General features: G+C 60.8%; 110 protein-coding genes and 4 tRNA genes (2 of these 114 cut by a window edge). 22 read left to right on the top strand and 92 right to left on the bottom strand.

All coding sequences use genetic code 11. The features are described from left to right. Positions 1–120, top strand: the 3' portion of a protein-coding gene (locus tag B8784_RS03055) for a lysophospholipid acyltransferase family protein (RefSeq protein WP_084396149.1). Its footprint begins 678 nt before the window's first position; only the last 120 of its 798 coding nucleotides appear in the window; its start codon lies beyond the left edge, outside the window; it ends in the stop codon at positions 118–120. On the opposite strand, the gene B8784_RS03050 is transcribed toward B8784_RS03055, so the two are convergent. The 8 genes from B8784_RS03050 to B8784_RS03015 all read right to left on the bottom strand — a co-directional run bounded on the left by B8784_RS03050 (position 121) and on the right by B8784_RS03015 (position 7,448). Beyond that, entirely contained in the window at positions 121–483 is a 363-nt protein-coding gene (locus B8784_RS03050; RefSeq protein WP_084396148.1) for a HesB/IscA family protein, read from the bottom strand. Between the two features lie 35 nt (positions 484–518). Beyond that, a complete protein-coding gene (locus tag B8784_RS03045) occupies positions 519–914 on the bottom strand; it encodes an SUF system Fe-S cluster assembly protein (protein ID WP_084396147.1) in 396 nt (131 codons plus the stop codon). Between the two features lie 9 nt (positions 915–923). After that, a complete protein-coding gene (locus B8784_RS03040; RefSeq protein ID WP_084396146.1) occupies positions 924–2,141 on the bottom strand; it encodes an aminotransferase class V-fold PLP-dependent enzyme in 1,218 nt (405 codons plus the stop codon). Positions 2,142–2,153: 12 nt separating this feature from the next. After that, positions 2,154–3,392 (bottom strand): SufB/SufD family protein, encoded by a 1,239-nt coding sequence (locus tag B8784_RS03035; RefSeq protein WP_084396145.1) that lies wholly within the window; start codon positions 3,390–3,392, stop codon positions 2,154–2,156. Then, positions 3,389–4,150: a Fe-S cluster assembly ATPase SufC gene (gene sufC / locus B8784_RS03030; RefSeq protein ID WP_084396144.1), complete on the bottom strand. Its 762-nt coding sequence runs from the start codon at positions 4,148–4,150 to the stop codon at positions 3,389–3,391. The genes B8784_RS03035 and sufC overlap by 4 nt, the downstream gene beginning before the upstream one ends. Positions 4,151–4,345: 195 nt before the next feature. Beyond that, positions 4,346–4,750, bottom strand: a complete 405-nt coding sequence (locus B8784_RS03025; RefSeq protein ID WP_084396143.1) for a nuclear transport factor 2 family protein — start codon at positions 4,748–4,750, stop codon at positions 4,346–4,348. A gap of 18 nt (positions 4,751–4,768) precedes the next feature. After that, the gene (sufB, locus tag B8784_RS03020) at positions 4,769–6,304 is read right to left on the bottom strand and encodes a Fe-S cluster assembly protein SufB (RefSeq protein ID WP_084396142.1); all 1,536 of its coding nucleotides are present in this window, start codon (positions 6,302–6,304) and stop codon (positions 4,769–4,771) included. A gap of 1 nt (position 6,305) precedes the next feature. Beyond that, positions 6,306–7,448, bottom strand: coding sequence for a cysteine desulfurase family protein (locus B8784_RS03015; RefSeq protein WP_084396141.1), 1,143 nt, complete (start codon positions 7,446–7,448; stop codon positions 6,306–6,308). Between the two features lie 120 nt (positions 7,449–7,568). Here B8784_RS03015 and B8784_RS03010 point away from each other — a divergent pair, with 120 nt between their 5' ends. Beyond that, positions 7,569–8,327, top strand: coding sequence for an alpha/beta hydrolase (locus B8784_RS03010; protein ID WP_084396140.1), 759 nt, complete (start codon positions 7,569–7,571; stop codon positions 8,325–8,327). Here B8784_RS03010 and B8784_RS03005 read toward each other — a convergent pair. Then, positions 8,324–9,454, bottom strand: coding sequence for an anhydro-N-acetylmuramic acid kinase (locus B8784_RS03005; RefSeq protein ID WP_233355941.1), 1,131 nt, complete (start codon positions 9,452–9,454; stop codon positions 8,324–8,326). The two genes, B8784_RS03010 and B8784_RS03005, sit on opposite strands and share 4 nt — an antisense overlap. A gap of 50 nt (positions 9,455–9,504) precedes the next feature. Here B8784_RS03005 and tyrS point away from each other — a divergent pair, with 50 nt between their 5' ends. Continuing rightward, positions 9,505–10,758 (top strand): tyrosine--tRNA ligase, encoded by a 1,254-nt coding sequence (gene tyrS, locus B8784_RS03000; protein ID WP_084396190.1) that lies wholly within the window; start codon positions 9,505–9,507, stop codon positions 10,756–10,758. On the opposite strand, the gene hflX is transcribed toward tyrS, so the two are convergent. From hflX to B8784_RS02955, 9 genes are all read right to left on the bottom strand, one after another. Next, positions 10,755–12,068: a GTPase HflX gene (gene hflX, locus B8784_RS02995; RefSeq protein ID WP_407646462.1), complete on the bottom strand. Its 1,314-nt coding sequence runs from the start codon at positions 12,066–12,068 to the stop codon at positions 10,755–10,757. The two genes, tyrS and hflX, sit on opposite strands and share 4 nt — an antisense overlap. Positions 12,069–12,073: 5 nt before the next feature. Continuing rightward, positions 12,074–12,328 carry an RNA chaperone Hfq gene (hfq, locus tag B8784_RS02990; protein ID WP_084396137.1) on the bottom strand — a complete coding sequence of 85 codons (255 nt, stop codon included), beginning with the start codon at positions 12,326–12,328 and terminating at the stop codon, positions 12,074–12,076. 73 nt (positions 12,329–12,401) lie between these two features. Further along, positions 12,402–13,784: a TrkH family potassium uptake protein gene (locus B8784_RS02985; protein ID WP_158085552.1), complete on the bottom strand. Its 1,383-nt coding sequence runs from the start codon at positions 13,782–13,784 to the stop codon at positions 12,402–12,404. Positions 13,785–13,842: 58 nt separating this feature from the next. Then, positions 13,843–15,216, bottom strand: a complete 1,374-nt coding sequence (gene trkA, locus B8784_RS02980) for a Trk system potassium transporter TrkA (RefSeq protein ID WP_084396135.1) — start codon at positions 15,214–15,216, stop codon at positions 13,843–13,845. 4 nt (positions 15,217–15,220) lie between these two features. Next, positions 15,221–16,609: a nitrogen assimilation response regulator NtrX gene (gene ntrX, locus B8784_RS02975; protein WP_084396134.1), complete on the bottom strand. Its 1,389-nt coding sequence runs from the start codon at positions 16,607–16,609 to the stop codon at positions 15,221–15,223. After that, the gene (locus B8784_RS02970) at positions 16,606–18,801 is read right to left on the bottom strand and encodes a sensor histidine kinase NtrY-like (RefSeq protein ID WP_084396133.1); all 2,196 of its coding nucleotides are present in this window, start codon (positions 18,799–18,801) and stop codon (positions 16,606–16,608) included. The genes ntrX and B8784_RS02970 overlap by 4 nt, the downstream gene beginning before the upstream one ends. Before the next feature lie 77 nt (positions 18,802–18,878). Further along, a complete protein-coding gene (locus B8784_RS02965) occupies positions 18,879–20,243 on the bottom strand; it encodes a sigma 54-interacting transcriptional regulator (RefSeq protein ID WP_084396132.1) in 1,365 nt (454 codons plus the stop codon). Continuing rightward, complete coding sequence (locus B8784_RS02960; protein WP_084396131.1) at positions 20,240–21,292, bottom strand: two-component system sensor histidine kinase NtrB; 1,053 nt, start codon at positions 21,290–21,292, stop codon at positions 20,240–20,242. Before B8784_RS02960 ends, B8784_RS02965 begins: the two co-directional genes overlap by 4 nt. Beyond that, a complete protein-coding gene (locus B8784_RS02955) occupies positions 21,289–22,284 on the bottom strand; it encodes a tRNA dihydrouridine synthase (protein WP_084396130.1) in 996 nt (331 codons plus the stop codon). Before B8784_RS02955 ends, B8784_RS02960 begins: the two co-directional genes overlap by 4 nt. Positions 22,285–22,397: 113 nt before the next feature. On the opposite strand from B8784_RS02955, the gene B8784_RS02950 reads away from it, so the two are divergent. Next, positions 22,398–23,561, top strand: a complete 1,164-nt coding sequence (locus B8784_RS02950) for a bifunctional 2-C-methyl-D-erythritol 4-phosphate cytidylyltransferase/2-C-methyl-D-erythritol 2,4-cyclodiphosphate synthase (protein WP_084396129.1) — start codon at positions 22,398–22,400, stop codon at positions 23,559–23,561. A 1-nt stretch (position 23,562) separates the two neighbouring features. Further along, positions 23,563–24,054, top strand: a complete 492-nt coding sequence (locus B8784_RS02945; protein WP_084396128.1) for a CinA family protein — start codon at positions 23,563–23,565, stop codon at positions 24,052–24,054. Here B8784_RS02945 and B8784_RS02940 read toward each other — a convergent pair. Together B8784_RS02940 and lipA are read right to left on the bottom strand one after the other, a co-directional pair. After that, positions 24,051–24,509 carry a type II toxin-antitoxin system RatA family toxin gene (locus B8784_RS02940; RefSeq protein ID WP_158085551.1) on the bottom strand — a complete coding sequence of 153 codons (459 nt, stop codon included), beginning with the start codon at positions 24,507–24,509 and terminating at the stop codon, positions 24,051–24,053. The genes B8784_RS02945 and B8784_RS02940 overlap by 4 nt on opposite strands. A gap of 5 nt (positions 24,510–24,514) precedes the next feature. Further along, on the bottom strand, positions 24,515–25,462 hold the full coding sequence (gene lipA / locus B8784_RS02935; RefSeq protein ID WP_084396126.1) for a lipoyl synthase: 948 nt from the start codon (positions 25,460–25,462) through the stop codon (positions 24,515–24,517). Between the two features lie 149 nt (positions 25,463–25,611). Between lipA and B8784_RS02930 the strand changes: the two genes are divergently transcribed. The 4 genes from B8784_RS02930 (at position 25,612) to B8784_RS02915 (ending at position 30,398) form a co-directional block, all read left to right on the top strand. Next, positions 25,612–27,183: an AMP-binding protein gene (locus B8784_RS02930; protein WP_084396125.1), complete on the top strand. Its 1,572-nt coding sequence runs from the start codon at positions 25,612–25,614 to the stop codon at positions 27,181–27,183. Positions 27,184–27,270: 87 nt separating this feature from the next. Next, a complete protein-coding gene (locus B8784_RS02925) occupies positions 27,271–27,798 on the top strand; it encodes an ATP-dependent zinc protease family protein (protein WP_084396124.1) in 528 nt (175 codons plus the stop codon). A 41-nt stretch (positions 27,799–27,839) separates the two neighbouring features. Continuing rightward, positions 27,840–29,408, top strand: a complete 1,569-nt coding sequence (locus tag B8784_RS02920) for a UUP1 family membrane protein (protein ID WP_084396123.1) — start codon at positions 27,840–27,842, stop codon at positions 29,406–29,408. 6 nt (positions 29,409–29,414) lie between these two features. After that, on the top strand, positions 29,415–30,398 hold the full coding sequence (locus tag B8784_RS02915; protein WP_084396122.1) for an alpha-L-glutamate ligase-like protein: 984 nt from the start codon (positions 29,415–29,417) through the stop codon (positions 30,396–30,398). A 9-nt stretch (positions 30,399–30,407) separates the two neighbouring features. Here B8784_RS02915 and B8784_RS02910 read toward each other — a convergent pair whose 3' ends face one another. From B8784_RS02910 to tpiA, 15 genes are all read right to left on the bottom strand, one after another. Next, positions 30,408–31,310 (bottom strand): SDR family oxidoreductase, encoded by a 903-nt coding sequence (locus B8784_RS02910; RefSeq protein WP_084396121.1) that lies wholly within the window; start codon positions 31,308–31,310, stop codon positions 30,408–30,410. A 43-nt stretch (positions 31,311–31,353) separates the two neighbouring features. Further along, entirely contained in the window at positions 31,354–31,722 is a 369-nt protein-coding gene (locus B8784_RS02905; RefSeq protein ID WP_084396120.1) for a hypothetical protein, read from the bottom strand. Positions 31,723–31,760: 38 nt separating this feature from the next. Then, positions 31,761–32,597, bottom strand: a complete 837-nt coding sequence (locus B8784_RS02900; RefSeq protein ID WP_084396119.1) for a mechanosensitive ion channel family protein — start codon at positions 32,595–32,597, stop codon at positions 31,761–31,763. Between the two features lie 69 nt (positions 32,598–32,666). After that, complete coding sequence (gene pdeM / locus B8784_RS02895; RefSeq protein WP_084396118.1) at positions 32,667–33,380, bottom strand: ligase-associated DNA damage response endonuclease PdeM; 714 nt, start codon at positions 33,378–33,380, stop codon at positions 32,667–32,669. A 48-nt stretch (positions 33,381–33,428) separates the two neighbouring features. Then, on the bottom strand, positions 33,429–34,838 hold the full coding sequence (gene lpdA, locus B8784_RS02890) for a dihydrolipoyl dehydrogenase (protein WP_084396117.1): 1,410 nt from the start codon (positions 34,836–34,838) through the stop codon (positions 33,429–33,431). A 15-nt stretch (positions 34,839–34,853) separates the two neighbouring features. Beyond that, positions 34,854–36,251 carry a pyruvate dehydrogenase complex dihydrolipoamide acetyltransferase gene (locus B8784_RS02885; RefSeq protein ID WP_084396116.1) on the bottom strand — a complete coding sequence of 466 codons (1,398 nt, stop codon included), beginning with the start codon at positions 36,249–36,251 and terminating at the stop codon, positions 34,854–34,856. Further along, positions 36,251–36,574, bottom strand: coding sequence for a DUF5076 domain-containing protein (locus tag B8784_RS02880; protein WP_158085550.1), 324 nt, complete (start codon positions 36,572–36,574; stop codon positions 36,251–36,253). The genes B8784_RS02885 and B8784_RS02880 overlap by 1 nt, the downstream gene beginning before the upstream one ends. Next, positions 36,567–37,982, bottom strand: a complete 1,416-nt coding sequence (locus B8784_RS02875) for a pyruvate dehydrogenase complex E1 component subunit beta (protein WP_084396114.1) — start codon at positions 37,980–37,982, stop codon at positions 36,567–36,569. The genes B8784_RS02880 and B8784_RS02875 overlap by 8 nt, the downstream gene beginning before the upstream one ends. Further along, a complete protein-coding gene (gene pdhA / locus B8784_RS02870; RefSeq protein WP_084396113.1) occupies positions 37,982–39,001 on the bottom strand; it encodes a pyruvate dehydrogenase (acetyl-transferring) E1 component subunit alpha in 1,020 nt (339 codons plus the stop codon). The genes B8784_RS02875 and pdhA overlap by 1 nt, the downstream gene beginning before the upstream one ends. A 70-nt stretch (positions 39,002–39,071) precedes the next feature. Further along, positions 39,072–39,371, bottom strand: a complete 300-nt coding sequence (locus tag B8784_RS02865) for an FtsB family cell division protein (RefSeq protein ID WP_084396112.1) — start codon at positions 39,369–39,371, stop codon at positions 39,072–39,074. A 65-nt stretch (positions 39,372–39,436) separates the two neighbouring features. Further along, positions 39,437–40,711 (bottom strand): phosphopyruvate hydratase, encoded by a 1,275-nt coding sequence (eno, locus tag B8784_RS02860; protein WP_084396111.1) that lies wholly within the window; start codon positions 40,709–40,711, stop codon positions 39,437–39,439. Between the two features lie 109 nt (positions 40,712–40,820). Then, on the bottom strand, positions 40,821–41,006 hold the full coding sequence (gene rpmF, locus B8784_RS02855) for a 50S ribosomal protein L32 (RefSeq protein WP_084396110.1): 186 nt from the start codon (positions 41,004–41,006) through the stop codon (positions 40,821–40,823). A gap of 87 nt (positions 41,007–41,093) precedes the next feature. Further along, positions 41,094–42,728 carry a CTP synthase gene (locus B8784_RS02850; RefSeq protein ID WP_084396109.1) on the bottom strand — a complete coding sequence of 545 codons (1,635 nt, stop codon included), beginning with the start codon at positions 42,726–42,728 and terminating at the stop codon, positions 41,094–41,096. Between the two features lie 60 nt (positions 42,729–42,788). After that, the gene (gene secG / locus B8784_RS02845) at positions 42,789–43,292 is read right to left on the bottom strand and encodes a preprotein translocase subunit SecG (protein ID WP_084396108.1); all 504 of its coding nucleotides are present in this window, start codon (positions 43,290–43,292) and stop codon (positions 42,789–42,791) included. Between the two features lie 65 nt (positions 43,293–43,357). After that, positions 43,358–44,113 (bottom strand): triose-phosphate isomerase, encoded by a 756-nt coding sequence (gene tpiA / locus B8784_RS02840; RefSeq protein ID WP_084396107.1) that lies wholly within the window; start codon positions 44,111–44,113, stop codon positions 43,358–43,360. Between the two features lie 87 nt (positions 44,114–44,200). On the opposite strand from tpiA, the gene B8784_RS02835 reads away from it, so the two are divergent. From B8784_RS02835 to lexA, 6 genes are all read left to right on the top strand, one after another. Further along, the gene (locus tag B8784_RS02835; RefSeq protein WP_084396106.1) at positions 44,201–46,105 is read left to right on the top strand and encodes a SurA N-terminal domain-containing protein; all 1,905 of its coding nucleotides are present in this window, start codon (positions 44,201–44,203) and stop codon (positions 46,103–46,105) included. Next, positions 46,102–47,532, top strand: coding sequence for an anthranilate synthase component I (trpE, locus tag B8784_RS02830; RefSeq protein ID WP_084396105.1), 1,431 nt, complete (start codon positions 46,102–46,104; stop codon positions 47,530–47,532). Before B8784_RS02835 ends, trpE begins: the two co-directional genes overlap by 4 nt. Further along, positions 47,529–48,095: an anthranilate synthase component II gene (locus B8784_RS02825; RefSeq protein WP_084396104.1), complete on the top strand. Its 567-nt coding sequence runs from the start codon at positions 47,529–47,531 to the stop codon at positions 48,093–48,095. Before trpE ends, B8784_RS02825 begins: the two co-directional genes overlap by 4 nt. Next, positions 48,092–49,123, top strand: coding sequence for an anthranilate phosphoribosyltransferase (gene trpD, locus B8784_RS02820; RefSeq protein WP_084396103.1), 1,032 nt, complete (start codon positions 48,092–48,094; stop codon positions 49,121–49,123). The genes B8784_RS02825 and trpD overlap by 4 nt, the downstream gene beginning before the upstream one ends. Before the next feature lie 4 nt (positions 49,124–49,127). Further along, entirely contained in the window at positions 49,128–49,928 is an 801-nt protein-coding gene (gene trpC, locus B8784_RS02815; protein WP_084396102.1) for an indole-3-glycerol phosphate synthase TrpC, read from the top strand. 62 nt (positions 49,929–49,990) lie between these two features. Beyond that, positions 49,991–50,677, top strand: a complete 687-nt coding sequence (gene lexA / locus B8784_RS02810) for a transcriptional repressor LexA (RefSeq protein WP_084396101.1) — start codon at positions 49,991–49,993, stop codon at positions 50,675–50,677. On the opposite strand, the gene B8784_RS02805 is transcribed toward lexA, so the two are convergent. Next, positions 50,668–52,734, bottom strand: coding sequence for a ComEC/Rec2 family competence protein (locus tag B8784_RS02805; RefSeq protein ID WP_158085549.1), 2,067 nt, complete (start codon positions 52,732–52,734; stop codon positions 50,668–50,670). The genes lexA and B8784_RS02805 overlap by 10 nt on opposite strands. Positions 52,735–52,824: 90 nt before the next feature. Here B8784_RS02805 and gltX point away from each other — a divergent pair, with 90 nt between their 5' ends. Both gltX and gltA read left to right on the top strand, forming a co-directional pair. Continuing rightward, positions 52,825–54,333 carry a glutamate--tRNA ligase gene (gltX, locus tag B8784_RS02800; RefSeq protein ID WP_084396099.1) on the top strand — a complete coding sequence of 503 codons (1,509 nt, stop codon included), beginning with the start codon at positions 52,825–52,827 and terminating at the stop codon, positions 54,331–54,333. A 1-nt stretch (position 54,334) separates the two neighbouring features. Continuing rightward, positions 54,335–55,642 carry a citrate synthase gene (gltA, locus tag B8784_RS02795; RefSeq protein ID WP_084396098.1) on the top strand — a complete coding sequence of 436 codons (1,308 nt, stop codon included), beginning with the start codon at positions 54,335–54,337 and terminating at the stop codon, positions 55,640–55,642. Here gltA and lpxB read toward each other — a convergent pair. The 40 genes from lpxB to B8784_RS02595 form a co-directional block, all read right to left on the bottom strand. After that, positions 55,639–56,784 (bottom strand): lipid-A-disaccharide synthase, encoded by a 1,146-nt coding sequence (lpxB, locus tag B8784_RS02790; RefSeq protein ID WP_084396097.1) that lies wholly within the window; start codon positions 56,782–56,784, stop codon positions 55,639–55,641. The two genes, gltA and lpxB, sit on opposite strands and share 4 nt — an antisense overlap. A gap of 3 nt (positions 56,785–56,787) precedes the next feature. Further along, a complete protein-coding gene (locus tag B8784_RS02785) occupies positions 56,788–57,627 on the bottom strand; it encodes an LpxI family protein (RefSeq protein WP_084396096.1) in 840 nt (279 codons plus the stop codon). A gap of 8 nt (positions 57,628–57,635) precedes the next feature. Next, complete coding sequence (gene lpxA / locus B8784_RS02780; protein WP_233355939.1) at positions 57,636–58,427, bottom strand: acyl-ACP--UDP-N-acetylglucosamine O-acyltransferase; 792 nt, start codon at positions 58,425–58,427, stop codon at positions 57,636–57,638. After that, a complete protein-coding gene (gene lpxD, locus B8784_RS02775; protein WP_084396095.1) occupies positions 58,424–59,440 on the bottom strand; it encodes a UDP-3-O-(3-hydroxymyristoyl)glucosamine N-acyltransferase in 1,017 nt (338 codons plus the stop codon). Before lpxD ends, lpxA begins: the two co-directional genes overlap by 4 nt. Positions 59,441–59,442: 2 nt before the next feature. Next, entirely contained in the window at positions 59,443–60,036 is a 594-nt protein-coding gene (locus B8784_RS02770; protein ID WP_084396094.1) for an OmpH family outer membrane protein, read from the bottom strand. Between the two features lie 20 nt (positions 60,037–60,056). Continuing rightward, the gene (bamA, locus tag B8784_RS02765) at positions 60,057–62,624 is read right to left on the bottom strand and encodes an outer membrane protein assembly factor BamA (RefSeq protein ID WP_084396093.1); all 2,568 of its coding nucleotides are present in this window, start codon (positions 62,622–62,624) and stop codon (positions 60,057–60,059) included. Between the two features lie 34 nt (positions 62,625–62,658). Further along, positions 62,659–63,831 carry a M50 family metallopeptidase gene (locus tag B8784_RS02760; RefSeq protein ID WP_084396092.1) on the bottom strand — a complete coding sequence of 391 codons (1,173 nt, stop codon included), beginning with the start codon at positions 63,829–63,831 and terminating at the stop codon, positions 62,659–62,661. Further along, positions 63,828–65,036, bottom strand: coding sequence for a 1-deoxy-D-xylulose-5-phosphate reductoisomerase (dxr, locus tag B8784_RS02755; protein ID WP_084396091.1), 1,209 nt, complete (start codon positions 65,034–65,036; stop codon positions 63,828–63,830). The genes B8784_RS02760 and dxr overlap by 4 nt, the downstream gene beginning before the upstream one ends. A gap of 2 nt (positions 65,037–65,038) precedes the next feature. Next, on the bottom strand, positions 65,039–65,863 hold the full coding sequence (locus B8784_RS02750) for a phosphatidate cytidylyltransferase (RefSeq protein ID WP_084396090.1): 825 nt from the start codon (positions 65,861–65,863) through the stop codon (positions 65,039–65,041). A gap of 1 nt (position 65,864) precedes the next feature. Next, a complete protein-coding gene (locus B8784_RS02745) occupies positions 65,865–66,635 on the bottom strand; it encodes an isoprenyl transferase (RefSeq protein ID WP_084396089.1) in 771 nt (256 codons plus the stop codon). Then, complete coding sequence (frr, locus tag B8784_RS02740) at positions 66,632–67,186, bottom strand: ribosome recycling factor (protein WP_084396088.1); 555 nt, start codon at positions 67,184–67,186, stop codon at positions 66,632–66,634. Before frr ends, B8784_RS02745 begins: the two co-directional genes overlap by 4 nt. Positions 67,187–67,204: 18 nt before the next feature. After that, a complete protein-coding gene (gene pyrH / locus B8784_RS02735; protein WP_084396087.1) occupies positions 67,205–67,942 on the bottom strand; it encodes a UMP kinase in 738 nt (245 codons plus the stop codon). Positions 67,943–68,028: 86 nt separating this feature from the next. Beyond that, complete coding sequence (gene tsf / locus B8784_RS02730) at positions 68,029–68,943, bottom strand: translation elongation factor Ts (RefSeq protein ID WP_084396086.1); 915 nt, start codon at positions 68,941–68,943, stop codon at positions 68,029–68,031. A 31-nt stretch (positions 68,944–68,974) separates the two neighbouring features. Beyond that, positions 68,975–69,796, bottom strand: coding sequence for a 30S ribosomal protein S2 (gene rpsB / locus B8784_RS02725; protein ID WP_084396085.1), 822 nt, complete (start codon positions 69,794–69,796; stop codon positions 68,975–68,977). A 137-nt stretch (positions 69,797–69,933) separates the two neighbouring features. Beyond that, complete coding sequence (gene dnaE / locus B8784_RS02720) at positions 69,934–73,353, bottom strand: DNA polymerase III subunit alpha (RefSeq protein WP_084396084.1); 3,420 nt, start codon at positions 73,351–73,353, stop codon at positions 69,934–69,936. A gap of 59 nt (positions 73,354–73,412) precedes the next feature. After that, positions 73,413–74,099 (bottom strand): ABC transporter ATP-binding protein, encoded by a 687-nt coding sequence (locus B8784_RS02715; RefSeq protein WP_084396083.1) that lies wholly within the window; start codon positions 74,097–74,099, stop codon positions 73,413–73,415. Then, the gene (locus B8784_RS02710) at positions 74,099–75,370 is read right to left on the bottom strand and encodes a lipoprotein-releasing ABC transporter permease subunit (RefSeq protein ID WP_084396082.1); all 1,272 of its coding nucleotides are present in this window, start codon (positions 75,368–75,370) and stop codon (positions 74,099–74,101) included. The genes B8784_RS02715 and B8784_RS02710 overlap by 1 nt, the downstream gene beginning before the upstream one ends. After that, the gene (proS, locus tag B8784_RS02705; RefSeq protein WP_084396081.1) at positions 75,370–76,689 is read right to left on the bottom strand and encodes a proline--tRNA ligase; all 1,320 of its coding nucleotides are present in this window, start codon (positions 76,687–76,689) and stop codon (positions 75,370–75,372) included. The genes B8784_RS02710 and proS overlap by 1 nt, the downstream gene beginning before the upstream one ends. Before the next feature lie 113 nt (positions 76,690–76,802). After that, entirely contained in the window at positions 76,803–77,045 is a 243-nt protein-coding gene (locus B8784_RS02700) for a DUF1467 family protein (protein ID WP_084396080.1), read from the bottom strand. Further along, positions 77,045–77,476, bottom strand: coding sequence for a methylmalonyl-CoA epimerase (gene mce, locus B8784_RS02695; RefSeq protein WP_084396079.1), 432 nt, complete (start codon positions 77,474–77,476; stop codon positions 77,045–77,047). Before mce ends, B8784_RS02700 begins: the two co-directional genes overlap by 1 nt. A gap of 9 nt (positions 77,477–77,485) precedes the next feature. Next, positions 77,486–79,165 (bottom strand): ribonuclease J, encoded by a 1,680-nt coding sequence (locus B8784_RS02690; protein ID WP_084396078.1) that lies wholly within the window; start codon positions 79,163–79,165, stop codon positions 77,486–77,488. Position 79,166: 1 nt separating this feature from the next. Beyond that, positions 79,167–79,940, bottom strand: coding sequence for a type III pantothenate kinase (locus B8784_RS02685; protein WP_084396077.1), 774 nt, complete (start codon positions 79,938–79,940; stop codon positions 79,167–79,169). Then, on the bottom strand, positions 79,924–80,682 hold the full coding sequence (locus tag B8784_RS02680) for a biotin--[acetyl-CoA-carboxylase] ligase (RefSeq protein WP_158085548.1): 759 nt from the start codon (positions 80,680–80,682) through the stop codon (positions 79,924–79,926). Before B8784_RS02680 ends, B8784_RS02685 begins: the two co-directional genes overlap by 17 nt. Beyond that, the gene (locus B8784_RS02675; protein ID WP_084396075.1) at positions 80,679–82,103 is read right to left on the bottom strand and encodes an NADH-quinone oxidoreductase subunit N; all 1,425 of its coding nucleotides are present in this window, start codon (positions 82,101–82,103) and stop codon (positions 80,679–80,681) included. The genes B8784_RS02680 and B8784_RS02675 overlap by 4 nt, the downstream gene beginning before the upstream one ends. A gap of 6 nt (positions 82,104–82,109) precedes the next feature. Next, positions 82,110–83,600 (bottom strand): NADH-quinone oxidoreductase subunit M, encoded by a 1,491-nt coding sequence (locus B8784_RS02670; protein WP_084396074.1) that lies wholly within the window; start codon positions 83,598–83,600, stop codon positions 82,110–82,112. Continuing rightward, a complete protein-coding gene (gene nuoL / locus B8784_RS02665) occupies positions 83,600–85,741 on the bottom strand; it encodes an NADH-quinone oxidoreductase subunit L (protein WP_084396073.1) in 2,142 nt (713 codons plus the stop codon). Before nuoL ends, B8784_RS02670 begins: the two co-directional genes overlap by 1 nt. A gap of 5 nt (positions 85,742–85,746) precedes the next feature. Next, positions 85,747–86,055, bottom strand: a complete 309-nt coding sequence (gene nuoK, locus B8784_RS02660; RefSeq protein WP_084396072.1) for an NADH-quinone oxidoreductase subunit NuoK — start codon at positions 86,053–86,055, stop codon at positions 85,747–85,749. A 3-nt stretch (positions 86,056–86,058) separates the two neighbouring features. Then, positions 86,059–86,649, bottom strand: coding sequence for an NADH-quinone oxidoreductase subunit J (locus B8784_RS02655; protein WP_084396071.1), 591 nt, complete (start codon positions 86,647–86,649; stop codon positions 86,059–86,061). A gap of 60 nt (positions 86,650–86,709) precedes the next feature. Further along, positions 86,710–87,195, bottom strand: coding sequence for an NADH-quinone oxidoreductase subunit NuoI (nuoI, locus tag B8784_RS02650; protein WP_084396070.1), 486 nt, complete (start codon positions 87,193–87,195; stop codon positions 86,710–86,712). Further along, positions 87,192–88,268 carry an NADH-quinone oxidoreductase subunit NuoH gene (gene nuoH, locus B8784_RS02645; RefSeq protein WP_084396069.1) on the bottom strand — a complete coding sequence of 359 codons (1,077 nt, stop codon included), beginning with the start codon at positions 88,266–88,268 and terminating at the stop codon, positions 87,192–87,194. Before nuoH ends, nuoI begins: the two co-directional genes overlap by 4 nt. A gap of 9 nt (positions 88,269–88,277) precedes the next feature. After that, positions 88,278–90,377, bottom strand: coding sequence for an NADH-quinone oxidoreductase subunit NuoG (gene nuoG, locus B8784_RS02640; protein ID WP_084396068.1), 2,100 nt, complete (start codon positions 90,375–90,377; stop codon positions 88,278–88,280). 3 nt (positions 90,378–90,380) lie between these two features. Beyond that, positions 90,381–90,761 (bottom strand): hypothetical protein, encoded by a 381-nt coding sequence (locus B8784_RS02635; RefSeq protein WP_084396067.1) that lies wholly within the window; start codon positions 90,759–90,761, stop codon positions 90,381–90,383. 14 nt (positions 90,762–90,775) lie between these two features. Further along, positions 90,776–92,080, bottom strand: a complete 1,305-nt coding sequence (nuoF, locus tag B8784_RS02630) for an NADH-quinone oxidoreductase subunit NuoF (protein WP_084396066.1) — start codon at positions 92,078–92,080, stop codon at positions 90,776–90,778. Then, entirely contained in the window at positions 92,080–93,186 is a 1,107-nt protein-coding gene (gene nuoE, locus B8784_RS02625; protein WP_169712601.1) for an NADH-quinone oxidoreductase subunit NuoE, read from the bottom strand. The genes nuoF and nuoE overlap by 1 nt, the downstream gene beginning before the upstream one ends. A 40-nt stretch (positions 93,187–93,226) precedes the next feature. After that, positions 93,227–94,435 carry an NADH-quinone oxidoreductase subunit D gene (locus B8784_RS02620; RefSeq protein WP_084396064.1) on the bottom strand — a complete coding sequence of 403 codons (1,209 nt, stop codon included), beginning with the start codon at positions 94,433–94,435 and terminating at the stop codon, positions 93,227–93,229. Further along, positions 94,428–95,045 (bottom strand): NADH-quinone oxidoreductase subunit C, encoded by a 618-nt coding sequence (locus B8784_RS02615; protein ID WP_084396063.1) that lies wholly within the window; start codon positions 95,043–95,045, stop codon positions 94,428–94,430. Before B8784_RS02615 ends, B8784_RS02620 begins: the two co-directional genes overlap by 8 nt. Positions 95,046–95,063: 18 nt before the next feature. Further along, entirely contained in the window at positions 95,064–95,663 is a 600-nt protein-coding gene (locus B8784_RS02610) for a NuoB/complex I 20 kDa subunit family protein (protein WP_169712600.1), read from the bottom strand. Next, the gene (locus tag B8784_RS02605; protein WP_407646461.1) at positions 95,633–95,998 is read right to left on the bottom strand and encodes an NADH-quinone oxidoreductase subunit A; all 366 of its coding nucleotides are present in this window, start codon (positions 95,996–95,998) and stop codon (positions 95,633–95,635) included. The genes B8784_RS02610 and B8784_RS02605 overlap by 31 nt, the downstream gene beginning before the upstream one ends. Positions 95,999–96,196: 198 nt before the next feature. Then, positions 96,197–96,271, bottom strand: a tRNA-Phe gene (locus tag B8784_RS02600). A gap of 88 nt (positions 96,272–96,359) precedes the next feature. Further along, positions 96,360–97,607, bottom strand: a complete 1,248-nt coding sequence (locus tag B8784_RS02595; RefSeq protein WP_233355938.1) for a pyridoxal phosphate-dependent decarboxylase family protein — start codon at positions 97,605–97,607, stop codon at positions 96,360–96,362. A gap of 207 nt (positions 97,608–97,814) precedes the next feature. Between B8784_RS02595 and B8784_RS02590 the strand changes: the two genes are divergently transcribed. Both B8784_RS02590 and B8784_RS02585 read left to right on the top strand, forming a co-directional pair. Continuing rightward, the gene (locus B8784_RS02590; RefSeq protein WP_084396060.1) at positions 97,815–99,227 is read left to right on the top strand and encodes an amidase; all 1,413 of its coding nucleotides are present in this window, start codon (positions 97,815–97,817) and stop codon (positions 99,225–99,227) included. 17 nt (positions 99,228–99,244) lie between these two features. Then, positions 99,245–99,646, top strand: coding sequence for an ectoine synthase (locus tag B8784_RS02585; RefSeq protein WP_084396059.1), 402 nt, complete (start codon positions 99,245–99,247; stop codon positions 99,644–99,646). 29 nt (positions 99,647–99,675) lie between these two features. Here the strand turns inward: B8784_RS02585 and B8784_RS02580 are convergent. The 12 genes from B8784_RS02580 to B8784_RS02525 form a co-directional block, all read right to left on the bottom strand. Beyond that, positions 99,676–99,752: transfer RNA gene (locus B8784_RS02580), tRNA-Arg, on the bottom strand. A gap of 11 nt (positions 99,753–99,763) precedes the next feature. Further along, on the bottom strand, positions 99,764–100,069 hold the full coding sequence (locus tag B8784_RS02575; protein ID WP_084396058.1) for an ETC complex I subunit: 306 nt from the start codon (positions 100,067–100,069) through the stop codon (positions 99,764–99,766). A gap of 28 nt (positions 100,070–100,097) precedes the next feature. Beyond that, positions 100,098–100,174: transfer RNA gene (locus B8784_RS02570), tRNA-Pro, on the bottom strand. A gap of 44 nt (positions 100,175–100,218) precedes the next feature. After that, a complete protein-coding gene (locus tag B8784_RS02565; protein WP_084396057.1) occupies positions 100,219–100,650 on the bottom strand; it encodes a PaaI family thioesterase in 432 nt (143 codons plus the stop codon). Beyond that, a complete protein-coding gene (locus B8784_RS02560; protein WP_084396056.1) occupies positions 100,643–101,110 on the bottom strand; it encodes a DUF192 domain-containing protein in 468 nt (155 codons plus the stop codon). The genes B8784_RS02565 and B8784_RS02560 overlap by 8 nt, the downstream gene beginning before the upstream one ends. A 53-nt stretch (positions 101,111–101,163) precedes the next feature. After that, positions 101,164–101,682: a cold shock domain-containing protein gene (locus B8784_RS02555; RefSeq protein WP_233355937.1), complete on the bottom strand. Its 519-nt coding sequence runs from the start codon at positions 101,680–101,682 to the stop codon at positions 101,164–101,166. A 99-nt stretch (positions 101,683–101,781) separates the two neighbouring features. Then, a tRNA-Glu gene (locus tag B8784_RS02550) sits at positions 101,782–101,856 on the bottom strand. Positions 101,857–101,938: 82 nt separating this feature from the next. After that, positions 101,939–103,720, bottom strand: a complete 1,782-nt coding sequence (gene recJ, locus B8784_RS02545) for a single-stranded-DNA-specific exonuclease RecJ (RefSeq protein WP_084396055.1) — start codon at positions 103,718–103,720, stop codon at positions 101,939–101,941. A 5-nt stretch (positions 103,721–103,725) separates the two neighbouring features. Continuing rightward, the gene (glpX, locus tag B8784_RS02540; protein WP_084396054.1) at positions 103,726–104,679 is read right to left on the bottom strand and encodes a class II fructose-bisphosphatase; all 954 of its coding nucleotides are present in this window, start codon (positions 104,677–104,679) and stop codon (positions 103,726–103,728) included. 37 nt (positions 104,680–104,716) lie between these two features. Continuing rightward, complete coding sequence (locus tag B8784_RS02535; RefSeq protein WP_084396053.1) at positions 104,717–106,003, bottom strand: homoserine dehydrogenase; 1,287 nt, start codon at positions 106,001–106,003, stop codon at positions 104,717–104,719. After that, a complete protein-coding gene (locus B8784_RS02530) occupies positions 106,000–107,229 on the bottom strand; it encodes an LL-diaminopimelate aminotransferase (RefSeq protein ID WP_084396052.1) in 1,230 nt (409 codons plus the stop codon). Before B8784_RS02530 ends, B8784_RS02535 begins: the two co-directional genes overlap by 4 nt. A 46-nt stretch (positions 107,230–107,275) precedes the next feature. Beyond that, positions 107,276–107,680 carry a hypothetical protein gene (locus B8784_RS02525; RefSeq protein ID WP_143435259.1) on the bottom strand — a complete coding sequence of 135 codons (405 nt, stop codon included), beginning with the start codon at positions 107,678–107,680 and terminating at the stop codon, positions 107,276–107,278. 101 nt (positions 107,681–107,781) lie between these two features. On the opposite strand from B8784_RS02525, the gene phaC reads away from it, so the two are divergent. After that, positions 107,782–109,947 carry a class I poly(R)-hydroxyalkanoic acid synthase gene (phaC, locus tag B8784_RS02520; protein ID WP_233355936.1) on the top strand — a complete coding sequence of 722 codons (2,166 nt, stop codon included), beginning with the start codon at positions 107,782–107,784 and terminating at the stop codon, positions 109,945–109,947. Here the strand turns inward: phaC and argC are convergent. From argC to rplM, 3 genes are all read right to left on the bottom strand, one after another. After that, a complete protein-coding gene (gene argC, locus B8784_RS02515) occupies positions 109,905–110,948 on the bottom strand; it encodes an N-acetyl-gamma-glutamyl-phosphate reductase (protein WP_084396050.1) in 1,044 nt (347 codons plus the stop codon). The two genes, phaC and argC, sit on opposite strands and share 43 nt — an antisense overlap. A gap of 84 nt (positions 110,949–111,032) precedes the next feature. Further along, the gene (rpsI, locus tag B8784_RS02510; protein WP_084396049.1) at positions 111,033–111,518 is read right to left on the bottom strand and encodes a 30S ribosomal protein S9; all 486 of its coding nucleotides are present in this window, start codon (positions 111,516–111,518) and stop codon (positions 111,033–111,035) included. Positions 111,519–111,523: 5 nt separating this feature from the next. Further along, positions 111,524–111,988, bottom strand: a complete 465-nt coding sequence (gene rplM, locus B8784_RS02505; RefSeq protein ID WP_084396048.1) for a 50S ribosomal protein L13 — start codon at positions 111,986–111,988, stop codon at positions 111,524–111,526. Positions 111,989–112,218: 230 nt separating this feature from the next. Here rplM and B8784_RS02500 point away from each other — a divergent pair, with 230 nt between their 5' ends. Next, complete coding sequence (locus tag B8784_RS02500; protein ID WP_143435258.1) at positions 112,219–113,046, top strand: hypothetical protein; 828 nt, start codon at positions 112,219–112,221, stop codon at positions 113,044–113,046. Here the strand turns inward: B8784_RS02500 and B8784_RS02495 are convergent. After that, entirely contained in the window at positions 113,006–114,055 is a 1,050-nt protein-coding gene (locus B8784_RS02495; protein WP_233355935.1) for a COX15/CtaA family protein, read from the bottom strand. The genes B8784_RS02500 and B8784_RS02495 overlap by 41 nt on opposite strands. Positions 114,056–114,137: 82 nt before the next feature. Here B8784_RS02495 and B8784_RS02490 point away from each other — a divergent pair, with 82 nt between their 5' ends. Then, positions 114,138–114,170: the start of a DUF2842 domain-containing protein gene (locus tag B8784_RS02490; protein WP_233355934.1), read on the top strand. Its footprint extends 153 nt past the window's final position; 33 of the gene's 186 nt are visible here — the first part of the coding sequence; the start codon lies at positions 114,138–114,140; its stop codon lies off the right edge, out of view.

Genomic DNA, 114,170 nt, shown 5'->3' with positions numbered 1-114,170 from the left:
AAGCGATCAGCTGAATTGCTCGCGGAGGCGACAGGTGAAGCGGTCACGGAAACACGACTGCTGCCTGACCCGGACAAAGCGGACGACACAACTCATGAGCCGGCAATCGTGCGGGAGTAATCAACCTTCGGCCACAGCCGGGGCGATGGTCACGCTTTCGCCGCACCCGCAGGCATCAGTCTGGTTGGGGTTCCGGAAAACGAATTTTTCGTGGAGCGCTGTCGTCTCGAAATCCACGACGGATCCAAGAAGGAAAAGAATGGCTTTCGAGTCCACGACGATGCGCACGCCATTGTCCTCGACGATCTCGTCGAGCTCTTCAGGCTCGTCGACATAGTCCATGACGTACTCCATGCCGGCGCAACCGCCATTCTTGACGCCGACACGAAGATATCCGGCGCCCTGCTCGTCCATTATCTCCCGTACGCGCTCTGCCGCGGCGTCGGTAAGACTGACTAGTTTCGGTCTTGGTCGTCTGGCCATGATAGAGAGATGAGGTCGATCGGCTGGAGTTTCAACTAGAGCATATTGAGGGCGAGACGCGCCTCGTCCGACATCCGCGATGGATCCCATGGCGGATCGAAGGTCAGGCGGACCTCGACATCCTTTACGCCTTCAACGGTGCGCGCCGCATTCTCGACCCAGCCCGGCATATCTCCGGCCACAGGGCAACCCGGCGCCGTCAGGGTCATCTCGACGTCAACCTTGCGGTCATCGTCGATATCGACCTTGTAGATGAGGCCAAGCTCGTAAATATCGACCGGGATCTCGGGATCGAACACCGTCTTGAAAGCGGCAATGAGCTCATCCGTCAGCCGGTCCAGCTCTTCCTGCGGGATCGCGGATGCAGCTTCGCTGTCCTCGGCTTTCGCTGCCGGATCCATCGTTTCATTTACGCGCATGTCGTCAGCCATGTGCAATCCTTATAACAGCATGCCTCGGGCCTTGTGGAGGGCCTCGACAAATACATCAACATCTGAATGCGTGTTGTAGATGCCGAAACTGGCCCGCGCCGTGGCACTGACTCCTAGATGGGTCATAAGTGGCTGAGCGCAATGATGCCCTGCACGTACAGCCACACCATAACGGTCCAGAAGCTGCGCGATATCATGTGGATGCGCGCCCTCTATCGAGAAGGACAGGACGGGCCCCTTCCCCTCCTGCTTGCCGTGAATGACAAGGCCGTTGACGGCAGAAAGGCCCTCGCACGCACGATCATAAAGAGACTGTTCGTGGGACAGAACGGCCTGTTTGTCATACTGCTCAAGCCACGACATGGCCGCGCCAAGCCCGATGGCTTCAAGAATCGGCGGGGTGCCGGCTTCGAACTTGTGGGGGGGCTCGTTATAGGTGACGCGGTCCTGCTCGACGATTTCGATCATTTCGCCACCGCCCTGATAGGGCTGAAGCTCTCGCAGAGCCTCTGCGGTGCCATACAGGGCACCGATCCCCGTCGGGCCGTAAATCTTGTGACCGGTCAGAACGTAAAAGTCGCAGCCGATCTCGGACACGTCGACATCCAGGTGAACACCTGCCTGGCAGCCGTCAAAGAGGACCTTTGCGCCAGCCGCGTGGGCCAGCTCGGTAATCTCTTTCGCCTGGGTCACCGTGCCGAGGACATTCGACATGTGTGCCATAGCGACCATGCGTGTCCGAGGGCCGATGGCGTCGCGCAAGGCGTCCATGTCGAGCGAGCCATCCTCGAGCACCGGCACCCACTTCAGAACCGCACCCTTTCGTTCCCGCAGGAAGTGCCACGGGACGATGTTGGAGTGATGCTCCATGACGGACAGGACGATCTCGTCACCGGGCTCAATGTCTGGCGCGAGCCCGGCCGCAACGAGATTGATCGCTTCTGTGCCGCCTTTGGTGAAGACAATGTTTTCCGGCGTGGGGGCATTGATGAAACGCTGCACCGTCAGGCGTGCGCCCTCATAGGCCTCCGTCGTCTCATTGGCGAGCGTATGCAGCCCACGATGGACATTGGCATAAGCCGTGCGGGCCTGCCCTGACATCGCGTCGATGACGGCGTCAGGCTTCTGGGCGCTCGCGGCATTGTCGAGATAGACCAGCGGTTTGCCATTGACCTCACGCTGGAGGATCGGGAATTGCTGGCGAATATTTTCGACGTTTAGAGCCATGAATGGTCCTTATCAGGCTTCATTGCGCAGGAAAGCGCGAGAGGCCTCAAGCAAGGAGTCCCTGACGCTCGGATGCGCGGTTTCCAGCGCTTCGGCAATGAAGGCCTCAGTCAGCAGCGCGCGCGCTTCCATGTGAGGGATGCCGCGCTGGCGCATATAGAACAAGGCTGTCTCATCGAGCTGCCCGGACGTGTTGCCGTGCGCACACTCGACATCGTCGGCATAGATCTCGAGTTCGGGCTTCGCATAGACCTCAGCACCGTTCTCGAGCAGGATCGCCTGATGCTGCATGTCGGCATCGGTGTGCTGGCCCACCGAGCGCGGCACGTGGAACTTGCCCTGGAAAACGCCCCGGCCGCCATCATTGACAGCCCCCTTGGTCAGCTGCCGGGTCACGCAGCTCTGTGCGCCATGACGCACATGGCTCGTGAAATCGACATGATAGCCATCGGCAGGAAGATAGGCAGCGTTGATATGGGCTCGCCCCGCCTCCCCTTCATAGGCGAGCCGTGTCTCGATACGGGCGACCTTGGCGCCAAAGGCCAGCGCGGTCTGCTCATAGACCGCTTGGGCGCCGAGGGTTACGCCAGCGGTAATGGCCGTTGCCTCTTCGGCCCCGCCCGACTGGAGCAGGGAGCGCGTCACATGCCCGCCATCCTGTATGCCAAATTCGACCAGCACGGAACTGAACCCGGCGCCGCCGGCATGGCGCTCGATGACGTCGACCTTCGCCTCGGGCCTCACAACAAAGGCAATCCTGGCAAACGCTGTTTCGAGGCGCTCATAATCGAAATCCAGAAAGACCGGTTGCTTGATCGGCTTTGTAACCTCGACCTGCAGCAGATCAGCCCGGCCTGACTGGCCTGTCAACGCGCCCGCAAGCGCTGCGAGCGGCAGCTCTTCGGCATTGCCGACAGCCTGTGCCTCGCTCTTCTCGAAAACGGATAGCCCGTCAGGAAGATCTTGCGGCACATGCCAGCTCTTGCCGTCGAACCGGAAGACAAGAGCGTCATCCGACGGTTCAATCGTCTTCTCCCGCCGGGGCTGACCGGTTTCGATGGCATGGATGGCATGGCGAAAGTCCGTCCACTTCCACTGCTCCATGCGGCGATGAGGCAACCCGTTTTTGGCGAAAGCCTCAAAGGCACGCAGGCGGCGTGCATCCTCCGGTAGTTCGCCATATTTGGCGATCAGTTGAAGCTCAGCAGGGGTCGGATCACCGAACTGCTCTTTGAGATCGGCAAGGGTCAAGCCACTTCTCCCAGAATGCCGTCATACCCGTCCCTCTCAAGCTGTTCGGCCAGCTCCGGGCCGCCGGATTTAATGATGCGGCCCTTGGCCAGGACATGAACCTTGTCTGGCCGGATATGATCCAGCAGGCGCTGATAGTGCGTGATCACAAGCATGCTGCGCTCCGGGCTGCGCAGAGCATTGACCCCATTGGCCACCGTCTTGAGCGCGTCGATGTCGAGACCGGAATCAGTTTCGTCGAGGATGCTGAAACGCGGCTCCATCATCATCATCTGAAAGATCTCGAGGCGCTTCTTCTCACCGCCGGAGAAGCCGACATTGACCGGGCGCTTCAGCATTTCGGCGTCAATATTGAGAATACCGCCAATCTCACGGGCCTTCTTGATGAATTCCGGGGCGGACATTTCTTCCTCACCGCGGGCCTTGCGCTGGGCATTCATGGCGGTGCGCACAAAGGTCATGACCGGTACACCCGGAATCTCGACCGGGTACTGGAATGACAGGAAGACCCCATGGGCGGCCCGATCTTCCGGCTCCATGGCAAGAAGGTCCTTGCCATCGAGCGTCGCTGTGCCGCCAGTGACTTCATAGCCTTCACGGCCTGTCAGCAGATAGGCAAGGGTCGATTTGCCAGCGCCATTCGGCCCCATGATTGCGTGGACCTCGCCAGCCGGCACCTCAAGCGACAGGCCATTGAGAATGGTCTTTTCGCTCTCTTCTTCGCCGACGCGGGCGGACAGATTATCAAGCTTCAACATGCCGCGGATGTAGAGGCTTGCACGCTGATTTCAAAGCCCGTTCTTGCCGCAAAGGCAAAGGAAAGTCAGTCTGTCTTCATCTGGCCCCGGAAATCATGCCCGGACAGAGCGGTTTAGAGCTTTACCGCAAAGGTCAGACTTTTCTTTCACCTCACAAGCACACCTCTGCCTGCGGCGCTTAAGCGACATACCCTCTCAGGCGTCAAAATCCCGCATCAGGTCGCCCTGCCCCGGCTCGAGCGCATGCCACCATTCGCGGAAGACCCGGCATTTTCCAGCCTCGTCAAACTCAGCGCAGAGTACGCCATCGATGCGCACCGGCTCGTCTATGCTTTTGCGGGTAAAACTGCACGTCCAGTGCGCCCAGCCTGTCTTCCCATCGAAACTGATGATCTCGAACGAAAAGTCCGGATCTTTCTGGGTTTCCATCGCGCGGGACAGCGCCTCACGGATTTCGGCATGCCCTTTTCGCGGAGCCTCGAACGGTGTCCAGTGATAGGCAGCATCCTCACTGAAGAGCGGCATATAGGCCTCAGGATCACAGTCTTCCCATGCCGCGCCATAGGCAGTGAGCCAGGATTGGAACGCTTCAGTGTTCACGGGCTACCGCCTCATCCACTAGCCCACGCTGCCTTCAAGGCTGACCTCAAGGAGCTTCTGGGCCTCGACCGCAAATTCCATCGGCAGGTGCTGCATGACATCGCGAACGAAGCCATTGACCAGGAGTGCAACCGCTTCTTCCTCGCCCAGACCACGCTGGCGGACATAGAAAAGCTGGTCTTCCGACAGCTTCGTCGTGGTCGCCTCGTGCTCAAGCTGGGCATCCGCCCGTTTGGCCTCGACATAGGGCACGGTGTGCGCGCCGCAGTCGCCACCGATCAGAAGCGAATCGCACTGGGTGAAGTTGCGGGCCTTCTCGGACTTCTTGTGCACCGAGACGAGCCCGCGATACGTGTTGTCCGAGCGGCCTGCGGAAATCCCCTTCGATATGATGCGGGAGCGGGTGTTCTTGCCCAGATGGATCATCTTGGTGCCCGTATCGGCCATCTGCCGGCCATTGGTCACCGCAATCGAGTAGAACTCACCGGTGCTGTCGTCTCCACGCAGGATGCAGGAAGGATACTTCCAGGTCACAGCCGAACCGGTCTCGACCTGCGTCCAGCTGATCTTGGAACGGGCCCCGCGGCAGTCGCCGCGCTTGGTCACGAAGTTGTAGATACCGCCCTTGCCGTTTTCGTCGCCCGGCCACCAGTTCTGGACGGTCGAGTATTTGATTTCGGCATCTTCCAGCGCCACCAGTTCGACGACAGCGGCGTGGAGCTGGTTTTCATCACGCATGGGGGCTGTGCAGCCCTCCAGATAGGACACATACGCGCCCTTGTCCGCGATGATGAGGGTGCGTTCGAACTGGCCGGTATTCTCGGCATTCATCCGGAAATAGGTCGACAGCTCCATAGGGCAGCGCACGCCCTCAGGCACATAGACGAAGGTCCCGTCCGAGAAGACGGCGCTGTTGAGGGTCGCGAAGAAATTGTCGGACCGCGGCACGACCGAGCCCAGATATTTCTGCACGAGCTCCGGATGCTCCCGGATGGCCTCGGAGATCGACATGAAAATCACGCCGGCCTTTTCCAGTTCCTTCCGGAAGGTCGTTGCCACCGAGACGGAGTCAAAAACCGCGTCCACGGCCACCTTGGAGCCGCTTTCGCCGGTGCGCGCTTCGGCCGCCGTTTCATCGGCGCCTTCGACACCAAGCAGGACTTCCGCCTCGCGAAGCGGAATGCCGAGTTTTTCATATGTGTCGAGAATTTCCTGCGGAACATCGTCAATCGACTCATACTTCGCCCCGCGCTTCGGCGCGGCGTAATAGTAGATGTCCTGATAATCGATTTTCTCGTACTGGACCTTTGCCCAGCCCGGCTCTGTCATGTTCTGCCAGCGCTCGAACGCTTTCAGGCGCCAGTCCAGCATCCATTGCGGTTCCCCCTTTTTCTGGGAGATGAACGCAATGACCTCTTCATTGAGGCCCTTGGGCGCATATTCGGTCTCGATATCGGTCTTGAAGCCGGCGGAGTAATTCTCCGATTGCAGCGCTTTTGCGGCTGCAACGGTATCGGCATCAATGCCTTCTTTGACTTTCACATCATCAGCCATTTCAGGCCGTCTCCTTCAAATTCCGGCGTTGCAGAATATCGAGCCAGGCATCGGCTGTCTGCTCGAAGTCTTCTAGTCTGCTTCTCCATCCATAGCTGGTGCGTATAGCACATTCCGCAAGGGTATCCGGCGCGCCCATCGCAGACAGAACCACCGACCGACGGACCTTGCCACTGGAGCAGGCCGAGCCTGACGAAACCGCCACACCGGCCAGATCCATGGCCATGACCTGTGTTTCAGCGCGGAAACCATCATAAGCGAAATTAGACGTATTGGGCAGACGGGGGACATCTTTCCCGAAAACGGTGACACCAGCTTCGCGCTCAAGCCGGGTTTCCATGGCATCGCGATAGCTTGCAAGGCTTTCCATCTTCTCCAGGTCGCGGCTGGCGGCTTCGGCGGCCGCACCAAAACCGGCGATCCCCGACAGGTTTTCCGTGCCCGAGCGCAGGGAGCGTTCCTGACCGCCTCCGAAAACCGTTGGCAAGAGCGGCGCGCCGCTGCGCATCCAGAGGGCCCCTGCCCCTTGCGGCCCACCAGCCTTGTGAGCCGACAGCATGAGATAGTCGGCTCCGAGAAGCGACACGTTAAGCGGGAGCTTGCCGAGCCCCTGGACGGCATCGCAAATAGTCAGGCCACCGGCCTCGCGCACCATCGCAGCCGCTGCCTGAACCGGCTGAATGACCCCGGTTTCATTGTTGGCGAGCATCAACACAAGCACAGGGGTGCCTGACCGGTCGGCATCCCATACCTTAAGCCTGTCGGAGAGCTGATCGAGATCAATCGCACCCGACGGCTGGACATAGACCGTTTCAACTGCAGCGCCCGAATGGCCCGCATTCTTGCTGACCGCTTCATGCTCAATCGCCGAAACCAGCAAGGTGCAATCCTGTTCGAGCTTTCGCACTACACCTTGAATGGCCAATGCAGCCGCTTCTGTGCCGCCGGATGTGAACACAATGTCCTGCGGCAATCCGCGAATGGCTGTGGCGACCTGCTTGCGGGCTGCCTCAAGCACCTTCCGTGCAGCGCGGCCGGGGCCGTGCACGCTCGATGGATTGGCGCCGATCTCAAGCGCCGTCATCATCGCGTCGCGAGCTTCAGGCCTCAAAGGTGCCGTAGCGTTATAGTCAGCATAGATCATCGGGTGCTCTGTAGTTTATCATGACGCGCTCTTACACAAAAACTTGCATTTCCTTGCCGCTTTCGCCTAAAGCGCCCACTTTCCAACTTCCACGCTCGCAACAGCTAGAGGCGCTTCAGCATGGCAGAACTTATCATTCCCGGCCCCGCAGGCAGAATTGAAGCGCGTTATACAGAGCCGCCAAGAGAAGGCGCACCGATCGCTCTCATCCTGCATCCGCACCCGCGGGCCGGGGGCACGATGCAGGATCCGATCACGATCCGTCTCTATCAGATGTTCGAGCGCCGCGGCTTTGGTGTCCTGCGGTTCAATACCCGTGGTGTCGGCCGCTCTCAGGGCGTCTATGACCAGGGTGTCGGCGAGCTTGAGGATGCTGCCTATGTTCTCGACTATATGGAGAACCTGACCGAAAGCCCGCGTTTTGTCTGGTGCGCCGGTTATTCCTTCGGCGCCTGGATCACGCTTCAACTGCTGATGCGCCGGCCAGAAATCGACGGCTTTCTCGCAATTGCGCCGCCCTGCAACCACTACGATCTGGCCTTTTTGGCGCCCTGCCCGGCCTCCGGCCTGATCATCTCCGGCGACAATGACAAGATCTCCGGTCCGAAGGATGTCGAGCGCGCGCTGACCAAGGTTCGTGTCCAGAAAGGCGAAGTGATCGAGCGGGACTTCATCGCCGGCGCCAACCACTTCTTCACCGGCAAGCAGGACGACCTGATCTCGAAGTGCGAGGCCTATGTCGACCGTCGGCTGGTCGAGGACGAACAGAAGCTGCGCGCCGAAGCCGAAACGAAGAAAATTCGCGGACAGGCCGCCATCACCGACGAAACCGATGAGGACGTCGATGATGAGGATTCCGAGGAAGACGACGAGGATTAAGGCAGTAGTTCGCCTCCGGTCATTGGCTCGGGTACGCTCGTCGTGCCGGGCCAGCTGATCGGCAGCCTGCGCAAGGTCCGCACGGCCAGGAAGGCAAAGGCCTGTGCTTCGATGGAATCCCCCATCCAGCCGACTTCTTCGGCCGTCCTGATCGTGCACTGACATCGTTGCTTCAGCTCGCGGACCAGTTGCGGGTTATGACGCCCACCGCCGCACAGAATGATCTGTGAGGGTGTGTCGTCGAAGCCGCGAATCGCATGCGCAACCGCTTCTGCGGAAAAGGCCGTCAGGGTCGCGGCCCCATCTTCCAGCGACAGGCCACGGGCGAGACTGGCATTGAAGTCAAACCGGTCGAGGCTTTTCGGCGCCGGCTCATCGAACCAGGGGTGCGCCATCCATTGTGTTAGCGCGCCCTCATGCACGCGTCCCGAAGCGGCCAGCCGTCCACCTTCGTCATGCGTGCCGGCATCGTGGCCTTCGACCCACTCATCGATCGGCCCATTGGCGGGGCCTGTATCAAAAGCGTAGAGGCTACCATCCCGCTTGCGGTACGTGATGTTGGCTACCCCGCCCAGATTAAGCACGGCCGCGCTCTGGCCTGCGCCCAGCTGGCGCAGGAGCGCGGCATGGTAGGCCGGCGCAAGCGGCGCCCCGTGGCCCCCATGGGCGACATCGTTCGATCGAAAGTCGAAAGCGACGGGCACACCGAGCTCTGCCCGCATCGCGCCCGGATCAAGCACTTGCAGCGTCGCGCCGGGCCGCGCCTTGCCCGGCGCGCGGTGGAGAACCGTCTGTCCATGTATCCCGGCCAGGGCCGGGCGAGGCCCGTCCCAGTTTTCAAGCAGGCGCGCCCAGGCATCTGCATGTGTGGCTGTGAGGACCGCCCGCGCGGCGTCGAACGCCTGTTCAGGTGGCGGACCAGCCCAGTTCCAGGCCCGAGCCTCGCCAATGGCCTGCTTGAGCGTATTGCGTTCGCCGGGAGTGTATTTGCGCTCGGCCACCGGCCCGAAGTCCAGAACCTCGACACCATCCGTCAGGATAAGGGCTGCATCCACGGCGTCGATTGACGTGCCGGACATGAAGCCTGCCGACCAAACCGGTTCAAAATCCTCACTCTGCAGGTTCAATCTCTGTCTCTCCCGTGCTAGCTGCGCTCTCCGATTATGGAGTCGAGCCGATGAGCCAGTTCAAATCTGAGTTTCTTCAAACCCTCGAGGAACGCGGATTCACCAAGCAGATCACGCATCCGGATGCGCTGGATGAATACTGTGCGACTGACACGCCTATCGCTTATATCGGATTCGACGCGACCGCTGACAGCCTCCATGTCGGCTCTCTCCTGCAGATCATGATGCTGCGCCATCTGCAGCGCTGTGGCGGCAAGCCTATCGTGCTGATGGGCGGCGGGACCACAAAGATCGGCGATCCGACCGACAAGGAAAAGTCCCGTCCGCTCCTCACCAATGAGCAGATCGAGGCAAACATTGCCGGCATCCGCAAGGCATTCGAGCCCTTCCTTACATTCGGGGACGGCCCGACGGATGCCGTCATGGTCAACAATGCCGACTGGCTGGACCAGCTCGGCTACATTGAGATCCTGCGCGACATCGGGGTGCATTTCACCATCAACACCATGGTGAAGCAGGAAACAGTCGCCCGCCGTCTCGCCAATGAGCAGCCTTACACCTTCCTGGAGTTCAACTACCTCCTGCTCCAGTCCTATGACTTCCTTGAGCTTTTCCGGCGCCAGAACTGCCGCCTCCAGCTCGGCGGTTCGGACCAGTGGGGGAACATTCTTGGGGGCGTCGATCTCGTCCACAAGGCGGACGGGGGCGAGGCTTTTGGCCTGACGGCGCACCTCATCACGACCGCTTCCGGTGGCAAGATGGGCAAAACGGCCGACGGGGCCGTCTGGCTGAACCCCGATCGCAAGTCGCCCTACGAATACTGGCAGTTCTGGCGCAACACCGAAGATGCAGATGTCGGCCGGTTCCTGCGTCTCTTCACGGACCTTCCCATCAGCGAAATCGAGCGCCTGGAAGCTTTCGAAGGCGCAGAGATCAATGACGCCAAGATCGCGCTCGCCAATGCCGCGACAACACTGCTGCACGGCGAGGAAGCTGCCCGTGAATCCGAGCGCGCAGCGGCCGCGGTTTTCGGGGCTGGTCAGGCCGACGACGCCCTGCCGACTGCCGAAGTGGCGCGACAGACGCTGGAAGATGGCATGCTTGCCGCAGCCGCCTTTACCGAAGCTGGCTTATCGCAATCAAACGGCGAGGCCCGCCGCCTCATCAAACAGGGCGCGGCACGTGTAAACGACACGCCCCTCAGCGATCAGAATGCCACCATCGGTCTGGACGATCTGAATGAAAACGGGGCGATCAAGCTTTCGGCCGGCAAAAAGCGGCACGCGCTCATCCGTCCGGTTTAAACCTCCAGAAGGTCGATCTCGGAAAACATGGTTTCGAACTGGCCCCGGTGCTTCGGGGTCAGACCCACCTCGACCGTCACTGTGCCATCTGTGCCGACCTCTTCTTCCTGCACGGCACCATGCTCATAAAGCCATGCGCGGGCGGCGCCGTCCTGAGGCTTGAGCGAGACGCGATAAGTTTCCAGCTCGCTCTGGATCGATGCGACGATCAGGTTGAGAAGATCGTCAATCCCCTCCCCTGTCAGCGCTGAAGTCACGACGGCCGGGACACTTCCCAATCCGGAGCGCGCGGAAATCTGCAGGGCCTGCTGCATGTCCTGCGAGAGCAGGTCTACCTTGTTCCAGGCCTCAACGATGGGCGGCAGTGGTACATCGCCTTCTTCCTGAAGCCGGCGGAGAACCTTCATGACATCCGCCTTGCGGTCCTCATCATGTGGACTGGACCGGTCCCGGACATGGATAAGCAGATCGGCTTCAAGTGTTTCCTCAAGCGTCGCCCGGAAGCTGTCGATGAGGTGTGTTGGCAGGTCCGAGATGAAACCGACCGTATCGACCAGCGCGCCATCGCCGATCTGCGGCAGTTCGATCCGGCGGATCGTCGGGTCCAGCGTCGCAAAGGGCATGTCCCGGGCGAACACATTGGCCCCTGTCAGCCGATTGAAGAGGGTTGATTTGCCAGCATTCGTATACCCGACGAGCGCAATTACGGGGAACCCCGCCTGACGACGGCCCGAGCGTTGCAGCCCACGAGTGCGGCGGACCTCGTCTAGGTCTGCCTTGAGGGAAGCGAGCTGGCGGTCCAGCATCCGCCGGTCAGCTTCGAGCTGGGTTTCGCCAGGGCCGCTCAGAAAGCCCCCACCGCCACGCTGACGCTCCAGGTGGGTCCAGGTCCGCACAAGCCGCGAACGCTCATAGGACAAGCGCGCGAGTTCGACTTGCAGCTTGCCTTCCTTCGTCCGGGCGCGAAGCCCGAAGATCTCGAGAATAAGCCCTGTACGGTCGATCACCTTGCAGCCGAGAACATTCTCGAGGTTGCGCTGCTGGACAGGGCTGAGATTGGCGTCGATGACGGCCAGATTGCAGCCGCCAGCCTCGATATCGTTTTTCAGCCGTTCAAGAATACCGCCCGAGAGCAAGTGCGATGCGTTGGGTTTGCGCACCTGTTCGGCTCTGAGGAATGTCAGATTGCAACCCAGGGCCTCGACGAGCCCTGCGGTCTCGGACAGCCGGTCGGCATCCGGACGCTCGGAGGGTTGCGTCCAGGGAATGACGACACCCGCCCTGTCTTCGGGCGGAATGCGGTCGACCAGGTCGGTCAACCGGCCTCCGAAGCGCTTTCCTCATCGAACAATTGCACGGGCGCGCCTGGCGCAATTGTCGAGATGGCGTGCTTGTAGACCAGCTGTGGCGGACGGCCATCGCCGCGCAACAGCACGCAGAAATTGTCGAACCAGGTCACGACGCCCTGCAACTTCACGCCATTCACGAGAAATATTGTAAGCGGGGTACGCGATTTCCGGACGGCATTAAGAAACGTGTCCTGCAAGTTTTGTTTTTTGTCTGAAGACATGGTCTCTTCCTGTTCGCTATGCGTTTTCGCAGGCGCTATCCGGATTGTGCTTCATTGGCAAGCCCTTCACCTCTCAACGCCGCCAAAATGATACAGTAAGCAGCGGAAGGAAGGCGAGAACTTCAAGCCTGCCCAAGATCATACCGAACATAAGCCATATCTGACGAACTTCATCTTCCGGCAGATGTTCCACATCGATCAGATTGCCGGAATTCGTCAGACTGCCAACCGTATTCGTAATTGCGTCCTCAAAACTGGACCCTGTGAAGGAAAACAGCAGCAAACCGACCGCGCAGGCCATGACATAGGCGACGAGATAGACCCAGACCCCCATGATCGTGCGATCCGACTGAACCCGCCGGCGGAATTCGAAACTCAGCAGGGACTGACGAAAGCCCATACGCAGGAACTCCTGCCCCACACGCCGACTCAACACATAGAGACGCGCTAGCTTGATCCCGCCAGCAGCCGAAAGCGCCGCCCCACCGATCAGCGGCGGTGCGAGTTGCAGGGCAAGCGGCAGCGAATGTGTTGTCGCCGGTGAAACCAGCGCGATGCCGCTGGTCGAGAGCGCGGAAATCGACCAGCCCAGCGAGTTGACGATACCAAGCCCGTCCCATGCGGCCAGGAATGCGAAAACCAGCAGGGCCAGCACAAAGGTGCCGACTTCCGGATCGTACAACGAACTGCGGATCTGGCCGGCCCGTATTTGCAGGATGATGAAGATACCGAGCGAGCCCAGCAGAAGGCCAACCGTCAGCCCGAGCGCCCGGGCATGGCGCGTCACGTCTTCATACATGCCATGTGGCTCCGCCAGCCCGGTACTGAACGCGCTGACCGCATCCAGAAGCGCCGTATGAGGCGGGATGCCCCCGACGACTTCGATCGCGAAGACGATGAGGACGCAGACGCAGGCCACAGAAATTACGGTGCGAAGCACACGCGGAATGGAGTCGAAAAAGCTCCGGTCCGACATGCTGAAAAGATGCGTTCTGTGGATACCTGGGCCATCGAGGTTTATCGCCGCCAGAACGGTCGCTGCGAACGTAATCGTCGCGATGGCCCCCACCAGGTGGAGCATGGCCCGCCAGAGGATAAGAGCGGCCGGCAAGTCCGGTGCTTCAACGGAGTAAGCGCTGTGGCCGGTTGTCGTCAGGCAGGAAACAGCCTCGTGTATGGCGGTGATGATGCTGTCATTCGGAACCCCCATCAGGAAAGGAGGCGCGCACATCAGCGGCGAAACGAACCAGAAGAAGACCATGAACGCCAGGCCATCGGAGGCCTGGGCGCGACGCCGGGGCACACCCGTCAATACGAGAGAGGCCGCCGACAATGTTCCCATAAGGACCGCGGTGCTCAAAAAGACCAGGAGTTGCGTGGTCTCGGCGGTAATTATCGCCGCAACCGCACAGAAAACCATCAGGACGGCATAGACCCCACCGCTGATCGACAGCATCCGGATGATGGCGGCATAGTTCATCGCACGTAGTATCCAGTCTCCGTGGCGTCCCGGATCAGAAGAAGTCTGCGCTGACGCGGAAGAATTGCTCGACTTTGCTGGTCAGGCTGTCTTCATAGAACAGCAGGACATGGTCATTGGCTTTTGGCGCCACGTCCGGGGCCGCAAAGATGACTTCTCCATCTCTCAGGATCGCCGCCGCTGTAATCCCTTTCGGTAGATCGTCATAGCCAAGCGGCTTGCCAATCAGGGGCGAGGTCTCAAGCGTTACACCTTCCGCGATTTCAGCCGCGCCATCTTCCAGCGACTGCAGCGCCAGGATCCGTCCCCGCCGCATCTTCATGAGAATCCGCGAGACCGTCAGCGCCTTCGGGTCGAGCACAGCATCAACGCCCATCTCTATGGCAAGCTGTGAAAGCTCCGGTGCGTTGACCAACGCAAGAGAGCGTTTCGCGCCCATCTGCTTGGCGAGCTTCGAAATGAGAATATTGGTCTTGTCGTCATGTGTGGTCGCAATGACGAGGTCGGCTGTCGGCGCGTCTGCCTCCTCAAGGATCGAACGTGTCAGCCCGTCACCGTGGATGACGATTGTCCGGTTCAAATCCGACACGGCCTTCTCAGCCTGGCGGATGTCGGCCTCGATCACCCTGACGCGGACATCCGCCTGTTTCTCCAGGCCGGCGGCAACATACAGGCCGACATTTCCGCCGCCTACGACGACAACGCGCCGGACATCCGTCTCGGGACGGTTGAAGATGCTGTTGAGCCGGTGCGCATGGGATTTCAGGACCGCGACATAGGCCGTATCCCCCACCTTCAGGTGATCATTGCCGCGCGGCGCGAACACCGTACCACCCCGGCTAATACCTACAATTCTGGCGTTCAGGCTTGGAAACAGGCCCTGGAGCTGATCGAGCGCGGTATCGAGAACGGGGCTGTCCGGCAGGACTTCAATCCCGATGAGCTGTACATCTCCGCGACCGAAGTTGACGCTCATCATGGCCCCGGGGGTCTTGAACCGCTGGAGAATGGCGTCGCCCACCTCGACTTCCGGAGAGATGACGAGATCGATGCCGAGCCCTTCACGCGAAAACAGCGCGCGCCAACCGGGCTCGAGATATTGCTGGGCGCGAACGCGCGCGATCTTGGTCGGGATCGAGAACAGCGTATCGGCGACCTGGCAGATCACCATGTTGATCTCGTCTGAATAGGTTACGGCGACGATCATGTCGCAAGTATCACCGCCCGCGGCTTTCAGCACGTCGGGGTGGCCGGCATGGCCCTGTAAGCCCTTCACGTCCAGCTCTGTCTGGACAATGTCGATCAGGCGCGCATCCTGATCGATCATCGTGACTTCATGGTGTTCACGCGCGAGCCGCCGGGCAATCCCCTGGCCGACCCGGCCCGCACCGCAGATAATAACCTTCATGGCTTCAGGCTTCCGACCGGTTTCCGGACGCGCTTACACCAAGAGCCTTTAGTTTTCTATGAAGAGCCGAGCGCTCCATCCCGATAAACTCCGCTGTCCGCGAGATATTTCCATCAAACCGCGTGATCTGGAGGGTCAGGTATTCGCGTTCGAATTGCTCGCGCGCATCCCGCAGCGACAGCCCGACAAGCTCGGCAGAGGCCGACGGACCGGAGCCTCCATCCCCTGCCCCGCGTTCCTGCGGCAGCTCGTCGACCGAGACAGGCCGTTTGGCATCATTGGCCGACAGGATCAGGATCCGCTCCACAAGGTTCTTGAGCTGGCGCACATTACCCGGCCATTCCATGGACTGGAGCACCGCAATCGCTTCCGAAGAGAACTGCCGCGCATTCAATCCGGAGCTGTCGGCAATCTTGGCGGTAAAATGCTCGACAAGGGCCGGAATATCGTCGCGGCGCTCGGCCAGTGAAGGCACTTTGATGGGCACGACACTCAGGCGGTAATAGAGATCTTCGCGGAAGCGCTTGGCCTCGATTTCCTCTTTGAGGTCCTTCGTTGAAGCCGACATGACACGCACATCGACCCGGACATCCGATTTGCCGCCGACCCGCTGGAAACGCTGTTCGGTCAGGACGCGCAGGATCTTGTTCTGCGTACCGAGCGGCATATCCGCGACCTCATCGAGAAGCAGTGTCCCGTCATGGGCCTTCTCGAACAAGCCGATGCGGCGTGGCCGGCCTTCGCTATCCTCTTCGCCGAAGAGCTCCTGCTCCATCCGGTCCGGCGAGATGTTTGCGGCATTGACGACAACAAAGGGACCATTGGTGCGATTGGAATGGGCGTGGATGAGACGGGCCGCCAGCTCCTTGCCGGCACCGGCCGGACCGACGATCATGACACGTGAATTCGTCGGGCCGACCTTGCCGATTGAGGTCCGCAGGGCTGCCGCAGCGGCGCTCGCCCCGATCCAGTCATCACTGCTGACGACCATGGTGCGCAGTGACGCGTTCTCGCGCTTGAGCGTCGCTGATTCCAGAGCCCGCTCGACAAGGTGGATCAGCCGGTCGGCTTTGAACGGCTTTTCGATGAAGTCATAAGCGCCACGCCGAATGGCCGCGACAGCCGTTTCAATATTGCCATGGCCGCTGATCACGATGACCGGCATCAGCGGATCGATCGATTTCAGATATTTGAGCAGGGACAGGCCGTCCATGTCACTGCCCTGAAGCCAGACATCCAGGATGACGAGGCCCGGCGCCCGCATGCGCACCTCTTCGAGCGCCTTTTCAGCTGTTGCCGCACTGCGGACAGAGTATTCCTCGTCCTCCAGGACGCCGGCGATGAGGTCCCGGATGTCCGGCTCGTCATCGACGATAAGAATATCGCTGGTCATGATATGGCCTCCGCAGTGTCGGTTTCGGCAAAGGTGATAAGTTCGCCATTCTTGGGCAGCACGATGCGTACATAAGCGCCCTGCTGATCGTCCGGCCTTTCCTGGAGGGAAATCGAGCCGCCATGATCCATGATAACACGGTTAACGATAGCAAGCCCAAGGCCTGTACCCTTCTCGCGCGTGGTCACATAGGGCTCGAGCAGCCGGTCACGGGCTGCTTCGGGAAAGCCCGGCCCGTTGTCTTCAATCACAATTTCGATGGAATCACCCAGATCTTCGGTGACAATCTCGATCAGCCCGCTTGTTTCGGAAACTTCCGGCAACCGCTCAATCGCCTCGGCGGCATTCTTGATGATGTTGCCAATGGCCTGTGCGAGCAGCCTTTCGTCACCGGTCACCATCAATGGGCTGCGAACATTGCGCACGTCCACATTTATATCGGGACTGACAACGTGCTGGGCAAAGCCCGTCTCTTCCAGGAGCGCAGCCAGATCGAAGCTTTGAAGGGTGGGCTTGGGCATCCTCGCAAAACCGGAAAACTCTTCGACCATGCGGCCAATATCGGTCACCTGCCTCAGAATCGTTTCCGTGCACCGCTGAAAGACAACATCATCTTCCGGAACATAGCGGGCGTAACGGCGCCGAAGGCGTTCAGCAGAGAGCTGGATCGGCGTGAGCGGATTGCGGATTTCATGGGCGATACGGCGCGCCACGTCCCGCCACGCAAGTTGCCTCTGGGCATTCACGAGCCGGGTCGCATCGTCGAACGTCAGCACGAGTCCACCCGTGGAATCGCGAGCGACCTTCAGGCGGAAATGACGATGCCCGTCCGGTCCGCTGACATCCAGCGATGCATCGATGGGATGGCCCGTCGAGAAGACCTCAGCGGAATAGCGCTCGAAGGCTGGCGCCACATCAGACAGGCTGCTGCCCTCCATGGGCGTATCGAAGCCGAGAAGCTTCTGCGCCGACGGATTGGCGAGGGTCACGACAAACTGATCGTCGATCCGCATGACGCCTGTGCTGACTTCGGCCAGAAGCGTTTCGACGAAAAGCCGCCGGTCTTCGGCCTCTTCCCGTGCGGAGATAAGCGCGGAGCGCTGCCCCTCTAGCTGCTCGGTCATGACATTGAAGGAGCGTGTGAGTTCCCGCACCTCGTCCTTGCTGCCGGGCAGCGGGACACGAACGTCGAGATTACCGTCACGCACGCTCTGGGCGGCATTGGCCAGTCTGCCGATCGGGCCGGTGATCCGGCTGGCGGCCTCAAGCGCCAAGCGCACGGCAAGCAGCAGGACGAGCGCCACGATCTGACCATAGGCAACGACGAAGAGCGTTTGCGAGCGTGCGCTCAAATCCCCGGCAATCCGATACTCTTCCAGGGCCTGTTCGGCCCGGCGCAATCTGGCAAAGGCATCCTTGTCGAGCGGTTTGGCGAGGTAGAGATAGACGTCCTCCATCCCGTCCAGACGAACCAGAGACGTCGCAAACCCCTCATTCTCCTGCAGGGAGAGGATGACGTCGCCCTGATCGGCTTCGGCAAACATCCCCTCGGTCGGCTTCCGGAAATAGCCGCTGCTGCCCGTATTCTCGCCAATGGCAAGCGGGACGCCTTCATCGTCGATGATGTAGGCGGCCGGCATGTTCCGGACATAGGCCTGAATTCCGAGATAGGAGGAAAACCGTTCCGGATCTTCCGTAAGGCCTTCGAGGGCATTGTTGACGTCCGTCGCCATGAGGCGCGTGTCTTCCTCGAGCACATCGCTGTATTCCTGGACATTCTCCCTGGCGACAGCGGCGGTCTGCTCGACAAGCGTCACGATCCGCTCACCGAACCAGGTATCGAATCCGCGTGAGATGGCCGTCCAAAGAAAGAGAGACACGACGACAGCCGGAATGGCGGCCGACAAGCCAAAGAGGAGAAGGAAGCGCCGCGCGAGGCGTTCACCGCCCTCGCCGCGCTTGGCAGTGCGAGTGGCGAGATAGCGCTGCACAATGATCAGCGCCAGAATACCGATGATAACGGTATTCGCGATCAGGAGGATCTGGACATCCCGGCTGACGGGATCGATCGGATCCATGTCCGAGACGGCCACGAAGGTGACGGTCGCGGCAAGGAATGCAGCAATGACGAATAGCCACTGGAACAGGGCCCACCCTGACTGGGCATTGCCTGACTTCAGGAACCCGACCAAACTCGACCCTCGGACAACTTACCTGTCACCAAATCGCAACAGTGAGGATTTAGAGCAACAGTTTGGCCTCAGGTCAATCAGTCGTCTGCCAAACCGAGCGAGTTAATGCGTGAGCGTAGCGTGTTCCGGTTGACGCCAAGCAGGGCCGCCGTTCTCAACTTGTTGCCGGAAGTCACTGACAAGGCGAGTTTTATTAGCGGGCGCTCGACCTGCTCCAGAACCTCCTGGTGAATCTTGCTGTCATCAGGCGAGGCCTGCAGCAGATCCGCCATGATGTAGCGGTGCAACAGGGTCTCGACCTCTTTTTCGAAGCTCGTATTGGCCGAGAGGTCTTTCAGCGCTTCTGCCCGCAGCTCGCGCTCGATGTCGCGTTGGGAGATCACGGCATCCGGGCTGAGAGCCGCCAGGCGCATGATCAGGTTCTCAAGCTCACGGACGTTGCCGGGCCAGTCATAGGCCATCATCAGGTCCATTGCGGCCGGCTCGATCTGCTTGGCGGCAAGCCCCTTGCGCTGGGCCCTTAGCAGGAAAGTGCGCACGAGCTCAGGGATGTCCTCCTTGCGCTGGCGCAGCGGCGGCATGAATATCCGCACCACATTGATCCGGTAGAACAGGTCCTCACGGAACTGGCCCTCATCGACGAGCTTGGCCAAAGGCTGCCGGGTCGACGCAATGATCCGCGCCCCGCCGGCCTCGCGCATAAGCTTGACCAGCTGGGTCTGGGCTTCGGCCGGCAAGTCGCCGATCTCATCCAGATAAAGTGTGGCATCCTTCTGAAAGGCAAGCCCCGGCTGATCCTCCGTGCCAAAAAGATCGCGGCTGATCTGCTCGGTCGGCATGGCGGCCAGGTCTAGCGCCTTGAAGAGCCCTTCCTTGCCGGAGCCGAGTTGATGGACGGCCTGGGCCGCAAGCTCCTTCCCGGTGCCGGATTCCCCTTCGATGAGCACCGTAAGGTCGGTGTTCATCACACGCGAAATGATCCTGTAGACCTCTTGCATCGGGTCCGATCGGCCGATGAGCGGCAAACTGGCGTCGGCGTCAGGCTTCGCCCCCTGAGCGGCTGTCTCCCGTTTGTTCGGACTTTTAAGCGCGCGACCGACCAGATTGGTCAGTTGGTCAATATCAAATGGCTTGGGCAGATAGTCGAACACGCCATGCCGAGCCGCCGAGGCGGCGGTTAGGATCGTGTTCTGGCCGCTCATGACGATCACCGGCAGATCCGGCCGTGCGAGCTTGATCGACGGCAGCAATTCGAAGATGGCCGTGTCGCCTAGATAGACATCGGTGACGACAACATCGCCTTCCCCGTTTCGGATCCAGCGCTCCAGCGCGTCAGCCGACGTTGTTGCGCGAACCTGATAGCCTGCGGTTACCAGCGTCTGATTGACGACGAGGCGGATGCTCGCATCGTCCTCTGCAAGCAGAACTGTCTTGTTACTCATGTAGATGCATCCCGTTTCATGGGCAGATAGACGGAAAAGCGGGTCTGCCCTGGTCGACTTTCGACCTTGATACGGCCTTCATGTGCAGCAACAACTTCAGAAACCACACTGAGCCCCAAACCGCGACCACCTGCCTTTGTCGAGGCAAACATGTCGAACATTTGTTCACGCGACCGCGTTGGTATGCCTTTACCATTGTCCTCGACAGTGACACGGATTGTTCGCTGAAGGCGCTTGGCGTTGCGCGTCTTGGAAAAGGCGAACCCTGTCTCGAAGGCCGTCTGAAGGGTCACATGTCCATTGCCCTCAGCTTCGGCGGCGGCTTCGGCTGCATTGCGCACGATGTTCTGAAACGCTTCGTGAAGGTGGTCCTCATCCCCGAATATTTCCGGAAGCGACGGGTCATAGGCCCGCTTCAGCGTGATCTTGCCGCCATTTGCAGCTTCCTCCGAGAGCAACACCTTGTCGAGGAGTTCATGGATATTGAAGAGGTCTTTGCGCGGTGAGGAAAAGAGCTCAAACGCCGACAGCCGCGTGACCAGGCGCTCAATCCGGCCTGCCTCGCTGCGAATGACGTTCAGAAGGGACGACTGCTCTTCATCGGCGCCTCTGAGAAGAAGCTGGGCCGCGCCCGTAATCCCGGCGAGCGGGTTCTTGACCTCATGGCCGAGAATGCGCCCAAAGCCGGAGATGCCGACCGCCCCATGAGACGGGTCGCGTGCCACGGCATCCGTGACCGCCATGATAACCCCATGCGGCGGTGTTGGCCGCAGCTTCACATCGAAAGCGCGCCCACCTGTAATCGCCGGACCGGAGATCGCAACATTGTGGGCACTGACATCGCCCTCCTGCCCGAACACACGGTCGAGCAGCTCGAAGAGCGGTGAGTCGTGATAGACAAATTCGCTGAGACTGCGCCCCCGCAATGCGGATTCCGAATGACCGAGAAGCATTTGCGCTTCCGTATTTGCGGCATCGATCCTTCGCCGATTGTCAATTTGCAGCAACGCAAGCGGTGCAAGGTCCGACAAGTTCAGGGTCAGGTTCATGCCGCGACCCTCCTTTCCTGAAGATAGATACCCGACAAAAAGTCTTTCAATTCCGATGCCTGGTTCATCTGGCAGGCGGCTGCCCGAATGGTGCGCCGTTCCTGCGAGGACCAATCCAGGGGGAGCTTGTCGATCGCCGCAGCGATGTGCTTGCGTACGATCCGCAGCCCGAGCCGGTCACCATAAAGCGTCTGGCTGTCGTCGATTTGCGAGAGCAGACTGTGCAGCTGAACCTCCCGCGCAGGCATGACATAAGCATCGCCCGCCAGCTCCGCAGCAACCTTGCCCGGCAACCAGGGCTCGCCCATCGCAGCCCGGCCGATCATGACGCCGTGAGCCCCCGATTGTTCGAGCGCCATCCGGGCCGTCTCGACATTATCAATGTCGCCATTCGCGATGACTGGAATGTTCACAGCGGCGACAGTGTCATGGATACGCGCCCAGTCGGCCTGCCCCTTGTAGAACTGGCAGCGCGTGCGTCCGTGCACCGTCAGCATGCAGATGCCGGCACGTTCTGCGTATTGCGCGATGTCCGGCGCGTTCAACATGTCATCATTCCAGCCAAGCCGCATCTTGAGCGACACGGGCAAACCAGCCCCGCCCCGCAAAGCCGCATCAATGATGGCCCGTGCGAGTTCAGGTTCCTTCATGAGGGCCGAACCGGAAGACCCACCTGTCACTTGCCGCGAAGGGCAACCCATATTGATATCGATCTGATCGACACCGGCCTCGGCAAGCAGCATTGCACCGGTCTCCATGTCTTCCGGGCGTCTGGCAGCAAGCTGCACGATCCAGCGCCCGCGCCCCTCATGGCGACAGGTCCGTCGCACAACATCAGGCCTTGCTGCGGCCAGCGCTTCGCCTGCTACCATTTCGGAGACGACGGCAGGTGCACCAAAGCGAACAGCCTGGCGGCGAAACGCAGCATCGGTCGACCCCGACATTGGCGCGAGCCAGACTTGCTCTGCCTCATTATTGTGCAGTCCACTCATACTTCTTTTTCAAGCATAGTTTTGCATTGCACAATAGTCATGCGCACCAGCTGGACATGATATGACGCAATAGCTGTGGCCATCCTGCATCAGCCAGACTATTGGCTTAGGCCATGAAAACACATGCGATTATCGTAGCGGCCGGCACCGGATCGCGCACGGGGCTCGCTCAGCCCAAGCAGTTCGAGAAACTGGCAGGGAAACCTCTGTTTCAGTGGTCCATCGATGCTTTTCTGGCAAGTGCGAACATCGAGTCCATCGTGGTGGTCATGCCGCAGGCTGTTTTGTCGGAGCCTGAGCTCGTCGAAACGGCGCCCTCGCGCGTCAAGCGCGTTGAAGGCGGGGCGACACGCTCTAAATCCGTTCGAAACGGGCTCAGGGCCATCGACGCGGGCGAGGATGACATCGTTCTGATCCACGATGCCGCCCGGCCCGGCCTGGACGGTGCGACGATAGAAACACTGGTTGAAGCTCTCAAAAAGGCGGACGCGGCCGCCCCTGCCCTGCCGGTCAGCGATGCGCTTAAGAGATCCAGGGGCGACACGCTCGAAACGGTCTCCAGAGACAATCTTTACAGAATCCAGACACCGCAAGCGTTTCGCTACGGTTTGATCAGCAAGGCCCACGAACAACAGGGCGAAAGCCTCGTGGACGATCTGGCCGCAGTGGAAACGCTGGGGATTAGGGTTGAGCTTGTGCCGGGCTCACAGAGGCTGGACAAGATCACCTTCAAGGAGGATTTTGCGCGCATGGAGGCCATCTTGAAGCCTGTCGCAGCACCGCCAGTGCGGATCGGATCCGGTTATGATGTGCACGCTTTTGAAGAGGGCGACGGGATCACGCTGTGCGGCATCCGCATTCCGTTTCATCAGGGCCTTGCCGGGCATTCCGACGCTGATGTTGGCTGGCATGCGCTGACCGATGCAATTTTCGGCGCGTTGGCCCTGGGCGACCTTGGCGATCACTTCCCGCCCAGCGATCCCAAGTGGAAAGACGCCGACTCGGCGGTTTTCCTGAAGCACGCCCTTTCGCTTGCCAGCGAAGCGGGCTGGCAGCTCGGTAATTGCGACATCACAGTGATCTGCGAAGCCCCGAAGATCAAACCGCACCGCGAGGCCATGCGCCAGGCTACGGCCGACCTTGCCGGACTTCCTCTTGATTGCGTCAGCCTGAAGGCCACGACAACCGAAGGTCTCGGCTTTACCGGTCGAAGAGAAGGCATCGCCGCCCAGGCCACAGCCCTGCTGGTCCCCGCCGCCCATTCACACGGAGCCTGACATGTTTCCCGACCGCCTAAGAAATCTCTGTCTCCTGATCATGGACGAAGCACGTGAACGACGCATCAGGATCGCGACGGCTGAATCCTGCACAGGCGGGCTGCTTGCCGGTCTTTTTACCGAGTTTTCCGGCTCCTCTGACGTGCTTGAACGGGGCTATGTGACCTACTCCAACCGAGCCAAGGAGGAAGTGCTCGGCATTCCCGGTGACATCCTGGCCGACTATGGCGCGGTCTCGGAAGCCGTGGCGCGGCTCATGGCCGAAGGCGCGCTGGAGAATAGCCGCGCCAATCTGACGGTCGCCATTACGGGCATAGCGGGTCCCGGCGGCGGAACGCCGATGAAGCCCGTCGGGACCGTGCACATTGCCTGCGCACGGGAAAACAAGGCTGTGCTGCATGAGGCATGCTATTTCGGTGACATCGGGCGTCACGAAGTGCGTATGGCGACGCTCGAATCTGCCCTCGAGATGATCCGGAAGCAGATCTCCTAGCGCGAAGACGTCCCGTAACGGCGGTCGGCCTCGGTCTTGAAGGCTGCCATGATCTTGTTCACCGCAAGCTCGGTATTGGCCCGCGCCAGCAGCGACAGCACCGGATTGCGAAACTCGTAATCGATGAAGAAGTCGACGATCGTGCGGCCTTCTCCATCCGGGCGCATCGCCCAGGTGTTGCGCAAGCGGCGAAACGGGCCATGGGCCAGGCTCACCCGGATCGTTCGTTCCTTTTCATCAGCCACGACATCCGTCCCGAAGCGCTCCGAAAAGCCCTTGAACCCAACATCCGCTTCCCCGCGATAGGATTTTACAGGCCCAATCACGTCCGACGGAATGACCTTCATCGACCGGATCCAGCGGATAAACTCCGGATAGCGGCCAATGTCGGCAACCAGATCAAACACATTGCCCGCCTCGTGCGGGATAATGACCGTTTTCGAAAGTTTGGGCACAGCGCCTATCCGTTGGCGGCCAGGCGGGCGGCCTTCAGTTTCGCGAAGTCTTCCCCAGCATGATAGCTGGAGCGGGTCAGCGGCGAGGCCGACACCATCAGGAAGCCTTTGGAGCGGGCAATCTCTTCATAGGAGCGGAATTCATCCGGCGGCACGAAGCGATCCACGGCCGCATGCTTACGCGTCGGCTGCAGATATTGGCCAATGGTCAGGAAGTCGATGCCGGCCGAACGCATGTCGTCCATGACCTGCATGACTTCTTCCTTGGTTTCCCCAAGGCCCACCATGAGCCCAGATTTGGTGAACTGGTTCGGATCGCGCAGTTTGACGCGCTCCAACAGGCGCAGCGAATGATAGTAGCGCGCGCCGGGCCGGATCGGCAGATAAAGCCGCGGAACCGTTTCGAGATTGTGGTTGAACACATCCGGTTTCGCGTCGATGACCTTGTTTTCCCAGCCATCCTTGCGAAGGAAGTCAGGTGTCAGAATCTCGATGGTCGTGCCAGGCGATGCTTCGCGGATGGCCTCAATGACCTTTACAAAGTGGATTGCACCGCCATCTTCGAGATCGTCCCGGTCGACGGACGTGATGACGACATGCTCAAGCCCCATCTCATAGACGGCTTCTGCGAGCCGGCGGGGCTCATCTGTATCGACTGGCGCCGGCTTGCCGGTTGAAACGTTGCAGAACGAACAGGCCCGCGTGCAAACCTCGCCGAGAATCATCATTGTGGCGTGCTTCTTCGTCCAGCATTCGCCAATATTCGGGCAGCCGGCTTCCTGACAAACCGTCACGAGACCTTTCGAGCGGACAATCTCCTGGGTCTCGGCAAATCCCTTACTGGTGGGCGCCTTGACGCGGATCCAGTCAGGCTTGCGCAGGACAGGGGTATCCGGCCGGTTGCGCTTCTCCGGGTGTCTGTACTTCGGTGTACCATCAATGAGCGTCGCCATGCGCCCTAAATGGACGGATGTGGCGCCTCGATCAAGCTGCAACTCCTCATGGCTGCAATTCCGCAAATGTTACAAGACGTTTGAATCGATCACGGAGTGTGACAATCTGTGACAAACTTGACCGATCAGAACGAAAGATAAAGACCGGCATGTCTACAATTCCCGCACCCCTGACCTACCAACCCAAACGCACTCACATCGACATTTTCTCCGCTATCCTGAGAGCCGAAAAGGAATTTGGCGGCTCCAAGGTGGCGATTGTTGATGGGGATGAGAGAGAGTTCACCTACAAGGAGATCATACGGGCCTCCTTTGCACTTGGGTCCAAGCTCAAGAGCATGACGAAGCGCAATGAGGTCGTGGGCATCATGCTTCCGACCGGTGCCGGCGCCGTCATTGCCTTTCTGAGCGTGCTCGCTGCCGGGCGAACGCCCGCTATGCTGAACTTCACCGCCGGCGCTGCGAATCTGAAGGCCGCCATGCGCGCAGCCAGCATATCGAAAGTCCTGACCGCGCACCGCTTTGTGGAGCTTGGCAACCTGCAGCCACTCATGGATGAGCTCGGCGACCAGGCGGACATGGTCTATCTCGAAGACGTCAGGGAGAAGCTTGGCTTGTCGGACAAGCTCGCCGGCGCCCTCGGCCCCATCTTTCCGCGCCTCTTCCACGCCTCACCCGACTACCGCAAGCAGGGCGTCATCCTTTTTACATCGGGTACTGAAGGCGAACCCAAAGGTGTCGCGCTCAGCCATCAGAACATCGTCGCCAACATCGAACAGGTCAGGGCTCATATCGGCCTGAACCCTCAGGAAGATGCGGTTTTCAATCCGCTCCCCACATTCCACTGCTTCGGCCTGACCGTCGGTGCACTGCTGCCGATGGTCGCCGGGGTGAAGGCCGTCTTTCATCCCACGCCATTGCAGCCACGCGAGATCGCGAAACGCATCCGTGAAACGCGCTCCACCATCCTGCTCGCGACAGATACGTTCATCTCACAATACACGCGTGCCGGCGATGAAGGGGATATGGACACGATCCGTCTTGCCGTGTGCGGCGCTGAGCGTGTGCGCGACGAGACCCGCCAGCTCGTGCGCCGGAAGTTCGATATCGAGATCGTCGAAGGCTATGGCGTAACCGAAGCCTCTCCTGTGGTCGCCGCCAATAGCGTCGAGATGAACAAACCCGGCACGGTCGGCCACCTCATGGCGGACATGGAATATGAGCTCGTTCCGGTTGAGGGCATCGAGGACGGGGGCCGCCTACGGGTCCGGGGCCCGAATGTCATGATGGGCTATATCCGCACGGATAATCCCGGCGTCATCGAGCCCACAGACAATGGCTGGCACGATACAGGCGACATCGTCGCCGTCGATGAAGATGACTGTCTGTGGATCCGCGGGCGCGTCAAACGATTCGCCAAGATCGGTGGCGAAATGGTCTCCCTGTCTGTTGTCGAGAACTGCGCCAGCGCGATCTGGCCGGATGACATGCATGCCGCGGCCGCCATCCCCGACCCGCGCAAGGGCGAGCAGGTCATCCTTCTGACAACAGCGGAAAAGGCTGACCGCAGTGCCATCCTTGCCTGGTCCCAATCGCATGGCGTTTCGGAACTTTCCATTCCGAGAAAAGTCTATCATGTCGATGAGATCCCGGTACTGGGCACGGGGAAGATAGACTATGGCGCGGTGAACAAACTGGTCCAGCAGCTGGCAAACGCATAACTGCACGACACACATGCTTTGCCATCGCTTCATCACAATTTGCGTGTTGAAGGTGCGCCGCTAGGAAGAGGACAAGGAATCGATTCCATGATGAAACAGCTTTTTGCCGCCGCTGGCGCCGCACTCCTGTGTGCCGCTCCCGCCATTGCCGACTCCGACGAAGGCAGCGACGACAAGCACATGCTTGGCTGGTTGGAATTCGTGCGCGTTGCCGATCTCGACATCAAGCTCGACGCGAAACTGGACACCGGCGCGACCACTTCGTCCATCCACGCAGAGATCCTCTCGAAGCCGGATCGCAAGAAGTTTGATGATGAAGACGCCGACCGGGAAATCGTCTTCAAGATCATCAATGAAAAAGGCGACGAGCGTACGATCGAGACCGATGTGGTCCGCTGGGCTGCGATCAAGAAAAAGAGAGGCGGTGTAATCTATCGTCCTGTTGTCGACCTGGAACTCTGCCTTGGCGGACTCCTGATCGAGGACGAGGTGACTCTCGCTGACCGGTCGCACTTCAACTATGAAACGCTCATCGGTAGAAACATGTTGAAGAAGGCCAACATTATTGTCGACGCTAGCGATATTTACACAAAAGACGCTAAGTGCGACTCCTGATAGTCGCGGGCTTCGTATAATAAAGTGGGTGGAGACGGTCAGTGAAGCGCACACAGTTGTTGATTATTGTCTGCGTTCTGATCGCATCTGCGCTCGGAATCTTCTTCTATAAGGTCACTCAACTGGGTTTCCCGGTGATCCCGGACCTCGATTCCGACACGTGGACGATCGAATCGAAAGTCTCATTCCGAGGCCGCGGCGATCCCGTCACCTTGCGCCTTGCCCTGCCGGAATCGGAGGGACAGTTCTCGGTTGTCGACGAATCCTTCATCGCCTCCGGCTTCGGGATCGAGACCACGACCGACGAGAGCGGGCGCCGCGCCATCTTCGAGCGCCGCGCCCAGGATGGCAGCGCCGTCCTGTTTTACCGGGCCAAGCTGATCTCCGTCGACCGTCGCCTCGGGCAGGAAGAAGGCAAACCCGAGCCCGAAGCTGTCTCCGACTATCGACGCTCCGAACGGCGACGTGCCATTCAGGAGAATGCGACGCCCCTTCTGGTCGCCCTTGATTCGGTCCTCACCGAAGCCCTGGAGAAATCCGCGGGCGAGCGAAGTTTCATCACCCAGCTGGCCAGGATCAGCGCCGACGAGGATGATGACCGGATAACGACCATCATCGAAGGCGGCCCACCCGAGATCACCAATGTTGCCGACCGGCTCGTCTTCCTCCTGAACGCCGCCGGCACCCCTGCCCGGCTGGTTCAGGGGATCCTGCTCGATACCGACACCCGGCAGGCACCTCTGGAAAGCTGGGTGGAATACTGGCTCAAAGATGAATGGGTCAGCGCCAGTCCCCGTTCTGCCGAACCGCTGGATGTCGCCCGAGCCTTGCCCATTGTCTACGATCGCGCGCCGATTGTGGATGGTGACGGTTTCCGCAGCCTGGACGTTTCCTGGTCGGTCGCCCGGAACTTCGAGAGCCAGCTTCTGCGCGCCATGGAACGCGGCAAGGAGTTTGCGCCCTGGGTCAATGCGACCTCACTGCTCAGCCTGCCAATCGACCTTCAGCTCGTCTTCCGCGTGCTCCTGCTGATCCCGCTGGGCGCGCTTGTAATCGTCCTGTTGAAGCAGATCATAGGCATGCCGGCCTTCGGGACTTTCATGCCGATCCTGATCGCGCTCGCTTTCAGGGAAACCTCGCTGGTCACCGGCATGGCTCTCTTTGTGGGGATTGTCTCCGTCGGCCTCTTCCTGCGAAGTTACTTCAATCAGCTTCAACTGCTACTTGTGCCACGTCTGGCCGCCGTGCTGATCATCGTGACCTTCCTGATGATGTTCATTGCGCTGGCCGGGGAAGCCACCGGTATCCAGACAGGTCTTTCCATCTCCCTCTTCCCGCTGGTCATCATCACCATGACCATCGAGCGCATGTCTCTGACATGGGAGGAAGACGGGGCGAAGGAAGCGCTAAAGAAAGCCGCCGGCTCGCTCGCGGGCGCCGTGCCCGGCTACTTCATCCTGACGAACGAATATATCGAGCATGTCGTCATCGTTTTCCCCGAACTTCTCCTTATTGTCCTCGCAATTGTGCTCATGCTGGGCCGTTACACAGGCTACAAGCTGACGGAGTTCTTCCGCTTCCGTGTGCTTGCAGAAGGAAACAAGGCTTAGAAGACGATGAAGTTTGGTCCCTTCACCGGTTTGGCAAAGGCAGGTGTCCTCGGCATCAACAGCCGGAACCTCGATTTCATTGCCAGCTATAATCCACGGCGCCTTTATCCCCTGGTTGACGACAAGATCATCACCAAGGAAATGGCAGTCGATGCAGGTGTCACCGTCCCGGAGCTCTTCGGCGTCATCCGCTATTCGGGCGAAGCGCACCTCATCGAAGAGCTTGCCAAAAAGCACAAATCCTTTGTGGTGAAACCTTCCCGCGGCTCCGGTGGCGGCGGGATCATGGTCTTCAACGGGGTCGCAAAGAGCGGCCTGCGGCGCATGAACGGACAGATCATGCCCTGGGGCGACGTCAAATATCACCTCAACAATATGCTGTCGGGCATGTTCTCCATGGGTGATGGGTCGGACCAGGTGATGATCGAGGAGCGGCTTGTCCCGCACTCGGCTTTCTCGAAGCTCGCCTTTGGCGGGGTGCCGGATGTCCGGGTCATCGTGTTCCGCGGCGTCCCTATCATGGCCATGCTGCGCCTGCCGACAGCCGAGTCGGACGGCAAGGCCAACCTCCATAAGGGGGGCGTCGGCGCCGGCATCGATCTTGTGACCGGCCTCACGACACGGGGCGTTCAGCACAATGACGCTGTCGACATACACCCCGATTACGAGACGCCTGTCCGTGACTTCCAGGTCCCGGGCTGGCCTGAGATCCTCGAACTCTCCTCACGCCTCGGCCACCATGTCGGTCTCGGCTATGTCGGGGTCGATATCGTTATCTGCGAGCACAAGGGGCCAACCCTGCTGGAACTCAATGCGCGCCCCGGCATTGCGATCCAGACGGCTAACCTGCGTGGCCTGTGGCCCCTGCTCGAGCCCATTCACAACCTGCCCGACGTCCCCGAGGATGTTCATGAGCGGATTGCCATTGCCAAGGCAAACTGGCGCGGGGAATCGCTTGAGCCCTTTGTCGGCCCGGGTGCGCTAGCCTAGCCGGCGGACCTATACGGTCCGCTTCGACTTGTCGCTCGCATTGGTCGCCTCGATCGCTTCGCGCGCCGCTTTCCACTCTGCATCGCCCCACTCGGTGAGCATCGAGAAATTGCCACCCGACGCGTTATACATGGCGCCATCGATCGCGATTGTCTGGCCATTCACATATTCCGCGCCAGACGCCATCAGGAAAACGGCGAGATTGACCAGTTCGTGCATCTCGCCCACGCGTCCCATCGGATTGGTCTGTCCCGAATCCATCCGCTTCGCCCCTTCGGAATCCGGCGCGAGGCGCTTCGACATGCCCTCGGTTGGAAACGGCCCCGGCGCAATGGCATTGAAACGCAGCCCATACCGCGCCCATTCAACCGCAAGCGATTGCGTCATCGTGTTCACCGCGGCCTTCGACATGGCGGACGGCACAACGAAAGGCCCGCCATTCCAGACCCACGTCGTGAGGATCGAACATACGCTGCCCCTGTCACCGGCCTCGATCCAGCGCTTGCCGATGTCGTGCGTCATATAGAAGGTGCCGCGGAAGACGATGTTGGAAATGGCATCGAAGCCACGGATGGAGAGGTCCTCTGTGCGGGAAATGAAGTTCCCGGCCGCATTGTTGATCAGGCCGGTAAGCGGGCCGTGCTTCGACCAGATCTCATCATTCATGTCGGTGATGGCGTCTGCCACACGTATATCGCAGGCATGGGGAACCACCTTGCCGCCATGCTTCTCCATGAGCTCAACCGCGGTCTCTTCGCAAACTCCACCGCGCCGGCCGCAGATATGAACCTCCGCGCCAAGCATCAGGAACCCTTCGGCCATCTCCTTGCCGAGCCCGGTCCCGCCGCCAGTCACGAGGATTCTTTCGCCCGCCATCAGGCCTGGTTTGTACATGAGCTTTTCAGTATTCATCTGGTGTTTCCTCAACTATCTGTTCTGTCGTTATCATTGAGAGCTATTTACGGAATGGCAGGCTGGCAAGCCGCCACAGGACCCACAGCGGCAGCACGATGCTGCCGCCTGCCAGAAGCGGCTGCCAGAAATTTTTCACGGCCCATACCGCTGCGCCGGCGAGATTTCTGACGAGCTCGCTCAAGGCGGCAAACACGTCGACATCATCCGCGACAGGATCGAACTCCAGCGCCAGGAGAAAAAAACCGACAAGAATGCAGGTCACGGCAAGTTTGACACCGCCCCAAACGGTGATCCCGAACAGCCGGACCAGCACCGGTCGCTTTTCGGCCCTGGCGGGCTTCCGCGGCCGTCTTGGTTTATCGCCGACAGGCGTAACGATGGGCTCTTCAGGAGACGTCATGCCGGACATGCCTCAAGCTCCGTTGGAAGAGCCCACCATCGTCATCGCTAGTGCGCTTCCTTCTGCACAAGCGTGCGGTGCGGGAAGGGAATGGAGATACCCTGCTTGTCGAACTCTTCCTTGACCGCTTTGGTCATGTAGAATTTCAAGTTCCAGAGGTCGGCCGCATTGCACCAGAGCCGCGCCTGGATATCGACCGAACTGTCTCCGAGATTGATAAGCTTCACAAAGGGTTCCGGCTCCTTGAGAACGCGCTCGTCGCTCTCGGCCAGCGAGCGGATAATGCCGATCGCCTTGTCGATGTCGTCATCGTAATCGATGCCGAAGGTGATGTCGCAACGACGCGTGTCATAGCCGGAATAGTTCTTGATCACGCCATCAATGGCTTCCGTATTCGGAATGATGATCTTCACATTGTCGACGGTCGACAGGATCGTCTGGAAAAGGTTGATGTCGTTCACCGTGCCCGAGACACCGGAAATCTCGACGAAATCCCCCATCTTGTAAGGGCGGAACAGCATGATCATGACGCCCGATGCGATGTTACCGAGCGCCCCCTGAAGCGACAGGCCGATGGCCAAGGTCAGAGCACCGAGAACTGCCACAAAGCTCGTCGCCTGCACCCCGAACACCTGCAGCGTCGCAATGATAACGGCCGCAGTGACGAACCAGCGCACCAGCGAAGCAAAGAACCCGGCAAGCGTCTGATCGACGCCCGGCCGGTTAAGCGTGCGCTTCTTGACCAGACCGGACAGCCAGCCGGCAATCCGAAGCCCGATGATAAGAACAAGCAGTGCGCCAATGACTTTCATCGCGCCGCTCAGGATGAACGGCCAGTATTCCGCCCAGATCGCGTTCAAGTCGAGATCCTGCATATTTTCCATGATATTCGTTTTCCTTGTTACGATGCGAACTCGCGCATCAAAATCCCGTTTTAAGCGCCGGTCGGCATCTCAGGCGTTGATATATTTGTCTGGCCTGAGCGCGCGGCGTTCAATGAGAGAGACACTAGTTCCATTGGCTGCGAAGACCATGGCCCCCTGATGGAAAATCTCGTCCATGGCCTGGTGAAGGACATTGAGTCCGCCCGTGAACGTCCCGAGTGAGGGCATGACAAGGCTGGATCCGTCCGTGATGAAAGCCTTTCGCCGAAGGGCGCGCCCCCGCCCGGCAATCTTCGCGACCGGGTGCAGGTGGCCCGCAATCTCCCCGACCTCACCTGTGGGCTCGTGACGAAACACGCATGCGCCCAGATGCAAGACTTTCGCGCCCTGCCCGCCCAGGTCCGCCGGTGGATCCGGATCGTGATTGCCTTCCACCCAGTGCCACTGCGTGGCCGCCGTCAAAGTCCGGATACGGCTTCTATCATCAGGACTCAGCCGCGCTTCGGACCGGCGGTCATGAAAGCTGTCGCCAAGCGAAATAACCCGGTCAGGCTGGAACTGCCGCACGAGCTGCTCGACAAGACTGAGCGTGGCACCGGTGTCATAAGGCGGAAGCAACTGCCCGCGCCGGGCATAGGACGAGCCCTTTTCCAGGTGCAGATCGGAGACGACAAGCGTACGCTCCCGCTCCCACCAGAGTGCGCCCTGCCCGGTGGGCAGAAACATCTCTCCCGCGACACAGAGAAACGTGTCCGGCGATCCGGCTTTGAGGGCGAGTGACATGGGCGAAATCTGACCGGCGCCGCAACGCCGGTCAAGCACGCTCTGGCGCTAGATGTGCAACACCCGCCCGTAAGCCGCCAGGACGGATTCGTGCATCATTTCCGAAAGCGTCGGATGCGGAAAAATCGTATCCATGAGTTCGGCTTCGGTCAGCTCGCCCTGACGGGCGATGACATAGCCCTGGATAAGCTCGGTCACCTCGGCGCCGACCATGTGCGCGCCAAGCAGTTCGCCCGTCTCGGCATCGAAAACAGTCTTCACCATACCCTCGGCCGCGCCCAGCGCGATGGCCTTGCCGTTGCCGATAAAGGGGAATTTCCCGACCTTTACCTTGTGACCGGCCTCTTTCGCCTGCGCCTCTGTCAGGCCAACGCTGGCCACCTGAGGGTGCGAATAGGTGCAGCCCGGCACATTCGACGCATCGAAAGGATGGGCCTCATTCGCCCCGGCAATCCCTTCCACACAGATCACGCCTTCATGGCTCGCCTTGTGTGCCAGCCAAGGCGGTCCTGTCAGATCGCCAATCGCGTAGAGACCGGGCACGCCCGTGCGGCCGAAGCCATCGACGACAACATGCGTCTTCTCGACCTTGGCGCCGAGCTCTTCCAGGCCGAGATTCTCGACATTGCCGACGATCCCGATCGCGAGGATCACACGGTCGGCCTCGATGGTCTCGGACTTGCCGCCGACCGTGACTTCAGCCGTCACCTTGTCCTTGCCCTTCTTGAGCGACTTCACCTGCGCGCCCGTGTGGAATTTGAGGCCCTGCTTTTCAAACTGCTTGCGAGCCGCCGTCGAGATTTCCTCGTCTTCAACCGGCAGGATTCGATCAACCGCTTCGACCACCGTCACGTCACTGCCAAGCTCGTTATAGAAGCTGGCAAACTCGATCCCGATGGCGCCAGATCCGATGACCAGCAGCTTTTTCGGCACACTCTTCGGCACCATTGCTTCGCGATACGTCCAGATCAGCTCGCCATCCGGTTCCAGGCCGGCCTGCGGGATCGCACGGGCCCGAGCCCCGGTCGCCAGCATGACATGCTTGGCCTGATAGTCTTTTGTCTTGCCGTCCTTGTCCTTGACGCTGACGACGGGCGCCGGCTTGCCCTTCTTCAGGCTCGCTTCGCCCATGATCACGTCGATCTTGTTCTTCTTCATGAGACCGCTCACCCCGGAGGAGAGCTGTTTGGCTACATCCCGGGAGCGCTTGACGACGGCCTGAAGATCAAAATCCGTCTTGTCGATCTTGAGACCGAAATCCTTCGCATTCTTGGCCAGGTGCAGCACCTCGGCCGAGCGCAGGAGCGCCTTGGTCGGGATGCAGCCCCAGTTCAGGCATATGCCACCCAGGCTTTCGCGCTCCACGATCCCGACTTTCATGCCGAGCTGCGAGGCACGGATGGCGGCCACATAGCCGCCGGGTCCTGAGCCAATAACGATCAGGTCATAATCAGCCATTTTGGCCTCCAGATATCAAAGCAGCATGCTTTCGGGGCTTTCGACATAGCGCTTGAAGGCGGCCAGCCAGCGGGCGCCCTCCGCGCCTCCGATGACCCGGTGGTCACAGGACAGCGTCACGGTCATCACGGTGGCCGGTACGATCTCGTCCTTCTCATTGACGACGGGCCGTTTCTCACCGGCGCCAACCGACAGGATCATGCCTTCCGGCTGGTTGATGATCGAGCCGAAGGACTTGATGCCGAACATGCCGAGATTGGAGATGGAGAAGGTGCCGCCGGAATATTCCTGCGGCTTCAGCTTGCGCTCGCGGGCGCGGGTCGCAAGGTCCTTCATCTCATCGGCAATGGTCGCAAGCCCCTTGGTCTGCGCATCGAAGATGACCGGTGTGATCAGCCCGCCATCGATGGCGACAGCCACGGAGATGTGCGCCGACTTGTGATAGGCAATGCCCTTGTCGGTGAAGCTCGCATTACACTCCGGCTCGGCCATAAGCGCCTGTGCCGACGCCTTGATCAGCATGTCGTTGACCGAGATCTTCACACCTTCCGGTGCGGCTTCATTGATCCCCTTGCGTGCCGCCAGCAGCTTGTCGAGCTTGATGTCGACATTGAGCGGGAAGTGCGGGACCTGCATGAAGCTTTGCGTCAGACGTTTGGCGACGGTCTTGCGCATACCGTCGAGCGGCTTGAGCTCATAAGTGTCCGGCGCATAGACGCGGTCATCCAGCACTTGCGGCAGGATGAGGCCATCCGGCGCCGCGGCAGGTGCCGCTGCCCCCGCCTGCGCACCGGCTTGTCCAGGCTGGGCCCCTTCAACGTCTTTCTTGACGATACGCCCCTTCGGGCCAGAGCCTTTCAGCGACGAGAGATCAATGCCCCGCAGCTTGGCAAGACGCCGGGCCAGCGGGCTGGCCTTTATCCGGTCCTTGCCGTCGCCAACATCCGCGAGTTCCATCGGGCTCGAACCGAGCTCCTTCGAGACGTCCTTGCCCTGAGCCTCTTTCGGCTTTTGCGCGGTCGTGCCTTCGGGGGTGGCTTTCGACGTGCCCTTGTCTTCCCTGGGCGCCTCGGCTTCCTTCTCTGAAGGCTTGTTGTCTTCTGCCTTTGGCTTGTCTTCTCCGACAGCAGGCCCGGCATCCTCAGGCGCTTCGACCGCGTCAGGATCTTCGCCCTCTTCGGCCAGAAGCGCGATGACGGAATTGACCTTCACGCCTTCGGTGCCCTCATCGATGAGGATCTTTGCAATCGTGCCCTCATCGACGGCTTCGACTTCCATCGTCGCCTTGTCTGTCTCGATCTCGGCAATGACGTCACCTGAAGAAATCGTGTCGCCCGGCTTGACCAGCCACTTGGCGAGTGTGCCTTCCTCCATGGTCGGCGACAAAGCAGGCATCGTGATATTGATCGCCATCAGTCATCCACCTTCGCCGTTGTGCCCGCCAGATGGGGCGCATGTTTGAGTCGTTCGATCATGCCGCCCATGATCTGTTCCAGAATAGCCTGGGCCTCAGGGCCGTCAGGGTCCTGCTCCCGCATGACCTTCGTGACCTGTTTGGCAATATCGGCCAGGATGAAGCCCCACATGGCGGGCTCCTTCTTCGCATCCCCGGCCGCCCCGACCAGGACGCTTGCATGGTCGGCATTGTTCGCAATCCAGAAACGGACATATTCCTGAGCCTGGGCATCCTCCGGGATGCTGCCAGGTTTCGAGAGCGCTTTGTGCTGATCAGACATAACAGACCTTCTTTGCCGCCTCGATGATATCGGCCGTACCCGGCAGGGACAGCGCCTCGAGATTGGCTGCGTAAGGCAGCGGCACATCCTTCTGGTAGACCCGCGTAGGCGGGGCATCGAGGTAATCGAAGGCTTCATGCATGACGGTGGCACAGATCTCGGCGCCAACGCCCATGAAGCGCCAACCCTCTTCACAGGTCACGATCCGGTTGGTTTTCTTCACGCTCTCCACGACCGTATCGGTATCGAGCGGGCGCAGCGAACGCAGGTCGACAACCTCCGCATCGATCCCGTCTTCGGCAAGCTTTTCAGCCGCCTGAAGCGCGAATCCGACCATGCGCGAATGGGCCACAAGGGTGACATCATTGCCCGGCCGGCGCACTCGCGCCTTGCCGATCGGTAGGACGTAGTCCTCAAGATCCGGCACAGGGAAGCTTTCCCCATAAAGCAGCTCATGCTCCAGGAAAATGACCGGGTTCGGATCGCGGATCGCTGCTTTCAGAAGGCCTTTCGCATCGGCCGCATCATAGGGCGCGACTACCTTGAGCCCCGGGACATGAGCGTACCAGGACGAATAATCCTGACTGTGCTGGGCGCCCACCCGTGCGGCGGCGCCATTCGGGCCACGGAACACGATCGGGCAGCCCATCTGGCCGCCTGACATGTAAAGCGTCTTGGCGGCAGAATTGATGATCTGGTCAATCGCCTGCATGGCGAAATTGAACGTCATGAACTCGACGACCGGGCGCAAACCACCGAATGCCGCACCGACACCAAGCCCGGCAAAACCATGCTCCGTGATCGGAGTGTCTACGACACGCTTCGGCCCGAACTCCTGCAGGAGCTCCCGGGTAACTTTGTACGCACCCTGATATTCTGCGACCTCTTCGCCCATGACGAACACGGTTTCGTCGCGCCGCATCTCTTCTGCCATCGCATCGCGCAGCGCATCGCGGAGGCTCGTGTCGACGAAGCTCGTCCCTTCCGGAACGCGCGGATCTTTCAGCGTGGACACTTCCGGCTCGGGCGGCGCTTCCTCCGCATCGTCGCCGGCATCTGTGTCCGCTGCAGTTTCAGATTCGGACTCATCAGCATCCTCGGCATCGCCAGAAGCGCTTCCGCCCTCGGCCGGTGCAGGCGCATCATCGACGTCAGAGACATCTTCGCCTTCCTCGGCAAGCCGGGCGATGACAGAGTTCACCTTCACCCCTTCGGTGCCTTCGGGCACGATGATCTTGGCGAGCGTGCCTTCATCGACCGCCTCGACCTCCATGGTCGCCTTGTCGGTCTCAATTTCGGCAATGACGTCGCCGGACGAAATCGTATCGCCTTCCTTCTTCAGCCATTTGGAAAGTGTGCCTTCCTCCATGGTGGGCGAAAGGGCCGGCATCAGGACATCAATGGACATCAGGCAGACTCCACTTCACGCAGCACATCGGTCCACAGCTCGGACGGATCGGGTTCGGGGCTGTCGAGGGAGAAGTCTGCAGCCTCCTTCACCAGCGCTTTGATTTCCTTGTCGAGGTCTTTCAGATCATCCTCGCTCGTCAGGTCAGCCTCGATGATACGGGCTTTGAGACCGTCAATCGGGTCATGATGGGTACGGATATCGTCAACCTCTTCACGCTTGCGGTACTTGGCCGGATCGGACATGGAGTGACCGCGATAGCGATAGGTCTTCATTTCCAGGATGTAGGGCCCCTTGCCCGAGCGGGCATATTTGATGGCCTTTTCGCCAGCCTCTTTCACGGCATAAACGTCCATGCCGTCGACCTCTTCACCCTCGATCTCGAAGGATATCCCCCGCTTGTAGAGCTCGGTCTCGGCTGAGGCGCGCGCCACGCTGGTACCCATGGCGTACTGGTTATTCTCGATGACATAGACAACCGGAAGGTCCCAGAGGGATGCCATGTTAAAGGACTCATAGATCTGACCCTGGTTGGCAGCGCCGTCGCCAAAGAAGGTCACGCAGACATTGTCTGTTTCCTTGTACCGGTTGGAAAAGCCGAGGCCCGTCCCGATCGGAACCTGGGCGCCGACGATACCGTGGCCGCCATAGAAGTTCTTCTCTTTCGAGAACATGTGCATGGAGCCGCCCTTGCCCTTGGAATAGCCATCCGCGCGGCCGGTCAGCTCAGCCATGACCCCTTTCGGGTCCATGTCACAGGCCAGCATGTGGCCGTGATCGCGATAGCCGGTGACGATCTGGTCGCCATCCTTCAGACAGGCCTGCATACCGGTCACGACAGCTTCCTGTCCGATATAGAGGTGACAGAAGCCAGCAATCTTGCCCATGCCGTACAACTGACCTGCCCGTTCTTCGAACCGGCGGATCAACAACATGTCACGATAGAATTTGAGCGCTTCGTCACGCTTCATTTTTGAATTTGATTTCGAGCTTTTGCTCTTGGTCGGCGCCTTAGCCATGGAGTCTCCTCATCTGGAGTCCCCTCTTATGTATCCTGAGACGGGGGTTCGTCTAGTTTTAGCACCTATGTCAAAATGCAGGTTGCCCCTGCTCAGACATGAGAATGATTTCATCGGGATATGCGAATCCGAGATCGTCACGAGCAAGCGCCTCCACAAGGTCCGGATCGACCGTACCCGGAGTGAGGCGGGCAATGTCGGCGCGGAGCTGGTCGTTGGCATCGCGAATTTCGGACAGCTCGGCCTCTTTGGTCTCGAGTGTCGCCTGCATATCGCTCCAGTGACCAAGCCCCTGCTCGCCCGCAAATGCGTGGTAGGCAAAGTATGCAGTCAACGCGCACATTGCTGCCGCGGCGTATTTCGGAGCCATTCTCGATCACCTGCTGAAAACGAATCAGCAGAAGAATCGATCCTGGTTAAAAAATACTTAATGCCTCAGGCATTGATCAGGGACCTGCCTGCATACAGCGCTGCCGCACCAAGCTCTTCCTCGATACGGATCAGCTGATTGTACTTGGCCAGCCGGTCAGAACGGGAAAGAGACCCGGTCTTGATCTGCCCGCAATTCACAGCGACGGCGAGGTCGGCAATGGTGGCATCTTCAGTCTCGCCCGACCGGTGAGACATAACAGCCGTGTAGGCGTGGCGCTGCGCCAGCTCGACCGCATCCAGCGTCTCCGAAAGCGTGCCGATCTGGTTGACCTTGATCAGGATGGAGTTCGCCGCACCGCGCTCAAGCCCCAAGGCCAGCCGTTCCGGATTGGTCACGAACAGGTCATCCCCCACCAGCTGGCACTTGTCGCCGATCGTTTCGGTCAGGATGCGCCAGCCATCCCAGTCATCCTCATCCATGCCGTCCTCGATCGAGATGATCGGATAGCGATTGACGAGGTCTTCGAGGTATTTCGACATGCCTTCGGCATCGAGAGTCTTGTTCTCGCCGGCAAGCAGGTACTTGCCGTCTTTATAGAACTCGGTCGAAGCCGCATCGAGCGCGAGAGCCACTTCTTCACCCGGCTCATAGCCGGCCTTTTCGATGGCCTTCATGATGAAACCAATCGCCTCATCGGTGGAGGAGAGATTCGGCGCGAAGCCGCCCTCGTCGCCTACGGCCGTATTATGGCCTTCCGAATGCAGCAGCTTCTTGAGCGCGTGGAAGACCTCGGCCCCGACCTGCACGCCTTCGGAAATGCTCTCCGCCGCGACCGGCATGATCATGAATTCCTGGATATCGATGGGATTGTCGGCATGTGCACCGCCATTGATGATGTTCATCATGGGCGTGGGCAGGATCCGGGCATTCGTCCCGCCGACATAGCGATAAAGCGGCAGGCCGCAGCTTTCAGCCGCCGCCTTGGCGACAGCCATGGAAACCCCCAGCAGCGCGTTCGCGCCCAGGCGTTTCTTGTTCTCGGTGCCATCCAGCTCGATCATCAGGCCATCGATGAGACGCTGCTCGGTCGCGTCGATGCCGACCAGCTCATCATTGATTTCGCCATTGACCGCATCGACCGCCTTCGCGACCCCCTTGCCGCCATAAGCATCATCGCCATCGCGCAGTTCGTGGGCCTCATAGGCACCGGTCGAGGCACCGGAAGGCACAGCCGCACGGCCAGTCGCACCATTTTCGAGAGTTACATCGACTTCAACGGTCGGGTTTCCGCGGCTATCCAGTATCTGGCGGGCGTAAATATCGACGATCTCGCTCATGTCGGTGTCCTGTTCTTCAGCGGATGTGAAAGCGCCTCCGGAACGTCATCCGGAGGCGCATAAGTCGGTAATTCGTGTCGCCCTGAGGCGCAAGGCCTGGAGGCCTGATTTAGAAGTCTTCCTTCGGCTCAAGCACCTGGCGACCGCGATACATACCGGTCTTGAGATCGATATGGTGCGGACGGCGCAGCTCACCGGATTCGGAATCTTCGATGTAGGTGTTGCCTTTCAGGCGGTCGTGCGCGCGGCGCATGTTGCGCTTCGACGGCGTCGTTTTTCTCTTCGGGACTGCCATGGTCTCATTCCAATTTCTGGCGGGCAAAGCACCCGCACGTGAATTCAAACCGCGCGTATACTTAGAGGCTTGCGGAATTGCAACCCGTCAGACGAGGCGCGACTGCACTTTCGCGGCTTCGATGAAACTCGCAAAAAGCGGGTGCGGATCGAAGGGCCGAGACTTCAGTTCCGGATGGAATTGCACCCCGATAAACCAGGGATGATCCTTCAGCTCGATAATCTCCGGCAGCATGCCATCCGGAGACATACCGGAGAAGACGACACCGGCGGCTTCCATCTTCTCGATATAGCCACGGTTCACTTCATAGCGGTGACGATGGCGTTCGGAGATCTCGGACGTGCCATAGATTTCCGCGACCTTGCTGCCCTGCCTGAGAATTGCCGGATAGGCGCCTAGCCGCATCGTGCCGCCCTTGTCGGTGTTCTCGTCGCGCGTGATCTTTTCGTTGCCCTTCGTCCACTCCTCGATGAGGCCGACAACGGGCTCATCGGTCGGGCCGAATTCCGTGGTCGAGGCCGCCTTGATGCCGGCCATGTGGCGCGCTGTCTCAATCACCGAGAGCTGCATGCCATAGCAGATGCCAAAGCACGGGAGTTTCCGCTCCCGGGCAAACCGGGCCGCGCGCATCTTGCCATGGGCCCCGCGTTCGCCAAATCCGCCCGGCAGAATAACGCCATGCACGCCTTCGAGAATATCGAGCGGGTGATGCTCGTCATCGAACTGCTCGGAGTCGATCATGCGGACCTTGACCCGGACCTTGTTGGCCAGGCCGCCATGAACCAAGGCTTCAGAGACGGATTTGTAGGCGTCCGGCACATCGGTATACTTGCCCACGAGACCGACGCAGACTTCGCCATCCGGATTATGGATGGTGTGCGCGATCTCGTTCCAACGCGTGAGATCCGGCTTCGGCGCGTCATCGATTCGAAAGTGCCAGAGCACTTCGGTATCCAGCCCCTCGGCATGATAGGCCGCCGGCACGTCATAGATGTGGCCGACATCGCGCGCCTCGATCACGCTGGAGGGGCGCACATTACAGAAGCTCGCAATCTTGCCTTTCTCCGTCTCCGGAATCGGGCGGTCGCACCGGCACAGCAGGATCTGTGGCTGGATGCCGATCGAACGAAGCTCCTTCACCGAGTGTTGTGTCGGCTTGGTCTTCATCTCGCCAGCCGCAGGGATGTAGGGCAGAAGCGTCAGATGGATGAAGCAGGTCCGCTCGGGGCCGAGCTCCTGGCCAAGCTGGCGGATGGCCTCGAAGAAAGGCAGGCCTTCAATGTCGCCGACCGTGCCGCCGATTTCGCACAGCACGAAATCAACATCGTCGCCGGGGTCAGAGAGGACGAACTCCTTGATGGCATCGGTCACATGCGGAATGACCTGGATGGTCGCTCCGAGAAAGTCGCCTCGGCGCTCCTTCTCGATAATGGACTGATAGATACGGCCGGTCGTTATATTGTCGGACTGGCGCGCGGAAACACCCGTGAAGCGCTCATAGTGGCCGAGATCGAGATCGGTCTCGGCACCATCGTCAGTGACAAAAACCTCGCCATGCTGGCGCGGTGACATCGTGCCGGGGTCGACATTCAGATACGGGTCAAGCTTGCGCAGCCGGACCTTGTACCCACGAGCCTGCAACAGCGAGCCCATCGCCGCCGATGCAATGCCTTTTCCAAGCGAGGAAACCACGCCGCCGGTAATAAAAATATAGCGGATCATGGAGTGTCAGTTTGCCCGATTCGCTGAACGGCGCCACCAAAGGATGCGCCGGATGATCACTTATTGCTGCGGCTCATCCACAGCTTCTTCGTCGCCACCTTCAGACGGCACGTCAGCGGCGAGCGGATCCTCACCACCGGTCTCGGCGGCCAGAGGGTCCGAAGCCGACTCTTCCTCAGGCGTTGCCGTCACGTCTTTGCCCGTTTCACTGCCTTCTTGCGGGAAGGCAGACGAGCTGTCGTCGAGCAGAGGCTGGGACGGATCGGTGACATCAAGCGGGTCACCGCCATATTCCTCGTCGAGCTGACGTTCGATATCCGTCCGGCTGTCCGACGCCATATGGGTCGACATGGTCGTCAGGGTGAGGCTGGTCACAAAGAAGATCGCGCCAAAGATGATGGTTGTGCGCACCAGGGCACCGGCTGCACCGCGTCCCGACATCAGGCCGCCACCGCCGCCACCGCCGCCGCCAATGCCAAGCGCGCCCCCTTCGGAGCGCTGCAGCAGGACGACGCCGACAAGAACGAGACTGGCGAGAATGTGGATGACGAGAATAACGGTCATGAATGTCTCTTCAGATGTGACACGGGCCGGATAGGACGTTCAGCCCCCTGCGCCAAGTCTCTTCCTCACAAATTGCTGACACAAGCGGCGTAAATGGCCAGGAAGTCTTCGGCTTTCAAGCTGGCCCCGCCGATGAGGCCGCCATTCACGTTTTCAAGCGCGAGAAGCTCGGCGGCATTGCCGGGCTTCATCGAGCCTCCGTAAAGAAGCGGACGTTCATCACCATGACTGCCAAAGCGCTGCGACAGCTGCTTGCGGATCTCGTCATGCACTTCAGCGACCTGACCCGGCGTCGCGACCTTTCCGGTGCCGATGGCCCAGACAGGCTCATAGGCAACGACGAACGTCTGATTGGCAGCAGAGTCCGGAATGGAGTTCTTGAGCTGACTGGAAATGACGTCGATCGTCTTGTCAGCCTCACGCTCTTCGAGTGTCTCACCGACACAAATGATCGGGACGAGATCTGCACGAAACGCCGCCTCGGCCTTGGCCGCCACGATAGCATCGCTCTCGCCATGATCACTCCGGCGCTCCGAGTGGCCGATGATCACATAGGTTGCGCCCATGTCCGCGATCATCTCCGCAGCGATATCCCCCGTATGGGCACCCGATTCTTCAGCGTGACAATCCTGCCCGCCTGTAACGAGCCGGCTTTCTCCCGCGATTTGAGACACCTGCCCCAGCAGCGTGGCCGGCGGGCAGACAAGACAATCGGCCTTGTCCTCCAGCGAAGCGAGCCCCGAGACAACATCCCGCACCAGGTCGAGCGACCGGTGTGTGCCGTTCATTTTCCAATTTCCGGCAATCAGTGGCCTGACCATGCCGCTTTCCCCATCTTGCAACTGTAAGCGCGCTCGCCTAGCAAGCAGTTCGGTCGGTTACAAGGCAAACTGCGAGGCAAACCGCACATGCTCACACTCATTCGCAACATGCTCCGCACCAGACTTGCTGGGATCCTCTTCGTCCTACTCATCGTGGCGATGGGCGCCTGGGGCGTGACCGACGTCTTTTCAGGCGGGCTCGGGAATAATCTCGCCAGCGCCGGCGACGTCAAGCTGTCAGAGGCTGAATTCGACCAGCAAGTCGAACGTGAATTGCGAACAGCCACCGATGACCGCGGCCGCTCCCTCAGCAAGGCTCAGGCAGCGGAAAGAGGTCTCATCGACCAGATTTACCAGCGCGAGCTTTTCCGGACGGCCCTGGCGGCCTATGCCGCCGAACTGGGCGCAAGTGCGACTGACCAGGCTGTCCTGGAGGTTATCCGCAACGATGATTCCTTCATTGGGCCTGGTGGGACATTCGATACACAACGCTATCGCCAGCTTCTCAGCGCCAGTGGTTTCACGCCTGCCATGTTCGAAAGGTTCATCGAACGCGATCTGACCATCTCCCGGCTGACCTCAACGGCGCGTGCCGCGCTGGAAGCGCCGGTCAGCCTCGCGGAACTTCAGGCGGCCTATTCCGGCGAGCTGCGCAAGGCAGCCTGGTTCATGCTGTCTCGCGACAGCCTCCCGGAACCTGAACCGGTGAGCGACGAAGACATTGCAGCCTTTTACGAAGAGCAGAAGCAATCACTGACAAATCCGCCCCGCCGCTCCATCAGCCTGGTCAATCTGCAGGTCGATGATTTCCTCCACCAGTCGGAGTTCACCGATGAGGAGCTGCGGGCCTATTATGACGCCGTCAAATCCGAGCAGTTCTCTGGGCCCGGCACACGGACCTGGACCCAGTTCGTTTTCGAAAGCCAGGAACAGGCCCGCAATGCGTCCGGTCGCCTGGCCGGCGGCGCAGATCCTTCAACATTGCCCGGCCTTGCCAACACATCCCAACGCAGCGGAACGAAGTCCAGCATGTCGAGCCAGGCGCTCGCAGACCAGGTTTTCGGACCGGCGGCAGCGCCCGGCAGCCTGTTCGGCCCGGTCGAAACAGGGAATTTCTTCACCGTCATCCGGCTCGACAGCATCGAGCCCGGCGACGTCGAGCCGTTTGAAGAGGTCCGCGACCAGATCGTCGAGGCGCTGGCCCGCGAGCAAGCCATCGGGCTCTACTATGACTCGCTTACCCAGCTCGACAATCTGATCGGCACTGGCGCCAGCCTCGAAGAGATTGGCCGTCAGATGGGCACACCGGTCCTCAGCTTCGCGCCGGTTGACCGCTCCGGTGTTACGAACCGCGGCCAGGCGCCGTCGGTCCTGCGTCAGAATCAGGAAATCCTGACGCGCGCCTTCGATCTGACCGAGGGCAGCACCACCGCCCGCTTCGGCGCCGACGAGACGGCCTATGTCCTTCGCGTCGACAATGTCGTGGAAGCTTTCACCCCTCCGCTCGAAGACCTCCAGGAGGATCTGCGCAAAGTGATCGAACGGCAGCGGCGCAGCGAAGCCCTCGTGGAAGCCGCAGAGTCCATCAAGTCCCGCCTCGAGGCTGACGAGCTGACACTCTCGGAGGCCGCCGAGGCTCACGGCGCCACGGTGGGCGCCCCCGAAACGGCGGTGACGCGGCGTGCGTCTGAGGAATCAGGCATTCCGCAAGCCTTCATCTCCGGGCTTTTCTCGCTTCGGAATGAAGGGGATGTGTTTATCGCGCAAACGCAAAACCCCAATGAGGTCGCGATCATCGAGCTTCGCTCCATCGACCGGCCCACGGCCTCCGAGCTGCAAGCGCTGGCATCGGTCTCGGGCACCCAAGTGCAACAGCAGCTCTCCAGCGATTTGCTGGAGGCGTTTGCCGCCGATATCCAGAACTCGGTCGATCTTCAGGTCAACAGATCGGCCCTGGAAGCCTATAAAGCCCGTGTGAACCCGGACACATGACCTGCGACAGACTGATTGTAAGGCGGCGGATCGGCGACATCGAAACGCCGATCTCGGCCATCATGAAGCTTGGGCCTGAAGCGCCCGGAACCTTCCTGTTCGAGTCCATTCAGGGCGGCGAAAAGCTCGGCCGGTTCTCCTTCCTCGGCCTGGAGCCACTGAGCTGGTTCAGGGTTTCTGGCGGCAAAGCCGAAACAGCCAGCAGCGCCGCCTTCGAGGATGCATGCCCGGTCGAAGGCGACCCTGTCAAAGCCCTTCGCCAGTTCGTCGACGCAGCGCGCGCAGAGACAGATGAAAGCAACCTGCCGCCCATGGCATCGGGCGCCTTCGGCTATATCGGCTACGACATGATCCAGTATGTCGAGCCGGTCACCATCAAGGCACAGGACGATCTCCACGTGCCGGAGGCTCTGCTCGTCATTCCCGGCGTCGTGATCATTTTCGACCACCTCTATCAGGAGATGCTTCTTGTCGGGCGGGCACAAAAGGCTGATGGCAGCGATGCCGAAGTGCGCCTCGACCGTGTCGAAGAGGCCCTGGAGCGACTGGCCCCGGCCAATCCGCGTGACCGGGAAAGCGACACGCTGGCCTTCACTTCCAACACCAGCAAGGAACGCTATTTCGAGATGGTCGAGGCGGCCGTCGAGTATGCGCGCGCGGGCGACACCTTCCAGATTGTCCCGAGCCAGCGGTTCTCGGCGCCCTTCAAACGGAACTCCATCAGCCTTTACCGTGCCCTGCGGCGGCTGAATCCGTCGGCTTTCATGTTCCATATGAACCTCGGCGATGTGAGCCTGGTGGGCTCAAGCCCGGAAATACTGGTGCGGCTGCGCGACGGACGTGTCGCCATCCGGCCAATTGCCGGGACCCGGCCACGCTCCGGCGATCCGGTGGAGGACTCGCGCCGGGCTGCCGACCTGCTCGCCGATGAGAAGGAACGGGCCGAGCACCTCATGCTGCTCGATCTGGGCCGTAACGATGTCGGCCGTGTCGCAGCCTATGGCAGTGTCGAGGTGAGCGAACAGTTCATTGTCGAACGCTACAGCCATGTCATGCACATTGTCAGCCATGTGGAAGGTGACCTGCGCGAAGGCCTCGATGCGGTCGACGCCCTGCTCGCTGGTCTTCCCGCCGGAACGGTGTCGGGCGCGCCGAAGATCCGCGCCATGCAGATCATCGATGAACTCGAAACCTCCCGACGCGGCATCTATGGCGGCGCTGTCGGCTATTTCGGCTGGAATGGTGACATGGACACCTGCATCGCGCTGCGGACAGCCGTTCTGAAGGACGGCCAGATCCACGTCCAGGCCGGCGGCGGTGTCGTGCTCGATAGCAATCCGCAATACGAATATGACGAAACGGTCCACAAGGCAGGCGCGCTGAGACGGGCAGCCGAGATGGCGGCCATATATGAGTTCGACCAATGATCCTCGTCATCGACAATTATGACAGCTTCACCTGGAACCTCGTCCACTATCTCGAGCAGGCCGGCGCGCGCACGCATGTGATCCGGAATGACGAAAAAAGTGTCGAGGAAGCCCTGGCGCTGAAGCCCGATGGTATCGTTCTCTCGCCCGGCCCCTGCACGCCGCGCGAGGCGGGCATCTGTGTCGACATTATCAAGGCCGCTCCGGACGACCTTCCCATTCTCGGTGTGTGCCTCGGCCATCAATCCATCGGCGATGCCATGGGCGAACCGGTCATTCACGCCCAGGCGATCCTGCACGGCAAGATCTCGCGCATCCACAATACCCAGACCGGCCTGTTCGAGGGCCTTCCGGACGCTTATGAGGTTGTCCGTTACCATTCGCTCGCCATTCCCTCCGAGCGCTTGCCGGATACGCTCGTCGCGGATGCCTGGACGGAAGACGGAGAGATCATGGCCGTCCATCACAAGACGCGGCCTGTTTACGGGGTGCAATTTCACCCGGAATCGATAAAAACCGAATATGGCCATGAACTTATTGAGAATTTCCTGAAACTGACATGACATCCACGCCTGCCCTTTCAGATGCCATCAAGGCGCTTGCCCGCAGCCAGGAACTCCCAGAGGACATGCTGATCAACGCCTTCGACACCCTTCTGTCGGGCGAAGCCCAGCCCGAGCAGGTGGGGGCTTTCCTCATGGGACTGGCGGTGCGCGGCGAGACAGCAAACGAACTCTTTGCCGGCGCAACAGCCATGCGCCAGCATGCGCGCACAGTGGCCATGCCCGGCCCGCTGCTCGACACCTGCGGCACTGGCGGCCTGCCCTGGTCCTCCCTCAATACATCGACGGCCAGTGCCATCGTTATCGCCGCCGCCGGGGGCCGTGTGGCCAAACATGGTAACCGGTCGGTTCCGCCCAAGACCGGCTCGGCGGATGTACTGGAAGCCTTGGGCGTTGACCTCGATATTTCCGCAGAGACCTTCAGGCATTCCGTGGACGCTACAGGCGTTGGGTTTCTCTATGCCAGGAGCCACCATTCTGCGATGCGCCACGTGGCCCCGATCCGGAGCAGCCTCGGTATCCGGACCATCTTCAACATGCTGGGGCCGCTGTCGAACCCCGCAAACGCCACACACCAGATCCTCGGGGTGTACGAGTCGCGATGGCTCGAGCCGGTCGCCCACACGCTTCTCAAGCTCGGCATCGAGAAAGCCTGGGTCGTGCACGGCCTGGACGGCATCGATGAGCTGTCGATTTCAGGGCAATCCCGCGTGCTCGAAGTGGCCGATGGGCAAATCAACGAGCGTTCCATCACGCCAGCCGATGCCGGGCTGGATGCAAGCCCGCTCTCGGCGCTCGAAGGCGGCAGCCCTGAGCAGAACTCAGCCGCCATCCGCGATCTCCTGGAAGGACGGCCCGGCCCATTCCGGGACGTGGTCCTGCTGAACGCGTCGGCCGGGCTGCACATCCTCGGTCTGGCAACCGACCTGAAAGCGGGCGCAGAGCTCGCCGCCAAGGCCATAGACAGCGGGAAAGCCCTGGCGACACTCGGAGAACTTGCCAGAATCAGTCACGGGGAAGACGACTGACTTCATGAAGACGGCTCTCGATCGCATTCTGGACTATAAGCACGATGAAGTTCGCTCATTGAAGGCCGAGCGTGCGGTCGGCGACCTTCTTGCCGAGGCCGAGGCTGCCCCCCCGCCACGCGGCTTTGCGACCCGGCTCGACGAGATTGCCGAGAGCGGCGAAAATGCCCTTATCTGCGAACTGAAGCGCAAATCCCCTTCGGCCGGGGATATTCTGCCCGGTGCCAATCCGCTCGACATTGCCCGGGACTATGAACGTGGGGGCGCCGCCTGCCTGTCGGTGCTGACCGACTTTCCAAGTTTTGGTGGCTCGCTTACCGATCTCGCCAATATTCGCGCTGCTGTGAGCCTGCCGCTGCTGCGGAAGGACTTCATGATCGACCCGATCCAGGTGGTCGAAGCCCGCGCTCATGGGGCAGATGCCATTCTCGTTATCCTCTCAGCTGTCGATGACGCGCTCGCACGCGAACTATGTGCGGCAGCTTCCGAGCTTGGCATGGATGCGATTGTCGAAGTTCATGACGAGGATGAGTTGCAGCGCGCGAATGCCCTGCCCTCCGGCCTGGTTGGCATTAACAACCGAGACCTGAAGCGCATGGTGACAGATCTTTCGATTACCGAACGGCTTGCCAGTGGTCTGGCAGCCAACAAGGCGCTCATCTCCGAGAGCGGCATTTCGGCGCCGGAGCACATTCTGAGACTGAGAGAGACCGGGGCCCGGCGCTTCCTGATCGGTGAGAGCCTGATGAAAGCCCGTGACCGCTCAGCCATGTGTGCAATTTTACGCAAGACAGCATCCGATTGACCCGAAACGAGAACGCATGTAGAACATGCGTGAACAGATTCGGTTGATTTGGAGGGCACGACGTGCTGACCAGTAAACAGAGAGAGCTGCTTCTCTTCATCCATGAACGCATCAAGCAGGATGGCGTTTCGCCTTCGTTTGACGAGATGAAGGAAGCGCTGAACCTCGCCTCCAAGTCCGGCATTCACCGGCTTATCACCGCGCTTGAAGAGCGTGGCTTCCTTAAACGCCTGGCCAATCGCGCCCGGGCTCTGGAAGTCCTGAAACTTCCCGATTCCGCCACGCCGGCAGCACCGCCGCGCGGCCGTCAGGCTTTCCGCCCCAGCGTAGTTAGCAATTCCGCCACCCCGGCCCCGAAAATGGCCGATCATACAATCCCGGTCCTTGGCCGTATTGCTGCGGGCGTGCCGATCGAAGCCATCCAGAACGAGACCCACCGGGTCCGCCCGCCGGATGATCTGCCCGAGGGTGACGACCACTTCGCGCTTGAGGTCAAAGGCGACTCGATGATCGATGCCGGCATTCTCGATGGTGATCTCGTCATCCTCAAACGCACCGATGACGCCAATACCGGCGACATTGTCGTCGCGCTGATCGACGAGGAAGAGGCCACGCTCAAGCGGCTCCGCAAGAAAGGGGCATCGATTGCCCTTGAAGCCGCCAACCCCGCTTTCGAGACCCGTATCTTTGGCCCCGACCGTGTCCGCGTACAGGGCCGCCTCGTCGCTCTGGTTCGCCGCTACGACTGATCCGGCGGGCGGCGCCCATCGAGACACGGCGCCCAAGGACGGTGGCCGCATTGCGGCACGCGCCGAAGGAGCGTTCCATCGATACGCCTGAGAATGGTAACGCCACCTGCCTGACGGGTTGTCTCCCAATCCAGGTCGATGGTCTCCGCCTGACACTTTAGGGACGTGGATGTAAGGCTCGCGGCCAGAATGACCGGCTGCCGCCCGCGGCATGCCCGTTCCACCCAGTCGGCTTCCCCGGCGACGACCGTGCCTTTTCCAAGGCTGTTGATCCGGCATCCATCCTCACATGCACGGGCGATGTCGAGTTCTGAAAATCGCAAGGGGCTTAACCCCTCGCCTTCTGCCAGTTCGATCCGCATGACGGCCTCGGGCCCGCGAACGAACAGGTCGCCGGAGGCCGACCAGTGCACCAAGAGCGTGGGGGACGCTTTCCAGACCAGAATGGACACGCCGAGCAGTGCTGATGTGCCCACCAGTTTCTGACGAACAGACGGCAGCAAACAGGTGGCGCTGAGTCCGATAGTCAACAGGATCAGAACCGCCGCAGGCATGGCCTCGCCAAAGCTCAAACCCCTGTCCTCGGGCCCGGCAGCCCAGTAGGCGATGTCGAGAACGCGCTCCAGAGACCAGCCGAACACCTTCAGGAAGATGTCGGACAAGCCGAAAGGTGCCGCCACGAGCGCAAGCCCCGCAGCTGGCGCGCTGACGAAGGTCACGATCGGCATGGCCAGGAAATTCGCGACAAGGCCCAGCGGCGCGACCCGGTCAAAGTGGTAGAGTGCGAAAGGCGCCGTCGCCAGCGCGCCTACGGTCGATGTGACAACGAGCGATTTCAGGACAAATCCGATGCCCCTCCGCCCGGTCCGGCCCTGTTCGGCTTCGTGCCGGTTCCAGACCTCATAAGCGGTGATAAGGGCGCCCGTTGCGGCAAAGGACATCTGGAAACCAGGCGTCATGACACTGGCAGGCTGGATCAGGATCACGGCCATCATGGCGATGGCAAAGCTCCGGAGGCTAAGCGGTGCCCGGTCAAGCAGAACCGCAACAAACACGACACTGGCCATGATGAAGGCGCGTTGTGTCGATATACTCGCCCCTGACAGGATCATATAAGCCCCAGTCGCCAGGAGAGCGGCTACTGCGGCGGGCTTCTGGACCGGGTATCGCAGGGCCAGCCACTCCCAGGCCGAAAGGGCGCGCTTCACCGCAAAGAATACCAGCGTGGCAACGATGCCGAGATGCAGACCCGAGATTGCCAACAGGTGCGCGAGACCGGAATTGCGCAAAGCCTCAACATCCGCCTGAGGCATGAAGCTCCGGTCACCGGACGTCAAAGCAGCAGCGAAGCCGCCTGCCTGTTTGCCCACGACCTCATGGACATGTTCGGCCAGCCTTCGGCGGACACTGCCGATCCACAACTCAGCTCGCGCCAGCCCGCCCTTTTGCGTCCCGAGACTTCCGCCCCTGCAGCGGCCCATAACGTACCCAACCGCGCCAAGCCCCTCGAAAAAGGCCTGGCGATTGAACTGATAATCTCCGGGCAAACTCGCCTGGGGTGGCGGACGCAGCACGGCATAGCAGCGCACGAAACGCCCGGGCGCGACATTGAGCGACAGCATGTGTGTCAGACGGACATGGTCGGGAATGTCGGCCTTTTTGAAGCCCGCAACAGCATGCACGTTCAGATGGAGCCTGTCCCCGTTTTGGCCGGGATCGATGCTCGTCACCCATCCTTCCAGCAGCACCGGTCCGATTGTATGCGTCATCACCGGTGCGGGCTTCAGCGCTGTGTGAACTTTGGCGACTAGACAGCCCGTTGAGGCCGCCACCGCCAGTATCAGTCCGAGCCGCAACGGCCATGGAAGAACGGTTCTCCGGCTCCACAGGCCGAGAGCACAGGCGCTTCCTCCGAGAACGAGCAAAGGCGCAAGCGCCGGCTCGAAGCCGAGAGAAAAATAGATGGCGACACCAGCACACAGTCCCAGGGCAAAATAAAGCGGTCCGCGTAAAACGAGTTGGAGATTGGGCTTGTCGGCGCCTGACTCGCTTGCCACATCAGTCGCGCTCTTGCCTGTTTGCACGCGAGCGTGTTCATGGCGACCAGACTTAGTTGAGCCAATGAAATTGAACGATCTGTCCAGATTATGACGACGATTACCCGTTTTGCCCCCTCCCCGACCGGAATGCTACATATCGGCGGTGCCAGAACAGCTCTTTTCAACTACTTGTTTGCGCGCCGCAACCAGGGAAAGTTCCTGCTTCGGATCGAGGATACCGACAAGGCCCGCTCAACGCAGGAGGCCGTTGACGCCATCCTGGACGGGATGAGCTGGCTTGGACTGGAGGCCGATGAAGCGCCTCTCTTCCAGAGCACTCGCGCGGACCGCCATGCAGAGTGTGCGAAGGCCCTCATCGAATCCGGGGCCGCGTTTCGATGCTATGTCACCCCTGAAGAGCTCCAGGCCCGTCGCGAGGAAGGCGAAGCCGTTCGCGCAGCTGCCAAGGACGAGAACCGGAGCGAGCAAGAGCGCGCGGAGCTGCGTCAAAAAGCCGAAGAACTGCTTGCGCCTTTCCGTTCCCCCTATCGCGATGGCGGCGGGCCGCCCCACGAGGATGCGCCCTACACAGTCCGGCTGAAAGCGCCGGACGAGGGGCATATTATCGTCCATGACAAGGTACAGGGCGAAATCCGCATCAAGGCAACTGAAATTGATGACCTGATCCTGCTGCGCACCGATGGTTCACCGACCTACATGCTGGCCGTTGTGGTCGACGACCATGATATGGGGGTCACCCATGTCGTCCGGGGCGACGACCATCTGCGCAACACCTTCCGGCAGGTCCCGATCTTCGAGGCCATGGGATGGGACATTCCCGTCTTCGCCCATGTTCCCATGATCCATGGGGACGATGGTGCAAAGCTTTCGAAACGCCATGGCGCGCTGAGCACCACAGCTTATCGCGAGATGGGCTATCTGCCCGAAGCCATGAATGCCTACCTGCTTCGCCTTGGCTGGAGCCACGGCAACCAGGAGATCTTCACGCTTGATGAGGCGGCCAAGGTCTTCTCGCTTGAGGCGATCAACAAAGCGCCAGCCCGGCTCGATCTCGCCAAGCTGAATGACGTCAACGCGTACTTTATCCGCGAATGCGACAATGACCGGCTGTTCGATCTGCTGAAACCCTGGCTCAATGAAGCGGCCGCGGCAGACCTCTCCGAGGATACGCTCGAGCGCATCCGTACCGCGCTGCCGGCCATGAAGGATCGAGGGGCCACACTCGACGAACTCGCCTCGGCCTTCCGCTTTTTCTGGACGTCCAATGCCGACAATCTCAACAAGAAAGCCCGCAAGGCCCTTTCCGGAGATAATCTCGACCGGCTGGCTGATTTGCGCGTAGCCATTGCCAACGTTGCGGAATGGGGCGATACCGCATTGCAACATGCACTAGAGTCTTTCTGCTCAGCGCGCGATTTGTCCTTCGGACAGGTCGGACCCCCTATTCGCGCGGCACTCACCGGCGGACTGCCTGCACCGGACCTTGCGCCGGTCATGGCATGGCTTGGCCGGGACGAGACACTGGCGCGTATTGATTTTCACCTCGCCCGGGCGAAAGCCGGGAGCGACCAAGAAGGACACGTTGAAGAGGGCTGACATGATCAACAAGACCAAACCTGCTGGCACAGCAAAGCTCGATCTTGATGGGAAATCCTACGAATTTCCCGTCCTGAGTGGCACACACGGACCGAACGTCGTCGATGTCAAAAAACTCTATGGCGAAGCCGGTGTTTTCACATTGGACCCCGGTTTCACATCGACTGCAAGCTGTGAATCCCAGATTACATTTATTGATGGTGAGGAAGGAATTCTGCTTCACCGGGGTTACCCCATCGACCAGCTGGCCAACCAGTCTGGCTATCTTGAAGTCTGCTACCTCCTGCTCAACGGCAAGCTGCCGACGCAGAAGGAATTCCAGGGCTTCACGAAACAGGTGACCCAGCACACCCTGCTCCACACGCAGATGGACCGGTTCTTTGACGGCTTCCGCCGTGACAGCCACCCGATGGCCATGCTCACGGGTACTGTGGGTGCTCTCTCGGCCTTCTATCCAAGTTCCATGGATAGTGCCGACCCGGAAGAACGCCGGCTGGCCTCGATCCGGCTGATCGCGAAAATGCCGACCTTGGCGGCCCGGATCCACAAATATTCGATCGGTCAACCTTTCGTGAACCCGCGCAATGACCTCTCCTATGCGGAGAACTTCCTGCGCATGTGCTTCTCGGTTCCGGCCGAGGACTACAAGATCAGCCAGACGCTTTCGAAAGCGATGGACCGGTTCTTCATTCTGCATGCCGACCACGAACAGAATGCTTCGACCTCCACGGTCCGTCTGGCCGGTTCGTCGGGGGCTCACCCCTACGCAGCGATCGCCGCGGGCGTGGCGAGCCTCTGGGGGCCCGCGCATGGCGGCGCCAATGAGGCCTGCCTCAACATGCTCCACCAGATCGGCAGCGTTGACCGCATCCCGGAATTCATCGCCCGTGCCAAGGACAAGGATGATCCATTCCGCCTGATGGGCTTCGGCCACCGCGTCTATAAGAATTACGACCCGCGCGCGAAGGTCATGCAGCAGACCGCCCACGAGGTCTTGGATGAGCTTGGCCTCAAGGATACGCCGATCCTGAAAGTCGCAATGGAGCTCGAGAAGATCGCGCTCGAGGACGACTATTTTGTCGAGAAGAAGCTCTATCCGAACGTCGATTTCTATTCGGGCATCATCCTCGATGCGATGGGCTTCCCGACCGAGATGTTCACCGTGCTGTTCGCGCTTGCACGCACCGTCGGCTGGGTCGCGCAGCTCAACGAGATGATCGAGGACCCGACGCAACGCATCGGCCGTCCGCGCCAGATCTACACAGGCGAAGCCATGCGCGACTTCGTGCCGGTGGATCAACGCGGCTAGGTGTAGTCCAGAAGTACCTTTGCAGCGATTTCCGCTGAATCCATTTTGCTCTCTCCCATTCGGGAGAGAGCATTTTTTTGTGCCGCAATCTGCGCCGCACGGGCGGCTCTGTCGCTCAGCATCTTCACGGCCGTCTCGGCCATGTCATCAGCCCTGAATTTTGTCTGCACGAATTCCGGCACGACTTCTGTGTCGTCCGCGGCAATGTTCAGCAATGTGATGTGAGTTGGCTTGAACAGGAAAAACCGGGCTAGCGCCCATGTAATCCAGCCTGTGTGATAACCGACAAGGAAGGGCGTCTCCTGCAGGGCAAGCTCACTGGTCACGGTTCCCGAACACGCCAGAGCATAGTCGGCACAGGCCATGACATCCGCCCGGTTGGCTTCGCGGGACGAGACCCGCACCCAGTTTTCCGTGTCCGGAAAGCACTCCAGAAAATATGGCCGTATATTTGCCGCAGGGTGCACCACGACTTCGGCCTCCGGCAGGCGTGCTTTCACCTGTTTCGCCGCATCGAGAAGACGCGGCGCCACCTGGTCGATTTCACTACGCCGGCTTCCTGGCAGGACCAGGAGAAGCGGTGTTTCCGCCGGCACGTCCAGCGCCTTCCGGCCCGCCTCGCGATTGCCGATTTCGCCCCGCGAAAGCGCCGGATTGCCCATCACCGTGACCGGCAGGCCAAACGGTTCATAGAACGGTGCCTCGAAAGCCTGGATACAGACGAGATGATCGACCGTCCCTGCCAGCGTCTTTGCGCGGCCGGGCCGCGTGGCCCAGACCTGTGGGCCGACCACTTTCACCAGCTTGATATGCGGCGCACGTTTGCGCACACGCTGAGCAACGCGAAGCGTGTATCCCCAGGAATCGACCAGGGCCACAACGTCTGGATTAGTCTGAATGATATCGTCTGCGGCCTCGTCAGCGAGCGCGACGACGCGCTTGTAGATCTTGATACCCTCCACAAAGCCCAGGACCGACAGCTCCGAGATATCAAGAGGAGAGAGGATACCCTCCGCGGCGAGCGCCTCGCCGCCAATGCCACTAATGTCGAGCCCAGGCGAGATAGCGCGCAGCTTCTGGACGATCTCGGCCGCCAGCAAATCGCCGGAAGGTTCAGCCGCTACGAGATATACCGACGCCATCCATCAGCTCCAGTCGGGCGGGAACCCATAAAGGAAAACGCCCAGCTCATCACACAATGCCTCAATGCGCGCCTTGTCGAGCAAAAGCGCGCCTCCGGCCTCGACTCCTATCCCGGCCAGCCCACAGGCCGCGGCTTTCTCGATCGTGCCAGCCCCGATGGTCGGCAGGTCGATACGCCTTTCCTGGATCGGCTTGGGGCGTTTGACGAGTACCCCACGGCGGCGCGACGACGTCCCCCTGATTTCGGGCTCGAGCGCGGCGACCCGCTCGAGCATCCGGTCCGTGCCCTCCTGGGCCTCGACGGCAAGGACGAGACCATCACAGACAACACAGCCCTGCCCGATGTCCAGCCGCCCCATTTCCGATGCGATGCCGGCGGCCTTCTTCAAATCGGCGATCGCGCCCTCATCCGGCGCGGGCCCGTTGAGATGACCGCTGCCGGACTTCAGGGCCCCGGCTGCGTCCTCTGCTGCGATGACGTGAAAGCCTTCCTGCTCCAGTTCACTAATGATGACGCGCAGCAGGGCATCGTCCCCGTTCCGTGCGGCCTTGACGACACGGGGCAACAGCCGTGCCCCCCGCATATCCAGCCGGATGTCCTTGAAGTCGGGACGCTTGACGATGCCGGCCAGGACAACATCCTCACAGGCCTCGGCCTTCAGGCGTTTGACCAGCTTCCCGATCTGTCCGATGCCGACCGTCTCGCAGGGAAACGCTTCCAGACGCGGCTCTTCAAAACCGGCGAGCCGAAAGACATGAAACGGACGCCCGTCGGCCTCAGCCGCCTGCGCGATACTGACAGGCAAGCCCCCAAGCCCTGCAATAATTCCGAGTTTCGCCATCGGACCAGTTACTCCGGAAGGCAGAGAGAGCGGCTCTTGCTGGCACGAATGAATTCAATGATTTCGACGAGTTCCGGACAATCGCCATAGCTCTCTTCGGCGTCGGCGACGCGTTCGCTGAACGTGCCTTCCTTGGCAAACAGCATCCGGTAGGCCGCCCGTAGGTCGTGGATGGTCTGACGACTGAAGCCCCGCCGTTTCATGCCGACGATATTCAACCCCGCAAGATGCGCGTGGTTACCGATCACGGAGCCGTAAGGGATGATGTCGGCGACCACGATGGCCCCGCCGCCGACAAAGGCGTGCCGGCCGATCCGGCAGAACTGGTGAACAGCGGCCAGGCCACCCATCCAGACCTGATCGCCAACCACGATATGCCCGCCAAGGGCGACATTGTTTGCAAAAACACACTTGTCGCCAACATGGCAATCATGCGCGATATGAGCGCCGACCATCATCAGGCAGTTGTCGCCGACAGAAGTCAGCCCCCCATGCGCGGGCGACCCGCCATGAATGGTCACATGCTCCCGGATGACTGTCTGCTTGCCGATCGTGATGCGGGAAGTTCCGTCATCCTTGAAGCCGAGGATCTGCGGGGCGGTGCCAATCACAGCGCCCGGGAAGACTTCGACCTCGCTTCCAAGCTCGGTGAGCCCGGTCACGGTCGCGCGCTGATGGATCCGGCATCCGTCGCCAAGCGTCGTCTGCGCGCCGACAAAGGCAAACGCACCAACCGAGACGTCTTCGCCAAGCTGCGCCCCGTCTTCGACAATTGCGGTCGGGTGAATCTCTACACTCACTTCGCTCGCTTTCCGTCGCCTGTTTGCTTCTGGAGCCAGGCGACCTCTTTCAGCCACTGACGAATCGGTCGCGCCGGCGTACCGCCCCATTTATCGCCCGGGGGAATTTCACGGAAGACCCCAGCCGATGCGGCGATCTGGGCACCTGCCCCGATTTTAACATGGTCGGCGATCCCGACACGTCCCCCCAGCATGGCGCCATCACCAATGGTCACACTGCCGGAAATGCCACCGAAAGAGGCGACGAGAACGCTCCGGCCGAGAACGACATTGTGCCCGATCTGGCAGAGATTATCGATCTTGGCATGTTCGCCAATGATCGTGTCATCGAATGCGCCACGGTCGATGCAGGTATTGGCCCCGACCGTCACATGGTCCTGGATGATCACACGGCCATATTGAGGGGCGTCCTCGGCCCCATTTGGCCCGGCCGTTACGCCGAAGCCGCTTTCACCGATCCGCGCGCCGGCATAGATCTTCACCTGATTGCCGATGAGGGCACACTGAACCGAGGCATTTGCCCCGATCTCGCAATCCCGGCCGATCTGGACGCCAGGCCCGATAACGGCATTCGGACCGATCACGGTCTGCTCACCGATAGCCGCGCCGGGCGCGACATAGGCCCCGGGCGCGATCCGGGCCGTTTCATGGATGTTGGTTTGCACGTCCGCCTGCGGTTGATCCGTCCAGCTGCGCAAGCGAAGGAGGCTGCCTGCCGCCAAAGTATGCGCTGAGCGCGGCATCGCCACGCTTAGCGCGACGACCCCCGCCGGAAGCGCCTCCACGTATTTCTCCTGGACGAAGCAGGCCACCGCCGTCGGGCTGATATCACCTTCAGCCGGCGGCTTGGCGCCATCGAAGTAACAGACTTCGCCGCGCCGGGCATTGTGGGCGGCGGACACGCCGGTCACTTGTGCCGTGCTGTCCCCGTGAACTGCCGCGCCTGTCAGCGTAGCAAGGTCGCTCACCGAGACCGGACCCAGCAATTCGTAGAACCGGCGGTCTATAGACATGGCTACTGCTGGGGCTGTTGTGTCTGGATCTTCTGGCGAACCACGTTCACCGTCGAGAGCTTTGCGTCCATCTTGCTGATGACAAGATCCGTCGCATCGACAGAAGGAGACGCATAGATGGCGTCAGAGCGATCAAGAATGACATCGGCCCCCTTCTCGGCGACAACCTCCTGAAGCACAGGCTGCATGGCCGAGAAGAACTGGTTCCAGGCGGCGCGTTCCGTTGCCTGCAGCTCAGCCGAGGCAATCTTGCGCCGCCGGTTGAAGGCCTGAGCCTTCTGGGCGAACTGCTCCACCTCGGTGCGCAGCGCGTCGTCGGCAGCGATGGCGTCCATCGTCATGTTGGCCGTCTTCGCATCAAGCGCCTGACCTTCGGTAGCCAGCGAGTCCTGCGTCGGCTTGAGTTCCGATTGCATGGTTTGCTCGATTGCGTTGACTTTCGAGATGATATCCTTGCCGCCAGCGCTTTCCTGCATGATGCGGGATTGATCGATAACGACGACATTCGTCCCCTGCGCCGCGGCAATTGGGGCAGCGACAGTGGTGCCCGTGAAGGCAAGGGCGAAGGCTGCCAGCGCAGCTTTAATCAGTTTCATCAGTTCCTCCTCAGAACATATCAGAATCGAGTCGATGTGCTGAACCGGAAGGTTTCGGTCCGGTCATACTCTTCTTTTCGAAGGATTTGCGAGAAATCGAACCGGATCGGCCCGAACGGTGAATCCCAGCCAATAGAAAGACCTGCCGACGCGCGAAGCCCCATCGCATCCTTCGTCAACTCCACAGCCGTCGTGCCCGGCGTGGTGGTCGGCACGATGCGGGCTTCGTCGACATCGACGTCATCAAGGATACCAACGGACCCGGCTTCAACGAACAGCGCCGTGTCGATCCCGTATTCCTCAGGGAGGAAGTTGGGAACGGTCAGCTCAAGTGTACCCTGATAGTACGCCTTGCCGCCGAGGGCGTTCAGCTTACGCAGCCTGACGGTATTGCCCTCGTCATCCACTTCGCGGCGGATAAGGCGCGGGCCGAGGCCGGCCACGTCAAAGCCGCGGAAAGTGGAGCCGCCACGGAAGAAACGGTTGTTGATCCGGATCCCGTCATTATTGCCAATCGGTTCGATATAACCGGCGGAAACGCGGGCGCTGGCGCGGACACCCTTGAAGATGCCCTTATAGGTCGCACCGGACACTTCCGTACGGATGAACTTCACATCGCCACCGACACCGGCGAAATCCTGGCTGAGCGACATATCGAAACCGCCCGTCGGCTCGATCGGATCGTTCCGGCGGTCCCAGTTGAACGTATAGCCGACGATGGAAGAGATCTCCGCCCGCTCATTACGGCAGTTGCGCGAACGATTCACATAGGCCGCGTCACAGATATCGACGACGGACGTATTGGGCGGCAGAGGATCCTCATTCGGCGAAATGGCTACCTCGCGCGTGATGTCGTCAGAGGGGTCATCCGGCGTACCATTATCGTCCGTAATGGTCTCGGTCGCCTGGGTACCATCCGTATTGATGACGATTGGCCGATCGGTGAAATCAAGCTCGTCGGATTGCAGCCGGTAGCGGACACCGAAATTCGTGTTCTCCGAAAGCGGGAACCCGAAATTGACCCCGGCGCCGATCGTATCCGTCTTGAAGCCACCAAAGCTGATGTCGGCAAAGTCCGAACGCGTCGAGAACAGGTCGATACCGGCGGCCAGGTTCCGGTCGAGGAAACGCGGTTCGCGGAATCGCAGATCGATATATTGCTGGCGCTTCGAGGCCGACACCCGGGCAATCACTGTTTGCCCCCGGCCGCGAAGGTTGCGCTGGGAGACGCTGACATCGAACAGGAATGCGTCGACCGATGAGTAACCTGCCGCAAAGGAGAGTTCGCCGGTCGGCTGCTCCTGAACGGCGACATCCACCACCGTCTTGTCCGGTGCGGAGCCAGCGCTCTCCGAGATCTCCACTTCCTTGAAGTAACCGAGCGCGCGCACCCGGTTGCGCGACCGGTCCAGCAGGACGCGGTTGAAGGCATCGCCTTCGGCAACCCGCAACTCGCGACGGATGACACGGTCAAGCGTGGCCGTGTTGCCGGTGATATTGATGCGTTCGATATAGACGCGCGGGCCTTCGTCGAGGGCGAAGGTAACGTTCACACGGTTGGTCTCCGGGTCCGGATCCAGCTGTGGCGTGATATCGACAAAGGCGTAGCCCGCGACACCGGCCGCATAGGTCAGCGTATCGATCGCATTCTCGATCTGGTCCCCCCGGAAAAGGTCGCCTTCCTGGATGGAGATGGCCCGGCGCAGCCCTTCGGCATTGAGCTTGTCGAGCTCGGTCTCGACTTTCACTTCGCCGTAATTGTACTGGTCGCCCTCTTCCACCGTATAGGTGATGTAGAAGTCTTCCTGGTCCGGTGTCAGGTCGGCCACAGCGGAGACAACCCGGAAGTCATAATAGCCATTGTTCTGGTAGAACTGACGCAGCAACTCGCGGTCATATTCAAGACGACCGGGGTCATAGTTGTCGTTCGAACTGAAAAAGCGCCACCAGCGCGACTGGCGCGTCACGATTTCGCTGCGCAGGCGACGGTCCGAATAGGACTCGTTGCCAATGAAGTTGATCGACCGGACCCCGGTGACCGGGCCCTCATTGATCACGAAGACCAGATCCACACGGTTCTGCTCGAGCGGCTTGTATTGCGGCTCCACACTGGCGGCGAAGCGGCCCGATTGCCGATAGAGCTCAAGAATGCGCTGCACATCGGATTGCACACGCGCCGCGGTGAAAATGCCGCGCGGGGCCACCTCGATTTCCTCGCGCAGCTTGTCATCATCCAGCGCGCTGTTGCCCTCGAAAATAACCCGGTTGATGATCGGGTTCTCGACCACACGCACAACCAGATCCGAGCCTGACTTCTCGAAGGAAGCATCGGCAAACAGCCCGGTCGCGAAAAGTGTCTTGAGCGAGAGGTCAATGCGTTCGCGGTCGAACGGGTCGCCGGGTTCCACGAGGAGGTAGGACTGGATCGTCCGGTCCTCGATGCGCTGATTCCCCTCAACGCGAATCGAGCGGATCGTCCCTCCCGGGTTGACGGTCTGCGCATTCGCCGTGAGCCCCGAACCAGGCATGACAGTCAGACCAAACAGTCCTGCAAAGCTCAATATAAATGCGGCGAATACGGATCGCATGTGTACTCTCTCAATAAATGGTAGAGGTCGGCTATCAGCCTCGTGCGGCGTTGAACAGCCCTGTTTCCAGTACGTCGCCCCACGTGATGAACACGAACATTCCCAGCAACAAGACCATCCCTGCCATCAATGCACCCTCTTGAATCCGGGCCGGCAACGGTTTGCCAGCTACAGCTTCATAGCAATTGAAAACGATGTGACCACCATCGAGTACAGGAAATGGAAGTAAATTAAAGAATCCGATTCCGACAGAAACGGCGGCACAGATGCCGACCATGTTCCAGAAAAGCGCCTGAATACGGTCCCAGAACGGCACATGCTCGGCTTCCATGGTCCGATTGACGATTCGCCGGCTGACATCACCGATTGCGACCGGGCCACTAAGAGTACTGACATCTTCCTTGCCCGTAACCATGCGTCCGATCAGATTGGTCGTCATGGTCACGGTCGACCAGGTCTGCTCACCGCCCTTCCACAGGGCTTCAGCCGGGTTGTAGCGGATATGCTGGGTCGAATCCGGGATAACGCTCATGGCCACGCCGATCGTCCCCATGCGCTGCACCTGCCCAACAGCGTTCTCACGCATCTGTGCGCGCGGCGTCACAGTCAGGTCCACGGTCTGGTCATCGCGCAGGACCTGCATCTCCAGCGGTGTCTCGGTCGAATACGCCACAGCCGTCTGGATCTGGCCCGCATTGGTAACTTCCTTGCCATCCACGGAAACAAGGATGTCCCCGGCCTGCATGCCGGCTTCTGCCGCAGCGCCGTCCTCTGCCACCGACGCAATCGCGACACGGTTTTCATAGGCACCGTTGACGAAATACATGAAAGCGAACAGCAGGACGGCTAGGATAAAGTTTGCCGCCGGCCCGGCAGCCGCCACAATTGTCCGCGCCCCGACACCAACCTCATTATAGGGCTTGCCGACGGGGCCTTGTTCCACGCGGCCGACATCGCCCGGCATCTGGCTTTCCCCGACAAACTTCACAAAGCCGCCGAGCGGGATCCAGTTCACGCGCCAGCGCGTGCCGCGCCGGTCGGTGCGTTCGTAAATGGGCTTTCCAAAGCCGACCGAGAACGACTCCACAGCGGCACCGAAAAAGCGTCCCGCGAAATAGTGGCCAAGCTCATGGATGACGACCACGATGCCCAGAAGGAAGACAAGGCTCAGAATAAAAACGGGTACCTGACCAAGGGCATCCATCATTGAACATTACTCCTCATCTGTTCCCGGGCCTTCTCAATGAGCGTGCCACAAAGACGGCGGGTCTCGCCGTCAACGTTGCGTACATCGGAAAGGCTCTCGATACCGGCGGATCCGGTATTGGTCCCTCCCGCCTGTTCGAGCGCGTCTTCCACGATCCAGCTGATATCGGTAAACCGGCATTCGCCCGACAGGAAAGCCTCAACAGCACACTCATTTGCGGCATTCATGACAACAGGGGCCGAACCGCCGGCTTGTAACGCCTGTCGAGCCAACCGGATTGCCGGGAAACGCGCGTCATCGACGGCCTGGAAGTCAAGCTGCCCCAAGGCGGCAAGGTCCAGCCTCGAGACCTCCGTGGGCAACCGGCGTTCGGGCCAGGACAGGGAATGAGCGATCGGTGTCTTCATGTCGGGCACGCCCAGCTGTGCAAGGACCGAACCATCCCGGTAGGCGACGAGTGAATGGACGATGGACTGGGGATGTACCAGGACATCGATCTGCTCTTCGGGAACATCGAACAGGTATGAAGCCTCGATGAGCTCGAGCGCCTTGTTCACGAAGGTGGCACTGTCCACCGAGATCTTGCGCCCCATCGACCAGCGCGGATGATCGCACGCCTGATCCGGTGTTACCGTGTGCAGGCTGTCGAGAGGCGTGTTCAGGAACGGGCCGCCTGATGCCGTCAGGAGCAGACGTTCAACGTCGTCCCGGCGCTCAAGCACCTGAAAGATCGCATTATGCTCTGAATCGGTCGGCACAATGGCCGCCCCCGACGCCTTGGCAACGCGCTTCAGGAGCGGCCCCGCACAGACCATGCTCTCCTTGTTGGCGAGCGCCACACCGTTGCTGGCTGCAAGGGCCGCATGGGTCGATTCCAGGCCTGCAAAACCGACAATCGCCGCGACGAACCTGTCGACAGGCGCGCTGGCAACGTCCGTAATGGCATCATGTCCTGCCGCGGCTTCAACGCCAGAGCCGCTCAACCGCTCCTTCAGCTCTTCATACAGCGTGGCATCGCCAATGACGGCGACCTTCGCCTCGAAGGCAATCGCCTGCTTGGCAAGCCGCTCCACATCGCGATGCGCCGTCAGAGCATGGATCTCGAAGCAGCGTTCGCTGGAAAGGGCGTTGGCGTGTTCGACGACCGAAAGCGCCGAACGGCCAACCGACCCCGTTGAACCGGCAATGGAGAGCGTTCTGGTCATGGCTATGCGTCCAGTCCAAGTATCTCCGGCACCGTGCCAAACAGGACGAAAACCACAACCGCCATGATGCAGACCATGCCAAGACCGTCGACACGGTCCATGACACCGCCATGACCGGGCACGAGATCACTGCTGTCTTTTACGCCGTAACGCCGCTTCAGCGAGGATTCGAACAGATCGCCCCATTGGGCAAGAAACGACATCAGAAGCCCGGCAAACAGCCATGGCAGACGCGGCGCATCCATAAGCCCGGCAGCGATAAGTCCGCACAGGCCGCTACAGAGAAGGCCACCCAGCGCGCCGCTCCAGGTTTTGGACGGCGAATCCTTCGGCGACAGTGGCGGCCCGCCAAAACCGCGGCCGGCAAAATATGCCCCGGAATCGGACGCCCAGACCGTCCCCATCGCGATCAGCGCCGCGGCCTGACCATTCCACGCCCCGTCCCGCAGCAGGTACATGGATAGCGGCAGGCCAGCCGCATAAAAGATACCGAGCGCGCCGACCATGCGCTCGGAAACCCGCGAGGGATGGAGCAGAAGAACGAGAGCGGCACAGGCCAGCATCACAAGAAGGGCAACTTCCCGGTCGACGAACGGCATGGCGAGCGACGGCAAAGCGCAGAAAAAGGCTGTCACCGGCATGATGGGCGAAGCGGTCATACGCGCCCACTCAAAGCCCATTATGCCGCCGAACACGGCACAGGATATGGCAAGGATCGGCCCGCCCGTCGAAACGACGTAAAGCGCGAAAGGGATAAGAACAGCAGCCGAAAGAAGCCGGAGAAGAAGCTCCCGCATCTTGTCGTTCGCCGGCGAGGAGGCCGTCATGTCAGGCCGCCCCGGATTTGAGCCCGCCAAACCGGCGGTCACGCGAGGCAAAGGTCTCGAGCGCCTCGTTCAATGAGTGCTCACCGAACTCCGGCCAGAGGACATCCATGAAGACAAGCTCCGTGTAAGCGGATTGCCAGACAAGGAAGTTGCTGAGGCGCCGCTCTTCCCCCGTCCGGATGATAAGATCCGGGTCCGGAAATCCCGACGTGTCGAGGCGCGACGATATCATGGCCTCATCAATCGCTTCAGGCTCGATACGCCCGGCCCTTGCATCCTCGGCCAGGCCACGCACCGCGCGCGTGATTTCCTCACGCCCGCCATAATTAAAGGCAATGCCGAGATTGAAGCGCGTATTGTCCCTGGTTTCCTCAAGCGCCCGGTCGAGCAACGCATCCACGTCCTCGGGCAATCCTTCGCGCGTACCGAAGACACTGATCCGGACCCCTTCGCTTTTCAGCCGTTTGAGGTCCTGGTTCATGAAGGTTTTCAGCAAGGCGAAAAGCGCACTGACCTCAGAAAAAGGCCGCCGCCAATTCTCCGTCGAGAAGGAATAGACGGTCAGATATTCAAGCCCGGTTTTCTGGGCCGCCTTCACCGTTCGCCTGAGCGCTTCGACGCCGCGTTCATGCCCGACAGGCCGAGGCATGCCGTACTGCGCAGCCCAACGGCCATTGCCGTCCATGATGATGCCGACATGGCGCGGAAGTTTGCCATTGCCCTCTTCCGTAGCCTGGCGTGCAGAGTCAGATGAAGCGCGCGAAAGCGTCAAACCTGCATGATCTCCGCTTCTTTGGATTTAAGGATCTCGTCGATACGCGCGATGTGCGAATCCGTGAGCTTCTGAACCTCTTCGGCAAGGCCACGAGCCTTGTCCTCACTGATTTCGCCGTCTTTCTCGGCCTTCTTCAGCTGGTCCATGCCATCGCGGCGCACATTGCGAACCGCAACCCGGGCCTGTTCGGAATACTTGCCGGCGAGCTTGCTCAGCTCCGTGCGGCGCTCCTCATTGAGAACCGGGATCGGAATACGAAGATTGTTGCCATCCACGACAGGGTTGAGACCAAGCCCAGACTCCCGGATCGCCTTGTCGGCCGCGCCGACGACGGACTTGTCCCAGATATTGACCGCCAGCGTGCGGGCATCGAGGACGGAAACGGATCCAACCTGGTTGAGGGGCATGCTGGCACCGTAGGCCGGCACCATGACCGAATCGAGGAGATTGACCGAGGCGCGCCCGGTCCGCAGCCCTGCAAGATCTGACTGAAGAGAGGTAATGGCGCCATCCATGCGGCGCTCGATATCTTTTTTGTCTAGGCTCATGACTAGTGTTCTCGCATTTTAGGAAATAGTCGTCGATGTTCCCTTGCCGCTCAGCACCTCCTGCAAGGCACCTTTCTTGTGCAGGGAAAATACCACGATCGGGATGTTGGTGTCTCGCATCAGACTGACGGCGGAAGCATCCATCACCTTGAGGTCCCGCGCGAGGACTTCCTGATAGCCAAGCTGATCGTAGCGAACGGCATTGGCATCCTTCTTCGGGTCGGCCGAATAGACCCCGTCCACCTGCGTGCCTTTGAACATGGCATCACAGTTCATTTCCGCTGCGCGCAAGGCCGCGCCGGTATCTGTCGTGAAATAGGGATTGCCCGTGCCGGCTGCGAAGACGACGACCCGCCCCTTTTCCATGTGGCGGATGGCCCGGCGGCGGATATAGGGCTCACACACCGTATTCATCGGAATGGCCGACTGAACCCGGGTCGGTACGCCGATCTGTTCCAGCGCGCTTTGCATCGCCAGGGCATTCATGACGGTCGCCAGCATACCCATGGAGTCGGCCTGGGCCCGCTCCATGCCGTTGGCGGCCCCCTGCAGGCCACGGAAGATATTCCCTCCGCCGATGACAACGCAAAGCTCGACGCCCGTTGCCTCGACGGCCGAGGCCATCTCTTCTGCGAATTTGATGCAGGTCGGCATGTGAATGCCAAACTCGGCCGGCCCCATCAGGGCCTCGCCGGACAGTTTCAAGAGCACGCGTTTATAAACTGGCTCGTCAGAACTTTCTGTATCTGCTGGCATTCCAAACTCCCAAGGCCATCTGCTCGTAAAGGATTCCCGGCTGCCTGTCATGGGCAGCCGGGATCTTTCAGTTCAGATTGTGTGGCCTAGGAGCCGGAGGTCATGGAAGCGACTTCTGCAGCGAAGTCGTCTTCTTCCTTCTCGATGCCCTCACCCAGCGTGAAGCGAACGAAGCCAATCAGCTTGGCGCCTTCACTGTCGATGTACTGGCCGACCGTCTGGTCCGGATCCATGACGAAGGGCTGCTCGACAAGGACGACTTCCTTGTAGAACTTTTTCAGGCGACCCTCGATCATCTTTTCGATGACATTGTCCGGCTTGCCGCTTTCCTTGGCCTGATCGGTGAGAACCTGACGCTCACGCTCGATCAGTTCCGGGTCGAGATCGTCGGTGGTCGCCGAAGCCGGGCTGGTGGCCGCAACGTGCATGGCGACCTTGCGGGCCGCGTCAGCCATCTTGTCGCCATCGCCACCTTCCAGCGCGACCAGAACGCCGATCTTGCCCATATTCGGAGCTTCGGCGCTGTGCACATAAGCGGCAACCTGACCGTTCGGCGCCGACAGCTTGGCCGTGCGGCGCAGGGTCATGTTCTCGCCAATTGTCGCAACGAGGCCGGTGATCATGTCATTGACCGTGCCGTCACCCGACGGAGCCTTCGCGTTCTGGAGCGCCTCGATCGAGCCGTCCGTTTCGAGCGCGGTATTGGCGATCTGCGTCAGAGCCGACTGGAACTTCTCGTTGCGGGCAACGAAGTCGGTTTCAGCGTTCAGCTCGACGAGCGCGCCGGTCTTGCCGTCATCGGCAAGCACAGCCGCCACCAGACCGTCGGCCGCCGTGCGGCCGGACTTCTTGGCAGCCTTGGACAGGCCCTTGGCGCGCAGCCAGTCGATTGCGGCTTCCACATCGCCGTCATTTTCGACCAGTGCTTTTTTTGCATCCATCATACCCGCGCCAGTGCGGTCGCGCAGGTCCTTGACCAGAGCGGCGGTGATCTGTGCCATCTCGAAGATCCTTTTAGAGTGTGGTTGGAATTCAGCCTTCGGCCTTGACTTCCTTGCCCTCTTCCGGGCTGTCGCCAGCGGCCTCTTCGGCTACGGCAACGTCCGCCTCGGTGAGCGCTTCGACATCTTCCGCCTCGCCAAGATCGATGCCCAGGCCGGCAGAGGATTCCGCCAGGCCATCGAGGACAGCATCGGCAACGAGGTTGCAGTAAAGCGAAATCGAGCGCGCAGCATCGTCATTGCCCGGGAACGGGAAGTCGACATCGTCCGGATCGCAGTTCGTATCGATCACGGCCACAACCGGGATGCCCAGCTTCTTGGCTTCCTTGATCGCGATCTGCTCCTTGTTCGTGTCGATGACGAACATCAGGCTCGGCAGGCCACCCATATTGGCGATACCACCAAGGGCGCGGTCCAGCTTGTCACGCTCGCGCTCGACGACCAGAAGCTCTTTCTTGGTCAGGCCGGAGCCCTCCCGGTCAGACAGGATCTCGTCAAGTTCGCGCAGGCGTTTGATCGATTTGGAAACGGTCGTCCAGTTGGTCAGCGTGCCGCCGAGCCAACGATGGTTCATGTAATACTGAGCGCAGCGCTGTGCAGCTTCCGCGACCGGCTGTGCGGCCTGGCGCTTGGTGCCAACGAACAGAACACGCCCCCCTTGGGCAACGGTATCGCGCACTTGGACAAGCGCCTGGTGCAGCAGCGGAACCGTCTTCGACAGGTCCATGATGTGGATACCCGCGCGGTCGCCATAGATGAATTGCTTCATCTTCGGGTTCCAGCGGTGGGTTTGGTGACCAAAGTGCACGCCAGCTTCCAGCAGCTGGCGCATGGAGAATTCAGGCAAAGCCATATCAGTTTTCCTCTTCCGGTTGACCGGCACGGACGTTATTGGCCTCAAACCATAGAGACCAACACCGGATAGCCCGCGCATCGGGGTTGATGGGGCTGGCTTATACAAATTTTGGGCGTAGACGCAACAGGCCTTGTTCAGGCCGCACGCGTGTCGACCCGGGCGACACCGGAGGCCATCTTAAGGGCTCTGAGGGCTTCAAGTCCCGTGGCATACGTGTCTGGCAGTTTCATTGTCACAGTCCGGCCGTCTTCAAGCGGCAATTCCAGGAAGATGCTCCCCCGGTCCGCGCCCGGCACGGTGGTGAGCCGTTCGGCCACAGCCGCAAGTTCGGCATAATTGGCGCCCCGCGACAACTGCACGACCAGCGCCTTCGCCTTCTTGCCGATGCGGGCCTTGTCGATCGGTTTGACCTGCTTGGCCGACAGCCGGATCTCCTCGTCCTGCCGGCGCACATTTACCGTGATATAGATGCTGTTGCCGGCCTCCAGAAGGTGACGGTAATTATCGAGCACCTCCGGCATGACCATCAGCTCGACCTCGCCAGTCGGGTCAGACAGGGTCAGGAAGGCGAACTTTCCGCCCGAGCGCGCAAGTTTTTCGACGCGGCGGCGCACCACACCGATCAGCTCAAGCGGCCGGCCATCCTCGGCATTGTCCGCGATCTCGGCGGTCAGCGTGATCCGGCCATCTTCCAGACTGTCCAGGACATCGTCGAGCGGGTGCCCGCTGAGATAAAAGCCTGTCGCAGCAAATTCCTCATCGAGCTTCTGCTGCCCGTTCCAGGCAGAAACTTCCGGCAGTGCGGTTCTGACAGACGGTTCGGCGTCCCCGAAAAGCCCCACCTGTCCACCGGCACGGTCCTCCGCCGCAGACACGGCCGCCGCAGCCAGAAGCGGCGCGGCTGCCAGCGCACTGGCCCGGTTCTCCACAAGTGGCTCGAAGGCCCCTGCGCGCGCCAGCTGCTCGATGCATTTCTTGTTCACCGATTTCGGGTCGACCCGTTCGGCAAAGTCGTGAAGCGACTCGAATGGGCCATTGGCTTCGCGCTCGGCCTGAACATGCTTCATCGCCTCGAGCCCAACGCCCTTCAGCGCCCCGAGCGCATAGACCAGCCCGCCGTCCTGCACATCGAAGTCGGCGGTCGAACGATTGATATCCGGCTGGATGACCGGCAGCTGAAGCCGCTTGGCTTCCTGGACGAAGGCCGCCAGCTTGTCGGTATTATGGATATCGAGGCTCATCGAAGCGGCCAGGAACTCGACCGGGAAGTGGCGCTTCAGATAGGCCGTCTGATAGCCGATCAGGGCGTAAGCAGCGGCGTGTGACTTGTTGAAGCCATAGCCGGCGAACTTCTCCATCGTATCGAAGATCTCATTGGCCAGCGGCGCGTCGATACCCTTCAGCTCCTTGGCGCCCTTGATGAAACGCTCGCGCTGGGCGACCATCTCCTCAACTTTCTTCTTGCCCATGGCACGGCGCAGAAGGTCAGCCTCGCCAAGCGAATAGCCGGCAATTTCCTGCGCCATCCGCATGACCTGCTCCTGATAGACAGGCACGCCATAGGTCGCCTCGAGAATGGGTTCGAGATCGGGGTGCTGGTAGCGGATGCTGGCGGGATCTTCCTTGCCCTGCACATAGACCGGGATGTTGTCCATCGGACCCGGCCGGTAGAGCGAGATGATGGCAATCACGTCTTCAATGTTGTGTGGGCGGACCTTGCGCAGCGTGTCGCGCATGCCCTGCCCTTCCAGCTGGAAGACACCGAGCGTCTGGCCGCTGGCCATCAACTCATAGCTTTCCGGATCGTTCATCGCCGCCCATTCCGGGCCGACATCGCGCCCGTCCCGGCGGATGAATTTCAGGGCGCGGTCGATGACGGTCAGCGTTTTCAGACCCAGGAAGTCGAACTTCACGAGACCCGCCGATTCCGCCCACTTCATGTTGAACTGGGTGGCCGGCAGGTCAGAGCGCGGATCGTTGTAGAGCGGGACCAGCTCGGTCAGCGGGCGGTCGCCGATCACAACGCCAGCGGCGTGCGTGCCCGCATTCCGGTAGAGACCTTCCAGCGCCAGCGCCGTTTCCAGCAGTTCGCCAACGCGTGGATCCTGGGCGATTTCGTCCTGGAATTTCGGTTCGTCGTCGATGGCTTCCTGCAGCTTGGGCGGATTGGCCGGATTGAACGGGATCAGCTTGGCCAGCCGGTCGACCTGGCCGTAAGGCATCTGCATCACGCGGCCCACATCGCGAACGACAGCCTTCGCCTGCAGTGTACCGAACGTGATGATGGCAGCGACACTGGCCGCGCCATACTTGTCGCGGACATAGCGGATGACCTCACCGCGCCGTTCCTGGCAGAAGTCGACGTCGAAGTCCGGCATGGACACCCGTTCAGGGTTGAGGAAGCGTTCGAACAGCAGGTCGAAGCGCAGCGGATCGAGGTCGGTGATCGTCAGCGCCCAAGCTACGACCGAGCCAGCGCCAGAGCCACGGCCCGGCCCAACCGGGATGTCCTGCTCCTTGGCCCATTTGATAAAGTCCGACACGATCAGGAAGTAGCCGGGAAAGCCCATCTTCTCAATGATGCCGAGCTCATAGGCCAGGCGGTCCTCATAGGCGCTTCTCTCGGCATAGAGTTTCGGCGCCTCGGCCAACCGATTGGCCAGGCCGTCCTGGGCCTGGATCTTCAGCTCGTCGATCTCCGAACGAGAGCCGTCGCCAAAGTTCGGCAGGATGGGCGCATGCTTGCGGGCGCGCACCGCACAGCGCTTCGCGATTTCAACCGTCGAGGCCACAGCCTCCGGAAGATCCTCGAAGAGCGCGATCATCTCATCGGAGGATTTTAGATACTGCTCCGGCGACACGCGCTGGCGGTCGTCCTGGCCGAGATACTCGCCGTTCGCGATGCACATCATGGCATCGTGCGCCTTGGCGTCGTCCGGCTTCAGGAAGCGGCAGTCATGCGTGGCCACAAGCGGAAGGTCGAGCTTGTAGGCGGCTTCGATCAGGCCGGGCTCACTGTTGGCCTCCTCAGGCGTGCCATGGCGTGTGAGCTGCACATAGCACCGGCCCGGATAGGCATCGGCAAAGGCCTGCAAGGTCTGCTCGGCTTCAGCCTGCTTGCCTTTCAGGACATATTGTGCGGCCTCGCCCTTCGAGCCGCCGGTCAGCAGGATCAGGCCGTCCGTCTTCTCGAAGAGGTAATCTCGCTTGAGACGTGGCACGCCATCCTCGGCATCGAGATAGGCCCACGAGGACAGCTCCATGAGCCGCCGGTAGCCCGTCTCATCCTGCGCATAGAGGGAAACCTGCGTGATCCATTCCTGGTGAGCGCCATCCGTCACATCGAAGCAGCACGCCATGATCGGCTGAACGCCGGCGCCCGAAAGTGCCTCGGAAATTTCCAGCGCACCGAAAAGATTGTTACGGTCCGCGACCGCCAGCGCCGGTGCCCTGTTCTCCTCCGCCCAAGCCGTCAGCGCCTTTGGCGTGATCATGCTTTCCAGCAGGGAAAAGCTTGTACGCACGGCAAGATGGATGAAAGGCGGTTGGGGCAAGCGGCATCTCCGTCGGGAACAAAGCGAGTATGCCCCTTTGTCTAGCTGAGTCGAAGGGGTCAGCCGGCAAAGGTTGTGAGTTTTCCGTCCTCAAGCGTCAGCACCCGGTCCATGTGCTTGGTGAGCGCCATATTGTGCGTGGCCACCAGCACCGCCGCACCTTCGCTTCGCGCAATCTTGATCAGGCTGGCAAAGACACGGTCCGTCGTCGCCGGATCGAGATTGCCGGTCGGTTCGTCGGCAATGACAAGTTTCGGATCGTTCACCAATCCGCGGGCAATGGCCACACGCTGCTGTTCGCCGCCCGACAGCTGGCCGGGCTGGTGATGCATACGGTCGGAAAGTCCCATATCCGCAAGAAGCACCTCCGCGCGCTCACGCGCGGCCTTGCGCTTCTCGCCATTAACCATGAGCGGCATGGCCACATTGTCCAGCGCGTTGAACTCCGGCAGCAGGTGGTGGAACTGGTAGACGAAGCCGAGCTTTTCCCGGCGCAGACGTGTGCGCGCGCCGTCCGAAAGCCTCAGCACAGGTTCGCCGTCCAGCAGCACCTCTCCGCCTTCGGCCCGCTCCAGCAGGCCGGCTGTGTGCAGCAGGGTCGACTTGCCGGAACCCGACGGCCCGACAAGGCCGACCAGCTCCCCGCGATTGAGCACCAGGTCGGCTCCATCGAGGACCTTCAGGACATCCGGCCCGGTCCGGTATTCCCGGACAATGCCGCGCAGTTCCAGAACAGGTTCAGCCATCACTCGAACCTCAGGGCTTCAACCGGGTCGAGCTTGGCAGCGTTCCAGGCCGGCCAGAGCGTGACCAGGATGGACATGCTCATCGCCCAGAGCGTCGTGAACAGCGCCTCGCCCCAGTCCAGTTCGGCGGGCAGCCCATCAAGACCGTAGACATCCGCGGCAAAGATCTCGCGTCCGAGAACAAGGCTCAGGAAGGACTCAACCGCGTCGATATTGAAGACGATCAGAACACCCAGCGTCAGGCCGATCAGCGCGCCGGTGAGCCCCAGAATGGCCCCGATCATGATGAAGATGCGCATGATCGCGCCTCGCGTCGCGCCAATCGTCCGCAGGATGGCAATGTCGCGCGTCTTGTTCTTCACCAGCATGACCACGCCGGTAATGATGTTGAGCGCAGTGATCGTGATCAGGATCAGCATGATCACCCGCATCATGCCGCGCTCCACATTCAGCGCGTTGAAATAGGAAGCGCGCTGCTGCTTCCAGTCCTGCAGGGCATACTGGTTGCCGGTGGCTTCGGAGATATGGCGCATCGCCTGCTCCGACTTCATCGGATCGTCTAGGCGCACATCGAGCAGCTGGTACTCACCCTTCTTGTTGAAGAAAAGCTGAGCCTGCTGCATCGGCATCAGGACGTAGAGCTTGTCCAACTCGACACTGCCCGTCGTAAAGGTGTCGCCAACCGTGTAGGTCTTGCTGCGAGGGGTGACGCCAAATGGCCCCGAAACGCCCTCCGGCGCGATCAGCCTGATCTCGTCGCCGGGCCGAATGCGCAAGTCCGACGCCAGGAACGCCCCGATCAGGACGACATCGCCGCCATTCTTGCCTTGCGCGAACCCCGCCGCATCGGCTTGCGAGCGCCCGCCCTCAAGATAGGGCAGCGTATCGAGATCCTCATCCCGGACACCACGGACAACCGCGCCGGTCCGCGCATAGTCCGATGTCGCGAGCACCTGCTGCTCGATGATGGGTGAGGCACTCTTGATGCCCGGCAGCTCGATGATCCGGCTGGTGAGATCATCCATGTCGTTCTCGGGATAGCCCTGAACCTGTACGAAGACATGCCCCTGCCCGCCAAGCAGCGCATTGAGCAACGTCGAGCGGAAGCCCGCCATGACCGACATGATCACGATCAGCGCCATGACCGCCAGCATGATGCCGAAGAAGGAGATGATCGAAATGAGAGAGACCCCGCCATGCTGGCGGCGAGCTCTCAGATAGCGCCAGGCGAGCGCACGCTCGACCCCTCCGAAGGGCGCCGACTTCGCCATTATCCGGCCTTTACGGTTTCGATGGCTGTCTCCAGCGTCACTTCGCTCTTCTCGCCGCTCTTGCGGTTCTTGAGTTCGACAACGCCATTCTCGATGCCGCGCGGGCCGATCACGATCTGCCAGGGCAGACCGATCAGATCCATGCGATTGAACTTCGGCCCCGGCCGCTCATCCGTCTCGTCATAGAGCACGTCCACCCCGGCGGCCTTGAGCGCCTCATAGGCCTCGTCGGCGACTTTCGCGACGGTTTCATCCTTGGGACGCATCGAGATCAGACCAACCTCGAAGGGCGCAATCGATTGCGGCCAGACAATGCCGCTCTCGTCATGACAAGCCTCGATGATGCCGCCGACAAGCCGGGACACGCCGATACCGTAGCTACCCATCTGGACGGGCACAGTGTCCCCGTCGGCGGTCTGGACCGTTGCGTTCATGGCCTTGGAATACTTCGTGCCGAAGAAGAAAATATGACCGACCTCGATCCCGCGGGCAGACACTTGCCGGTCGGCGGGCACATCCGCAAAGGCGGCTTCGTCATGCATTTCTTCGGTCGCCGCGTAATAGCCGGTGCGCTTCTCGACTTCGCCGGACAGATCGGCCTCGAAGTCGAGATCGAGCCCGGGCGCCGGCAGGTCCAGCAGCGCCTTATCACAGAAGACAGCGCTCTCGCCCGTTTCGGCCAGGATGATAAATTCATGGCTGAGATCGCCGCCGATGGGGCCGGTATCGGCCTGCATCGGAATCGCGGTCAGGCCAAGCCGGTCGAAGGTGTTGAGATAGGCGCAGAACATCTTGTTGTAGCTGGCCCGCGCGGCCTCTTCGGTAAGGTCGAAGGAATAGGCATCCTTCATCAGGAACTCGCGGCCCCGCATCACGCCGAAGCGCGGGCGGATCTCGTCGCGGAATTTCCATTGTGTGTGATAGAGATTGAGCGGCAGCGCCTTGTAGCTCTTCACATAGGAGCGGAAGACGTCGGTGATCAGCTCTTCATTGGTGGGGCCAAACAGCATCTCGCGCTCATGACGGTCAGTGATGCGCAGCATCTCCTTGCCGTAATCGTCATAGCGACCGCTCTCCTGCCAAAGCTCGGCCTGCTGGATGGTCGGCATGAGCATCTCGATCGCCCCCGCCCGATCCATCTCCTCGCGCACGATCTGTTCGATCTTCTGCAGCACGCGGAAGCCAAGCGGCAGCCAGGTATAAATCCCGGCCCCGTTCTGCCGGACCATGCCGGTGCGCAGCATCAGCTGGTGGGAAATGATGGCCGCATCGGCCGGGACATCCTTGGAAACGGGGAGAAAATAGCGCGAAAGTCGCATGGGTATGACTGCTCGAAACCGGTTATCTGAACTTGGCTCGTGTTATTGGGAGTTTCGGCGATTGGCTAGTGCGCGCATGCAATGCCGAGACGCTTCCTTCGCCGGTGACCGGCTCAGCCGCCATAATACTGAAGCAGCGGGATGACGACGAGCCCGGCAAGAACCGTGCAGACGGCTGCGCCAATCGTCGCCCAGAGCAGCTTTTTCGGCATCATATGCCTGGCTGGCGCGCCCTCTTCCGTGCCTTCGGTGACATCGCCTTCCTCGAACTGCCCGCGCACGCCGATGGGCAGGACCACAAACAGGCAGACCCACCAGGAAATCAGGAAGACAACGACACCGCCGACCCAGTTCATCAGTGATCGCCTTTCGGGCTCTCCATCAGCTCGACGAGAACACCATTCGTGTTTTTCGGATGAACAAAGATGATCGGCGTGCCGTGGGCGCCGATGCGCGGCTCGCCAAGCACGGTCGCGCCCCGTTCCTTCATGACGCTGACGGCCTCATTAATATCGTCGACCTCAAAGCAGACGTGATGCTGACCGCCCTTCGGGTTCTTTTCGATGAAGTTGTGGATGGGGCTCTCTTCGTTCAGCGGCTCGATCAGCTCGATCTGGGCATTGGGCAGATTGACGAAGCAGACTTTCACGCCCTGGGCCGGCATGTCGAAAGGCTCGGTAATATCGGTCGCCCCGTAAAGCGTGCGATAGGTTTCGATCGCCTCCGGCAGGGAGGGTACAGCCACGCCGACATGATTGAGCGGGCCCAGTTGGAATTCCTTCGACATTTTGTTTCCTCACACTCTCATGATCGTCACATCGACGATCGGCTTACGGCCAAAGATCTTTTCGCTTGTGCGTCTTATCGTTCTTACCAGAACCGTCTCGACCGTATCATCGTCAAGGCGTTTCCGGCGTGACATTCCGTCAAGCGCTTCATCGAGCGCCTCTTCCAGCCCGTCCAGCGACTCCTCGGCAACGCTGCCATCCTCTTCGGACAGGCCGCGTGCACTCACATATGGACCATCGGCAATACTGCCATCCTCGTCAAAGGTGACACTGGCCGTGACATAGCCAAACTTGGAAATGGCGATGCGTTCCCGCAGCCCCTCCGAGCCCGCCGGAACGAGCCGCGAGCCATCCAGATGCAGCCGTCCGTTCGGCACGACATCGATCCGCTCCGCCTTGCCGGGTGAGAGGCGTATCATGTCACCATTGCGCGGGGTGACCGCCTGCGGCACCTGCATGCTCCGGGCAAAGGCGGCATGCTCCATGATGTGACGGCGCTCGCCATGGACGGGCACGGAAATCTCCGGGCGGACCCATTGATACATCCGCTCCAGCTCATCGCGGGCGGGATGGCCGGATACATGGATCGGCTTCGGCGACATGCGGTCGGTGATGATGCGCACGCCCTTCTCGGCCAGCGCGTTCTGCATCTCGAAAATGCCCTTTTCGTTGCCCGGTATGACGCGCGAGGAAAAGATCACCGTATCGCCATCACCGAGCGTGAGATTGCGGTGCGTCCCATTCGCGATCCGCCCAAGCGCCGCGCGGTCTTCGCCCTGGCTGCCGGTACACAGATAGAGAATTTTGTCGGCTGGAAACGAGCCGGCATCGGATTCGTCCACCAGGTCCGGCAGGTCTTGCAGAACGCCCGTCTGCACAGCGGCATCGACAATCTTGTGCATGCTGCGCCCGGCAAGGCAGACACTGCGGCCGGCCTGTTTGGCCGCTTCGATGACCGTTGCCACACGGGCGACATTCGACGCGAAGGTCGCCACGGCCACGCGACCGGTCAGTGTCCCGATCAGTTCGATCAGGTTGCGCCGGACGGTGGCTTCCGAGCCGCTTTCGCCATCGACGAAGACATTGGTGCTATCGCATACCATGGCGAGGACGCCGTCATCGCCAAGCCGCTTCAGCCCGTCGACATCGACCCCTTCCCCGATCAGCGGATCAGGATCGATCTTCCAGTCGCCCGTATGCAGGACCATGCCCGCCGGGGTCTGGATGGCGAGCGCGTTCGGCTCCGGGATTGAATGGGTCAGCGTGACATAGGTCACCGTAAACGGTCCGGCCTCGACGGAGCCTTCCAGCGGCACGACATTCACATCGACATGGCTCAAGCCCCGTTCGGCGAGCTTGCCGGCAATGAGGTGCGCGGTAAACGGCGTCGCATAAAGTGGGGCGCGCAGCCTCGGCCAGAGCAGGCCGACCGCGCCAATATGATCTTCATGGGCATGCGTCAGGAAGATCGCCTCGATCCGGTCGGCATGATCGGCAATGAATTCCGGGTCCGCGCAGATAAGGTCGACGCCCGGTGTGGAGTCGTCTCCGAAGGTCACGCCCAGATCAACCAGGATCCAGCGCCGGTCATCCGGCGGACCATAGCCATAGGCGTTCAGGTTCATGCCGATCTCGCCACATCCGCCGAGCGGCAGGAAGACGAGTTCGGGGGTGTCCAGATTGGGCATATCAGCCTTTGCTGTTGCGTCTGTAGATTTCGAGCAGTCCTGATTCCATCAGGGTCTGGTCATAATGATCTATGGTCGCGCTAGCGCCTTCAAAGAGAGAAGCAACACCTCCTGTAGCGATAACGGTCATCGGCTGGCCGTATTCAGCCTTCACGCGGCGCACCAGCCCGTCGATGAGGTCGATATACCCCCAGAAGACACCAGTCTGCATGGCCGCGACCGTGGAGTCGCCAATAATCTTCTCTGGGCGCTGGATGGCAATACGCGGCAGCTGCGCAGCTGCATCGTGCAGCGCCCGCATCGAGAGATTGATGCCAGGGCTGATGATGCCGCCTTCGAAGCCGCCATCGGCGCCGACAATGTCCAGCGTCGTGGCCGTGCCGCTATCGATGACGATTAGCGGGCCCGGGTAAGCGATATGCGCCCCGATGGCCGCCACCAGGCGGTCTGCCCCGACCTGTTCGGGCCGCGGAATCCGGATCGGGATCCCGAGCTCGACACTCCCCTCCCCGACGACCAGCGGTTCCACACCGAAATAGCGCCGCGAAAGGTTTCGGAAGTTGAACAGGGCTTGCGGCACAACGCAGGAAATGACGCAGGCGTCGATGTCGTAGATCGAGACCTTGCGCATATCCATGAGCGGACCAAGCCAGACGACATAGTCGTCGGCCGTGCGCCGCGGATCGGTGGCGCTGCGCCACATGGCGACCCAGTCCTCGCCGTCGTGCAGCGCGAAAACCGTATTCGTATTGCCGACATCAATCGCGAGTAGCACGCCCGACCTCCTTTATAAGCTCCACGTCTCCGGCCCTTATCGTCTGTTCAGTCCCGTCGGGCAATTGCAGTTGCAGGCCGCCATCGGGCGCCAGCCCTTTGAAAACCCCGCGCAGCGCCTTCTCATCCTTGCCGACCGTCACGATCTGCCCGAGCCCTTCGGCAACACGCTCCCAGTCTCTCAGGAGGGACGGAAAGTCTTCGCGGGCCTGAGCGACGCGCCGCGCGAAGAGAGGACGAAGCGCATCCAGCGCAAGCTCTGCCGTAATCCCGGCGCTGGCGCCAAGCGCGGCCAGGGAGGTCGTCTCCTGCCCCGTCCCTTCCGGCGCGGAGATGACATTCAGTCCCATACCGGCACCGACCCAGACACCCTGGTCCGGCCCCTGGCCTGCTTCGACCAGAATGCCGCAAAGCTTTGCACCTTCGCAGCGCACATCATTCGGCCATTTCAGCCGGATCGGCGCCTCTGGCACGAGGCTAGTACACAGATCGGCAATCGCAAGGCCAGCCGCGAACGGAAACCGGGTCGCGACCTGAACGCCAGCCGGCTCGTGAAAGAGCGCCGTGCAGTAGAGATTGCCGACCGGAGAAGCCCATTGCCGCCCAAGCCGGCCTCGTCCCAGTGTCTGCTCGCGTGAGGCAATCCAGAGCGGACCATACTGCCCAGCCTGGGCAAGCAGCTTTGCCGCCTCATTCGTGCTGTCGATTGTCTCGTGCCACTGAACCGGCGCTTCAGGTGTCACCGATAGAACCCTGAGGCGGCACTCGTCGCCCAGTCCGTAAACGGCCCGATGAACACAAACAGCAGGATACAGGCAATTGCGGCGAGATAGATCGCAGCGGACACGACCGTATCCACGGGCTGGAAGCGTTCAGCCGGCTCACGCACCCACATGACGAGGATGATCCGGAGATAATACCCGAAAGCGATCACCGAGCTGAGCACCAGCACGATCAGGAGCGGCAGCAGTCCGGCATTCCAGCCAGCCTCGAAGACAACCAGCTTGCCGAGGAAACCAACGGCGAGCGGGAAACCGGCAATCGAGATTACCAGAATGGTCAGCGCAATGGCCAGACCGGTCCGGCGGCGCACAAGCCCGGAGAGCTCATCGATATTCTCGACCATGCCACCTTCACGGCGCATGGCCAGGACACCGCCAAAAAGGCCGATGGATGCGATGACATAAGAGGTCATGAAGACCAGAAGCGCCGCCGCGCCATACTCCGCGCCGGCCGCGACAGCGATCAGCGCATAGCCCATATTGGCGATGGAGGAATAGCCCAGAAGACGCTTGAGATTGTTCTGAATAAGCGCCCCGAAGGCCCCGATCACCATGGAAGCAACGGCGATAATCGCGATGATGAGCTGCCAGTCCTCGAAAGCGCCCGGGAAGGCGGTGAACATCAGGTTGGCGAAGACCACCATGCTGGCCATTTTCGGCGCGGTCGCGAAGAAGGCCACAACAGGGCTCGGCGCCCCTTCATAGACGTCCGGCGTCCAGACGTGCATCGGCGCGGCAGAGACCTTGAAGGCCATGCCGGAAATCATCAGCACCATACCGAAGAGATAGCCGATGCCCGGCTCGGCGCTGGCAATGTCGGCATAGGCCGTCGAGCCGGTAAACCCGTATACCAGCGAGATGCCGTACAGGAGCAGGCCTGAGGCCAGCGAGCCGAGCACGAAATACTTCAGGCCGGCTTCGGCCGAACGCATGGAGTCGCGGTGGAAGGATGCCAGGACATAGGACGAGAGGCTGAGCGTCTCGATGCCCATGTAAAGCGTCATGAGGTTCGAGGCCGACAGGATCACGCCAATGCCCATGGAGGCGAAGATCACGAGCAAGGAATATTCATAACGCATGGTCTCGTGACGCTTGAGGAAGTTCTCCCCCATGAGCAGCGTCAGGGCGCCTGCGCCAAAGCTTACAACCTTGGCGAAGTTCACAAAGGGGGATGTCGAGACCAGCCCGTTGAAGGCCTCTCCGCCAGACCAGTTCAGCAGCACAACCGCTGCGGCCGCCGCCAGGGCGACAGCCCCGAACTTGAAGGAGATCGCATTGAACTGGTCGCGCATGATGGCGCCGAGCAACACGCCCACAAGCCCAGCCACCGCCAGGAGAAGTTCCGGGCCGACCGCGGCAATGATCGCTTCGAAGTCAAGCATGGGAGATTATCCTCCGGTGATCATCTGAAGCGCGCGCAGGCTGGATTCGCGCGTGACGTTGAAAATAAGATTGGGGGCGATACCGAGCAGGATGGTGCCGATAATCAGCGGCACGAGCGTGATGAGCTCTTTGATGTTCACATCCTTGATCGACTCCAGCGCCGGATTGGTGATCTGGCCGAAAACGGTGCGACGATAAAGGGTCAGCATGTAGACGGCCGAGAAAATAACACCGAGGGCTGCGCCAGCCGCGGCCCAGGTGGAGGCCTGGAAGCCACCCGTCATGGTCAGGATTTCACCGACAAAGCCACTCGTGCCCGGCAGGCCGACATTGGCCATCGAGAACAGCATGAAGATGGTGGCATAAACCGGCATCTTGTGGACGAGACCGCCATAGGCGGCAATCTCGCGGGTGTGCATACGGTCATACACGACACCAACGATCAGGAAGAGCGCGCCAGAGATGAGACCGTGCGAGATCATCTGGAAGATCGCCCCCTGCACGCCCACTTCGGTGAAGGAGAAGATGCCGAGCGTCACGAAGCCCATGTGCGCAACCGACGAATAGGCGATCAGTTTCTTCATGTCGGTCTGGCGAAAGGCGACCAGCGAGGCATAAACAATCGCGATCACCGACAGGGCGAACATCATGGGCTGGAACATCTGGCTCGCATCCGGGAACATCGGCAGCGAGAAGCGCAGGAAGCCATAACCGCCCATCTTCAGGAGAATACCCGCCAGGATGACCGAGCCAGCCGTTGGCGCCTGGACGTGCGCGTCAGGCAACCAGGTGTGGACCGGCCACATCGGCAGCTTGACGGCAAAGGAGGCAAAGAACGCCAACCATAGCCAGGTCTGCACCTCCGGGGCGAAAGCGAAAGTCTCCAGCTCAGCGATGTCGGACGTGCCGGCCTGCAGGTACATGAAGACGACGGCCGCCAGCATGAAGAGCGAGCCGAGCAGCGTGTACAGGAAGAACTTGAAGGAGGCGTAGATCCGGTCAGCCCCGCCCCACACACCGATGATGATGAACATCGGGATGAGGCCCGCCTCGAAGAAGACGTAGAAGAGCACGAGATCGAGCGCACAGAAGACGCCGATCATGAAGGTCTCGAGCACGAGGAAGGCAATCGTGTATTCGGTCAGCCGTTCCTTCACCGAGCCGTAAGAGGCCACAAGGCTAAGCGGCGTCAGCAGCGTCGTCAGCAGGATCAGGAGCAGCGACATGCCATCGATGCCGAGCTTGTAGTGGACATTGGCGAACCAGCTCGTCTCTTCGACCAGCTGATAGCCGGGCTCGCCGACATTGAAACTGGCCAGCATGACAAGCGAGGCCAGAAAGGTCGCCACCGAAAAGATCAGCCCCGCGACAAGCGCCTTGTTACCGCTCGCGACGTCGCTTTCCTGGCTGCCCGTCATGGCGCGAACCACCATGATCAGCACAGCACCAGCAAGCGGCAGGAAGGTAACCGCTGTGAGAATCGGGAAATTGCCCATCAGCCCGCGCCTCCGACGCGCCAGAAGATCACCGCGCCGAACAGGAGCGCCGCGCCGATGATCACGAATGCGTAGTGATACAGATAGCCGGTGTGCATCGCAGACAGGCGTCTGGAGCCCCAGCGAACGAGCGAAGTGATGCCATCCGGCCCAAGCCCGTCAATGATCTTCTTGTCCCCTGTCTTCCAGAAGAAGCCGCCCAGCCAGCTTGTCCCACGAACGAAGGTGGCATTGTAGATCTCGTCGAAATACCACTTGTTCGCGAACAGGCTGTGCAGCGGCCCGCCCGACTCCGCAATCTTGCGGCCAAAGCCACGATTGAAGAGATAGGTGAAGGTCGCGATCAGGAAGCCGGTCAGGGTCACCGCCAGCGGCGCCCAGAACACCCACCAGTGCGGGTTCGGATCGGCCTCTTTCAGGACTTCGACATTATGAATGACGTCATTGTCTGCGGCGCGATAGATCGCATCGCCCCAGAAAGCCGCGCCATGGTGGAACATCGGCCCATAGAAAAGCAGACCGGCAAAGATCGCACCGAGCGACAGGAGCCCCAGCGGGATCAGCATGACCACCGGCGACTCGTGCGGCGTGTGGTCATGGCCATGGGCCGGATCGAGATGGTCGTCGGCATGACTGTCGGCCGGGTCCTCATGATGATGCCCTTCGGCTCGCGGCCCATGGAACGTCATGTAGATGAGACGCCAGGAATAGAAGCTGGTCAGCAGCGCAGCGATAATCCCGAACCAGAAGGCCATCTGGGCAAAGCTGACGCCGAGAAGACCGGCCGAGTAGGCACTCTCGATGATCGCATCCTTGGAGAAGAAGCCGGCAAAGCCGATCGAGGTGTGCGGAATACCAAGCCCGATAATCGCGATCGTGCCGATCATCATGGCCGCATAGGTGAACGGCATGAAGCGCGCGACCCCACCCATGTTCCGCATGTCCTGCTCGTGGTGCATGCCGTGGATGACGGAGCCTGCGCCCAGGAAGAGCAGTGCCTTGAAGAAGGCGTGCGTGAAGAGGTGGAACATCGCCGCCTCATAGGCCCCGACGCCGGCGGCGAAGAACATGTAGCCGAGCTGCGAACAGGTCGAATAGGCGATGACGCGCTTGATATCATTCTGCGCCATACCGACCGTCGCGGCATAGAGCGCGGTCACGGCGCCGATCACGGTCACCATGCCGGCCGCCCAGGGCGCATACTCGTAAAGCGGCGACAGCAGGCAGACGAGATAGACACCCGCGGTCACCATGGTGGCGGCGTGGATAAGAGCCGACACCGGGGTCGGGCCTTCCATGGCATCCGGCAGCCAGACATGCAGGAAGAACTGGGCCGACTTGCCCATCGCGCCGATGAAGAGCAGCACGCCGATCAGCTCTAGCGCCGGGATGTTCCAGGCCAGGAACGGCAGCACGAGCTCACGCACCGGAGCCGCCTCGGCGAGCGCCAGCGGAGTGACCGTGGCATTTTCCTTCAGCGCCGTCATGACCGGCTCGAACTCGACCGAACCGAAGACCACGAAGACAGCCATGATGCCGAGCGCCAGACCGAAGTCGCCGACCCGGTTGGTCACGAAAGCCTTGATGGCCGCATCGTTCGGCGCCTTGTTGTGATACCAGAAGCCGATCAGAAGATAGGAGGCGAGCCCCACGCCTTCCCAGCCGAAAAAGAGCTGGATGAAATTGTCGGCCGTCACCAGCATCAGCATCATGAAGGTGAAGAGCGACAGGTAGGAGAAGAAGCGCGCCTTGTGCGGATCTTCATCCATATAGCCCCAGGAATAGAGGTGAACGAGGCCGGAAACCCCGGTGATCACCGCCATCATGACAATGGAGAGTGCATCCACGCGGATCGCCCAGTCGGCCTGGAACTGGCCAACATCGATCCACTGCAGCAGCGTGATGACATGATGCAGGCCATGACTGGCGGCCTCGCCATGCTCACCATGGGTCTCTCCGCCATGTCCCCCGAAGGCGAAGGCAAAGAGCTGAATGATCGACAGGATGCCAGCAAGACCGACCGTGCCCGTCGTCAGGACCATCGCCCCGCGGTCAGTGATCTGTTTCTGGAAGAGGCCCGCGATCAGCGCGGCGAGCCCCGGGGCCAGAACAATGAAAAGAAGCGCGTAATCCGGCAGCATGCTCCCTACCCCCTCATCAGGTCGACACTCTCAACAGAGATGTCGCCGCGGTTGCGGAAATAGACGACGAGGATGGCAAGCCCGACAGCCGCTTCAGCCGCGGCGACAGTCAGGACAAGCATGGCGAAGATCTGCCCGGTAATCGTTCCGGAGAAGACCGAGAAAGCCACCAGGTTGATGTTCACCGAGAGCAGGATGAGCTCCAGCGCCATCAGGATGACGATGATGTTCTTGCGGTTCACGAAGATGCCGACGACCCCCGTCGTGAACAGCACCGCCGAAACGGCGAGGAAGTGATTGATCGTAATATCCATGACTTAAAGCCCCTCGCCCGATTTGACATCGACCCGGCGGATGGCGTCCTTGCGCCGCCTTGCCGTCTGGTGAGCAACGCTCTGGCGTTTAACGTGCGGGCGATGGCGCAGCGTCAGCACGATCGCACCGATCATCGCGACCAGAAGGATCAGCCCCGACAGCTGGAACAGCAGAAGATAGTCGGTGTACATCACCTGCCCGATCGCCTCGACATTGTTTTCAGCGCCCGGATACGGGTTGAAGTCATCCGCCGACGCCCCGCGCGCAAAGGTTGCCAGCGCGATCTCGGCAATAAAGGCCACCCCAACCAGGACGCCGAAAGGCAAATAGCTCAAGAAGCCCTGTTTCAACTCGACGAAATCGACGTCCAGCATCATCACGACAAACAGGAAGAGCACCGCGACAGCGCCGACATAGACCACCACCAGCAACATGGCGAGGAATTCGGCCCCGATCAGCACCATCAGGCCCGCTGATGTAAAGAAAGCCAGTATCAGCCACAGAACCGAATGCACCGGGTTCTTAGCGGCAATCACCGATATCCCCGATATGGTGACAATCGCGGCCATGATGTAGAAGGCGATCAGTTCCACCGGTTCAGCCCCAAAAATTGAGAGGCGGTTGCCCGCCTCGTGAAAACCAAAGTGCGCCGCCTAGCGGTAGGGCGCGTCGAGTTCGAGATTGCGGGCGATCAGCCGTTCCCAGCGGTCGCCATTCGCAAGCAGTCTTTCCTTGTCGTAAAACAGTTCTTCGCGCGTCTCCGTCGCGAATTCGAAGTTCGGCCCTTCCACGATCGCATCGACCGGGCAGGCCTCCTGGCAGAAACCGCAATAGATGCACTTCACCATGTCGATGTCGTAGCGCGTCGTGCGCCGGGAGCCATCCTCGCGCGGTTCGGCATCAATCGTAATGGCCTGGGCCGGACAGATCGCCTCGCAGAGCTTGCAGGCAATGCAGCGTTCCTCGCCGTTCGGATAACGGCGCAGGGCGTGCTCGCCGCGGAAGCGCGGGCTCAGCGGGTTCTTCTCGAAAGGATAGTTGATGGTGGCCTTGCGCTGGAACATCTCCCGCAGCCCGATGCCGAAGGCACTCAGGAAATCGGTGAGCAGCGCACCACGTATGGTCTGAACGAGGCTCATGCCTGCACTCCCATATAAACGACGTAGCCCGAGACGATCAGCACCGCACCCAGCGAGGTCGGCAGGAAGATTTTCCAGCCGAGCCGCATGAGCTGGTCATACCGGTAGCGCGGCACGACCGCCTTAACGAGGGCGAAGAGGAAGAAGAAGAAAACAACCTTCCCCATGAACCAGGCAAGATTGCCCAGATTGACCAGCCAGACCGGGAAGTTTGCCACGAAGTCCTCACCCAGCGGGATCGGCCCATGCCAGCCGCCGAGGAAGAGGATCGCCATCATCGCGCACATCAGGACGATGTTGAGATACTCACCGATCATGAACAGCAGGTACGGGGTCGAGGAATATTCGACCTGATAACCGGCCACGAGTTCCGATTCCGCTTCCGGCAGGTCGAAAGGCGGCCGGTTTGTCTCGGCCAGGGCCGAAACGAAGAACATCACGAACATGGCCAGCATGACGGGGAACAGAAGGATGTGGTTGAAGCTGAAGACGTGCCAGGTCCAGAACCCGCCTGCCTGATTGGCCACGATCTCGCTCAGATTCATCGACCCCGCCAGCAGGATCACCGTGACAATGATCAGGCCGATCGAGACTTCATAGGACACCATTTGCGCGGCCGAGCGCAGCGAGCCGAGGAACGGGTATTTCGAGTTCGACGCCCAGCCGCCCATGATGATGCCGTACACACCAAGCGAGGACACCGCGAACAGGTAAAGCACCCCGACATTAAGGTCGGAAACAACCCAGCCCGGTGCGACAGGAATCACCGCCCATGCAGCGAACGCCAGCGTCAGCGACATGATCGGCGCCAGCAGGAAGACCGTCTTGTTGGCGCCTGCCGGTATGATGATCTCTTTCACCAGGAACTTGCCGAAGTCGGCGAAGCTCTGGAGCAGACCGAACGGGCCAACCACATTGGGGCCCTTGCGCATCATGACCGCCGCCCAGACCTTCCGGTCCATCAGGAGCAGGAAGGCCAGCGACAGCAGCAGGACAATGGTGAACAGCAGGATCTGACCAATCACGGTCAGCCAGCCGAACAACAGTCCATGTTCCTGGATGAATGCACTCATGGCGCTCGCCTACTCCGCTGCTACAGGCGTTTCAAGGCCACGCTTCATGAGCGAGCACTCCGCCATCGTTTCCGAGGCCCGGGCAATCGGGTTCGTCATGTAGAAATCGCTGATAACCGCGCCAAAAGGCCGCGCCTTATCAAGACCTTGCGGTTTGGCCGGGGCTTCGAGGAGAACCTTGTGACCGGCCGTTCCCGGCGCGAATCCAAGACCGGCGAAGACCGGATTTTCTTCCCGTATCACTTCCCGCAGCTCATCGGCCGAATCGTAAGGCAAAGTCTTGCCGACAAGATCGGAGAGCGCCCGGAAGATGGCCCAGCCTTCCTTGGCCTCGCCCTTGGGCTGCACGGCCTTGCGCGCCATCTGGACCCGGCCTTCCGTATTCACATAGGTCGCGTCCATTTCCGTGTAGGCCGCACAGGGCAGCACCACATCGGCTTTCGACGCGCCGGCATCGCCATGATGGCCGACATAGATGATCTTCGTATCGCCAAGCTGGCTGAGGTCGCGCTCATCGGCGCCCAGCAGAACCAGCGTATCGACACCGCCCGACAGCATGGCCGCGGTATCGCTCCCGCCCTCTTCCGGCACAAAGCCGACATCGAGCGCACCGACACGGCCGGCTGCGTTGTGCAGCACGCCAAAGCCGACCCAGTCCTCTGCAATCGCGCCAGCATCCAGCGCGATCTGATGGGCTGCATTCAGCACATCGACGCTGTTCTCTCCAACCAGCGCCTGCTCACCGACAATGACCATCGGCTTCTTGGCGGCCTTGAAGGCTTTCACGAAATCGCTGTCGCCATTCAGCAGGCCCTCGAGATCGCCCGGAGCCGTGCCAAGATGCTCATAGTCATAGGTGAGATCGACCGGCTCACCGACGACACCGACCTGCAGGTCATTCCAGAGCCAGGCCTTGCGAATGCGGGCGTTCCAGACAGCAGCCTCAAGGCGCGGATTGGCCCCGATCAGGAGCAGAGCATCGGCTTCCTCGACGCCCATAAGTGTCGGATTTAGAATATATTTTTCGCGAACGCCATCGGCGCCATAGCCCGCACCCGCCGGACGGCAATCCAGGGACTTCACACCAAGCTGGCCAGCCAGATCCTTCACCGCCTTGGCCTGCTCGACCTCGACGAGATCGCCGGCGACAAAACCGATCTTCTCGGCCGGGCCGCCCAGCAGCTCAGCCGTGCGCGCCAGGGCGTCCTTCCAGCTGGCCGGGCGCAGCTTGCCATTCTCGCGGACATAAGGCCGGTCGAGACGCTGACGTGCCAGACCATCCCAGATGAAGCGCGACTTGTCGGAGATCCACTCCTCATTCACCTCTTCATTGACGACCGGCATGATGCGCATCACCGCATCGCCTTTGGCATCGACACGAATGGCCGCGCCCATCGCGTCCATAACATCGATCGACTCGGTCTTGCGCAGCTCCCAGGGACGCGCATTGTAGGCATAAGGCTTCGATGTCAGTGCGCCGACCGGGCAGAGATCGATGACATTGCCGGAGAGTTCCGACTTCAGCGATTCTTCCAGATAGGTCGTGATCTCGGCATCCTCGCCGCGCGAGATCATACCGATTTCCTCGACGCCGGCGACTTCAGCCGCGAAGCGGACGCAGCGCGTGCACTGGATGCAGCGCGTCATGATCGTCTTGACCAGCGGGCCCATATTCTTGTTCTCGACAGCGCGCTTGTTCAGCGAATAGCGCGAGCCCGAGCGGCCATAGGCCATGGCCTGGTCCTGCAGGTCGCACTCACCGCCCTGGTCGCAGATCGGGCAATCCAGCGGGTGATTGATGAGCAGAAACTCCATCACACCGTTGCGGGCCTTCTCGACATAATCGCCTTTGGTGAGGACGTTTGGCGGCGTGCCATCCGGGTTCATCCGCATCTCGCCGACCGTCTGCGCACAGCTGGCAATCGGCTTCGGCGCGCCTTTCCACTGAACCAGGCACATGCGGCAATTGCCGGCGACCGAGAGGCGCTCGTGATAACAGAAGCGCGGAATCTCGGCACCCGCCTCCTCACACGCCTGCATCAGCGTGTAGGATTTCGGCACCTCGATGTCCTTGCCATCGATGTTCAGCTTGAAAAGATCATCGGCCATGAATCAGAACTCTTTCACGGGATTGAAATCGGTTTTCCGCGCTGCCGTATTCCAGCGCGCGAGCAGATAGGTCGGAATGATGACGAAGAGGCTGCTGAACAGCCCCGGCCCTTCGCCATTACGGGCAACGAGCAGGTCGTGGGCGAGACCGAGCAGCGTGGCCGTCACGGCCACAGCAAGCATGGCCCAGAGATATTTGGTCGAGATCAGGGCGATAAGGCCGAACGCGCTCAACAGGGCCATTTTAGATGCGGCAAGCAGCATCACAGGCTCCTGAAGCCCTTCCACGCCAAACAGGCGCGCAAACATGATCAGGCCGAAGACGTTCGTCCCGATAATGATCGCACACCAGATGGCGGTCAGGATGTTGCGCAGCAGGTTCATGCCCCTCTCTATCCTTACTCGGCCGCGACCGTGGAACCGGACACAAGCGCGCGGGGCGCCCGATACTGGGTGATACGGTCCTCGATCTCATGACGGAAATGCCGGATCAGGCCCTGGACCGGCCAGGCGGCCGCATCGCCGAGCGCGCAGATCGTGTGGCCTTCGATCTGTTGCGAGACATCCAGCAACATGTCGATTTCCTTGTGATCGGCCTCGCCCTTGGCCATCCGCTCGAGCACCCGCCACATCCAGCCGGTGCCTTCACGGCAGGGCGTACACTGGCCGCAGCTTTCGTGCTTGTAGAAGTACGAGATTCGCGAGATCGCCTGGATCAGGTCGGTCGACTGGTCCATCACGATGACCGCGGCCGTCCCAAGCCCGGACTTCAGATCCCGCAGCGTGTCGAAATCCATATAGGCATCCATGATCTGTTCGGCCGGCACCAGCGGCACCGACGAGCCACCCGGTATGACGGCTTTCAGATTGTCCCAGCCGCCCTTGATGCCGCCACAATGGGTCTCGATCAGATCCTTGAAGGTGATCGACATTTCTTCTTCGACATTGCACGGCTTGTTCACATGCCCTGAGACGCAGAAGAGCTTCGTGCCGGTATTGTTGGGGCGGCCAAAGCCGGCGAACCAGTCAGCGCCACGGCGCAGGATGGTCGGCGCGACGGCAATGGATTCGACATTGTTGACGGTTGTCGGGCAGCCATAGAGACCGGCATTGGCCGGAAAAGGCGGCTTCAGACGCGGCTGGCCCTTCTTGCCTTCAAGGCTCTCCAGAAGCGCGGTTTCCTCGCCACAGATATACGCCCCGGCGCCATGGTGGACATAGACGTCAAAGTCCCAGCCATTGACGTTGTCCTTGCCGATCAGCCTGGCCTCATAGGCCTCCTTGATCGCCACTTCCATGGCTTCGCGCTCAGCGATGTATTCGCCGCGAATATAGATGTAGCAGGCATGCGCGCGCATTGCGTAGGACGCCACCATGCAGCCCTCGATGAAGAGGTGCGGGTCGTGGCGCATGATTTCCCGATCCTTGCAGGTGCCCGGCTCGGATTCGTCTGCGTTGACGACGAGATAGTGCGGGCGATCACGGACCTCTTTCGGCATGAAGGTCCACTTCAGGCCGGTCGGGAAGCCCGCCCCGCCCCGGCCCCGCAGGCCGGATGCCTTGATCTGGTCACAGATCCATTCCGGCGTCTGCTGCAGCATTTCGCGCGTGAGGTGCCAGGCACCCCGCTTCTTGGCCTCATCGAGCCCCGGCGAATGCATGCCATAGAGATTGGTAAAGATGCGGTCCTTATCCTGAAGCATCAGTCTTCACCTTCCTCGCGGCTCGCTTCCGCGTCGTCGCCATCCATGCGTTTGGAAAATTCGGTCTCGCCGCCGGACGCCAGCGTCTTCGCCTGACCGACCCAGTCCTCGCGTTCGATCCGGCCGCGGAAGGACAGGTAGCCTTCGACCCACTGCACATTGTCCGGCGTCCACGCAGCAATCTGCGAGAATTTATAGATACCGAGCGAATTCAGCTGTTCCTCGTTCTTGGGGCCGACTCCGCTGATCCTCTTCAGATCATCAGCCTCTTTCCCGTCGATTTCGAGCGCTTCGGGGCGAGCCCCCTCAATCTGCTTTTCAGCATCCTCGGTTGCTTCAGCCCCCTCCTCGGCGGCCTCCAGCTTTTCCTTATTGGGCTCTTCCCGGTCCACATTGGTTGGCGGATTGCTGTCCGGCTTCCCCTTCGCCTCCGATTGCGGATCTTCCTCCGCATTGGATTCCGGCAGGTTTGGAAGCCCCGTCACCGAATTCCGGCTGCCATCATAGAGCGCGTCTTCCTTGAGCGTGGTGGCCCCACCCTCCGGCGCGCTTGTCTGACGATCAACGAAATTGCCGGGCGGCACATCGACGCCATTGGCCAGCTTGTCGAGGATTTCCTCGAGGCTCTCGGGTGTCAGGTCCTCGTAATAGTAGTCGTTTATCTGGACCATGGGCGCATTTACGCACGCGCCGAGACACTCGACCTCTTCCCAGGACAGCCGCCCGTCATCGGTAACGGCCATCTTCTTGCCGATCTTCTTTTCGCAGACCTTTTTCAGATCGTTCGCACCACGCAGCATGCACGGCGTCGTGCCACAGAGCTGGATGTGGCTCTTCCCGACCGGCGCCAGCTTGAACATGGTGTAGAAGGTCGCGACCTCGTAGACGCGGATATACGGCATATCCAGCCGGTCGGCGACCGTGCGCATGGCCGGCTCGGACAGCCAGCCATCATTGTCCTTCTGCGCCAGCCAGAGCAGCGGAATCACCGCCGATCTCTGCTTGTCCGCAGGATACTTGGCCAGCCAGAAATCAATGGTCGGTTCCGTTTCCGGCTTGAACGAAAAGCTGTCACCGCCAGCTTCAAGATCGAAACGACGAAGCATTATGCGGTCCCTCCGAAAAGTGTTTCAAACGCGCCCTGCTTCACCGGTCGATCTCCCCGAACACGATATCCAGCGTCCCGAGAATGGCCGACACGTCGGCCAGCATGTGGCCCTTGCAGAGATGATCCATCGCCGCGAGGTGCGGATAGCCCGGCGCCCGGATCTTGGCGCGATACGGCCGGTTCGACCCGTCCGAGACGAGATAGACCCCGAACTCGCCCTTGGGCGCTTCCACAGCGGCATAGACTTCGCCTTCCGGCACGTGGAAGCCCTCGGTATAAAGCTTGAAGTGATGGATGAGCGCTTCCATGGAGCGCTTCATGTCGCCCCGGCGCGGCGGCGCCACCTTGGTGCCCGCCATCAGAACCTCGCCGGCCGGCATGTTCTCGATGCACCACTTCATGATGTCATTGGAGATCAGCATTTCTTCCATGCGGACGACATAGCGGTCGTAATTGTCGCCATTGTTGCCGATCACGACCTGGAAAACCTCATCCGGGATTTCGTCATAGATCTCATAAGGCTGGGAGCGGCGCAGATCCCATGCGAAGCCGGAGCCGCGAACCATCACGCCGGAAAAGCCCCATTCCAGCATCGTCTTTTCATCGACCATGCCGATGTCGACATTGCGCTGCTTGAAGATCCGGTTCTCCGACAGGAGACCTTCGATCTGCTCCATCGCCTTCGGGAACTCTTCGCAGAAGACCATGATGTCGTCGATCAGGTCCTGCGGCAGGTCCTGGTGAACCCCGCCCGGACGGAAATAGGCCGAGTGCATGCGCGAGCCGGAGGCCCGCTCATAGAAGCCCATCAGCTTCTCACGTTCTTCGAAGCCCCAGGTGATCGGCGTCAGCGCGCCGACGTCCATGGCCTGGGTCGTAATGTTGAGCATGTGCGACAGGATGCGCCCCATCTCCGAGTAAAGCACCCGGATGAACTTGGCCCGGCGCGGCACTTCGATACCAAGCAGGCGCTCAATGGCCAGACACCAGGCGTGCTCCTGATTCATCGGCGCGACATAGTCGAGCCGGTCGAAATAAGGCAGTCCCTGGAGATAGGTCTTGTACTCGAGCAGCTTCTCGGTGCCCCGGTGCAGAAGCCCGATATGGCTATCGATGCGTTCGACAACCTCGCCATCCAGGTCCATCACCATGCGCAGCACACCGTGCGCGGCCGGGTGTTGCGGACCGAAATTGAGCGTGAACTTGCGCTCGTCGGGACTTGCCGAAACATAAGCGGAATCAGCCATTTTCCGGCTCCTTCTCGACCTTCTCGTCGCCCGGCAGCTCCTGGGTCATACCTTCCCAGGGCGAAAGGAAATCAAAATTGCGATACTCCTGAACCAGCTCGACCGGCTCGTTGATCACGCGTTTCTCAAGATCGTCGTAGCGCACCTCGGTAAAGCCGGTCAGCGGGAAGTCCTTGCGCAGCGGATAGCCCTCAAACCCGTAGTCGGTGAGGATGCGGCGCAGGTCCGGGTGGCCGGCAAAGCGGATACCGTACATGTCGAACGCCTCGCGCTCGAACCAGTCAGCACTCGGATGCAGGTCGATAAGGCTCGGCACAGCCGTCGATTCGTCGGTCGATACCTTCACGCGGATGCGCTGGTTCAGACGCATGGACAGGAAGTGGTAGACGACGTCGAACCGCTCGACCCGCTCCGGCCAGTCGACACCACAGATATCGATCAGCGTTTCGAAGACGCACTGATTGTCGTCCTTGAGAAATTTCGCAAGCTTCAGGATCGAATCCCGCTCGGCCAGTATGGTCAGCTCGCCGAAACGGACGTGAAACCCTTTCACGACGTCGGCGCACTCTTCGCTGATGTGCTCGCCAAGTTCTTTCAAAGCGTCTGCCATTGCGCTCTTCCCGATATTCTAGCGCTCAATCGAGCCTTCGCGGCGGATCTTCTTCTGCAGCTGCAGCATCCCGTAGACCAGCGCTTCCGCCGTCGGCGGGCAGCCAGGGACATAAATGTCCACCGGGACGATGCGGTCACAGCCGCGAACGACCGAATATGAATAGTGATAATACCCGCCGCCATTGGCGCACGAGCCCATGGAAACGACGTAACGCGGTTCCGGCATCTGGTCGTAGACCCGACGCAGGGCCGGCGCCATCTTATTGGTCAGCGTACCCGCCACGATCATCACGTCGGACTGGCGTGGTGACCCGCGCGGCGCCATGCCAAACCGTTCGAGGTCATAGCGCGGATTGCCCGCCTGCATCATTTCGACGGCACAACAGGCCAGCCCGAACGTCATCCACATCAGCGAGCCGGTCCGCGCCCAGGCAATCAGGTCATCTGCCCGGGCGGTGAAAAAGCCCTTGTCTGCGAGATGGTCAGACAGCCCGGCAAAGAACGGATCGTCGGGGCGGACATCGTGCCCGCCTTCGATACCGGCCCGGCTGGCTCCGAGTGCATACGGCTTGTAGTCGTCGGCCATTATTCCCACTCCAGCGCGCCACGGCGCCATTCGTAAATGAAGCCCACGGTCAGCACGCCAAGGAACACGACCATGGACCAGAACCCGAAGACGCCGATCGTGCCCAGGCTGACAGCCCACGGGAACAGGAAGGCGACTTCGAGGTCGAAGATGATGAAAAGGATCGAGACGAGATAGAAGCGGACGTCAAACTTCATCCGCGCATCGTCAAAAGCGTTGAACCCGCACTCATAGGCAGAGTTCTTGTCGGGGTCCGGATCGGACGGGGCCAGGATCGCCGACCCGATGATGAAGAGCAGTGAAATCACTACGCCCAGCCCGAGAAACAGAATGACCGGGAGGTAGTCGAGTGCAAACTGTTCGATCTCTGTCATGAGGGCGACTCCTGATCGCTTGCCGTCGAGAGCGCCGGGTTAGGACGCTTTCACGGCGTTGGCAACATGCCTCCTCACCATTCATAGCGGTTTGGGCTGAAGATTTCGCCCTTGCAGCATGCGGCCAGGTGACACGGCTGACATAATCGGCCTGCCGGAAAAGTCTAAGGGAAGATTTCAGCTGGGAAATGGTGCCCGGGGGCGGATTTGAACCACCGACACGCGGATTTTCAATCCGCTGCTCTACCCCTGAGCTACCCGGGCGGGCCACTTGGGGAACGCGCGTCATAGCTCCGGAGGCGGGGCTTGTCCAATCCCCTTTCGGAAGTTTTTGCAGCCCGGGTGCGCTTGTCTAGCTGTAACGCGCTTCAACAGCCTTCTTCTTGCCTGCCTCACCGCTGCGCACAGCTGCACAAGCAGCCTCCAGATCGGACAGATAGTCCTCGATCACATCGGCATGTTTCGGCGACAGCATGAGATGCAGACTCGGCGGCTCCTTCGTCACGGAGGTGAACCAGCCCCGCCGGTAGATCTCTCCGTAGAGCGCGAACGCATGCAGCTCCGGGTGGCGAAACGCCACCAGGCCAAGCATCGGCGTCCCGACAATCTCGAAGCCGAGCGCCTTTACCCCCTCTTCCACCCGCCTGCGCGTTTCACAGACACGCCCCTGCAGGCCGCGATAGCCCTCCACGCCGAGATAGTTCATCACCGCCCAGGCCGAGGAGATGGCCCCACCCGGCCGGGTGCCTGCCAGGGTCGGCGTCTTCATCGGCGCCCCAGACCAGCCGGCGAAATCAAACGGCATGAAGCTGTAGAGCTCTTCGGAGCGGAACAGCACGGTCGAGGCGCCCTTCGCCGCATAGCCATACTTGTGAAGGTCCGCGCTCATGGACTGCACCCCGGGCACATCGAAGTCGAAGGGCGGCACCGGTTCGCCATTCATACGCGCAAAGGGAGCGAAATAGCCGCCGACGCAGGCATCGACATGCAGCCAGATGTCTTCCTTGCGCGCAACTTCTGCCAGCGCCTCGATCGGATCGATAATACCATGAGGGAAATTGGGGGCCGAGCCGACCATCATCACCGTATCGGCATCGAGCGCCTTGCCCATGGCCGCCGGGTCGGCTTCGAAAGAGCCATCGTCCTTCAACGGTACGCGGCGAACCTCGATATCCATGAGATGCGCCGCCTTGTCGAAGGCCAGGTGCGCCGATTGCGGCAGGACGATATTTGCCGTCTCTTTCACCCGTCCTTTGCTGCGGGCGAAATCACGCGCCGTCTTCATGGCCATGGTGATCGAATCGGTCCCGCCCGAGGTCATAGCCCCGGTGGCTCCGTCCGGCCCATGCAACAGGCCGAGCGCCATGGCGATGACCTCCTTCTCCATCTGCGCGAGCGATGGAAAGGCCAGCGGGCCAAGCCCGTTCTCGGACATGAAGGCAGTATAAGCCGCCTGCTGGACATGCTCGACATCTTCGCCGGCGTTGAAGACGTAGACCGCCGTCTTGCCGTCACGCCACTTCGCATCCTCGGCGCCGCGCTCGGACAGCCGCTTCCGGATGGCCGGCCAATCCTGTCCCTTTTCAGGCATCTGCATCATCTTGTCCTCCCTTCCGGCAGAATAACGAAGACAGACACGATGGCGACCCCCACGAGTCGTCCCTTCGGCGTGCGCCCTTCTTAATCGAGATAAAGTTCATGACGGAGAGATGCATCCGCTGCGCCCTCCGGCGGAACGCCTCACGGCGCGACGTGTTGGGCGGAGAATTCGACCCGATCACCCCGAAAGGACTGGAACAACAAGAATATGAGCGACGAACTCGAACTGAAGGACGCAGCAACCCTCTCCAAACTCTATGCCGACGGCAAGGCTTCGCCCCTGGACGCCACGCGCGCCGCGCTGAACCGGATTGACCGCTTCAATGACGAGGTTAACGCCTATGTGTATGTCGACCGGGAGGGCGCCGAAGAAGCCGCACGGGCTTCAGCGCGCAGATGGGGCCAGGGCCAGCCGCTCAGCCCTGTCGACGGGCTGCCGGTATCGCTGAAAGACCTGACTGAAGTCGCCGGCATGCCGGCCCGCGAAGGCTCCCTTCTGACATCAGACGCCGCCTGCGAACACGATGCGCCGCCCGCCCGGATGTTGCGCGAAGCCGGCGCAGTGTTCCTTGGCAAGACCAATACCCCCGAATATGGCTGGAAGGCCGTCACCGATAATCGCGTCTTCGGCGCAACATCCAATCCCTGGAACACCAATCTGACCCCAGGTGGCTCGTCCGGCGGTGCGGCCGCGGCGGCTGCATTGAACATGGGCGTGCTTCACCAGGGCGGGGATTCCGGTGGCTCTATCCGCATTCCGGCAGCTTTTACCGGGACTTTCGGGTTCAAGCCGACCTTCGGCTGGACACCGCAATGGCCACCCGCCAAAGCCCCCACGCTTTCGCACATTGGCCCCATCGCCCGCACGGTTCCCGACGCCGTCATGATGCTGAACATCATCGGGCGTTACGATCATCGCGACCCTTATGCCACGCGCGGCCAGCCCGAGGACTGGGGCGTCGACCTCGGTCTTGGCCTCAAGGGCCTCCGGATCGCCTATTCGACCGACCTCGGATTTGCCGAGGTCAACGCCGAGATCCTGGACCACGTCAATGCCGCCGCCAGAAAGATGGAAGAGCTCGGCGCGGAAGTCGTGCCCATCGAACCGGACATGGACTCCCCGCTCGAAGCCTATCGCGAGCTCTGGTTTACCGCCTCCTACGACCTCTGGTCCGGCCTCTCGGACAAGGAGCGCAAGCTTCTCGATCCCGGCCTGCTCGACAATGCGCGCCAGGCGGAAGACCTGCATGCCGTGGACTATTTCCGCGCCCTGTCGAAACGGGCCGCGCTGACCCACACGCTGGAGAAGTTCAATCAGGATTATCACCTGCTCATGACACCGTCGGTGGCCGTGCCGCCCTTCGAGATCAATCACGAAGTGCCCCCGGGCAGCGACATGCGGGACTGGGAAGAGTGGGCGCCCTTCTCCTATCCCTTCAATCTCTCGCAGCAGCCCGCAGCCTCCATCCCCTGCGGCTTCACCGAGGACGGCCTGCCGATCGGCTTCCAGCTTGCCGGGGGCAAGTATGACGACACGCGCGTCCTGCGGGCCGCCCATGCCTACATGGAGGCGCACCCGCCGCGCTTCCCCACTGTCCCAAACCCTGCAAGCCAGGCCTAGATTACAGGAGACCGTTCATGATCGTTCGCACCCACAAGGATGCCGAAGCCAATGCCGTCGATGAGGAGAAGTTCATCAGCCGACGCTACACCCTGCGTGCCGACGGCATGGGCCATTCCGTCCACGAGACCTACATCAAACCCGGCCAGTCGCTTCACATGTGGTACCGCAATCACAAGGAAACCGTGATCTGCACCGATGGCGAGGGCCAGATCGAGGATCTGACCGAGGGCGACACCCACACGCTCAAGCCCGGCGTCCTTTACGCTCTCGACAAACACCAGAAGCATATTCTCAGCAGCGAGAAGGGCATGACTGTGCTCTGTGTTTTCTCCCCTTCCCTCGTCGGTCCGGAGGACCATGACGAACAGGGCAGCTACCCGCTCTATGACGATGACGGGTCGCTTGTTCAGCGATAAGCATTGTGCGGGGTCGCGGTCTGACGCGATGGCGACCCCTGCAGGACTCGAACCTGCAACCATCGACTTAGAAGGTCGGTGCTCTATCCGGTTGAGCTAAGGGGCCGGCCTGAGCGCTCAGTGCGTCCAGGGTTGTTTCCGGTAGGCCGAAAAATTCTCGGCATAGGACTTTACCAGGCGCTTGGGTTCCCTCGGCTCATCCACCGTGAAGGCAAGCTCTTCGCGCTTTGCGTATTCGATCGCCTGTTCGCGCGTTTCGAAATGGAGGCGGACCTGACCGGTCGTATCATTGATGCTGGTCCAGCCCATCACCGGATCGGGACGCCGCTCGGCGCCGGAGCGAAACTCCAGAACCCAGTCCAGGGTCTTCCCCCGGCCCGATTGCATGGCCGTTTTTCTGGGCTTGTAGATGCGTGCGTCCATTTTCGTCTCCGGCTGAGCCGTTGTCCAATGGTCGGAGCGAGAGGATTCGAACCTCCGACCCTCTGGTCCCAAACCAGATGCGCTACCAGGCTGCGCCACGCTCCGACATCGGAGCCCCTTCTATGCATGTGCGCGGACGCGGGCAAGCCCTATTTGGCGGTCCGCCGCAGCGCCCGGAACGTACCATCGGCACGGGCCGCCAGTTTGTCACCACCGACCAGAAGACGGGCATGGACCTGCACGATCCCGTCATGGACCGACAACACTTCGGGGTGGGCTTCCAGCCAGTCATCGGGCCGAATCGTCCCGAAGAAACTGGTGCTGAGCTTCAGCGTGACCGACATCTTCCGGGTGGCGTGCCAGACAGCCCAGGCAAGCGCCCCGTCGGCAAATGAACTGACCATCCCGCCATGCATGAAGCCCATACTGTTGCAGTGGCGATCAAGTACCCAGATACCGCTTCTCGGATCATCCTTGTCGATAGCCCGGAAAACCGGTCCGTTCCGGGTCGTGAAAGGCCCGCGCGAGCGCGAGACTTCAAATCCCTCAGGCGGTACCCGGCCCTCTTCGGTCTCAGCCATCAGCGTTCTGGAAAATCCGGTGTTCGATCTTGTCGCCCGGCTCGATGCCAAGCTCTGCCGCGCGCCCGCCATTGATTTCCAGCACCGCCTTCACCGGCATGCCGGGAGAAATGGTCCGCAGCGATCCGGGCACTGTGTTGCGTGCGATCATCTGGATCGTGCCGTCGCTGGTGATGAACAGCATGTCGAGAGGAATCAGCGTGTTCTTCATCCACATGGCCGGCTCACGCGGATTGCCGAAGTCGAACAGCATGCCGGCATTCTCGCCCAAGCTCTCGCGTTCCATCAGGCCGAAGCTGATCTCTTCAGGCTCGTCGGCAATCTCGACTGAAAATTCCTGAACCCCGTCATCCGTCTCAATGGAAAGCGGTTCGGTCTCAGCGGCCTGCGCAAAGGCCGGCACGGCCAGAATCAGCGAAAAGAGAAGCCCGCTCAGGGCATGGGTGAAACGATGCGTCATGCAGCCCGTGTAGCCTTATCGGCGGGCGCCCGCAACTGCCTCAAAGCCGCTGTCTATTTGGGACTTGCCGATGAGACGTGATCGCCTTTCGGACCCGACTCGACGGTGGCCTCGAGCATGGTTCCGGAATCGACGACCGAAATGCCGCCACGCCGCAAAACCGAAATGTGGACGAAGATGTCGACATCGCTATTCGGGCGGTTCACGAAACCGAAGCCCTTGCTGGCGTTGAACCATTTCACGATGACGGTTTCAGGCGCCGGCTCCTCGCCCTTCTCACGCGCGACGACGGCCTTGGGCCGGTCCATCTCGAGGATATTCTCGACCTGCCAGCCGCGCTGCCCCCTGACCGCATTGCAGATGATGCGTGCCCCCTCATCGGCATAGGCCTCACCATAGTCGCGCAGACACGATATATGCAGCATGACATCGCCGTTTATGTCGGCGTCGGCCACAGACTCCGGGATGATAAAGCCATAGCCCTTGGCCACATCAAACCATTTGATGTGCCCAATCACCTTCACCGCGGAGGAAAGGCCGGAATCATCCTTCTTTGAGGTCAAAGTGTCCATCTACCATCAGTCCCAAACCTAATAGTAGGAAGCTTATCTCCATGAGTCATCCCTCATCGGGATGACTTTTCATCATTTAGGAGAAAGCTGTGTCGAAAGTGGCACTCCCTAGGGGAATCGAACCCCTCTTTCCAGGTTGAAAACCTGGCGTCCTAACCGATAGACGAAGGGAGCACTCGTTTCGAGGTCGTGCGTATAGCGAGGCTTTTCCGGCTGTTCAAGTCGCCTTTCAGGTCACAGCTGAACTTTTGTCAGTTCACCTCGCTATAGCCGCATCAATCACCTCAAACTGTACCCGGCGACGACCGTTCCATTCATCCTGCTTCAACCGCCCGGCAATGTGAAGGGGCTGGCCGGAAAACACCGCCTGGCCGATTTCCGTGTCGGCGGTGCGCCAGGAAATGCATTCCAGACGCGCCGTCCCGTCATCGGCAAAAAACTTCACGTGATTCTGGCCGATTCGCCGTGCCGAAGCCGGCTGCACATGACGAATCGCAAAAACGGGCTGGGGTGCGCCCTGCCCGAACGGCCCGAGCGCCTCGATCTGGTCGCACAGCTCGGGGCTGATCCCCCCGGGCGCGAGAACGCCGTCGATTTCCAGGCGCCGGGCCTCGGCCCTCTCATCCTTGAAGGCGCTCATATGCGCACACATCCAGCTGTCGAGGTCACCAATGCGGTCCGGCTCAATCGCGAGCCCGCCTGCCATGGCATGGCCGCCCCCGGAGATGAGGATGCCTTCCTTGGCTGCCTGCGTGATTGCATGCCCGATATTCACGCCCTTGACCGAGCGTGCGGATCCCTTGCCGACGGGCCCAAGCCCCTCGCCCCAGCCAATCACGATGCTCGGCAGGTGAAACCGGTCCTTCAGGCGCCCGGCCACGATCCCGATCACGCCTGGATGCCAGCCTTCGCCGGATGCGATCAGAACGCTACGGTCCGGGTCGGCCTCCAGCAATCGTTCGGCCTGGATCTGAGCGTCTTCGAGAATCGCAGTCTCGACCGCCTTGCGCTCATCATTCAGGCCATGCAGGCGCTCAGCCAGCGCAATGGCCTCGGCCCGGTCTTCGGTCGCCAGCAGTTTGGCCGCCAGCCAGGGGTCACCGATTCGCCCCCCGGCATTGAGGCGCGGCCCCAGCATGAAGGTCGCATGATAGACGCTTTCGATCTCGCCAATGCCTGCAATGTCGGCCAGCGCGCGCAAGCCCTGATTCTGGCCACGCGCCATGATCTTCAGCCCCTGGCGAACAAAGGCCCGATTGGCATCCTGCAGCGGGGACATGTCGCAAAGCGTGCCGAGCGCGCACAGATCCAGCCATTGCAGGATATCGGGCAAACCACCTGAGGGCGCGATATTGCGCTCACGGGCCAGCTTGTTCATCGCCGCCAGCAGAACGAACACGACACCGGCCGCGGCAAGGTGGCCATAGCCCGACGTATCGTCGGCCCGATTCGGATTGACCAGGGCCGCTGTCGGCGGGATGTCCCGGCCCATCAAATGGTGGTCCACCACAATTACCGGCAGGCCGATCGCCCTGGCTTCATCCAGGGCCGCTGTCGCAGCCGCCCCGCAATCCACGGTCACGACAAGATCGGCGCCCTGTTCTTTCAGATGCCGGAACGCCTCCGGCGACGGGCCATAGCCCTCTGTCAGCCGGTCAGGCACATAAAGCCCAAGCTCCTGGCCCCAGTGACGGAAATAACGCGTCAGAAGCGCTGAGGAGGTGCCGCCGTCGACATCGTAATCGGCGAAAACGACGACCGACTGCCCGCCGGCAATGGCATCGAGCAGCAGGCCTGCGGCCTTTTCCATATCCTGAAAGCTTGACGGGTCCGGAAAGGTATCCCGCAGCTTCGGCTCCAGAAAGGCGCCCGCCTCTTCATGCGTTATGCCACGCGAAAGCAGCAGCCGCGCAACGAGGTCGGGCAGGCCTGTCTTCTGCGAAAATGTCCGGATGGCGGCTTCATCGGCCGAGACCATCGACCAGAACCGGCCGGAGAGCGACTGGTCAACGTCGAACAGGCAGGCCTCGCCACGCATCGCGATCAGGTGCGATGGCGCGACAGGATCTTCCTGACCATACCGTCAGCCGAGCTCATGACGAGCGTATCGGTGATGGTAACGCCCGGTTTCGTGACGACACCATCGACCAGGCCGCCCTTGGTCACGCCGGTCGCGCAGAAAACGGTTTCACTACTGGCCATCTCATCCAGCTGGTATTTGCGGTCCAGGTCGGTCACGCCCACCCGGCGGGCCCGGGCGCGTTCATCATCGTTTCGGAAAACGAGGCGGCCCTGCATCTGGCCGCCGACACATTTGAGCGCGGCTGCCGCGAGCACACCTTCCGGTGCCCCGCCCTGCCCGATATAGAGATCGACGCCGGTGTCGGGATTGGTCGTGTTGATCACCCCGGCCACGTCGCCATCCGAAATCAGGCAGATTCGCGCACCAACACTGCGCAGGCTATCGATGATCTCGGCATGACGCGGACGGTCGAGCACACATGCCGTCATCGCTTCGACCGGGCGCCCGGCGACCTTGGCCATTTCCTTGATATTCTCGGCCGGCGAGGCATCGAGATCGATCACACCGTCCGGATAGCCCGGCCCGATGGCAATCTTGTCCATATAGGTATCGGGCGCATGCAGAAGGCCCCCGCGCGGTGCAATGGCGAGCACGGCCAGCGCATTCGCCATCGCCTTGGCCGTCAGTGTCGTGCCTTCCAGCGGGTCGAGTGCAATATCGATCGCCGGGCCTTTACCCGTGCCGACCTCTTCGCCGATGAAAAGCATGGGCGCTTCATCGCGCTCGCCTTCGCCGATAACGATGCGGCCCTGGAAATCCACCGCATTGAACGCGGTCCGCATGGCATCGACAGCGGCCTGGTCGGCAGCCTTTTCGTCGCCCATCCCGGCCAGTTTGGAGGCGGCAATGGCCGCTGCTTCCGTCACTCTCACCATTGCATCCGCAAGATGCGGGACAAGAATACTGTCTGCCATGTCGTTTCCTGACCAGCCGTCCTTCCGGCTGGCTCCCTTAATCCGTTGCTTCCTCGATCGCCACGATCTGAGGATGACCCACATTTGTCTCCAGCGACCGCACCCGGTCGCTCGCTTCATTGATGTCGCTGCGCGAGCAGATATGCGTCACGATAGCGATCGGTGCGGCCCCGTTCTCGTCCGCCGAGTCCTGGAGCAGCTTGTCGACCGAAACACCGCTCTCGGCAAGCGCCTCCGTGAGTTCGGCAAGAGCACCGGCCCGGTCGTCGAGGCGGACACGCAAGAAGAATGCCGAGCGTTCGTTCGGTTCGGCGCGCACGAATTTGCGCACGCCATGGTGCTCGGCCCGCCCGAAGGCTGGCCGGGCAATCGGATTGAAGAGCTTGGCGACATCGCCCATCACGGCACTGGCCGTCGGCCCCGGCCCGGCACCCGGACCGGTCAGCGTCACGGCCCCGAGCGGGTCGCCCTCGACACGGATCGTGTTGAGGCTGCCACTGATCCGCGCCAGCGGATGGCCAATGGGCATGGCAAGCGGTTCAACACGGCACACAACCCCATCGGGCGTAACCTTGCCTTCCGCGATCAGCTTGATCCGCAGCCCCAGCCGGTCGGCCAGGTCGAGATCCAGCAGTTCGATTTCATCAACGCCGCGAACCGAAACCTGTGAGAAGTCGAGGTCTGCGGAGAAGGCGATGGCCGCCAGAATCGCAGCCTTGTGCGCGGCATCCATGCCGGACACGTCAAGCGTCGGGTCGGCTTCGGCATAGCCCAGCCGCTGCGCCTCGGCGAGAACCACGTCATAAGGCCGGCGCGTCGAGAGCATTTCACTCAGGAGGAAATTGCAGGTCCCGTTCAGGATACCGGTCACGCGCTGGATATCGACGCCAGCCAGCGAATCCCTCAGCACACGGACAATCGGCACGCCGCCGGCAACTGCTGCTTCGAACAGAAGATCGACGCCATGCTCTCGGGCCAGCTCGGCCAGCTCCTGACCGTGCATCGCGATCAGCGCCTTGTTGGCGGTAATGACCGACTTGCCGGACTTGATGGCCGTCTCGACAGCCACCTTGGCCGGCCCGTCGGAGCCGCCGATCAGTTCGACAAAAACGTCGATATCGTCGCTGGCCGCCAGCTTCGATGCATCATCATACCAGGCATAGCTCTCAATCGAGACCGGCCGGTTCCGGCTACGGTTTCTGGCCGTGACGCCCGCCACTTCCACCTTGCCAGGCAGACGCAGCTTTTCCTGTTTCTGAACGAGATCGACCAGGCCGCACCCGACATGGCCAAGCCCGGCAACACCAAGTTTCAATGTCTTCAAACCCCTTGCCCTCCGGCACGCAACTCATGAACGGCGCCCCTGCTATCAGCTTCCTGCGCCTGAAGGAACCGCTTGATGTTACGGGCAGCCTGACGAATGCGCTGTTCGTTCTCCACCAGGGCAATCCTGACAAAGCCGTCACCACGTTCCCCGAAGCCTGCCCCCGGCGCGACGGCCACGCCGGCTTCATTGATCAGCTTCAGCGAAAACTCGACGCTGCCCAGATGGCGGCAGGAGTCCGGCACAGGCGCCCAGCAGAACATCGAGGCCGACGGCACGGGAATATCCCAACCGGCGCGGCCAAAGCTCTCGATTAGTGTATCGCGGCGTGCGCGATAAATCTGGCGCGCTTCCTCCACACAGTCCTGTGGGCCATCAAGGGCGGCACAGGCGGCGACCTGGATCGGCGTGTAGGCGCCATAATCGAGGTAGGACTTCACCCGCGCAAGGGCGGCAATAAGCCGCTCATTACCGGCAGCGAAGCCGATCCGCCAACCGGCCATGGAATAGGTTTTCGACATCGTCGTCGTCTCGACAGCGATATCCTTCGCGCCGTCCACCTGCAGGATGGAAGGCGGCGGATCGTCGAAATAGATCTCGTTATAGGCGAGGTCGGATAGGATCCAGATATCGTGCTTCTTCGCGATCCTCACCGCTTCCTTGTAGAAGTCGAGATCGGCTACGGCTGCCGTCGGATTGGACGGATAGCAAAGCACCATCGCCGTCGGCGGCGGCACGCTGTAGCGGATCGCATGCTCGATATTCGCCAGATACTGTTCCGGCGTCTGGGCCGGTACCCCGCGGATGGACGCGCCGGCAATGATGAAACCGAACGAGTGCAGCGGATAGGACGGGTCCGGCGTCAGGATGACATCGCCCGGCGCCGAAATGGCCTGGGCGAGGTTCGCAAACCCTTCCTTCGAGCCAAGGGTCACAATGACTTCCCGGTCCTTGTCGACCTCGACATCAAAGCGGCGCTTGTAATAGCTCGCCAGCGCACGGCGCAGCCCGGCAATGCCGCGCGAAGCAGAATACCCGCTCACATCCGGCTTGCGGGCCGTCTCGCACAACTTGTCGACGATGTGCGACGGCGTCGGGAGGTCGGGATTGCCCATGCCGAGATCAATAATATCCGCGCCTTGCGCTCGCAGGGCCGCCTTACGGCGATTGACCTGTTCGAACACATAGGGTGGCAGACGCCTGATCTTGTAAAACTCGCCCGGCATGGGCTTTCTCCTGCTCTTTGCAAATAAATAGTCTACGCCCGATAGCTTAGCGGCGCGCACGAGGGCGTTCAAAGCGTGCGCGCAAACTTTTTACGTCAGCATCGCTGAGATAATCGACCGGCTCATTCATGGCCTCCAGACGCTGGCTGATCTTCAAGCCCCAATCCCTTATCTGCTCTGGCGTCAGATAGGTAGGCTCTGATCGCGGATGGCTGAAGAAAGCTTCACGAATGGCCTCACGTTCGGCCGCCGATTTGACGAGCCCCGAGCGGTCCGCCTGGTAGGTTTGACTGACCGGCACATTTGCAAGTTTCGGATAATCACGCCCCGACAATTCCTGCTTGCGCGCTTCATACCACTCCGGCGCGGTTTCGCGCAGGTCGGAGATTTGGTCCATCGATCCGGCACATGCGGATGCGAGAAGGCAAAAAATGATCAGAATTAGCCGCATACGTCAGAATTTTTGGTCAGCATCATGATTCTCGAAACGTTTTCTCACTATAGGTGTTCGTGTAGAATGGCGAGAATATGGTGATGGGAAGTTCAAAAACCATGGAAGACAGGAACAAACGCACCCTCAACGCGATCCTGTCCGAGCAGACGCCCGAGAAACTGCAGGCGATCGGCATAGCTCTTGCCGAAGCTGCTGCAGAATCGCAAGCACTGCTGACAGAGGTCATGTCGAACGCTCATCCCGCAGGGATCGAGACGCCCAAACGGCCGGACCCGTTCGGGATGATGAATGCCTACAGCAAGGTTGGGCACTCGCTGGCCACCGATCCGACCGCTCTGCTCAACGCCAATCTCGATCTCTGGATGGGATGGGTGAACCTCTGGAAGGACTTCACCACGGGCCAGCTCTCGGAGTCGAGCGACAAACGCTTCTCCGATCCTGAATGGTCTGCCAATCCGGCCTTCGAATTCATGCGCAAGGCGTATGAGCTGAATGCCTCATGGATGATGTCCATCCTCAACTCGGCCGACGATCTTCCGGCTGCGGACAAACGCAAGGCCGAGTTCTATACCCGCCAGACGATCGACGCCCTGTCGCCAACCAATTTCTTTGCGACAAATCCGGCAGCCTTGAGAGCGATGCTGGAAACCGGCGGCCAGAGCCTTGTCGACGGGCTGAAAAATGCCCGCGCGGACATCCAGAAAGGGCGCGGGCGCCTCTCCATCAGCCAGACCGATGAAGCGCCCTTCGAAGTCGGCGAGAATGTCGCCACGGCGCCCGGCAAGGTCGTCTTCCGCAACAAGCTGATCGAACTGCTGCAGTTCGAGCCGACGACCGAAAAGGTCCATGAGCGGCCGCTGCTGATCTTCCCGCCCTGGATCAACAAATACTACATCCTGGATCTGCGTGAACAGAACTCCATGATCCGCTGGCTCGTCAGCCAGGGGCTGACCGTCTTCGTCGTCTCCTGGCGTTCGGCCGACGAGGTGACGCGTGACTACACCTGGGACGATTATATCGATCAGGGCATCATGGCAGCCGTCAACGAAGTGATCGCGCAAACCGGCGCAGACGACATCAACACGGTCGGCTACTGCATCGGCGGCACCCTGCTGACCAGCGCCCTCGCCTATATGGCCAGGAAGGACGACAAACGGATCAATTCCGCCACCTTCTTTGCCTCGCAGTCGGACTTCAGCGACGCAGGCGACCTCATGGTCTTCACCGATGAAAGCTCGCGCGTCAGCATCGACAAGGTGATCGATGCCAATAACGGCATCATGCCGGGCGAACTGATGGGCGAAACCTTCAACTGGCTGAGGCCGGTCGACCTCGTCTGGCGCTATGTGATCGACAATTACATGCTGGGCAAGAAACCGCGCCCCTTCGACCTTCTTTTCTGGAATGCCGACCAGACCAATATTCCCGCGGCCACTCACCGGACCTATCTGAACGAGCTGTATGGCCAGAACCAGCTGAGTGAAGGCGGCTTCCAGGTCTTCGGCGAACCGGTCAGCATGGCGGACATCAAAATCCCCGTGACCGTCCAGGCCAGCCGCGAAGACCATATCTGCCCCTGGCACTCGATCTATCGCGGCGCGCGCAAATATGGCGGCGACGTCAATTTCGTGCTCGCCGGATCCGGCCATATCGCCGGCGTGGTAAATCACCCGAGCGCCGAGAAATACCAGCACTGGACGAATGACGACCTGCCGGAAACCCCGGAAGCCTGGCTTGCCGGGGCCGAGGAAACCAAGGGCTCATGGTGGCCCACCTGGTGGACCTGGCTGAAACCGAAATCAGGGCCCCTCAAGGCCGCCGCGCCGGTGCCGGACAGGAAGCTTGGCGAGGCGCCGGGCACCTATGTGAAGATGCGTCTCAACGCGATTGCCGACGGGGAGAAACCCTCTTCGGTCTACTCCACCCCGTCTGTCGCAAAGAAAAAGACGGCGCCAACAAAGCAACCTGCGGCAAAGGCGCCGGCCGGAAAGACGACAGCGAAAAAGGCCCCGACCAAGACAGCGGCAAAACCGAAATCCGCCGCTGCGGCCTCACGGAGCAAGCCGGCTTCAGCCAAGGGCGCAAAGCCGGCCTCGAAAAGCACCAGCGCATCAAAAGCCAAGACGACCAAGACAGCTGCCAGCAGCGCGAAGAAAACAACGAAAGCCGCCTCGGCCAGGAAGACGCCTTCCAAGCCGAAGAGCAAGTCTGGCGCGAAGTCTCAGGGGAAGAGCGGGACGAGCACATCAAGCCCCAAGGCCTGATCCCAGCCCATCATCAGATTCAGGTTCTGGATCGCCTGCCCGCTCGAGCCCTTGACCAGATTGTCGATCACGGCCAGCACGATGACGCGGCCTGAGGCCCGGTCCGGGAAAACACCGATGCGGCAATTATTGGTGCCGCGCACATGCCGTGTGTCCGGCGGCGAGGAACCAAGCGGCAGCACCGTCACAAAGGGCTGGTCGGCATAGGCTTTTTCCAGCGCCGTATGCACCTGGTCGACATCCCCGCGAAGATGGCAGGTCACAAGCTCGCCACGTGTCATGGGCAACAGGTGCGGGGTGAAAGTCACCTCCACAGACGGATCCTCCGAGCCCAGACGAAGTTCCTGTTCGATTTCCGGGGCATGGCGGTGGGTGCCGACGCCATAAGCATGAACGCCCTCGCCGACTTCACAGAACAGATTGCTCTCCTTGAGCCCCCGGCCCGCGCCCGACGCACCGGACTTGGCGTCAATGATGATCGCGTCGAGGTCCACGACCGCCGGCTTCATCAAGGGCAGCAGCACCATCAGGGCTGCCGTCGGATAGCAGCCCGGACAGGCCACAAGGTCGGCACCCTTGATCCTGTCGCCATAGATTTCACTCAGGCCGTAGACGGCAGACGCTGTGCGCTCCGGGGCGAGATGCTCGCGGCCATAGGCGGCTGAATAGTCGGCCGCCTTGCGGAACCGGTAGTCTGCCGAAAGGTCGACCACTTTGACATTCGACGGAAACGTCTCGATCAGGTCCTGGCTGGTGCCGTGCGGCAGGCAGCCGAACGCGACGTCGATTTCATCCCAGCGGACATCTTCCGCCTTCACGACATCCAGGTCATTCGCCTTGGAAATATGAGGAAAAATCTCAGACAGGCGCTTGCCGGCCAGTGTATTGCCCGTCGCGGCAACCGCCTCGACATGCGGGTGATTCTGCAGCAGGCGCACGGTTTCCGCGCCTGTATATCCGGATGCGCCGAGAACGGCGGCTTTGAGCTTGGTCTCTGTCATGGCTTCCCCATGTCATGGCTGCGGGCAAAGAAAAAGGGCGCTCCGGTAAAGAAGCGCCCTTTTCGAACAAGGTTTGATCGAGGCTTAGCGCTTCGAGAACTGGAAGCTGCGGCGTGCTTTCGCACGGCCATACTTCTTGCGCTCCACAGTCCGCGGGTCGCGCGTCAGGAAGCCGAACGGCTTCAGCACCGAGCGCAGGCCCGGCTCATAGTTGACCAGTGCGCGGGCAATGCCGTGACGCACAGCGCCGGCCTGACCGGACAGGCCCGAACCGCGAACAGTGCAGATCACGTCGAACTCCGTGCGGCGGTCTGCCTCGACGAGCGGCTGCTCGATCACCATGCGCAGAACAGGGCGAGCGAAATACTGCTCCTGGTCCTTGCCATTGACGGTGATCTTGCCAGTGCCCGGCTTGATCCAGACGCGAGCCGTGGCTTCCTTGCGCCGGCCAGTGCCATAGGCGCGGCCATGCTCGTCAATCTTCGGCTCCGCAGCGACCGCTTCCGGCGCCTCGGCGCTGCCGTCGGTTACGGATTTCAGGTCTTCAAGGGAATTGGCGGTATCGGACATGATGATCAGTCGTCTCTCTGGTTCTTCACGTTCATCGACGCGAAGTCGACAGTTTCCGGTTTCTGGGCTTCATGCGGATGCTCGCTGCCGGCATAGACGCGCAGCTTGGCAAGCTGCTGACGAGCCAGCGGGCTTTCGCCCGGCATCATCCGCTTGATGGCGAGCTCGATGGCCCGCTCCGGGAACCGGCCCGAGAGAATCTTCTCGGCCGTGGTTTCCTTGATCCCACCCGGGTGGCCGGTGTGGCGGTAATAGGTCTTGTCGCGGAGTTTGTTGCCAGTGAATCGTGCCTTTTCCGCATTGATCACGACGACATGGTCGCCTGTGTCGATATGCGGCGTAAAATCAGCACGATGCTTGCCCCGCAGGCGTTTGGCGACATATGAAGCGAGACGACCGACAACGACATCCGTCGCATCGATGACGATCCACTTGTTCTCCACGTCAGCTGGTGCGTTATAAGTCTTCATTGCTCCTCAGGAGCCTCTCATTCGGAGTTTTGGATATGTTCAAGCGCCCGCGTTTAAGCGCGCAGACCTTCCCTGTCAACGCAGGGATCGCCGGTTTCCTGCTTTTATATGCCGCGTCCTGTTCCGGTCCGCAAGAGCCGGCGGAATCTCCCCCGGAGCCTGCTGAGGATAGTGTCGCCGAGCAACCCGCTGAAGAGGTTATTCCGCCGAATTCCCTTCCGGCGGTCTGGATGACGCGCGAACTCGACCACCCTGTCCGCAGCATCGGCATGGCCGGCGGCGCAGGCTCCACATTCGCGGTCGCCTATGAAGGCGGGGGCCTGCAGATCTTCGACTTCAATGCCGAGCGCATCACCCAAATTTCCGATCACGATATCGAGGCGCTCGCCGAGGGGCGCTATGTCATGCTGTCGGGCACGCCGGTGACGATCTTCCCCGGCATCGACACGTCCGGCGACATCAAGACCTGGATCTATGGCGGCGGCCTTGCCGAAGCCATTCAGTATGATCTCAAAGGCATTCAGGACGGCACCGTCCAGGGGCTCTGCGCGGCCCCGCCCGCGAGTGATAACGGCACGCTGCACCGCCTCGCTTACTGGACGGACGCGGCCTCGACCGTGCTGCAGGTCGGCAATCTCGTCGAGCGCAGCGGTGAGCTGGAATGGGTGGCGGCCGAGGACATCTCCGTCGATGAGCCGATTACCGCCTGCACCTTCACCGATGACGGCCCGCAGATCTATTACGACCCGATTGCCGGGGCCGCCCGCCTCAAGCGCCTTGGCCGCCAGACGCTCGTCACACTGACCTCGGCCGGCGATGTCGACATCATGTTCGATAAGGGTGACCGGCGCCGCTATGATATTCTCGACGGGATCACCGTGATCGCACCGGAAGCGCCGACGGCGGTGGCGGCTACAGGCGATGCCCGTGGTGGCGGCTATCCGGGCGGTGTCATTGTTCTCGGCGGCGACATTGCCCCGAACGATCACCGCGTGGTCATGGTCGATCCGAGCAAGATTACCCTGACACCGATCTCTGTGCCGCCGATGGGAGAGTGAGCCAGGCCAGTCTGAGCGCCGTTATAAAGACAACCACACCCAGCGCCTGGTGCAGGATCGCCATTTCGAGCGGGGCGGCATGGATCAGGGTGAAAATGCCCCATGCCGCCTGCACCGTCACGAGAGTGGCAAGCGTCGACATTTCGCGCCAGCCGGTCCGCCCCCATGACACGGCCACGGCGGCAAGCGACACAAACCAGATCGCATAGGCCAGATAGCGGTGATTGAATTGCGTCGCCGCACGGCCTTCAAACAGGCTGCGCACGCCCAGGTCCGGTTCGAGGTAATTCGGCGGCACGACCTGCCCCATCATGAGTGGCCAGTCGGTATAGGTCCGCCCCGCATCAAGCCCCGCGACAAGCGCACCTGTCACCATCTGCGTAAAAATGAGCGCGAGCAGGATCCATGGCAGCCGGCCGCGCCAGCCCTCCAACTGCATGCGCCCACGCTCACCAAGGTCGAGCCACAGCCACACTGTATAGCCGATAATGACAAGCGCGAGGGAGAAGTGAGTGGCCAGACGGTAAGGCGCGACATCCAGGCGGTCTGTCTCGCCAATACCGCTTGAGACCATCCACCAGCCAATGGCGCCCTGCAGGCCGCCAAGCAGAATCAGCACGACGAACCGGCTCGCCAGCGACCGGTTGAGCCAGCCCTTCATCCAGAACCAGACCAGCCCGCCAACCGCGACGAGCCCGATCAGCCGGCCAAACAGCCGATGGCCCCACTCCCACCAGTAGATGTACTGGAATTCCGAGAGCGTCATATTGTAGTTCTGCTGCTGGAACTCAGCCGTCTGGCGATACTTCGCAAATTCCTGCGCCCAAGCGTCGGCGCCGAGTGGCGGCAGCGCCCCGCTGATCGGGTCCCATTCGGTGATGGACAGGCCGGAATCGGTCAGGCGCGTCATGCCGCCGACCAGGATGATTGCGTACACCATCAGCGCGATCAGGATCAGCCAGCGCCGGATCCAGCGTGTGGCAGTCTCGCTCTTTGCCATTTGTCTCATGTCGCCCTATCTGCACGTCACGGCACAGACCGCAAGCGGCCAAGGCGTCGCATGAAGACCATGCAAAGCGAGGACACTGCACGTGCGCAAGATCATTACCGGCCTCGCCATTCTC

The sequence above is a fragment of the Henriciella aquimarina genome (genome assembly GCF_002088975.1).
GTDB classification, from domain to species: Bacteria; Pseudomonadota; Alphaproteobacteria; order Caulobacterales; family Hyphomonadaceae; genus Henriciella; species Henriciella aquimarina.
The sequence above is the reverse complement of the archived record's forward strand: the minus strand, read 5'-3'. Positions and strand labels throughout refer to the sequence as shown.

What these genes read in the sequence shown, in the direction of transcription:
- B8784_RS03050 (WP_084396148.1), bottom strand. Translation starts at nt 483, where the DNA reads ATGGCCAGACGACCAAGACCGAAACTAGTCAGTCTTACCGACGCCGCG.
- B8784_RS03045 (WP_084396147.1), bottom strand. Translation starts at nt 914, where the DNA reads ATGGCTGACGACATGCGCGTAAATGAAACGATGGATCCGGCAGCGAAA.
- B8784_RS03040 (WP_084396146.1), bottom strand. Translation starts at nt 2,141, where the DNA reads ATGGCTCTAAACGTCGAAAATATTCGCCAGCAATTCCCGATCCTCCAG.
- sufC (WP_084396144.1), bottom strand. Translation starts at nt 4,150, where the DNA reads ATGTTGAAGCTTGATAATCTGTCCGCCCGCGTCGGCGAAGAAGAGAGC.
- sufB (WP_084396142.1), bottom strand. Translation starts at nt 6,304, where the DNA reads ATGGCTGATGATGTGAAAGTCAAAGAAGGCATTGATGCCGATACCGTT.
- B8784_RS03015 (WP_084396141.1), bottom strand. Translation starts at nt 7,448, where the DNA reads ATGATCTATGCTGACTATAACGCTACGGCACCTTTGAGGCCTGAAGCT.
- B8784_RS03010 (WP_084396140.1), top strand. Translation starts at nt 7,569, where the DNA reads ATGGCAGAACTTATCATTCCCGGCCCCGCAGGCAGAATTGAAGCGCGT.
- tyrS (WP_084396190.1), top strand. Translation starts at nt 9,505, where the DNA reads ATGAGCCAGTTCAAATCTGAGTTTCTTCAAACCCTCGAGGAACGCGGA.
- hfq (WP_084396137.1), bottom strand. Translation starts at nt 12,328, where the DNA reads ATGTCTTCAGACAAAAAACAAAACTTGCAGGACACGTTTCTTAATGCC.
- B8784_RS02985 (WP_158085552.1), bottom strand. Translation starts at nt 13,784, where the DNA reads ATGCTGTCGATCAGCGGTGGGGTCTATGCCGTCCTGATGGTTTTCTGT.
- trkA (WP_084396135.1), bottom strand. Translation starts at nt 15,216, where the DNA reads ATGAAGGTTATTATCTGCGGTGCGGGCCGGGTCGGCCAGGGGATTGCC.
- ntrX (WP_084396134.1), bottom strand. Translation starts at nt 16,609, where the DNA reads ATGACCAGCGATATTCTTATCGTCGATGACGAGCCGGACATCCGGGAC.
- B8784_RS02965 (WP_084396132.1), bottom strand. Translation starts at nt 20,243, where the DNA reads ATGAGTAACAAGACAGTTCTGCTTGCAGAGGACGATGCGAGCATCCGC.
- B8784_RS02960 (WP_084396131.1), bottom strand. Translation starts at nt 21,292, where the DNA reads ATGAACCTGACCCTGAACTTGTCGGACCTTGCACCGCTTGCGTTGCTG.
- B8784_RS02955 (WP_084396130.1), bottom strand. Translation starts at nt 22,284, where the DNA reads ATGAGTGGACTGCACAATAATGAGGCAGAGCAAGTCTGGCTCGCGCCA.
- B8784_RS02950 (WP_084396129.1), top strand. Translation starts at nt 22,398, where the DNA reads ATGAAAACACATGCGATTATCGTAGCGGCCGGCACCGGATCGCGCACG.
- B8784_RS02945 (WP_084396128.1), top strand. Translation starts at nt 23,563, where the DNA reads ATGTTTCCCGACCGCCTAAGAAATCTCTGTCTCCTGATCATGGACGAA.
- lipA (WP_084396126.1), bottom strand. Translation starts at nt 25,462, where the DNA reads ATGGCGACGCTCATTGATGGTACACCGAAGTACAGACACCCGGAGAAG.
- B8784_RS02930 (WP_084396125.1), top strand. Translation starts at nt 25,612, where the DNA reads ATGTCTACAATTCCCGCACCCCTGACCTACCAACCCAAACGCACTCAC.
- B8784_RS02925 (WP_084396124.1), top strand. Translation starts at nt 27,271, where the DNA reads ATGATGAAACAGCTTTTTGCCGCCGCTGGCGCCGCACTCCTGTGTGCC.
- B8784_RS02915 (WP_084396122.1), top strand. Translation starts at nt 29,415, where the DNA reads ATGAAGTTTGGTCCCTTCACCGGTTTGGCAAAGGCAGGTGTCCTCGGC.
- B8784_RS02910 (WP_084396121.1), bottom strand. Translation starts at nt 31,310, where the DNA reads ATGAATACTGAAAAGCTCATGTACAAACCAGGCCTGATGGCGGGCGAA.
- B8784_RS02905 (WP_084396120.1), bottom strand. Translation starts at nt 31,722, where the DNA reads ATGTCCGGCATGACGTCTCCTGAAGAGCCCATCGTTACGCCTGTCGGC.
- B8784_RS02900 (WP_084396119.1), bottom strand. Translation starts at nt 32,597, where the DNA reads ATGGAAAATATGCAGGATCTCGACTTGAACGCGATCTGGGCGGAATAC.
- pdeM (WP_084396118.1), bottom strand. Translation starts at nt 33,380, where the DNA reads ATGTCACTCGCCCTCAAAGCCGGATCGCCGGACACGTTTCTCTGTGTC.
- lpdA (WP_084396117.1), bottom strand. Translation starts at nt 34,838, where the DNA reads ATGGCTGATTATGACCTGATCGTTATTGGCTCAGGACCCGGCGGCTAT.
- B8784_RS02885 (WP_084396116.1), bottom strand. Translation starts at nt 36,251, where the DNA reads ATGGCGATCAATATCACGATGCCTGCTTTGTCGCCGACCATGGAGGAA.
- B8784_RS02880 (WP_158085550.1), bottom strand. Translation starts at nt 36,574, where the DNA reads ATGTCTGATCAGCACAAAGCGCTCTCGAAACCTGGCAGCATCCCGGAG.
- B8784_RS02875 (WP_084396114.1), bottom strand. Translation starts at nt 37,982, where the DNA reads ATGTCCATTGATGTCCTGATGCCGGCCCTTTCGCCCACCATGGAGGAA.
- pdhA (WP_084396113.1), bottom strand. Translation starts at nt 39,001, where the DNA reads ATGGCTAAGGCGCCGACCAAGAGCAAAAGCTCGAAATCAAATTCAAAA.
- B8784_RS02865 (WP_084396112.1), bottom strand. Translation starts at nt 39,371, where the DNA reads ATGGCTCCGAAATACGCCGCGGCAGCAATGTGCGCGTTGACTGCATAC.
- eno (WP_084396111.1), bottom strand. Translation starts at nt 40,711, where the DNA reads ATGAGCGAGATCGTCGATATTTACGCCCGCCAGATACTGGATAGCCGC.
- rpmF (WP_084396110.1), bottom strand. Translation starts at nt 41,006, where the DNA reads ATGGCAGTCCCGAAGAGAAAAACGACGCCGTCGAAGCGCAACATGCGC.
- B8784_RS02850 (WP_084396109.1), bottom strand. Translation starts at nt 42,728, where the DNA reads ATGATCCGCTATATTTTTATTACCGGCGGCGTGGTTTCCTCGCTTGGA.
- secG (WP_084396108.1), bottom strand. Translation starts at nt 43,292, where the DNA reads ATGACCGTTATTCTCGTCATCCACATTCTCGCCAGTCTCGTTCTTGTC.
- tpiA (WP_084396107.1), bottom strand. Translation starts at nt 44,113, where the DNA reads ATGGTCAGGCCACTGATTGCCGGAAATTGGAAAATGAACGGCACACAC.
- B8784_RS02835 (WP_084396106.1), top strand. Translation starts at nt 44,201, where the DNA reads ATGCTCACACTCATTCGCAACATGCTCCGCACCAGACTTGCTGGGATC.
- trpE (WP_084396105.1), top strand. Translation starts at nt 46,102, where the DNA reads ATGACCTGCGACAGACTGATTGTAAGGCGGCGGATCGGCGACATCGAA.
- B8784_RS02825 (WP_084396104.1), top strand. Translation starts at nt 47,529, where the DNA reads ATGATCCTCGTCATCGACAATTATGACAGCTTCACCTGGAACCTCGTC.
- trpD (WP_084396103.1), top strand. Translation starts at nt 48,092, where the DNA reads ATGACATCCACGCCTGCCCTTTCAGATGCCATCAAGGCGCTTGCCCGC.
- trpC (WP_084396102.1), top strand. Translation starts at nt 49,128, where the DNA reads ATGAAGACGGCTCTCGATCGCATTCTGGACTATAAGCACGATGAAGTT.
- gltX (WP_084396099.1), top strand. Translation starts at nt 52,825, where the DNA reads ATGACGACGATTACCCGTTTTGCCCCCTCCCCGACCGGAATGCTACAT.
- gltA (WP_084396098.1), top strand. Translation starts at nt 54,335, where the DNA reads ATGATCAACAAGACCAAACCTGCTGGCACAGCAAAGCTCGATCTTGAT.
- lpxB (WP_084396097.1), bottom strand. Translation starts at nt 56,784, where the DNA reads ATGGCGTCGGTATATCTCGTAGCGGCTGAACCTTCCGGCGATTTGCTG.
- B8784_RS02785 (WP_084396096.1), bottom strand. Translation starts at nt 57,627, where the DNA reads ATGGCGAAACTCGGAATTATTGCAGGGCTTGGGGGCTTGCCTGTCAGT.
- lpxD (WP_084396095.1), bottom strand. Translation starts at nt 59,440, where the DNA reads ATGTCTATAGACCGCCGGTTCTACGAATTGCTGGGTCCGGTCTCGGTG.
- B8784_RS02770 (WP_084396094.1), bottom strand. Translation starts at nt 60,036, where the DNA reads ATGAAACTGATTAAAGCTGCGCTGGCAGCCTTCGCCCTTGCCTTCACG.
- bamA (WP_084396093.1), bottom strand. Translation starts at nt 62,624, where the DNA reads ATGCGATCCGTATTCGCCGCATTTATATTGAGCTTTGCAGGACTGTTT.
- B8784_RS02760 (WP_084396092.1), bottom strand. Translation starts at nt 63,831, where the DNA reads ATGATGGATGCCCTTGGTCAGGTACCCGTTTTTATTCTGAGCCTTGTC.
- dxr (WP_084396091.1), bottom strand. Translation starts at nt 65,036, where the DNA reads ATGACCAGAACGCTCTCCATTGCCGGTTCAACGGGGTCGGTTGGCCGT.
- B8784_RS02750 (WP_084396090.1), bottom strand. Translation starts at nt 65,863, where the DNA reads ATGACGGCCTCCTCGCCGGCGAACGACAAGATGCGGGAGCTTCTTCTC.
- frr (WP_084396088.1), bottom strand. Translation starts at nt 67,186, where the DNA reads ATGAGCCTAGACAAAAAAGATATCGAGCGCCGCATGGATGGCGCCATT.
- pyrH (WP_084396087.1), bottom strand. Translation starts at nt 67,942, where the DNA reads ATGCCAGCAGATACAGAAAGTTCTGACGAGCCAGTTTATAAACGCGTG.
- tsf (WP_084396086.1), bottom strand. Translation starts at nt 68,943, where the DNA reads ATGGCACAGATCACCGCCGCTCTGGTCAAGGACCTGCGCGACCGCACT.
- rpsB (WP_084396085.1), bottom strand. Translation starts at nt 69,796, where the DNA reads ATGGCTTTGCCTGAATTCTCCATGCGCCAGCTGCTGGAAGCTGGCGTG.
- B8784_RS02715 (WP_084396083.1), bottom strand. Translation starts at nt 74,099, where the DNA reads ATGGCTGAACCTGTTCTGGAACTGCGCGGCATTGTCCGGGAATACCGG.
- B8784_RS02710 (WP_084396082.1), bottom strand. Translation starts at nt 75,370, where the DNA reads ATGGCGAAGTCGGCGCCCTTCGGAGGGGTCGAGCGTGCGCTCGCCTGG.
- proS (WP_084396081.1), bottom strand. Translation starts at nt 76,689, where the DNA reads ATGCGACTTTCGCGCTATTTTCTCCCCGTTTCCAAGGATGTCCCGGCC.
- B8784_RS02700 (WP_084396080.1), bottom strand. Translation starts at nt 77,045, where the DNA reads ATGAACTGGGTCGGCGGTGTCGTTGTCTTCCTGATTTCCTGGTGGGTC.
- mce (WP_084396079.1), bottom strand. Translation starts at nt 77,476, where the DNA reads ATGTCGAAGGAATTCCAACTGGGCCCGCTCAATCATGTCGGCGTGGCT.
- B8784_RS02690 (WP_084396078.1), bottom strand. Translation starts at nt 79,165, where the DNA reads ATGCCCAATCTGGACACCCCCGAACTCGTCTTCCTGCCGCTCGGCGGA.
- B8784_RS02675 (WP_084396075.1), bottom strand. Translation starts at nt 82,103, where the DNA reads ATGCTTGACTTCGAAGCGATCATTGCCGCGGTCGGCCCGGAACTTCTC.
- B8784_RS02670 (WP_084396074.1), bottom strand. Translation starts at nt 83,600, where the DNA reads ATGGGCAATTTCCCGATTCTCACAGCGGTTACCTTCCTGCCGCTTGCT.
- nuoL (WP_084396073.1), bottom strand. Translation starts at nt 85,741, where the DNA reads ATGCTGCCGGATTACGCGCTTCTTTTCATTGTTCTGGCCCCGGGGCTC.
- nuoK (WP_084396072.1), bottom strand. Translation starts at nt 86,055, where the DNA reads ATGGATATTACGATCAATCACTTCCTCGCCGTTTCGGCGGTGCTGTTC.
- nuoI (WP_084396070.1), bottom strand. Translation starts at nt 87,195, where the DNA reads ATGAGCCTCGTTCAGACCATACGTGGTGCGCTGCTCACCGATTTCCTG.
- nuoH (WP_084396069.1), bottom strand. Translation starts at nt 88,268, where the DNA reads ATGAGTGCATTCATCCAGGAACATGGACTGTTGTTCGGCTGGCTGACC.
- nuoG (WP_084396068.1), bottom strand. Translation starts at nt 90,377, where the DNA reads ATGGCCGATGATCTTTTCAAGCTGAACATCGATGGCAAGGACATCGAG.
- B8784_RS02635 (WP_084396067.1), bottom strand. Translation starts at nt 90,761, where the DNA reads ATGAACCTGCTGCGCAACATCCTGACCGCCATCTGGTGTGCGATCATT.
- nuoF (WP_084396066.1), bottom strand. Translation starts at nt 92,080, where the DNA reads ATGCTTCAGGATAAGGACCGCATCTTTACCAATCTCTATGGCATGCAT.
- nuoE (WP_169712601.1), bottom strand. Translation starts at nt 93,186, where the DNA reads ATGCTTCGTCGTTTCGATCTTGAAGCTGGCGGTGACAGCTTTTCGTTC.
- B8784_RS02620 (WP_084396064.1), bottom strand. Translation starts at nt 94,435, where the DNA reads ATGGCTGATTCCGCTTATGTTTCGGCAAGTCCCGACGAGCGCAAGTTC.
- B8784_RS02615 (WP_084396063.1), bottom strand. Translation starts at nt 95,045, where the DNA reads ATGGCAGACGCTTTGAAAGAACTTGGCGAGCACATCAGCGAAGAGTGC.
- B8784_RS02610 (WP_169712600.1), bottom strand. Translation starts at nt 95,663, where the DNA reads ATGGCGCCGTGGCGCGCTGGAGTGGGAATAATGGCCGACGACTACAAG.
- B8784_RS02595 (WP_233355938.1), bottom strand. Translation starts at nt 97,607, where the DNA reads ATGATGCAGATGCCTGAAAAGGGACAGGATTGGCCGGCCATCCGGAAG.
- B8784_RS02590 (WP_084396060.1), top strand. Translation starts at nt 97,815, where the DNA reads ATGAGCGACGAACTCGAACTGAAGGACGCAGCAACCCTCTCCAAACTC.
- B8784_RS02585 (WP_084396059.1), top strand. Translation starts at nt 99,245, where the DNA reads ATGATCGTTCGCACCCACAAGGATGCCGAAGCCAATGCCGTCGATGAG.
- B8784_RS02575 (WP_084396058.1), bottom strand. Translation starts at nt 100,069, where the DNA reads ATGGACGCACGCATCTACAAGCCCAGAAAAACGGCCATGCAATCGGGC.
- B8784_RS02565 (WP_084396057.1), bottom strand. Translation starts at nt 100,650, where the DNA reads ATGGCTGAGACCGAAGAGGGCCGGGTACCGCCTGAGGGATTTGAAGTC.
- B8784_RS02560 (WP_084396056.1), bottom strand. Translation starts at nt 101,110, where the DNA reads ATGACGCATCGTTTCACCCATGCCCTGAGCGGGCTTCTCTTTTCGCTG.
- B8784_RS02555 (WP_233355937.1), bottom strand. Translation starts at nt 101,682, where the DNA reads ATGGACACTTTGACCTCAAAGAAGGATGATTCCGGCCTTTCCTCCGCG.
- recJ (WP_084396055.1), bottom strand. Translation starts at nt 103,720, where the DNA reads ATGCGTGGCGAGGCCTGCCTGTTCGACGTTGACCAGTCGCTCTCCGGC.
- glpX (WP_084396054.1), bottom strand. Translation starts at nt 104,679, where the DNA reads ATGGCAGACAGTATTCTTGTCCCGCATCTTGCGGATGCAATGGTGAGA.
- B8784_RS02530 (WP_084396052.1), bottom strand. Translation starts at nt 107,229, where the DNA reads ATGCCGGGCGAGTTTTACAAGATCAGGCGTCTGCCACCCTATGTGTTC.
- B8784_RS02525 (WP_143435259.1), bottom strand. Translation starts at nt 107,680, where the DNA reads ATGCGGCTAATTCTGATCATTTTTTGCCTTCTCGCATCCGCATGTGCC.
- phaC (WP_233355936.1), top strand. Translation starts at nt 107,782, where the DNA reads ATGGAAGACAGGAACAAACGCACCCTCAACGCGATCCTGTCCGAGCAG.
- argC (WP_084396050.1), bottom strand. Translation starts at nt 110,948, where the DNA reads ATGACAGAGACCAAGCTCAAAGCCGCCGTTCTCGGCGCATCCGGATAT.
- rpsI (WP_084396049.1), bottom strand. Translation starts at nt 111,518, where the DNA reads ATGTCCGATACCGCCAATTCCCTTGAAGACCTGAAATCCGTAACCGAC.
- rplM (WP_084396048.1), bottom strand. Translation starts at nt 111,988, where the DNA reads ATGAAGACTTATAACGCACCAGCTGACGTGGAGAACAAGTGGATCGTC.
- B8784_RS02500 (WP_143435258.1), top strand. Translation starts at nt 112,219, where the DNA reads ATGACGCGCGAACTCGACCACCCTGTCCGCAGCATCGGCATGGCCGGC.
- B8784_RS02495 (WP_233355935.1), bottom strand. Translation starts at nt 114,055, where the DNA reads ATGAGACAAATGGCAAAGAGCGAGACTGCCACACGCTGGATCCGGCGC.